Below are 115,343 nucleotides of genomic sequence, written 5' to 3' on the forward strand. Positions count from 1 at the left end.
TGTTATCGTGTCGATGCGGGCGGCAGAGCTCCCCTCCCCGGGGAGTGCGGTCGTTGTTCTCCCCGCAGCGGGAAATCAAACAAAATACCCTCTGGAGAACCGGGTATAACAAATTAAAAAGCTATGAAAAAAATTTTGCTGGCGGCAATTGCTGCCGTAGTGTGCGTAGGCGGAGCTTTTGCACAACTCTCCATGGGTCCCAAAGTAGGCCTTAACGTAAGCTCAATAACGGGCGACGGTTCCCAATACCGGGCCGGCGTGAATGTAGGCATCTTTGCCAACTACCGCATCAACAGCCTGTTTGCCATCCAACCCGAGTTCCTCTACTCGATGCAGGGCAGTGCCTTCGACGATGTCACCGTCCTCAACCAGACAATCGAGTCGAACTACACCTCGCACTATATCGACATCCCGGTACTTCTGAAAATCTATCCCTGGCAGGGCCTGAACGTACAAGTTGGCCCTCAATTCGGATTCTGTGTCGACGATGAATATAAGCTGAAACTGGGAGGGAAAGAGATTTCGAGCAACGACCTCAAGCAATACGGCTACGACGAGAAGGCCAACGCCTTCGACTTTGCCATCGCCCTGGGCTTGGGCTACGAATTCGATTTCGGCATGACCATCGACGCCCGCTACAACTGGGGCCTCACCAAGATTTACGACGATGACAAGGCCAAGAACAGCGTATTTATGATTTCGCTGGGCTACAAGTTCGATTTCTAATCACTACCCTCAACGATACAGCAAGGGGATATGTTGCAGATAGCAATCTCGACATATCCCCTTGCTCATATCTACGTATGAATCTCTGTCCATAAATAGCCTCTATTATTGCTCATAGAGAATACATTGCTCGTGAAAGCGCTCACGAATATTGAAAATTATGGGAATATACTATTGAAAATTACGGGGATTTTGTAAATTAGTCCCCAAAACTTATTCCTCATGTACTACCAAAGACTCATCGAAAAGGAGATAGAATTAAAATTAAGGACATCGGGGGCCGTAGTTGTAGCAGGTCCCAAGTTCTGCGGTAAGACAACAACTTGCATGCGGTATCAAAAGAGTTTTGTAAAACTAAATACCAGGCAAGCCATCGCCATGGCCCGGATGAATCCCAAAGCCGTCTTAAAAGGAGAGACACCCCGATTGATTGACGAGTGGCAAAAGGCTCCAGATATATGGAACCAGATTAAAGATGACCTGGACTACGACTATCAATTCGGGAAATATATTTTAACCGGCAGCTCTACACCTGCCGATAAAACCGAAGTACACCATAGCGGAGCCGGTCGAATAACTCCGGTGAAAATGAGACCGATGAGCCTATGGGAATCTCAAGAATCAAAGGGAACGGTCTCGCTGTCGGATTTGTTTGAAAAAGGCAGGAATTTCCCCTGGGACCTCAATACCGATTTCACGCTCGACGATGTCGCATTTTTGATTTGCCGCGGCGGTTGGCCCATCTCGGTTTTGGCTGACAAAGAGATAGCCATAGAGATTACCAAGAACTATTACAATGGACTCTTTGTTTTCGAAGACTGCGAAAACGAACGGTTTCGGAACAAGAAACCTGAAGTTCTGAAAATGATTCTGCGAAGTTATGCACGGCACATCTCCACCGAGGCCGCTATCTCTACCATCATTGCCGATGTGCGCCAAAGCAACGAACGCACCATGGATAGCAAGACTTTCGACGATTACATGGAAGCATTGAAAGACCTCTACATCATCGAGGATATTCCCGCCTGGAACCCCAATATTCGCTCAAAGACCTCTATCCGCAGCACTCCAACGCGCCATTTCATCGACACCTCTATTGCATGCAGAGCATTGGGGATAGGGCCCGAGGATTTGAAACGAGACTTGGAAAGCTTCGGACTGTTTTTCGAAGATTTCGCAGTTCGGGATTTGTCGATATATGCCAATGCTTTAGGAGGACAAGTAACCCATTACCGAGACAATGCCGGACTGGAATGCGATGCCGTGATTCATCTCGAAGATGGACGATGGGGGGCCATCGAAATAAAACTCGGAGGCGATACCCTTATCGATGCCGGGGCAAAATCGCTGAAAACGCTACGCAACAAAATCATAGGAAAAAGCGACGAGAAAGCACCTGATTTTCTGTTGGTTCTGACTTCGGTCGGAGGTGCATATCAACGGGAAGACGGCGTTTATGTAGCTCCCATAAATCTGCTGAAGCCCTAATACCCATACCTAATATAAGTAAGAGAGGCCATGTTGGTATCCCCCGACATGGCCTCTCTCCTTATCTAAACCAAATTTACCATACTTTATCCATAGCAGATCTCGCCCTTTTCGTTGCGATACTCGTCGAAGCTCTTGTTGTACTGGGTCATGGCACGCAGGCTCATGCCCATGCTCGAGAAACCGCCGTCGTGATAGAGGTTCTGCATGGTCACCTTGCGGGTGAGGTCCGAGAACATCACGATACAGTAGTCGGCACACTCGTCGGCATCGGCGTTGCCCAGGGGCGACATGCGGTTGGCAAAGTCCATCAGCGACTCCATGCCCTTGACACCGCTACCGGCTGTCGTCATCGTAGGCGACTGCGAGATGGTGTTGATGCGCACGTGCTTCTCCCGACCGTAGATGTAGCCGAAGCTACGGGCAATCGACTCCAGCAGCGCCTTGGCATCGGCCATATCGTTATAGCCGAAGAGCGTACGCTGAGCAGCCACATACGACAGGGCCACAATCGAGCCGTACTCGTTGATGGCATCCATCTTCTTGGCCACCTGTATCATCTTGTGAAACGAGATGGCCGAAATATCCAACGTCTTCGACAGCATGTCGTAGTCCAGATCGTCGTACGGACGTTTCTTTCGCACGTTGGGCGACATGCCTATCGAGTGCAATACAAAATCGATTTTACCTCCCAGCACCTCCATCGAGCGGGCGAAGACCTTCTCCAGATCCTCTACGTTGGTGGCATCGGCCGGAATAATTTCGGCGTTCAGTTTTTCCCCCAAAGCGGTTATCTCGCCCATGCGCACAGCCATGGGTGTGTTCGAGAGCGTAATCACAGCCCCCTCCTCTACCGCTTTCTCGGCGACTTTCCACGCAATAGACATCTCGTTCAATGCGCCGAAGATTACGCCTCTTTTTCCTTTCAATAAATTATAACTCATATATTTTTCGTTTAGGCACAATCCTGCACAGTTTGCACGAATGTGTGCCGTTTTGCGGCTGCAAAGATAAGACTCTTTTTGCAAACGCAAAACAAAACCACTCAATTTTGTTAAGCTCAGATAGCAATTCGGCCAGGCAATGCCGTCAATTTCCCATCGGCAAAGGGTTGCGACTTTCATATTGCCCTACCCCACAGCTCTTAAAAAAATACATTTTTTTTCTAAACCACTTTTCAAACAAAAAAACCAACCGTATCAGAAATTTATGCTTATATTTGTGTCGTGAAATCAACCAAATAATAACTTTTATATACACACAACCATGAGTAAACCATATGTTGTAGGTATCGATATAGGCGGTACCAATACAGTATTCGGGATTGTCGATGCCCGCGGCTCTATCTTGGCCACCGGGTCTATCAAAACTCAGAAATATACCGAGATTAACGACTATGTAAATGCTTTGTACGAAGAGTTGTCACGCCTTTTGGCTCAAGAAAACGTAACCGACCAGATTGCCGGTATCGGTATAGGAGCCCCCAACGGCAACTACTTCACCGGGAATATCGAGTTTGCACCCAACCTGCCCTGGAAAGGTGTAATTCCTCTGGCTCAAATGATGCGCGAGCGATTCAATATCCCCGTAACCATTACCAACGACGCCAACGCCGCCGCTATCGGCGAGATGACCTACGGCGCCGCCCGCGGTGTGAAAGACTTCATCATGATTACCCTCGGAACCGGCGTTGGTAGCGGCATCGTTATCAACGGTCAGATGGTATACGGCCACGACGGATTTGCCGGAGAGCTGGGCCACGTAATCGTACGTCGTGGCAACGGCCGTCTCTGCGGTTGCGGTCGCACCGGCTGTCTCGAGGCTTACGCTTCGGCTACGGGTGTAGCCCGCACGGCTCGCGAATTCCTCGAAATCCGCAACGACGAGTCGTCGCTGAGACAACTGCCCATCCAGGACATCACCTCGAAAGATGTTTACGACGCTGCCGTATCGGGCGACAAACTCTCGCAAGAGATTTTCGAGTACACGGGTAAGATTCTGGGCGAGGCTTTTGCCGATTTCGTAGCCTTCTCGAGTCCCCGTATGATTGTGCTCTTCGGTGGTCTGGCCAAATCGGGCGAACTCATCATGCGTCCTATCCGCGAAGCCATGGAGCGCAACTTGCTTCCCATCTACAAAGGCAAAGTCAAAATCGTTCTTTCCGAACTGAAAGAGAGCGATGCTGCCGTATTGGGTGCCAGCGCACTGGGCTGGGAAGCCAACTAAGAAAACACCTACTGAACCGATAAAGAAACGGGGAGATGCCGACAACGACATCTCCCCGTTTCTCTTTTTATACCGTCAAGGGCTTATGCCCCTTGTTGTTTCTGCAAAGCCTCGTGCATGGCAGCGGCAGCCCTGCGGCCATCGCCCATGGCCAGAATCACGGTAGCCCCGCCCCGCACAATATCGCCTCCGGCATATATATCGGGAATCGACGATTGCAACGTGTCGGCATTGACCACTATCGTACCCTTGGGCGTCACCTCGAGGCCATCGATAGCATTGGGCACCAACGGGTTGGGCGATACACCTACACTTACAATCACCTCGTCGACATCGATCGTCTCGATAGCACCGGGAACAGGTACCGGCGAACGGCGCCCCGACGCATCGGGTTCGCCCAGCTCCATCTTCTGGAGCTTCATCTGGCGCACGCGTCCCCGCTCGTCGCCTATATACTCGATGGGGTTGTGCAGCGTGAGGAACTCTACCCCCTCCTGCTTGGCATGGTGCACCTCTTCCTGACGGGCCGGCATCTCGGCTTCGGAGCGGCGATAGACAATCATCGCCCGGTCGGCACCCAGGCGGCGGGCCGTACGCACCGAGTCCATGGCCGTGTTGCCACCGCCTATCACAGCCACCCGATGCCCCTTGTATACCGGCGTATCGCTCTCGGGGTTGGCAGCATCCATCAGATTCACCCGCGTGAGGTATTCGTTGCTCGACATCACCCCGTTGAGATTCTCGCCGGGGATATTCATGAACCGGGGCAATCCGGCCCCGCTGGCCACCAGGATGCCCTTGAACCCCATCTCGTGCAGGTCGTCATACGAGAGGGTTTTGCCCACGATGCAGTCGGTCACAAACTCCACGCCCATGCGACGCAGACTATCGATCTCGACATCGACGATGCGGTTGGGCAACCGGAACTCGGGGATACCGTATTTCAATACCCCGCCAATCTCGTGCAACGCCTCGAATACTGTCACCCGATAGCCCCGCTTGGCCATATCGCCGGCAAACGACAACCCGCAGGGACCCGAACCAACCACGGCAATCTTGATGCCGTTGTCGGGCTCCATCTCGGGCAGAGCCACCTCGCCCGAGGCCTGCTCATAATCGGCCGCAAAGCGCTCCAGATAACCGATGGCTATCGGCTCCTTCTTCAACTTCTGCAGATAGAAGCACTTCGATTCGCACTGACGCTCCTGGGGGCACACACGGCCGCACACGGCCGGCAGGGCACTCGTCTCTTTCAGCGTGCGGGCCGCCGACAGAAAGTCGCCCCGCTCTATATTCTTAATAAACTTCGGTATATTGATACCCACCGGGCACCCCGTCATGCAGAGGGGCTCCACACAGTCGAGGCAACGGGTAGCCTCCAGCACGGCCTGTTCGGGCGTGAGGCCCCGGTTCACCTCCTCGCGGTTGGTTACACGGTAGGCCGGGTCGAGCTCGGTCATTTTCACCCGCGGAATATCGGTACGCTCCTTGGCTTTCTTGCTTTTGCGGAGGTTCTCCCTCCACTGTTCGGCACGTTGTGCCGCTAACTCTTCTTTATTCATACGCTTAACATCCCTCCTCTCTTTTATTCCACATCTTTATACGACGACAACCGCATGAGCAGCTCGTCGAAATTGACCTGATGGGCATCGAACTCCGGCCCGTCGATGCAGACGAAACGGGTCTTTCCCCCCACCGTGATACGGCAGGCACCGCACATGCCGGTACCGTCGACCATGATGGTATTGAGCGAGGCCACCGTAGGAATATTGTATTTCTGGGTAAGCAGCGAGACAAACTTCATCATCACGGCCGGCCCGATGGTCACACACAGGTCCACCTTCTCGCGCTTGATTACCTCCTCGACACCTTGGGTCACCAAACCCTTCTGACCATACGAACCATCATCGGTCATCACAATCACCTCGTCGGAGTATTTGCGCATCTGCTCCTCGAGAATAATCAACTCTTTGGTACGGGCCGCCAGCACGGTAATCACCCGGTTGCCGGCCGCCTTCATGGCCTCGACGATAGGCAACAGCGGGGCACAGCCCACACCGCCGCCGCAGCACACCACGGTACCGAAGCGCTCGATATGCGTCGCCTTGCCCAACGGGCCTACTACATCGGTAATATAGTCGCCGGGATTGAGGGCACACAGCTTGGCCGACGACTTGCCCACAGCTTGTACCACCAACGTGATGGTGCCGGCCTCGACATCGGCCGAGGCAATGGTGAGCGGTATGCGTTCGCCCTTCTCGCCTACCCGCACAATCACAAAGTGACCGGCCTTGCGGGCCCGGGCAATGAGTGGAGCCTCTACCACCAGTTTTACCACTTTTTCCGAAAAGTGTTCTTTCGCTACAATCTTATTCATGATATATCCTTGTAATCTCTTTTCTAAAGAATCCTACCTCAAAGTTGCTAATTTTTTGGCAAAACTGCTGTATCCCGGGCCAATTTTATTCTGCATTTTCAGATAAAACAACACTCTCCGCACTCGCATAACAAACGAAGGGAGGGCTACCTTACGGCAGCTCTCCCTTCAATAGGTTTTATAAGCAATCGATTATTCGCCCACTTTGTAAGCCGTGATTTCACGAACACCGGGCAGACCGTAGTTGGCTTTCTTCAAACCTTGAACATAGATAGTCATACCGATACGATCGGGGTTTCCTTCCAGTTTAGCCTCGTTTCTCAAAGCCTTGGCAGCATCGGTATCGTTCAGTTTTACCAAGATACATTTCGTACCGTCGGTTTCGGCAGCATCGTCGGCAATAAATACCTGGCTGTAACCCGTGAAGGCAGCAGCACCGGCCCATTCGATGTCACCGGCAGCCTGAGCCTCGGCAAACGATTCGTAGAAAGTCTTCGAGGGGCTGTTCTTGATGCAACCTACGATGTGGCCTTTCACGGCAAAAGTCGAGTTGTCGGCCTGAGTGAGAGCCTCAGCTACACTGATGGCTTTCGACCAGTCTACATCGGGAGTAGGCTCGGGCTCTTCGCCACCACCTTCACCCATAAAGTGCTCAACCTGAGCGCGACCGAAGGCGAAGTCGTCGATGCAGTAAGTCGTCGAATTGCTGTTACCACCTTGTGCTACATAACGGAAACCGATGTAAACGAGGTCACCTTTGCCTTCGAGGCTGATATCACCCGAAGCCACCCAGCCTTTGAAGTTACCGCCGGGGTTGGTCGAAGTAGCCAAAGTTACATTCAGTTTCTCTTTGCTCGAAGCGGTCGATTTGGGCTCGTTCAGTACATATACCTCGAGCGACGAAGTGCTTTGCCAGTAAGCGCCCTCGCTATAGAACGAGAATACTTTGTTGGCAGCATCTTTCACATTCAAGGCAGGCGAGATCATCCACAACTCATAGGTTTTGCCGGCATTCTTGTCGCTGCTGTCGTGAGCCGTAGCCTGGATGTATTTCTCGGTTACACCCGTCGAGTTGTTGGTAAAGGTCTTGCTTTGCCAGGTACGATCGTCGTCGGCAGGCGAAACAATCTCGTGCGTCCACCCCGGGCAGAGCTCGTTGATGGGCGTGTATTGAGCCTCGATGTTGTTGAACTGATAGATGGTATCGGTAATTACGACAGAGGGAGTCGTAGTAGATCCACCACCGTTACCGCCTCCACCCAAGCCGGGGAGTACATCGTCATCGCTGTTCGAACAAGCGGAAAATCCGGCAACCGTCATAGCTGCCATAAAAATCCATGCAAATTTTCTCATTTTTTTCATATTTAAATTATTTGAGGTTATTGTATCATAGTATCATATTGATTATTCGGGAAATTCAAAGCCCTCGAGGTCGGCAAAGGGGTTGTCGAGCGAGCGGATGGTCAACTGCCACGAACCGGCATAGGCTGCATTGTCTTGGAACCAACCTACGATGGCCGTGATGTCGCCGCGGTTGTCCGAGCCGAATACCGGGAGTCGACGGTCGGCAAAGCGGGCATACTCGCTGGTCGAGATGCTTACGCTCGTGGTGTTGCCGCTATCGTCGGCAATCTCGCGCGAGCGGGGGAAACCGATGTTGTACTTCTTGCTGCTGTCGTAGGTAGCCGGTGCAAAGGTGGGGTTCTGACCATATTTGGCCAAAGCCGTCGTCACACCCTGTCCGTCGGTCGGGAAGGGATATACCACGTCGTTCAGTTTCTTGCCGTCCGAATCGTAGCCGGTAAAGTAGGCATTCTTGATTTTTACAATCTTGAAGTAGCCATACTTATCCAGTTCGGTAATCTGTTTCAGGGTCATCTCCTCGATTACGATTTTCGAGGGGTCGGGGTTGCCGATTTTCTGGATATGTTTCATAGCCAGCGTGTAGGGAATACGACCCGGCTCTTCGCGTATCTTGTTGTCGTTGCGGTATCCGCGCACACCCAGTTGGGGAGCACCGGCATAGCGGCCCAATACCAGACCATTGCAGCGGATGGCTACCACCTGACCGATGGGGAGCATGCCCGACAGGCTGCCGGCATCGACCGACACCTTCAGACAGGTGTGGTCGTCCTCGAGGCTCTGAATCACAAAGTATTTATACACGTTGCCGGCACGGTCGTCGGTGATGATGCGGCCGCGTACCACGATGTCGTTGGGCGAATCGATGGTGTCGATTGTAAACAGCCCCTCTTTCGTATCGAAATTCTCGATAAGGTCTTTGATGGTCACCGTCTGAGCCCAAGCCTCGGCGCTGCCCTCGGGCACGGTGGCAATCTCCTCGGGTATGGCATCGAACTCTTTTTCACACGCCGTAAACATCGTCAGGGCGAGCAGTACGGCTCCGATATATTTCAGTTGTTTCATATCTATATCTCTTGTATGGGTTGATTAAAATTTGAAACCTACGTTGAGGAACATGTTGAAGCCCCAGGCGTAATAGTATTTGTTGGGGAACTTGTCGACCGACTGAATATCCTTGGTCACACTCTTGTTGTCGCGGCTTACACGGCCCTGTTGATAACCGCCGGTTATCATGCCGGTGTTGTTGAGGATATTGTTCAGGCTCAAGTTGATGTTGAGCTGTTGCTTGCGGTTGTTGAGGTAGATGAGTTTACCGATCGAGGCATCGAGCATGAACCCGCCTTTGAGTTTCTCTTGCGACCCGATCATCTCTTTCTGGTTGTAGAGCTTCACGATGTCCGAACCGTCGCCTCCCGATACGTTTTGCAACAGTACCGGTTTGCCCGTGTTCTGGTCGAAGCCCCATACCATCGAGGTCTGACCGTTCTTGTCGATACCGATGATGCGGTAGCCGTTGTAGTATTGTTCCAGACCTACCTCGTTGGGATATTTGCCGCCATACATGTTCATGTGGGTGAAACGCGAGGGCGAGAAGTCGAGATAGTTGTTGTCGAAGTACGAGAGAGTCACATCGGCAAACCACATCTTGGGGTGGAAGTAGTCGATGGTGATGCTGGCGGCCAGTTGCGGACCGTTGCTCACATGCAGACCCTCGGTGTATACCCGCTCGGTGTAGTCGGTCGAGGGAGCACGGCCGTCGACAATCACGGGCAACTGCTCGGTGAAGAGGTTCATGCCGTTCTCGGCGCTCATCGTACCCCAGCAGTTGTTGGTGTATTTGTAGCTGGCATAGGTACCGGCAGCCGACACGGTGAAGCTGTTGTTGAGTTTCACGCTCACACCGGCCTCGACACCCATGTGACGTTTGTTCACGCCCGAGAGGGTGTGGTTCACATAGGTACGGAACTCGTCGTGGTAGTAACCCGAGCTCTCCACTCCGTCGCGGAACTCGGTGAAGAATGCCGTTACACGACCTTTTACCACCGACGTATTCAGTTGATAGGTAAGGTCTCCCGAGAAGACTTTCTCCGATTTCAGACCCCGTATCTGCGTATCCTTCACACGGGGAGCCACATAGGCATAACCGGCCAACGGGGCACGCGACTCGGCCAGAGCGTTGAACGACAAACGGTTGTGACCGTCAATCTTGTACACGATACCGGCCTTGATACTGGGATCTACAAAATAGAGCTGTTTGCCGAAACCTTTCGACTGGGCACCGATAACCTCGGCACGACCGTTACGCATCAAACCTTCGCGTTGGAACGAGGTGTAGGACAACCGAGCGGCATAGTAGATGTCGAAGAGCGGTAACTTCCAGTCGTTCTGGGCAAATACCGAAGCCTTGATGACGTGCATGTTGTAGTTGTAACCGAATACGTCGCCCTTGCGCACAGCCTTGTTGGGGTTGTCCACATCGTTTTGTATGATGGTGAGGTTGTCGGTAAAGTCGCGCTCGGCAAACTGGTCGATGTCTATCCACTGGTTACCGCCCAGCAGGTCGTCGACCGTCTTGTAGTGCATGCCCTTGGCATACTTGGCCTCAACGCCGGCAGTAAGTTTCAGCTTGCTGTTCAGCTGGTTGGTATAGAGGAAGTTCAAGGGAATCTCCATCAAGTCGTTGTGACGACGTTCCAAAATGTACTTGGCGCTACCGTTAGGGTTCACCACGTTGTTGGTGTAGTTGGCGCTGTACATGGCATCCCAGTTGATTTGCGTAATGTCGGGATCACCGGCACGCCACAGGTCGGCCAGTTGGTTGGCCAAGTCTTTGTTTACCTCGCCGTAGTAGGCGTTATATACATCGTCGGGACCGTTTACACCCAACTGATAGTATTGCCAGCTGGGCAGGTTGCGGTAGTAGTCGGGACGGGGGTCGGGCGCATTGTAGAACGAAATGGCCGAGTTGCTGTACATACTGTAGTGGAAACCCAAGCCGGCAGCCAGGTTGCTGCGGTCGTCGATTTTCCAATCCCAGTTGAAGATAGCGGTGGGGTCGTAGCTGTGTACGATACGCGAGTTGCGTTTCTCGCCGTTCTGATAGCCCCAGTAGGGGTTGTAATAGATACCGCGGTAGTCATAGACCTCTTGCGATACGGCAGCCGATTGAGCCCGTTTGGTAGGAGCACCGAAGGTTGTAAAGGCAAACCGATGATTGTCGAGCACCTTTTCGGCAGCAAGGAAGTAACCGAACGAGTTGTAGAACGTACCCTCGGTGCGACCCTCGTCGGCCCAGCGGTAAACGACCGACCCGGTGAAGGCCCAGCCGTTATCCATGATACCGGTCGAGTGGATGGCCTGTCCGCGCAGTTTGTAAGCACGGTTGGTATAGGCGGCGTTCACGTTGGTACCGGCGGCATAGCTGGTGGCGCGGGTGTTGATGTTGGTCGTTCCACCCAGCGAACCGAAGGCATAGCCCGGCATCTCGAGACCGTTCACAGCATCCTTGTTGCGCATGGCGTTGTTCAAGCCACCCAGACTCGAGTAGTTGAAACGACCACGCTCCAGGTCGTTGAAATTAACCCCGTTGATATAGGTCGACGACTCCCGTTGCTCGTAACCGCGCACATTGAAGCGCATGGGGCTGTAGGAGTAGCTGGCAGCCTGCAGATAGACATCGTCGGCTGCACCCGACAGATACGAAGCCGATTGGGAAGCAGCGCTGCCCTCTTCGTCGAACATCGACTCGTCGAGTTCAAAGATATTATCCTCGAGGGCCTGTTGGTTGAGCGACTCGTCGGCACGCTTTTCGTCGAGCGTCATGTTCAGGGTATTGTCTCCCTGCTCCACTACATAATCGACCGAATGAACCTTGTAGTCCGCAGCTGTAAAGACAACCGAAACGGCTCCTTCACGCACTCGCTTCAACTCATATTTACCATCCAGATCTGTAATTGCCGACGATTTCCGTATCGTCACTTTCACATTCGCAATAGGTTTGTTTGTTTCATAGTCAACGACAACGCCTCTCACCGTCGCGGCCTGCACCAGGGCAGGTACCAGAAGAAGCAATGCCATCAATAACCATTGTTTACGATTCATTACATCAAAAGGTTTAATTATATATTGTGTTATCTGTGTTTACACCCTTCATTTATCGTCCCTTTCCACCTCAAAAAATGGGAGAGGAAAGGAATTTGCAAATTAAAAGATTATTTTTCATTATACAAACATCTACGAAAGGAATATTTTATTACAATCGTGTTAAATTGTAATCCCTTAGCCCCCTCGTTTTGTGTACAAATGGAAAGCTCGAAGGCCAAATCGATTAAATTTCAAACCCTTAATCTATCACTCTGCCAGAAACCTGCAACTCTATGCACAAAACGGAATCTTATGCATTCTCTTCGGCTCACAGTTTGTTACGTTTTGCCCCGGCACCTTTAGTCGAACCTATAACAATTTATATTTCAAATATTTAAAAATCACGCACAACAGATTTCCGCCTCCCGGTATCCTGGTTTCTTCTCATTTGTAGCAGAGATTTATCCCCAAAAATTTCGCATATTTCCCAAATTGAACTATCTTGCAGCCCATTTAATCCAAAATTGAAAATTTCAAAAACAAAAAATTTCACACACGCTATGAAAAAAATAGGACTGTTGCTACTTGCCGTATTGTTATTGGGCTCGACTGTTTCACAAGCTCAAACGCCAAAGAAACACTTTGCCATATACGCCGTAGCCTTCTACAACCTCGAAAACCTGTTCGACACCATCAACGACCCCGCCACAAACGACGAGGAGTTTACCCCTTCGGGCTCTTACCGCTGGGGCGGATTGAAATACCGCAACAAACTGAACAACCTCGCTTTTGCCATCAGCAACTTTGCCACCGACAACACCAGCCCCTTCAAGCTGAAAAACGGCCCGGCCGTAATCGGTGTTTCCGAAGTGGAGAATCAACAGGTGCTCGAAGACCTCATCCACACCGGCAAGCTGGCTCAACGCAACTATGGTATCGTGCACTACGATTCGCCCGATGCCCGGGGTATCGACGTGGGCCTCATCTACGACAAAGACCAGTTTACGGTCGAGTCGAGCAGCAGTGCCCGACTCCACTCCCAAGAGTTCCCCAACCTCCTCACCCGCGACCAACTGGTGGTATCGGGCCGCTTGGCCGGTGAGCGCGTGCACTTCATCGTAAACCACTGGCCCTCGCGCCTGGGCGGTGAAAAACAGTCGAGCCCCAAACGCGAGGCCGCTGCCGCTCTCACCAAACATCTGGCCGACTCGCTGCTGGCTGCCGACCCCGATTCGAAGGTCATCATCATGGGCGACCTCAACGACGACCCCACCAACAACAGCTGCAAGGTGGTACTGGGCGCCAAGAAGAAACAACAGGAGGTGAAACCCGGCGGATTCTTCAACACCATGTGGGAGATGTACGACCGCGGTATCGGCACACTGGCCTACAACGGTGCCTGGAACCTCTTTGACCAGATTATCATCTCGTCCAATCTGGTAGGGAAAGACCGCTCGACCCTGAAGTATATCCGCTCCGAGGTCTTCAACCGCGACTTCCTCAAACAGAAAGAGGGCAAATACAAAGGGTATCCTCTGCGCACCCACGCCGCCGGTGCCTACCTGAACGGTTACAGCGACCACTTCCCCACCCTCATCTACCTGGCCAAAGAGGTAGAATAATTTCTCCCGACTCTCCTATATAATATATAGTATGTAGTATGAATACACGAAGAGCCGCAGCGACGCTGCGGCTCTTCGTGCTTTTACCGTCATACCGGGTCTGCTGTCACAACGCCACGCGACGAGCTACCCGTCGGCCGTGCGACGAAAGGGCCACGATATAGATGCCCGAGGGATAGTCGCTCACCGGTATCGACACCTGCGTCTCGCCCGAGAGATAGGCGCACCAGAGCACACGTCCCGAAAGGTCGAGCAACTCGACCACCTCGAACTCGCCCTCGGCACAGGTAATCTCGAGCCGGTCGCCCTGGCGGGCCATGCGCCAACTATCGTTATCGATTTCGTCCACTCCGCTGTAACAGGGGTCGTTGGCAGCATCGGCCGTGGCATACTCTACCGTACCGTCGGGAGCCTGGGCATAGACCAGCCGGTCGTGCGTGTCGAAACCACTCGTTTCGCCCGAGCAACCCGGTCGCAACCAGTCGCCCTCTTCCACACCCAGCCCCTCGATCCACAGCACCGAGCCATCGGCCCAAAAGCGTTGCCGCAAGGTATTGCCCACCTCGATGGTATCAATCCGGCTGATGGTAGAGTTTACCTGGGTTTGGGTCATCCAGTCGAAGTGAGCCACCGCCTCGCCCACCTTGACCCCGAAGTCGTAAATCAGAAACTCGTGGCTATACAGATTCTCGACCGGCATCAGCTCCTGGTTAAAAGTGATGTAAACCTTCTTGTCGGCCTCGCGCACAAAGGCCAGGTTCTCGTCGGCCGTAGGTTCACAGCCCTGGAAGGTATAAAACCGCTTGTACGACTCGCCGTTCACCACGGTGTCGCCCTGAATGAGATTGCGGTAATAGCTCTTGCCAAAGAGTTCTTGAGAATAGCCCCACTCGGCACCGTCGCGTACCAGGGGCACATAGGCATACTCGGCCGACTGCGCCAGCCCCATCGAGCCCCACACGAGGGCCCACCACATGATTTTTCGCATAACTACACTATATTTTAGATTGGGTCTAATGTACCGTTGGGGTAAATTTACACCATATTCACAAGAATACCTACCCCATGCCCCCTTTTTATCAATCTGGCTTTAAACTCTTTTCAAACAAAAACATTGCGTTTATCGCCGGTTTGGCATTACTTTGCAAAAATTTCCCAAAAGAGGTATTGTCCATGTCACCCAAAGCCAAGACTTATATGCTGCCCACGGCCATGATTGCCGGGAGTGTAGCCGGCTATCTGTTCCCCCGGGCCATTGCCTACTGGGCCACCCTGCTGGCACCCTGCCTCATCTTTGCCATGCTGCTGGTCACCTATTGCAAAATCTCCATCAAAGAGCTGAGCATCAAACCCCTGCACTGGGGGCTACTCTCCATACAGATTATCGGCGGGCTTATAGTCTTCGGAGCTCTCTACTTCTGGGACCCCATCATTGCCGAAGGTACCTTCATCTGCCTCTTCTGCCCTACGGCGACGGCGGCCCCCGTCATCACCGGCATGCTGGGCGGCAGCGTATCCACGCTGGTCTCCTACAGTCTGGTCAGCAACCTGGCCGTGGCATTGCTCTCGCCTCTCATCTTTGCCTTCATGGGTGTACATGCCGACATCTCGTTTGTCGACTCCTTCCTCATCATCTGCAGCAAGGTACTGCCGCTGCTCATCTTGCCTCTGGTCATCGCCCTCGTACTGCAACGATTCTTCCCCCGCATACACAACGAGTTGAAGAACCGGCAGGCCCTCTCGTTCTACATGTGGGCCGTATCGCTTTTCCTCGTAGTGGGCAAAGCGGTCACCTTTATCATCGAACAAGGTTGGGAATCGGTACCTTTCGAAATTGCCATCGCGCTGCTTTCGCTCGTGGCCTGTGTAGGGCAGTTCTATCTGGGTCGTAAAATCGGCGGGAAATATGGCGACAAAATATCGGGAGCCCAGGGTCTGGGTCAGAAGAATACGGTGCTGGCCATCTGGATGGCTCTGACTTACCTCTCGCCCATCACCTCGATAGGTCCAGCCTCGTACATCATCTGGCAAAACAGCATCAACAGCTACCAGCTCTACCTGAAAGAGAAACGCGCAGCGGCCCACCGATAACCGTCACTCCCGGTTACCACCCCGCCACGATTCCAATCGAATCACAAATGATTATTATCCCCCTCAAACAGGGGGTGGTCGCAAGCCACCGCTAATCGGCCGACTCGTCGTCGCCGGTCGTGGCCGGCAGGTTCTTCTTGGCCTTCACGCCCATGCCCTTGAGTTTCTCCACACGGCCTATCAGGTTGCCCGTACCGTTCTTCAACTTCTTCATCGCCTCGCCATAGGTGGTGTTGGCCGCCCCCAACGCCTTGCCAATCTTCTCCATGTCGTCGATGAAGCCCACAAACTTGTCGTACAGTTTGCCCGCCTCCTCGGCTATATCGATGGCGTGACGCGTCTGCTTGTCGCGCTGCCACAAGTCGGCCACCAGCTTCAAAGCCGCAATCAGGTTGGTCGGGCTCAACAGCAATACCCGCCGGTCATAGGCATACTGCCACAACGAATGGTCGGCCTGCATGGCAGCCAGGTAGGCTGCCTCGTTGGGCACGAACATCATCACATGATCGCCCTTGCCCACGTAGTCCTGATAACTCTTGTTCGACAGTTCGTCGATATGTTTCTTGACCGAAGCCAGATGCTGCTTCAGCGCGGCGGCAGCCTCTTCGGGCGTCTCGGCATTCACATAATTGACATAGGCCGTGAGCGACACCTTCGAGTCGATGACCATCTGGCGGTTGTCGCCGCCGGGGTAACGGATAATTACGTCGGGGCGCATCTTGCGGCCCTCGGCACTCTGTATCGTGTGACCCTCGTCGTCGCGCAACGTCTCCTGAATGAAATACTCGCGGTCCTTCTCCAACCCCGACTTTTCGAGAATACTCTCCAATATCATCTCGCCCCAGTCGCCCTGAATCTTCGAGTCGCCCCGCAACGCCTGGGTCAGTTGCTTGGCCTCTACACCTATGGTCTCGCTACGCTGCACCAGCTCCTTGATCTGCTCCTTCAAAGAAAACCGCTCGCGAGCCTCGCTGCTGTAGGTCTCCTCGACCGTCTTCTTGAAACCCTCGAGCCGCTCCTTCAGCGGGTTGAGCACCTCGGCCAACCGCTCCCGGTTCAACTCCGAGAAGCTCTTCGATTTCTCCTGCAATATCTCGTTGGCCAGCACCTTGAACTCGTTGCTCATCTCCTGGCGCACCCGCTGTACCTCCTGCTTCTGCACCTCCATATTCTCGACGAGCACCTGGTTGCGTGCCTGCAAGTCGCCCTTCTCGCGATTCAGTTGCTCCCGCTCCCGACTGGCCACGTCGAGCTGCGTCTGCATCTCGGCCAACCGAGCCGTGCAACTGTTCACCTGCGCCTCGAGCACACCGTTGCGCACCCTCAACTCCTCCGCTTCGCGGGCTCTCTCACTCAAAGTCTCCTGCCAACCCTTGCGGCGCGAATTGTACAGGAACCAAAACGCCGCGGCCGCTACAACCAACGTCGCCAATATACCAATCAATACAGCCATCATCGTTATATCCAATAATTATTACAATCCATTTATTCTCAATCCATCTTCAGCACCTCGATAAACCGCCGGGCTATCTGCTCAAAGCCCCTGTCTCCGGGGTGAGAAGCGACACCCTCATCGGTTGTTATCGTCTCGTATCCCTGCCAGGTCAGGGTCTTTGCTTCGACATTATCGCTATATCCCGTCACCTGCACGGTTGCCTGGTACGCTCGCCCGCCAATCGTGAAATCGATTTGCAGACGATTGTCCGGCAGCACGGCATAACGGGTATATTTCAAAGTCTGAGACGTCGGCTCCGTACGGGTCACGACAGTCCCTATCGAGCTGCTGTTGGCAGCAGAGCGAATATCGTTTATCGTAATAAGCGCCACATCGTGAGGCCGACAGGCATCCTTTATCGCCGTCGTAACCTGATTCGAAGCGTACCAGCCATACATCCACACGATACGGGCCCGAGGTGCTCCGCTTCTTATGGTCCTGACAAGCGCTCTGGCCCCTTGCACAAAAGCAGCTCGCTTGCTCTGTGTGTTTACATTCTCGCCAATCTGCACGACCACCAGATCCAAATCGTCGCTCAACCGGGGCTGCAACATGTTTTCCAACCAGGCCCTCTGCTGCTTCTCATTCTCGCAAGCCTCAAACCCCGTCCCCGACAACCGTATGTCGGTATACGCCGGATTCTTTTCCAGAAACCGCTTCTGCAGGATAGCGTGATAATCGCAATCCTCACAAGTCGCATTCATGCCAAAAGTACCATTACCCAACAGCAAAGAATTCCCAATAAACAGAGCCTTATCGGGAACTTCCAACTTACCTGTCGCCTTCTCTTCCCAAACGGTATCGCACGACATCGTTATAAAGAGCAAAAGAGTAAGACATAAACAACGCAAGAGACGGTTCATGGGACTACACGATACAACGATACACAATTATTTGACAAAGATATTAAATGACACGAACAGAGACAAACGAAAAAAATCATTCCCCCGCAAATATTCTCGCACTTCTCCCCCACAAACCGACAATAAATTTCTCCATTCTCACTTTTATAATTACATTTGTAACCATAACCGACAAAAATTCCAGCGTATGAAATTAGGAGATGTATGGTTCTCGGCCCTTACCGAAGCCGAAAACAACGACCACATGATTATCGTTTCGGGCCGTACCGAAATCGAGCCGTTCATTCAATCGGGCAAGTTCAAGGAGCGGGTCGAAATCACCTGGAAATACGAGCCCGACAGCAAAGGCATGCCCACCGAAAAGACCAGCGAACTCATGGAGGAGGCCCAAACCGCTCTGAAACGGGCCATGGAGAAGGACAAACTGGCTATCTTCACCGGCATCTATACGGGCGACGGCGAGCGTACCTGGGTGTTCTACACCCGCAACATCCCCGCTTTCGGCCGCACCCTCAACGAAGCTCTCGCCCCCTTCGAGACCCTGCCTATCACCATCTATACCGAGAAAGATCCCGAGTGGAACGAATACCGCGAGATGTGTGAGTTGAAGGGACAGGACGACGACTGCGAAATCGACGAATACGACGACAGCCCCGAGGAGTAACCACCTCCAGCCCCGGCTGCCTCATCCCGGATAAGACAAAAGGGAGAACTCGACACCATCGTGCGGGCTCTCCCTTTTTGTTTATCGGTTTACGACTCTTGTACAGATTTTACTCTTCCTCGTCGTCCTCTTCCTTCATGTTGTGGAATACGTTCTGCACATCCTCATCCTCTTCGAAACGCTCGATAAGCTTCTCGATCGAGGCACGTTGTTCGGGAGTCACCTCCTTCACGTCGTTGGGAATACGCTCAAATTCGGCGCTGATAATCTCATAGCCGGCCTCCTCGAGGTGGTGCTGGATGTTGTTGTTCTCCGAGAACTCGCCGTAGAGTACGATTTCCTCGTCGTCGGCCTCCAGCTCGTCTACGCCGTAGTCGATCATTTCGAGTTCGAGGTCTTCGAGCGACACACCCTCTTTGGGTTTGATGTGGAACACACACTTGTGGTCAAAGAGGAACGAAAGGCTACCCGTCGTGCCCAGCGAACCGCCGGCCTTGTTGAAGTAGCTGCGCACGTTGGCTACGGTACGGGTGGTATTGTCGGTAGCGGTTTCTACAACGATGGCGATACCGAAAGGCCCGTATCCTTCGTAAACGACCTCTTTATAATCACCGGCATCTTTCGACGATGCTTTCTTGATAGCCCGTTCTACATTCTCTTTGGGCATGTTGGCGGCTTTGGCATTCTGCATCAGCACGCGCAGACGGGGGTTGGCATCGGGATCGGGACCGCCGGCTTTTACGGCAATAGAGATTTCCTTACCAATCTTCGTGAACGTACGGGCCATGTTGCCCCAACGCTTCAATTTTCTGGCTTTACGATATTCAAAAGCTCTTCCCATAGGATAATTTTATCTTTTACTTTTATTTTTTGTTAGTATTGAATTATCTCAACTGTGCCTCCAACTTCTGTTGCAGATTGGAGACTATCTTGTGCATGACAGCGTCAATCTGCTTGTCGTTGAGGGTCTTGTTCTCGTCTTGCAACATGAAGGTAACGGCATACGACTTCTTGCCCTCGGGCAGATTCTTACCCTCGTACACGTCGAAGAGGTAAACCTCCTTGAGCAGTTTGCGCTCACTCTCGCGGGCCACCTTCTCGATGTCGGCAAAGGCCACCGTGTTGTCTACCAGCAGAGCCAGGTCGCGCTTCACGGCCTGGAACTTGGGCAGGTCGCTGAAGAGTACGGCGTGTTTGGCGGCCATCTTCATCAGGGCATCCCAGTTCAGTTCGGCAAAGGCCACATCGGCATCGATGTCGAACCGCTTCAGTATCTTGTGCGATACGAGACCCATCTTGCCGAGCAGTTTGCCGCCGCGGTTGCTGTAGGTGAGGGCTGCCGAGTAGACCTCGTCGCTCGTCTGCACGGCCACGATGTCGCCGGCAATGCCCAAGCGGGCAAAGATATTCTCGACGTAAGCCTTCATCTCATACACGGTCGACTTCTCATCGGGGTGAGCCCAACTGCCTTCCACCCGGTTTCCAGTGAGCCACAAGGCAAAATGTTTCTCCTCGCTGTAACCCGAGAGAATCTTCTCGCCGTTGTGTGCCTCGGGGTTGAAGTAGTAGCAGTTGCCGTTCTCGTAGAACCGCAGATTGGCCCGACGACGGTTGATGTTGTGCGAAATGCTCTCCAAGCCGCCGAACAGCAGGGTTTGACGCATCACGTTCAGGTCGTTGCTCAGCGGGTTGAGCAGCGTCACGCAGTGAGCACGGGGCCAGCATTGCAGGTCGTCGTAGTAGGCACCACAGGTGAGCGAGTTGTTCATAATCTCGTTGAACCCGCAGCCGGTCAACTGCTCCGAAACCAGATTCAGCAACTGGTGGGCCTCATCGACCGGAGTCTTGTAGGAGAGGCTCGAGTGTACGCGGTCCGAAATCTCCACCTGGTTGTATCCGTAGATACGCAGCAGGTCTTCGATTACGTCGACATCGCGCTGTACATCCACCCGATAGGTGGGCACCCGCAGGGAGAGCTCGCGCTCATTCTCGCTCACAATCTCGATTTCGAGGCTGTGCAGGATGCTCTTCACCGTTTCGACAGGGATGTGCTTGCCGATAAGGGTATCTATCTTTTCATAAGTCAATGTCACGGGGAAAGGCGCTACGGGCGACGGATAGATGTCGACGATGTCGCCGCAGATTTCGCCGCCGGCCAACTCTTTCACCAGCATGGCAGCCCGTTTGAGGGCATAGAGGGTATCGTTGGGATCGACGCCCCGCTCGAAGCGGAACGACGAGTCGGTATTCAATCCTTGACGACGGGCCGTCTTGCGCACCCACGTGGGGTTGAAGCAGGCCGATTCGAGGAATACATCGGTCGTCTCGTCGGTCACGCCCGACTTCAAACCACCGAATACGCCGGCAATACACATAGGCTCCTCGGTGTTGCATATCATCAGGTCACGGTCTGTCAACGTGCGTTCCACCTCATCGAGCGTAACGAACTTGTCGCCCTCCTTGGCCGGTTTCACAATCACCTTGCCGCCAGCGATGCGGTTCAGGTCGAAGCAGTGGAGCGGTTGCCCCGTGCCGTGCAGCAGGTAGTTGGTAATATCGACCACGTTGTTGATGGGTCGCAACCCGATAGCCGACAGACGTTGCTTCAACCAGTCGGGGCTCTCGGCCACCTTCACGTTGCGCACCGTCACGCCGCTGTATCGGATACAGGCCTCGTGATTCTCCACCTCGACAGCGATGCCGCCATCCTTGCGATCGATGGCAAAGCCCTCTACCGACGGACGATGCAGGCCGCCATCGTGTCCGTGCCGGGTCAGATAGGCTGCCAGGTCACGAGCCACGCCGTAGTGCGATGCAGCATCGATGCGGTTGGGGGTAATGTCGACTTCGAGAATGTAGTCGCTCTTGATATTGTAATACTCTTTGGCGGGCGTACCGGGTTTCACCGGCTCGGGCAGCACGATGATGCCATCGTGCGAAGTGCCGATACCGATTTCGTCTTCGGCACAAATCATGCCGAACGACTCCACGCCGCGGATTTTCGATTTCTTGATGGTAAAGCTCTCGTCGCCGCTATACAACACGGTGCCCAGCGTGGCCACTACCACATATTGCCCGGCAGCGACATTGGCGGCGCCGCACACGATTTGAGCCGGCTCGGCTTCGCCCAGATCGACGGTCGTAATATGCAGGTGGTCCGAATTGGGGTGATCTACACAGGTGAGCACTTTGCCGATAACCAGGCCGTTGAGGCCTCCTTTTATCGTCTGTACCTCCTCGATGCCGCCGGTTTCGAGGCCGATGGAGGTAAGAGCAGCCGAAAGTTCCTCGGGAGTGAGGTCGAAGTTTACATAATCTTTCAGCCAGTTATACGAAATATTCATAATGAACCAATTTTATCTTCTATCCTATCGCATTCCGAAAGAGCTCTTTGAGCGGGCTCCCCGAAAAATTTTGCCAAAGTTAATAAGAAACTGTTTAAAAGCCAACCGCTCTACCGATTTTTCAACCCGCGCCGACACTATTTCTTTTCGGTATCCTGCACGCCCGAGCCTGCCGTAATCGAGAGGAAACGGGGCGGTATGGGAGTCTCGAAATTCATCTCCTTGCGGGTAACCGGGTGGGCAAAGCGCAACTTGTAGGCATGCAGAGCCACCCGACCCAACGGGCTGCCGTGAGCGCCATACTTGCGGTCGCCGGCAATGCTGTGACCCAGGTCGTGCATGTGCACACGTATCTGATTCTTGCGTCCGGTAGCCAAGTTGAGCTCTACCAGCGAGAAATGCTTGTTGCTGCTCAACACCTTGTAGCGGGTAATGGCCAACTGCCCCTCCTCGGGATTGTCGGTCGAGTAGACCTGATAGGCCGAATTCTCGGCCAGATACGACCGCACCATCCCCTCGGGCTGTTCCATCTGACCCTCGACCACAGCCACATACTTGCGCTCGAGCACCATGTTGTGCCAGTTGTGCTGCATCTGCTCCTGTATGCCTTTGCTCTTGGCAAACATCATCAGCCCCGAGGTGTCGCGGTCGAGCCGGTGTACGATGAAGAGTCTGTTTTCGGGGTTCTGCGACTTCACATAGTCGCTCAAGATGCTGTATGCCGTGCCGGTCTTGATGCGCTCGGTCGACATCGACAGCAAGCCGTAGCCCTTGTCGATGACCAGGATATACTCATCTTCATAGACCAGCCGCAGGCGGTTGTGCTTGAACACGCTAAACCCGGCCTTGAAGTTGATTTTCAACTCGTCGCCGGCATGCAGTAGCGTGTCGAACTGGGTCACCGGCATATCGTTCACCGCGACCTGGCGATGGACCAGATACGACTTGACCGTAGTGCGGCTCTTGTCGCCGAAGAGCGTATACAGGTAGTTGAGCAACGTGTCGTCGTGCTCGACGGTGTAGTGCTTGACATCCTTGTCGGAAAACCGACGGACTGGCCGTTTGTGAGAAGGTTGGCGCATACGTTTTCTATTTTTGCAATTTTGTCGTGCAAAGATAGTGCAAAGCCACCGCAAAGACAAACATAACCCGCTCTTTTATACGCAAACGGCCGGTCCGCACCGGCCGACCCGTCTGCTCTGCACGGCAAGACTAACCGTCGATCATACCCAGCTTGCTGGCTATCCCCACGGCAATCGACCACACGATAAATGCAATGAATCCCACCACCAGCGCCGACAGGAAACCGTCGCTTATCCATGCCGAGATGAATGTCACGACCACTCCCAGAAGCCCCCCGAACATGATGATATACCCCATGGCCCGCCAGACGAAGACAATAGCTGCCAGAATGAAGGCAACGACCGACCAGAGGAAACTGAATACCCGGCGCACCCCGTCGCCCACCCGCTCCCAGAAGGTGCGTTGGGGACGGTGTATGTAATCGGGGCGGCCTTGCGAAATGATTTCGCCGGTCGACATGTCTACCCGGGTGCCGTTGCGCAGGGTTATGATGCGATGCTTGCCCATGGATTCCTATTGTCTGCACTCCATACACTCAGCATCCTTTTTCAACTTCACGCCATACCAGCGCAGGATGGTGAGGTGACGCTTGGGGTTGTTGTTGAACGGGGCCCAGTTGGCAAACTGGTAGTCGCGCCGGTTGGCCCAGATGTAGTAGTCGTAGGTGAGCTCCTCGAGCAGCGACGAGATGCCGCACTCGATACCCCTCGACAGTTCGTTGAGGGCCAGCTTCACCATCATGTTGTTGATGGGAGCGATGTCGGTCGACAGCCCCACCTGCACCATGGCATTGGCATCTTCGTCGGACACGTAGGCCGGGATGATGCCCAGCTCGCGGGCCCGGCGCACATCGGTAATCTCGTCGTTCTGGTGATAGATGGGATTTCCCGTGAGGCAGGCGTAACAGGGTCCGCCCGGCCGCACCCGCAGAATATCGCCCCCTTCGGCCCGGGTAACGGCCCGGCCGAACAGCCCCACCTTGCCCAGCTTCACCAGCCGGGCGTTGATGTTGTAGCGGCTGGCATACTCGTCGGTAGCCACGATGGTGAGGTCGCTCTCGGCAATACACCGCTCGAGCTCGTCGAGGTGCCGGTTGATGTCGATGGCCAGGGTCTCGACCTGCGCATAGGGGTTCTTCAGCAGGATGGCATCTTTCACGGCGTTGACCTTGAGACGCCCCAACTCGTTCACGCCGCAAATGTGGCGCGAAATGTTGTGCAGTTCTATGCGGTCGAAGTCGATGAGGATGAAATGCCCCACCCCGGCCTTGGCCAGCTCGACGGCAATAGGAGCACCACCGCTCCCGAGCCCCACAATCAGCACCTTCTTCTCCTCCAGAGCCCCCACCTCGAGCAACCCTTTGCTGCGGGTATAGAGCTCGCTGCGGCGGGGCACATACTTCACGGCAGCCTCGACCTGTTGCTCGCCATCGACGATAAAGGCACGCGACTTCACCCGGTTGTCGGCCTCGACCCGGATGCACACAATCACCACCGGCACCCGCCGGGCTTCGGACGGCAAATCGCGATAGACGGCAGCCGCCTCGTCGTCGGCCCGCTCATACCCCGCCTGGTCTACCACTCTGAAGAGGCAGGGCATCGAGTAGCCCGTAGGGGCCACCTGCGGGTACTTGAGGTAGACGTGGTACACCTGCTCGCCCTTCCACTCGAAGGCAGCCCCGAAACACTGCGCCTGCCCGCTGTTCCAGAACTCCTGCAGATGATTCTGATAGAGATAAACAATCGGTTCCATACCCGGTCAGTTGGCATAGTAGGGTTTCGTGCCGATGGTCGTGCCCACCTTCTCCTTCCCGCTGCGTTCGGCCTCGGCCGGAGTCATCGCCTCCAGTTCACCATCGTCGCCGATTACCAGTTCCACTTCGCGGCGTCCGCTGTTGGTCTGCGCCAGAGCTTCGCCCAAATCTACACAATCGTCGGTTTTCTTTTTGTCAAACAGTCCCATAATTACTCTTTTTTATCGGTTTTACAATTCATTTTCAACAGGTTCAATAGGCCGCCCCCTTCAGAAATTCGTCGAGGGTACGCCCCGTTTTCAGGTGGCACTCGTACATCTCGAGCCAGATGCGCACCTTGATGATAATCTGGTAGAGGGTGATGCGGTTGGGGGCCCAGTCGGCATGGCCGTAGTGACATACCCGCACACAACCATTCTCGCCGGCCAGCGTGTGCATGCTGTGGCTGGGCGAGAGCATACTGCCGCCCGAGCGGGTCAGCAGGGGTTTAGGGCTGGTGATGAACACCTTCGGGATATTGTAGGGGTAGTTGTCCGAGAGGTCGATCTTCACCACGTAACACCGCAGGGAGTTAGTCTGGATGGCTACCGCCAGATAGGGATGCGATGTATTCATATCCATAAACCGGTATTGTTTGGGTTTGATGGTCGAGTTTTGCAACACGCCCAACTCGATTTGGTACCTTTCGTTTGTCATATCGATAAATCTTTTAAACGGTTAATCACTGACGGGGCTATCCCATCGGACAGCGGACTCCAGAGAGGGGCCCCGGGCCGCCCCAAAGCTCCCAGATTCCACGACGAAGTCTCCCCCTCCTGATAGCGCACCACATAAGGGGCCCTCACCGGGAAATCCGGGCCGAATACCAATCGCCACGAGGCCCGGCCGGGCACTTCGAATCGCACCTCGATGGTCTCGTCGTCGACCTTCAGCAGTCTCGCATCGGCATAGCGCCCCTGTATGTAAGCCACAATCTGCTTCAGTTGCAGGCGGTTCGCCCGGTCGTTCAGCCAAAAGCCGCGCTCGAAAGTCACCTGCCCCGCGGCAGGAGCCTGCTGCGCGCCCCGGGCATTCATCTCGCCATATACGGCTACGGAGGTAAACGGGAAAATCAGACTGTCGCCGTGGGCTGCATCGTAACGGGCCCGTACCGGCCCCTCGCCCGGCACGACCAGCCACGGGCGCTGCTCCATCGTCACCCGATGGTGCAGATTCACAAACGAGAAAGCGTTGGCCGAGGCCCTCTGCCGCACACATACCCCGATGGCCAGCACGCAACGCGACAGACCGTCGGCATACATACCCTCGTGTATCGACTGCACGTCGCCTCCGCTCGGATGCGAAAGACCCAGCCCGTGATGCGAATGCCACACCCCGATGTGCGACAACCGATGCTCCCGCGACAGCAGGTCGACATGGCGTTGCAGATAATCGGCATCCTGGACGAAACTGGTAAACCGGCGCACCGATTTCGGCCCCGGCCCCAGCACATACACCACCACGGCATCGCCCTCGGCAGTCCAGTAGCCGAACAGGTTACCCCCTGTCTCCATCTGTGGCGAGTCGAGGATAACCCGCATCATGAAATCCAACTCTTCCCGGAAAATATAGATGTCCCCATAACCCCCTTTATCTGTCTCCATACGGCTGGTGTTTTTCGCTTTGTACAACAAGAGATTCTCTCTTATGCAATATAAATAAAAAATATCGACATTTACAAACTTATCGCCCGGAAAATACGTTTCGCGAATTAAAATCACCCATACAACTACTCCTGTAAATTATTCTCTTCAATTCCCGAAGAAGCAAAAAACAGTCATTATCTTGGTCTTTCCACAAATAACTATTACCTTTGCCCGCTGCATCTAAATCGAGTAAAAAAATGAAAATGAAAATACACCGAGAAGGTAAAAACATATTACTCTTACTGTTTGTAGTCCTGCTTATTTTGAACATACCTATCTACATGTGGGTAAAAATCGCCTGGATAGCGATTTTTGTGCATGTAGTCTCGATTGTGTTTTTCCTGCTGGTTGTCAACTTCTTCCGCTCTCCGAAGCGTCGGTTCAAAGGTGACCGTAAAAATGTAGTGGTGGCTCCGGCCGACGGTGTGGTAGTCGTACTCGAAGAGGTGCTCGAAGATGAGTATTTCCACGACAAACGCATGCAGGTATCCATCTTCATGAATATACTCAATGTGCACGCCAACTGGTTCCCCGTAGCCGGCGAAGTGCTCCACGTGAGTCATCAACAGGGCCGGTTCATGGCGGCCTATCTGCCCAAATCAAGCACCGAGAACGAACGCTCGACCATCGTCATCAAGGCCGAAAACGGACAAGAGGTGCTGGTTCGCCAGATTGCCGGAGCCGTAGCTCGCCGCATCGTCACTTATGCCGAGGTGGGCGACTCGTGCCAGATAGACGAGCACATGGGCTTCATCAAGTTCGGCTCGCGTGTCGACCTCTACCTGCCGCTCGACAGCGACATCAAGGTGAAACTGAACGACAAGACTACAGGCGATTTAACCGAAATAGCCCGCCTAAAATAAGCAATCATGAACGCAATTGTCAAAAATATACCCAACTCCATCACCTGCCTGAATCTGCTCTCGGGATGCTTCGCCTGCATTTTTGCATTTCAGGGCCAATACGATTGGGTTGCCTTGTGCATAGGGTTGTCGGCCCTCTTCGATTTTCTCGACGGCATGGCCGCCCGGTTGCTGCACGCCTACTCTCCGTTGGGTAAAGAGCTCGATTCGCTGGCCGACCTCATCAGTTTCGGGCTGGCTCCAGGTCTGATGGTGATGCACTTGATGGCCTACAACAGCACATTCCACGGCATGGCCGAATACCAGTCGTGGTGGGCATTGAGCGCGCTGCTCATCCCGGTATTTTCGGCACTGCGGTTGGCCAAGTTCAACATCGATACCCGCCAGACTACCTCGTTCATCGGGCTGCCCGTACCGGCCAACGCCCTCTTCTGGATAGGTATCTGCCAGGCCGTGCTGCGCATGGAGAGCCCCGTATGCGGCTACGCCATCGTGGCGCTGGTCATCATCTTCTCGCTGTTGCTGGTATCGGAGATTCCCATGTTCTCGCTCAAGTTCAAAAACCTGAAGTGGAAAGAGAACTACCTGCGCTACCTCATCATCGCCGTTGCGGCAATCTGCCTCATTTTCTTCGGTTTGTCAGGTCTTGCCGCCACCATAGGCCTGTATATCGTCTTGTCGCTGCTGACAGCCCGCAAACGATAAAAACAAAAACGGAACGATTTTTGTTCCTACTGGGATATAAACCTAATATGTATCGATTATGCACTTGGCATTTTTGCTTCTGATTATACTCTTTATTATCTTCTTTGTGCCCCTCTTGGCTCTCATCCAACTGGTCGTACGCTTTATATCCCGCATATTCTTCGGGAGAAAAGAGGGGGCTGGCAATACCTTCGGCCGGCAGGAACAGAGCAGCCGCTCACAGGGCGAACGCTCCACGACCTGGTATACCAGTACCAAGAAAGGGAAAAAGAAGATTGACAGTTCGGAGGGCGAGTATATCGACTTCGAAGATATAAAGGAATAAAAAAAAGAAGAGAGAGCCGTCGCGCGGCCTCTCGTCAAGAGGTCTGCAGCCAGTCTCTCCCCTGTCTCGTGACGGCTTGTAGCAGCCGCGCTATTTCACCGACAGAATCTCTTCAACGATAAAGTTGCTGTATCCCCTCCAGGGCAATGCTCCCAGATACTCGTTGTATTTCAGTTCGACATGACGTCCGCTCATGCGCATGAGCGAATCTGCCAAATTGGCATCATCGACCGAAAAGACAAACTGGTTGGACTGCAGCGACCCTTGCCCTGCCGTGCGGAATCCCTCCATGATGAGAGTCCCCTCGTAGGTCTTGAACACATAGCCCTTCTTCACTACATAGTTGAGAGTACCCGCCTTCACACCCGAGCCGAATACAAAATAGTAACGCACATACACAAAGGCGCCCAGGGCCACTACCAACACCACTCCCGCAATCCACAGGAAGCGGCGGAACGACCGGCGCAGGGCTTCGCCCCGGCTGCGGCCTGTTTGAGTCTCGTTTATTTCACCGTTCATTTCATTCTGTTTTTCGCAATCTCTCCCCACAGGCTATCTCGGTAGGTTCCACGCCTCGCCCCGTTTGCCCCGGGCCCCGATTGCACTTGACACCAAAGAATATATTTCAAAACAAAAAAGCGGTCGATGCGAGCAACCGCATCGACTGCTTTTAGCATTTATTATCGTTTCACTCCTTCACCGGGATATTCTCCAAGGCAGCCACCAACAGCTTCCAGAAGGTCTCGACCGTAGAGATTTCTACCTTCTCGTTGGGCGAATGCGGGTGCTTGATGGTGGGGCCGAACGAAATCATGTCGAGGCCCGGATAGTTGGCACCGATAATACCGCACTCGAGACCGGCGTGCATCATCTTCACTTGAGCCTCACGCCCGGTTACCTGCGGGTAGAGCCGTTTCATCAGGTTCAGAATCTGCGATTTGAAGTTGGGTTCCCAACCGGGATAGGCACCATCGAAATCGACCCGGGCACCAGCCAGCGAGAAGGTGCTCTCCAACTCCGAAGCCAAAGCCCGTTTCATGCTCTCGCTCGAGCTGCGCACGAGAATCTTCACCTCGATATACCCTTCGGAGGTACGCACAATCGAGAGGTTCGACGAGGTCTCCACCACGTCGGGGGCATCGGGTATCATGCGATACACACCGTTGTGGCAGGCCACGATGGCGTTGATGAGGTCGTCCTGTATCTCCTCGGGCAGGAGCGAATGCGGCAGTTCGGTCTGCTCGGCCGTAAAGTAGAGGTTCTCTTCGATGAAGCCATACTCCCGCTTGAGCGTAGCGGCAAAGTCATTCACGGCATCCATGAAATCCTCCTTGTCCTCGGCCAGAATCGTCACCACGGCCTCGGCTTCGCGCGGGATGGCATTGCGCAGCGTACCGCCGCTGTAACTGGCCAGGCGGGCCTCATACTCCGACACCGCCTCTTTCAGGAAGCGGAACATCTCCTTGTTGGCATTCATGCGGCCCAGGTGAATATCCACACCCGAGTGGCCGCCGTGCAGTCCGCCCAGAGTCAGCTTCACGGCTATCTCGTTGGGAGCCGGCGTATAGGGTTCCTCCTTGTAGCGGAACTCGATATTCACATCCACACCGCCGGCACAGCTCATGTAGAGCTCGCCATCCTGCTCCGAGTCGGTATTCAGCAAAATTTCGCCATGCAGCTCGCCCGGTTCCAGCCCGATAGCGCCATACATGCCGGTCTCCTCGTCGTAGGTAAAGAGCGCTTCGAGGGGGCCATGCTTGAGATCTTTCGACTCGAGAATAGCCAGAATCGACGAGATGCCGATACCGTTGTCGGCGCCCAGCGTCGTCTCGGTAGCCGTCACCCAGTCGCCGTCGACACGGGGGAGAATAGGATCGGTCTCGAAGTTGTGCTTCACCGACTTGTTGGCCTGAGGCACCATATCCATGTGACCTTGCAGAATGACCGGCTTGCGATTCTCCATGCCGGGCGTAGCCGGCTTGCGAATGATGACATTTCCAGCCTTGTCGTGAATCGTCTCCAAACCCAGCGAACGACCTACACCCATGATATACTCGGTAATCTTGTCGAGGTGTCCCGACGGACGGGGAATCTGACAAATCGCCTGAAAATGTTTCCACACAGCCTGCGGCTGAAGAGATGTGATTTTGCTGTCCATAGTTATAATTTTATAGATCCGTAAATTGTCAAAGGCGATCCGACTCGGGAATCTCCGTCACAATATCGTCCACAACCCGTTCGCCCTTGGGTTTCTTCTTATCGCATGCCATCGAAATGAAGGCATATATTCCTATCAGCACAACCAGCACCATTTGCGACCCGTGTGCCACAAAGGCAAAGGCGCCGGCCTCGTTGCCCGTGATACCGTAGTACGACAGACCCGCGATAACCGCCAGGTGCCACGGTCCTATACCCCCCTGCACGGGAAGTCCCATGCCCAGACTGCCCAACACATAGAGCAGCAACACGGCAGCCACCGTCAGATGCGACGTGCTGGGGAAGGCAAATATGCACAAATATAACTGCATAAAATAGCAGAACCAAATAAAGAGGGTATAGAATATGAATTGAAATTTACCGTGCATGGTCACAATCGAAGCAAAACCGGCCCACACGTTGGCCATCAGCCCCTTGATGCGCTGCACCAGCCGGCTCTGGCTGTTGGTGCGGAAAAACCAAATCACCACCCCGATGCAGACGGCAATACCCACATAGAGCCACACCGATGTGAGCACGCTTGTCACCCCCGCCTCGATCGAAGGGTTCTCGTCGAGAAACCGGATAAACGGCTTCATCTGCATGAAAAAGACCAGCAGCGTGAGCAACGCCACCATCACCGTATCGGAGAGGCGGTCCGACACCATCGACCCCAGCACCTTGCTGAACGACGCCTTCTCGCGCTGGGCCACATAGCCGCAGCGCCACACCTCGCCCAGGCGGGGGAAGAGCAGGTTCATGGCATACATGCCGAAGATGGCATTGATGAGGACACGCATCGACGGCTCTATATGCAGCGCGCGCAGCTGCAAACGCCAGCGCAAGGCCCGGGCTATATGACTGAAAACGGCCACCCCCATCGAGAGGACAACCCAAGTATAGTTTACATCGGTTTTAAGAATCTGGAGTATGGTCTCTACATCGAGTTGCTGGTAGACATACCAGAACAACCATACGCCGCAGAGCAGAGGAAGCAGATATTTTACAATATCGCGGATTATCCTTTTCAATTTTCCCGTTTTAAAAATTTGTTATACCTTTGTATGCTGCAAAGATAAAGGTTTATCTCCAACTTTGTAGCGAACGGAGGCCTGAAAAATCTCCGCTGTAAATATTTTATTGACTCACAACTGAAACCGGAACCTTCATGAGCTACATGGTCAAACCCAAGAAATCGCTGGGACAGCATTTTCTCACCGACTTGAGCATAGCCGAGGCGATTGCCGACACCCTGGCCAGCTACAAAGGCATGCCCGTGCTCGAGGTGGGGCCCGGCATGGGAGTCCTCACCCGGTTTCTGCTGGACAAAGGCCACGACCTCACGGTGGTCGAGCTCGACCCCGAGTCGGTCGAATACCTGCAGGAGCACTTTCCCGAGCTGCGCGACCGTATTGTCGCCAAAGACTTTCTCAAGCTCGACCTGGCCCAACTCTACGAAGGCCCCTTCTGCGTCATCGGCAACTATCCCTACAACATCTCGAGCCAGATATTTTTCAAGATTCTCGACTATAAAGACCGCATACCCTGTTGCAGCGGCATGATTCAGAAAGAGGTGGCCGAACGCATGGCCGCCCCTCCCGGCAGCAAGACCTACGGGATACTGAGCGTGTTGCTGCAGGCCTGGTACGATATAGAATATCTCTTCACCGTTCCCGAGCACGTGTTCAATCCCCCGCCCAAAGTCAAGTCGGCGGTCATCAGGATGACCCGCAACCAGGTCGAGCAACTGGGGTGTAACGAACGGCTCTTCAAACAGATTGTCAAGACCGCCTTCAACCAACGGCGAAAGACCATGCGCAACTCACTGAGAAGCCTGGTCGGGAAAGAGTGCGAAGTCCTGTCCGACCCCATCTTCGACGAACGCCCCGAGCGGCTGTCGGTCGAGCGGTTCATCGCCCTCACCAACCTGTTAGAGAGTTATATCATCCCATAAACAACCTGCCGGAATACCGTCGGCCTTCCACCCTGTTCCGGATTCAAACCCAAGGAGGCTGAGACATGGAAAAGTTTACGCCCGAATATATACAGAACGTCCAGCAAATCATCAAGAACGACGAGAAAGACAAGGCTCGCGAACTGCTCAAGGAGCTGCACCCCGCCGACATCGCCGAGCTGTACCAGCAGCTCAACCTCGACGAGGCCGAGTACATATACATGCTGCTCGACGGCGAAAAGGCGGCCGACGTACTGCTCGAACTCGACGAGGACGACCGCAAGAAGATGCTCAAGCAACTGCCCAGTGAGGTGATTGCCAAGCAGTTCATCGACTACATGGACTCCGACGACGCCGTAGACCTCATCCGCGAGATGGACGAGGATGCCCAGGAAGAGATTCTCTCGCACATCGACGACGTGGAGCAGGCCGGCGACATCGTAGACCTGTTGAAGTACGACGAAGATACCGCCGGCGGTCTCATGGGTACCGAGATGGTGGTCGTGAACGAAAACTGGAGCATGCCCGAGTGCGTGAAACAGATGCGCATCCAGGCCGAGGAGTTGGGCGAACTCTACTACGTCTACGTGGTCGACGACGACGACCGGCTCAAAGGCGTCTTTCCCCTCAAGAAGATGATTACCAACCCGTCGGCCTCCAAGATCAAGCACGTCATGCGCAAAGACCCCGTATCGGTCAAGACCGACACCCCCATCGAAGAGGTGGCCGTCACCTTCGAAAAGTACGACCTGGTGGCCGTTCCCGTAATCGACAGCATCGGGCGGCTGGTGGGGCAGATTACCGTCGACGACGTGATGGACGAGGTGCGCGAACAGTCGGAGCGTGAATACCAGTTGGCATCGGGTCTTTCGCAAGACGTCGAGTCGAACGATACCGTCTTCACCCAGACGGCGGCCCGCCTGCCGTGGCTGCTCATCGGCATGTTCGGCGGTCTGGCCAACTCAGTGATTCTGGGCAACTTCGAGGCCAACATCGCCCGCAACCCCGCCACCGCCCTCTTCATCCCCCTCATCGGTGGCACGGGCGGCAACGTGGGCATCCAGTCATCGGCCATCGTCGTGCAGGGCCTGGCCAACGGCAAGCTCGACATGAAGACGGCCGGCAAACAACTGTTCAAGGAGCTGGGCGTAGCCCTCATCAACGCCTGCATGATTTCGCTGCTGGTTTTCGTCTACAACTGGTTTTTCCTCGACAACATGGCCACCACCGTATCGGTGTCGCTCTCGCTATTTGCCGTCGTGATATTCGCCTCGATATTCGGTACTCTCGTGCCCCTCACCCTCGAGCGGTTCAAGATAGACCCGGCCATTGCCACAGGCCCCTTTATCACCATTACCAACGACATCATAGGCATGCTCATCTACATGAGCATAAGCTATATGCTCTCGACCTAAAAGGGGCTGAGACGAAAAATTTTGCATACTTTTGTGTATTTCAATCGTTATTATATATATTTTTGTCCACGCGATTGAGACCAAGATTTAACCGACATAAACTCAAAAATGAAAAGAAGCATATTAGATATCTCCGATTTACAGGAAATCGTCCCCCAGTTGAACAACGAGAGAGGGGGCAAAATACTCCAACGATTAGCCAAAATCTGTAAACTCGACGATATCAATGCCCTCTACGGACGCCACTGCGATTTGAGAGGAGCCGATTTTGTCAACGCCATCATCGACGATTTGGACATCACCTGCAAGGTCGACAACGAAGAGGTGCTCGACCACCTGCCCGAAGGCTCGTTTGTCACCATATCGAACCACCCGTTCGGTGCTCTCGACGGAGTCATCATCATCAAACTGATTGCGGCTCGCCGCCCCGACTATAAGGTGATGGTCAACTGGATACTCAACTACATCAAGGCCATGTCCGACAACTTCATTGCCGTAGACCCCTACTCCAACCCTGAGCGACGTTACGTCTCGCTCAACGGCATACGCGAAGCTCTCTTGCAAGCCAAAAACGGCCATCCTCTCGGATTCTTCCCCGCCGGTGCCGTGTCGCGCCTCAAGTGGAGCCTCAAGATTGAAGACCGGGAGTGGCAACCCAACATCATACGCCTCATCCAGCAAATCAAGAAGCCGGTGATTCCCGTCTTTTTTCACGGACACAACTCCCTGTTCTACAACCTGCTGGGATTGATAAGCTGGCAATTGAGAGCCTTGCGGCTACCGGCCGAGGTATTCAAGAAGGAACACCAGACCATACACATCTCTATCGGCAACATCATTCAGCCCGAGACCTTGGCCCAATACCGTACCACCGAAGAGCTGGGAGCATTCCTGCGGCACGAGACCGACAAGCTGAGAAAACTGAAAAGCCAGCGCTAAAACACACCACCTACACCCGTTTTTTCGGTATCGATGGGAAAACAGGATGCGGTTCGGGATAAAAAATATCTGAAAACAAGTTTCGATATTTTATTCTCCGCTCTCCTTTCACTATCTTTGTAGGGGATAGCAGGCAACGAGACGCCAACCCACTCCGTGAAACAGGAGCGGGAGAACGTGTCGTCTCCGCGCTATCTCGACCCTAAAAGATTCAGCAGTTATGATTCCCGCAGACGTACAGCAAACCAAACAGCGGTTCGGTATCATCGGTAATGCCCCCGGTCTGATACGGGCCATCACCCGGGCGCTGCAAATTGCACCCATCGACCTGGCCGTGCTCATCACCGGCGAGAGCGGTGCCGGCAAAGAGTTCTTCCCGCAGATAATCCATGCCAACAGTTCCCGCAAACACGGCAAATACATAGCCGTCAACTGCGGTGCCATACCCGAAGGTACCATCGACTCCGAGCTCTTCGGTCACGAAAAGGGAGCCTTCACCGGTGCCCTCTCGGCCCGCAAGGGATATTTCGAGGAGGCCGACGGCGGCACCATCTTCCTCGACGAGGTGGGCGAACTGCCCCTCACCACACAGGCCCGCCTGCTGCGTGTACTCGAGAGCGGCGAGTTTCTCAAGGTGGGTTCGTCGACCGTACTGAAGACCAACGTGCGCATCGTGGCTGCCACCAACCTCGACATGGTCAAGGCCGTATCCGAGGGGAAATTCCGCGAAGACCTCTACTACCGGCTCAGCACCATACACATCGAGATTCCCCCCTTGCGCGAACGGGCCGACGACATCCTGCTGCTCTTCCGCAAATTCTCGACCGACTTCGCCGAGCGGTACCGCATGCCGGTCATCCAGCTCACCGACGACGCCCGCAACGTGCTGCTCAACTACCGCTGGCCGGGCAACGTGCGCCAGCTGAAGAACATCACCGAGCAGATCTCCATCTTCGAGACCAACCGCGAAGTCGACGGCGCCACCCTGCAGGGCTATCTGCCGCAATACAACATCGAGAAACTGCCCGCCCGCCAGACAGCCACTCCCGGCGAGCAAGACCACACCTTCTTCGAGAAGGAGCGCAAGATGCTCTACAAGACGCTGTTCGAGATGCAGAAGGAGCTGGCCGACCTGCACGCCAAGGTCGAAGAGCTCACCAAGGCCGCTCAGGGACAGGCGCACTTCACCCCCTCGCCCCAATCGGTGACCGTGGCCCGCTCCATGGCTCTCGCTCCCATTACCACGGCCGTACCGGTACACGTCCCGGCCTCCAAGGGCAAAACCATCGACGAGACCGAGGGCGAGGTTATCCCCAACGAAGCCGAGTATGTGGAGGAACAGCCCACCACCCTCGAGGATACCGAGCGCGAGACTATCCGCAAGGCGCTCATGCGCAACCACGGAAAACGGAAAAAGACGGCCGAGGAGCTGAAAATCTCGGAACGGACCCTCTACCGCAAAATCAAGGAATACAATCTGGAATAGTATATACATGCCTATGAAACGCTTCATCGCCATACTGCTCGTGGCCCTCACCTCTTGCAGCATCTCCTACAAGTTCAACGGGGCCTCGATCAACTACGACACCACCAAGACCATCTCGATTGCCAACTTCCCCATCAAGGCAGCGCTGGTCTATCCCCCTCTCGAGGAGCTCTTCACCAACTCGCTGAAGAACGCCTACACGCGCCAGACGCGGCTGCAGATTGTCAGCAGCGGCGGCGACCTGCAGCTCGAGGGCGAAATCACCAACTACGACCTCACCCCGCAGGCCGTAACCGAAAACGCCTACGCCTCGCAAACGCGGCTCACCATTGCCGTGCGGGTGCGCTTCACCAACACCAAAGATCCGCAATTCAACATCGACAACCAGACCTTCTCGGGGTACAAGGACTTCTCGAGTACCCAGATGCTGACCGATGTTCAGGACGAACTGATACAACAAATCACCGACGAACTGGTGGACCAGATTTTCAACGCCACCGTAGCCAACTGGTAATGCCATGATCACCCGCGAACAAATACGCAATCTGCTGAATGGCGTGTGCGACCAACCCATCGCCCGGGCCGACGCCGACCAAATGGCCGCCGACTACCCCTACTTTGCCATTCCACAACTGCTCTACCTCAAATACACGCCCGGCGCCATGCCCGACGAGCGACGCATACAACAGGCTCTGCTTCACGCCAGCCCGGGCGAACACCTCGAGAGTGTGCTCGGCATCGAGGGCGAGTCGTTTGCCGACCTCTACTCCAAAGCCCCGCGCACCGACACCACCATGCAGGCCATCGACCTCTTCCTGGGTACCTACCAGAAAGGGGGTAAACTCCCTACCGAAGAGAGCCTCGACCGCCTCATCTCGGGCAACATCATCGCCCAGACCGACTACATGAGACTGTTGCAGCAAGACGACCCGCAACCCGCCGTACAATCGGCTCAATCGATACAACCCACCGTCGAGGTACCCAAGCCTTCCCCGGAGCACAAGAGCGAACCGGCTCCCGCCCCGGCGCCTGCCCGCAAGAGCCCGGCCGAACGCGAGAATACCCCGCAAACCGTCCCCTCTGAACCGGCTGCCGACGACACCTTCTTCACCGAAAGCCTGGCCAAAATCTACATCAAACAGCGGCGATATGAAAAAGCATTGCAAATAATTAAAAAATTAAGTTTGAAATATCCAGAAAAAAATATTTACTTTGCAGACCAAATAAGATTTTTGGAAAAATTGATTATTAACATAAAAACAGAATAACAGAAAATGTCAGTAGTATTAACCGTCTTTATCATCTTGGCATCGGTGCTGATGATAGGCATTGTATTGGTACAGAAATCAAAAGGAGGGGGTCTTGCCTCTAATTTCGCATCATCAAACCAGATTATGGGTGTTCGCAAAACAACCGACTTCGTAGAGAAAGCCACTTGGACTCTCGCCGTGGTAATCATGGTTTTAAGCATTGCCACTGTATTTGTTTCGCACAATAGCCAAACCACTTCCGGTTCGGAAATCAAAGACATCGTAAACACCGAAGCCCCTGCTGCTCTCCCCGGTTTCGAGACTCCGGCTGCCGGCGACAACACCGCTGCTCCCGCTCAACAGGCCCCGGCCGAACAAGCTCCAGCTCAGGGAACTCCGGCGAAATAATCCAGAGATTTATAACACACTTTCATATCGATGCCCGAACCTACTATGTGTAAGTTCGGGCATTTGTGTCTTATCGTATAACCCGTATCTTCACCATGGACGACACCAAAAACTTCTGGCAACGCCTCTTCAAGCGCAACCGCAACGACTCCCCTCAATCGGAAGCCGAAAAAGAACACTCCCTGAGGGAGCAACTCGAGTCTCTGGCCTGCAACGGCATCTTCTTCGATTTCGATAAAACAAGTCAGGTATCGCCCTGGCAATCCAAATTCGGAGGCCGTCCCGCCCTGCCGCCGAAATGGAAATGGCCTCACTACACCGATGAATACGGCAACGAGACAGCTTTGCCCTTCCTCCTGCAAATCAACTGCGAAGAGCTGGCTCCCTACGACACCGACAACCGGCTGCCGCACGAGGGCATGTTCTACCTCTTCTACGACCTCATCAACCAGCCGTGGCTCAACAGCAAAGGGGCCAAACTGCTCTACACCCCCACCCCGGCGGCCGAGCTCACCCCGACCGAATATCCCGACCAACTGGCCGAGGCTCAACGCCTCTACGAGATGGGGCTCCGGTTCGGCAATCAACCTTCGGCTCCCGGCTGGGACGACTATTACAGCCTCATGGGATACGACCAAAACACCTATGCCTACACCGATTGGGACCTCATCGAGAAGCGGCTTGAGAGCTGGGGTTACACCCACCCCGAATCGGCAGGCCAGATGCTGGGCTATGCCCAACTCATCCAGAACGGCATCGCCGAGGTGTGCGAGTCGAGAACCCGGGGCGACAAGCCCGAGAGCTATACGACCGAGTCGGCTCGCGAATGGGTACTGCTGCTGCAACTCAACTGTATCGAAGAGCCCGAGGTCGACATCTCCTTCGGCGACTGCGGCAGCCTCTACTTCTACATCAGACGGCACGATCTGGAACGCGGCGACTTCGGCCAGATTCAGTTCGAGATGCAATGCTATTGACCATCCACCCCCTATACTAAACGAGGAGCGAGCCCGGGTGACATCCCCCCGACTCGCTCCTCGCTTCTATTCGTTCCAATTCGTCCCTGCCTACTTGGCCGGCTTCAATGCCTCCATGATGGCGGCTTCGAGCTCGTCGGCCAGTTCGGGATTGTCCTCTACGCACTTCTTGGCGGCATCGCGGCCCTGCCCCAGTTTGGTATCGCCGTAGCTGAACCACGAACCGCTCTTCTTGATGATGCCCTTGTCGACACCCAGGTCGATAATTTCGCCCGAGCGCGAGATACCCTCGCCAAACATGATGTCGAACTCGGCTTTGCGGAAGGGAGGTGCCACCTTGTTCTTCACCACCTTCACACGAGTCTGGTTACCGATTACCTCGTCGCCATCCTTCAGCTGGCTGATGCGGCGAATATCGAGGCGCACCGAGGCGTAGAACTTCAGGGCGTTACCACCCGTCGTCGTCTCGGGGTTGCCAAACATCACCCCGATCTTGTCGCGCAACTGGTTGATGAAGATACAGGTCGTGTTGGTTTTGCTGATGGTGGCCGTGAGCTTACGCAGGGCCTGCGACATCAGGCGGGCCTGCAGACCCATCTTCGAGTCGCCCATATCGCCCTCGAGTTCGGCCTTCGGTGTCAGAGCCGCTACCGAGTCGATGACCACAATATCGACCGCCGACGAACGTATCAGCTGGTCGGCAATCTCGAGAGCCTGCTCACCGCTATCGGGCTGCGAAATCCACAGGTTCTCCACATCCACACCCAGCTTCTCGGCATAGAAGCGGTCGAAAGCGTGCTCGGCATCGATAATGGCGGCGATACCACCCGCCTTCTGGGCCTCGGCAATGGCGTGGATGGCCAGCGTGGTTTTACCCGACGACTCGGGACCGTAAATCTCGATGACACGTCCGCGCGGATAACCGCCCACACCCAGCGCCGCATTCAGCGCAATAGAGCCGGTGGGAATCACGGCCACCTCTTCGACCGAGTCGTCGCCCAGTTTCATGATGGCGCCGCGACCGTAACTCTTCTCGATTTTATCCATGGCCGCTTGCAGAGCCTTCAGTTTCTCCGAAGGCACCGGCACCCGCTTCTTGGCACCGGCAGCAGCTTGAGCTTGTTGTTGTTCTTCCATAATCTTCCTATTTTTTATTTACTTTTTCAAAATCTGGGCGGCGTGATTCTTCGTGTCTACCTTCTCGATAACATCGGCTATCACGCCATTCTCGTCGATGATAAAGGTGGTGCGCACGGTCCCCATGTAGGTACGGCCGGCCATCTTCTTCTCGCGCCACACCCCGAAGGCCTCGTTCAGCTTCAACTCCGTGTCGGCAATCAGCGGAAAAGGCAACGACTGTTTCTCGATAAACTTCACATGCGAAGCCTCGCTGTCCTTGCTCACGCCCACCACGGCATAACCGGCCGACTGAAGGTCGGCATAGTTGTCGCGCAGGTTGCACGCCTCGGCCGTACAGCCGGGGGTGTTGTCCTTGGGATAAAAATACAGTACCACTTTGCGACCGGCGAAGTCGCTCAAACGTATCTCTTTGCCCGATTGGTCCACGCCCAATACTTCGGGGGCTTTATCTCCTGGTTTCAGTGCCATAATCTTTTCTATTTAATTCGTCACACAAAGATAACTATTTTTCCCCTCCGTCAAAAACCGATACCGAAATATCCGTTCCCGCTTCGGATATGACAAAGATAGCAACGCACTTGCGCATAAGAGATGCACAGGTGCGTTAATATACGTTTATTATCTAAGAAAAGAGATACCGCTGGAACAACCGGTCTCCCCACCTCCCCTCACGACTGCTTCTTGTAGGTGAGGGCCGCCACGGCGTTGAAGAGCCCGGCATAGCCCACCAGGGCGAGGTACTGCGGCCACAGCTCCACAATCGAAGCCCCCTTGAGATAGACGGCCCGCATCACCTCCACAAAGTAGCGGGGCGGCAACAGGTAGGTGATGGCCCGCGCCCAGGCGGGCATCGACTCGATGGGGGTGAGCAGTCCGCTCATCAGCACAAAAATCATGATGAAAAAAAACATCACAAACATGGTCTGCTGCATGGTCGACGAGCGGTTGGCTATGATGATGCCCAACCCCGACATGGTGAGGATGAAAAAGAAGGCGGCCAGATAGACCGAACCGACAGAACCGGCCGGAACGAGACCATAGACCCACCAGGCCAGCAGCATGGCGAGGGTGAGCACCACGAAACCGATTATCCAGTAGGGGATGAGTTTGGCCAGTGTAAAGAGGAAGCGGCTCACCGGGGTGACATTTATCTGCTCGATGGTGCCGAACTCCTTTTCGCTCACCAGATTGATGCCGGGCAGGAAGCCGCAGATAAGCACCAGCAGGATAATCATCAGCGCCGGCACCATGAAGTGCTGATAGTCGAGTGTGGGGTTGTAGCGATTCTGCACGACAAAGAGGTCGGTCGCCACCACGGGCATCTGCTCCTGCTGCAACTCGGCCAGGGCCTGCCGCACAATCTGCACCATGTATTGCGAGCCCAGAGCCCCCTTCAGCGCATTGGTACCGTTCACATCGACGCCGATGCGCCGGGGCGAACTCCCGGCCAGAGAGCGCTCGAAGTGCTCGGGAATGGAGAGTATCACATCGGCATCGCCCTCCTCGAGCGAAGCATAGGCCGCCTCGTAGCTCTCGGTCACACTTTTGAGGCTGAAGTAGTCCGACGACCGTATCTTCTCGACAATCCGGCGGGAGGCCTCGGAGTGGTCGTTATCGACAATCGACACCCCCACATGGCGCACATCCATCGTCGCCACCCACGGGATGACCAGCATCACCAGCAGGGGGAACACAATCACCATCTTGGGCATGAAGGCATTCCGCATGAACTGACGGAACTCCTTTTCCAGCAAAACGAGCAAGGTCCTTCTCATCACGATTCGAGTTTATCGTTAAACTTCTTCAAGGCCACAACCACCAGCACCACCGTCATGGCCAGCAGGATGGCACTCTCCTGCCACACGGCCACAAACGGCTGCCCGCCGATCATCAGCTTGCGCACCGCCTCGATGTACCACCGGGCCGGAATTACACACGAGAGTGCCCGCAGGATACCGGGCATATTCTCGACCGGGAAGAGCATACCCGAGAGCATGATGACCGGCAGCATGAGCAGCATGCCCGAGACGAGTATCGCCACCACCTGCGTGTGCGAGACGGTCGAGATAAAGAGACCCAACGCCAGCGAGAGCACCAGATAGAGCAGCGAAAGCCCCACCAGCCCCACCATCGAGCCCGACATGGGTACCCCCAGCACGTAGTGTGCCAGCAGCAGAATGGTCGCCAGCGCCAGACACGACAGCAAAAAGTAGGGAATCATCTTGGCCGAGATAATCCAGATAGGCCGCACCGGCGACACCAGAAGCACCTCCATCGTGCCGCTCTCCTTCTCGCGCACAATCGAGACCGAAGTCATCATGGCACAAATGAGGATAAAGATAAGCCCCATGATACCGGGCACGAAATTGTACGAGCTCTTCATCTGCGGGTTGTAGAGGATACGCACCGCCGGGGCCGAACCGGCCGTCACCGAACCGTCGCCCAGGAAAGCCTGTTGCAGGTAAATGAGGTCGGTACCGGCATTGTTGGGATTCGAGGCATCGACGACAAACTGCACCGCCGCCTCGTCGATGGCTCCGACGGCAGCCCCTTCGACCAGACGGTCATAGTCATCGGCAAAGACCACCACGGCAGCCGCCTGCCCGCTGCGCAGCACCCGGTCGATGCGCTTCTGGTCGATATACCCCTTGAACGAAAAGTAGGGGTTGGCATTCATGCGCTCGATCTGCTGCCGCACCGCCTCGGTACGGTGGGGTGCCACGGCAAAGAACTCGATGTTGTTCACCTCGGTCGAGATGGCAAACCCGAAGAGAAGCACCTGCACCACCGGCATGAGCAGCACGATGAGCATCGTGCGCCGGTCGCGCAGAATATGCAGGGTCTCTTTCTTGACAAAATGTAAAAATCCGCTCATACTACTCACTCCGTTTTGCTCCTCGGGCCAGAATCCTGAACAGTTCGTCCATCGACTCGGCCCCAAACTCTCTCTTCAACTCGGCCGGTGCACCCAGGGCTTCTATCTTGCCGTCGACCATAATCGACACCCGCGAGCAATACTCGGCCTCATCCATATAGTGCGTGGTGACAAATACCGTCGTACCGCCGGCCGCCGCCTCGTAAATCATCTCCCAGAACTGCCGCCGGGTCACCGGGTCGACCCCACCCGTGGGCTCGTCGAGAAAAACCACCTCGGGCCGGTGCAGCGTAGCCACCGAGAAGGCCAGCTTCTGCTTCCACCCCAGCGGCAGCGAACCCACCAGCGTATCGGCCTCGCTCCTGAAGTGCAGCCGGTTGAGCACCGATACCGTGCGGCGCAACGTCTCGTAACGTCCCAAGCCGTAGATGCCGGCATAGAGGCGTATGTTCTCGCGCACCGTGAGGTCGTCGTAGAGCGAAAAACGCTGGCTCATATAGCCGATGTGCCGCTTGATCTGCTCACCCTGCGTCATCACGTCGAAGCCTGCCACCCGGCCGCTGCCCGAGGTGGGGTAACTCAACCCGCACAACATGCGCATGGCGGTCGTCTTGCCGGCGCCGTTAGCTCCCAGGAAGCCGAAAATCTCGCCCCTCCGCACCTCGAAGGTGATGTGGTCGACGGCCGTAAAGTCGCCGAAGCACTTGCACAAATCCTGTACCGATATGATTACGTCGTTCATCGTTGCATCAGTTTCATAAATACATCTTCAATCCCGGCCTGCACCGGCTCTACCGTCACCGCCTTGAACCCTCGCTGCCGCAACTGCCGCTCGAAGGCCTCGGCATCGAACCCCTCGGCCACCACCAGATGATGGCTCGCCCCGAAGGGATAGCACTCCTTCACCCCGTCGGCCCGGCGCGCCTCGAGCAGCAGCCCGTACATGTCGCTGCCCGAGAGGGCATAGAGCGGCTCGTCAAACTGTGCCACGATACCGGCCGGGGTGTCGATACCCAACAGATGCCCGTTGTCGCACAGGGCAATGCGGTCGCAACGGCACGCCTCGTCCATGTAGGGGGTAGAGACCAGTATCGAGATACCCTGCCGCTTCAGGTTGAAAAGCATGTCCCAGAACTCCCCGCGCGACACGGCGTCGACCCCCGTGGTAGGTTCGTCGAGAAAGAGCACCGAGGGGCGGTGTATGAGGGCACAGCAGAGGGCCAGCTTCTGCTTCATTCCCCCCGACAGTTTCCCGGCCCGCCGTTTGCGGAAGGGCTCGATTTGTCGGTAGATGGGGGCTATCAGGTCGTAATTCGCTTCCACTTTCACGCCGAACAGGGCGGCGAAAAACTCGAGATTCTCGGCCACCGACAGGTCGGGATAGAGCGAAAAGCGCCCCGGCATATACCCCACCCGCTTGCGTATCTCGCGATATTGGGTCACGATGTCGAGCCCGTCGACCGTCGCACGGCCCTCGTCGGGGTCGAGCAGCGTGGTGAGCAGGCGGAAGAGCGTAGTCTTGCCGGCACCGTCGGGCCCGATGAGACCGAACAGCTCGCCCCGCCACACCTCGAAGGTGATGTGGTCGACGGCCGTCAGGGTACCATACCGCTTGGTGAGCCCCGCTATCTCTATGGCATTGGGTGTAGTCATCGCTGTGAGATTAAGGATATGAGATTAAGATAATGGATTATTCGGGGAGACGCACCTCGCCATAAAGCCCGATTTTCAACCAGCCGTCGTTCTCGACCGCAATCTTCACGGCATAGACCAGATTGGCCCGGGTGTCGCGCGTCTGAATGGTCTTGGGGGTAAACTCGCTCTCCGAGGCTATCCAGGTGATGCGCCCGGGATATTCGCGCTGCTGGTCGTCGCCGAAGTCGGCCACCACCGTCACCTCCTGCCCCACCTTCAGACGGGCCAGTTGGTCCGAAGTGAAGTAGGCCCGCAGATAGAGGTGGCTCATGTCGGCCACCTTCATGAGCGGACGCCCGGCGGCGGCCAGTTCGCCCGCCTCGCCATACTTCACCAGCACCGACCCGTCGATGGGCGAAGCGATGCGGCACTTGGCCAGACGGTCCTCGACCTGAGCTATCTGCAGATCGATGGCCGAGGCATTGGCATCGAGCGACGAGGTATTGTTCCTGAGACTGGAGAGCAGAGCCTCCAGCTGTCCGTTCAACACCCGTATCGAAGCGGTGATGTCGTCGAGCTGCTTCGTCGTAGCCGCCCCGTCTTTCAACAGGTTTTCGACCCGGCTGCGCTCCCGCTCCTGCTGGGCTATCTGGCTGCGCAGGGCCGCAACCTGCTTGGCGATGTCGGGCCGGTTGCTGTGAATCGAGGCCCGCTGCTGCTCGAGTTGCAGCTTCTGCAAATACAACTGCACGGTATCTATCGCCCCCACCTGACGACCGGCCGTGAGGGTGTCGCCCTCCTCGACGTCGAAATAGAGAATACGACCCGTCGCTTCGGCCGAGACCACCACCTCGGTAGCCTCGAAAGTTCCCGTCGCATCGAAATCGTTGCGGTTGCCACACGAGACAAGGAGCAGCGCCAACGCGCTGTAAACTGCAATCTGTTTCATCTTGTTCAGGATTTATCGGTTTATCGTATGTTTCAGTTCATAAAGCGTCTTCAGCAGTTCGATTTCGCGCATGCTGCGGGCCATCGAGGCGTTGGCCTCGTCGGTAATCTTCAGCAGCAGGTCGTGGGTATCGATTACCCCGTTGCGCAGTTTCGACTCGGCCGCCTCGCGCACCGACCGCCGCAGGGCCACGATGCGGTCGTCGTCGGCCAGAGCCCGGCGCAGGCGGGCCACGTTGCCATTCTCCTGCGTACTCTGCAACCGGGTATTAAAGAGGAATATGTCGCGTTGCACCTCGACCTGCAGACGTGAGTTGCGCAACTTGTCGAGGTTGTTCTTCTGGGTATAGTAGGCCCCGAAGTTCCACGAGAGCTTCACCCCCAGCAGGGCGTTCCAGCTCCAGTTGTCGTTCATCATGCCCTGCATGAAGTCGAGCCCGGGGTAGCCGTAATAGCCTTGGGCAAAGAGTCCCAATCGGGGCATCGAAGCCGACTTCACCAGCCGCTCCTGAGCCGCAAGCCGGTCTATCCGGGCGGCAAACAGCGAGAGTTCGGGCCGCTCGTTACCCCCCATCGGCGGCTCCACGACGGCAGGCCGCAACAACGTGCGGTCGCCCAATGCCTCGCCGATAAAGAGCCCCAGCATGTTGCGGTAGCTCTCGCGCGACGCCTCGAACTGCCCCAACTGCTGCCCCACCGTGAGCAGCTCGGCCTCGAGCACATCGGCATCGCTCTGCATGGCCACGCCGTTGCGCTGCAACGCCTCGACCTTGGCCAGGTTGCTGCGCAGCAAATCCTGCGTGAGGCGGGTCTGGGCAATACGCTCGTCGAGCAGCAGGATACCGAAATAGAGTTCGTCGATACGACCCTCGAGCGTATACATCTCGACATCGGCCGTCGAGCGCTGTTCGGCCGCTTCGGCCCGCGCCATACTGCGGTCGGCGGCCGACTTGCCGCCGTCCCAGATAGTCTGGTTCAGCTCCAGCCCCACCTTGTACTGGTCTTTCTGCAAGCCGGGCATCTCCAGCCCCTGCCGGGCCAGCATGCCAGTAAGCACATCGGGGAAGGTGGGCACATCGGTCTGCCAGGTAGCCTGGGCCGAGAGAGCCACCTGCGGAATCCAGGCCCGGGCGGCATTGGAGAGGTTGTACGACTCGGTCTGGCGTATCAAATCGTATTGCCGTATCTCGGGATAGTGCTCCCGCGCCATCTGCCGGCAATCGTCGAGCGTAAGTTGGGCCTGAGCCCCCACGAGGCCGCACCACAGCCCCAGGCATAAAACAACGACACGTTTCTTCATGGCTCTATTTTTTTATTCGACGCATAATTACTTCTATATTCTCGGCCTTGCGCATCTCGAAAAACTGGCTTCGGTCGGCGGCGACAGGGCCGAATACGGGTTCGATCAAGGGATAGGCGACAAAGGGGAAGACGTTGAGACAAACAATGTCGAGCAACAGATGGCGCACATCGATGGCCACGACCTCGCCCCGCCCGACCAGCACGTCCATCTCCCGCTGCAGTTGCTGCATGAGCCCGTCGGCTATGCGCGAGATATTCTCGCGCATCACTTCATATCGCTCGGGACGCGAGAAGACCTCGTTCACGATGAACCGGGGCAAATCGGGATTCTCCATGAGAAAATCGAAATGACTGCCTATCCCCCTCTTCAACCGCTCCAGCACCGGGAGGTCGGGCGTGCCAAAAGAGGCAAGTACCGACCGCCCCATCAGGCTCAGCTTGTCGGTGAGAATGCGGTCGAAAAGCTGCTCCTTGGTTCTGAAATAGTAGTGGAGCATGGCATGCGTCACCCCGGCTGCCCGGGCTATCGACGCCGTCTTGGCTCCGTCGAATCCCTTGAGCATGAACTCCTGCTCCGCGGCCCGTAGTATCTCACCCTCAGTATCTTTTGGTTTCATTCCCATACAAACAAAACGGTTTAACAAAATCGTCTAACAAAATTGTTAGTTCAAATATACACATATTCCCATATAAATATCCTACGACCTCTTTCTTTTTTATTTTTTTAAGAATATTTACTGAACACCCCTGAACCGGATAGAAATGAAAAATAACCGAACGTATAGTTTTGAATCATTAAAACACAATTCTTTATCAACAAAAGAATAACAGGCGGCAAAGTGCCCAATAGCCTACACGCCCCAAATAGCCTGAACAATAGTTTTTAATCGGTTAAACAGTAATTTATACTTTTTTATAGTTTCAAATAATTACAAAATAAAATATTTTTCCTTACTTTATAACGAAAATAATATAAAAATACAATAATACACTTAAAAAACATCAGAAAACACACCGATATACTTAAATTCTATTCTTTCTGTATACAACATGTTGACCCTTTATTTACGCTAAAACTCCGTTTGACGGAAAAAGCAATAAGTTAAAACTAACTGTTATTACAAACCATAAATTCAATTTATTATGAAATGCTCATTTCTTATGGCATGCACCCTGTTCCTGATGGCGGGCACGGAACTGCGGGCACAGACCGGTGAGCCAATAGTACTCTCTTATGGAGATGATGTTTCCCGCATCGAGATTGATCACAATGGCTACAAGTTGGGGAGTAATGCTGAATTGGTTCCCTATACCGGCGCCTATGTTCTTACCGGTTCTACCGGTGCAGATGCACTGAGCATCAGCAATGGTAGTGGTGAGAAACATACTTTCGACATTACTTTCCGCGACCTGACCATACAGGCCGGAGAATGGGAAGGTGCTGTTGCTATTTCAAGTTCATCGTCCACAGATACCATTGTCCTGAACCTCTATTCTTCGGGTACAAGTCGTGTATGTGCAGGCAATCATACGGCGTTGAAAGCAGTAGGAAACGAAAACGCACCCCTAATCATCAACCTTTCCGTACTGGATGGTACTTTGACTCTGGAAAACCAGCACACAGCCTCTGGCGGCTTTGCTTGGAGTTCGGACCACAATACCACCTTCAACCTTGTCAATACGTTAACGACAGATGGTGCATCGAGTTTCACGAACAGTCCGCAGGGCAGTGTAACGCTAATGCCTGGCTATCAATATGTTTCCAACAATGACGGCACGCATCAGAGAATACTGAACGATGAATCGGTTACGGAGGAGTGCACTTATCGTTATGAGCCGGTAGAAGGAGCCGATCAACATCGGAAAGTCTGTATTCATTGCGGGTATCAAACCGAACCGGAACCCTGCGTACCGTCAGGTAAATGGATAGCAATCGATGAGCAATACCATGGCAAGGTTTGTTCTGTTTGCGGACAGATGGTATCATTGGAACCTCATGCCGACCTTGACAATGACCACCGATGCGATTATTGCGGCTGGGTCATCCCTGCCGAACCGAACCAGCAGGGAAATGTTTACCAAATCAGCAACGTAGCGGAGCTTTACTGGTTTGCCGCATTGGTCAACGGCTCCTTGACAACTGTGCCGCAAAACCCGGAAGCGGATGCCGCACTCACAGCCGACATCGTCATCAATGAAAATGTGCTCACGTCAGATGGAGGACTTGTGGAAGAGACCGACGGTTTAATGGCATGGACACCCATAGGAAGTGCATCGATACCGTTCGAGGGCTCATTCGACGGACAAGAGAATACCATCACCGGCCTGTACATCAATCAATCGTCGGCCGATACGCAGGGATTGTTCGGATACATTGATTACAATGGCAACGTAAACCGTACAAAAGTAACCGGAAGCTATATACACGGACAGAATGGTGTCGGTGGCATAACAGGAATAAATTACGGCACCATTACCAACTGTTCCTATTCAGGCACCGTAATCGGCAATGATTTTCCATTAGGTGGCGTTTCCGGAGAAAACAGAGGTACGGTGAGCGGTTGCTATGCTACGGGCAAGGTGCATGCTACCGGGGTTGACCCGTATGTAGGCGGAGTGGTAGGCGACAATTATGGCACCATCTCTTCGTGTTACAGCACGGCATCGCTTTCTGCCGATAACCCCGATATTAGAGGCGGAGTAGCTTCATACAATGAAGATGGTCACATTACCGACAGCTATTATTTGCAGGGCAGTGCAGACCAGGGTGTGGATGAGAATACGGGAACGGTTATAAATGTGGAATCGCGCACAGCGGAACAATTTGCCAACGGCGAGGTAACCTGGCTGCTCAACGGACAGTCTGATGAAAATCCCGTCTGGTTCCAGACCTTGGGGACGGATTCATTGCCCGTATGGGACAATACACACGAAACGGTATATGCCACGGGAAATTGTCCGGGGAGTACAACCTACAATAACCAGGGACCGTCACAAGTAGGTGAACATGCCGATAACAACGGCGACCACAAATGCGATTATTGTGGCCTTATCTTTTTGGCCGAACCGAACCAGCTGGAAAATGTTTATCAAATCAGCAACATAGCGGAACTTTACTGGTTTGCCGCATTGGTCAACGGCACCTTGACGACCGTGCCGCAAAACCCGGAAGCAAATGCCGTACTTACAGCCGACATCGTCATCAATGAAAATATGCTCACGGCAGACGGAGAGCTTGTGGAAGAAACCGACGGTTTAACGGCATGGACACCCATAGGAGGTGAATCGGCATCGTTCAAGGGCACATTCGACGGGCAAGGGAATACCATCACCGGCCTGTACATCAATCAACCGTCAGCCGATATGCAGGGATTGTTCGGGCACATTGGTTCCGATGGCAACGTAAGCCGGACAGAAGTGACCGGCAGCTATATACATGGACAGAATGGTGTCGGTGGCATAACAGGAACAAATTCAGGTACCATCACCGCCTGCTCCTATTCAGGCACCATTGTCGGTGAGAATTATTCGTTGGGTGGTGTTGTCGGAGAAAACGACGGTACGGTGAACTATTGCTATGCTACGGGCAAGGTTCATGCCACCGGGTCCGACTCGTACGTAGGCGGAGTGGTGGGCAACAATTACGGCTCCATCTCTTCATGTTACAGCACGGCATTGCTTTCTGCCGATTACGACTTCGGGGCCATAGGCGGAGTAACTTCATATAATGGTGGACTCATTGCCGATAGCTATTATTTGCAGGGCAGTGCAGACCAGGGAGTGGATGAGGATTATGGAATGGTTGAAAATATGGAATCGCGCACAGCAGAACAGTTTGCCAGCGGCGAGGTAGCCTGGCTGTTGCAACATGCCATAACCGACGATACGCAGATGTGGGGCCAGGATTTGCCTGCCGATACTTTGCCGGAGCTTCTGTCCGAACACAGGGTCTATGCCGCATTATTCATCCACGAGTCCACAGGCCTGCAAATGATAGACAAATACGGTAACCTGAATTTACAAATACCATTGCCAACAGCCGAAGAGCTGGGGGCCAATAGCGAAGTGTCATTCACCGATACGCTCGGCAATCCGCTGACGGAGCCCATAACACTTCTCTCCGATACGGTGATTCTTGTAGATTGCCAATTGTTCTCAATTACGGTAAGCGAGGATATCCGTCATGGAGAGCTATCCATACCCTACGACTCCTGTAATGCCGGGACCGAAGTGGAGGTATCGGTATCTCCGGACTATGGCTACGAAGCTCTTCGCCTCTATGTAAATACGGATGACGGACAGAGATTCGAGTATGAGGATTTCAGCTTTACCATGCCGCCTGCCAATGTCATTCTGTCTGCCGACTTTATCCCCTATCTGGAATATGCTGCATACACAATCAGTAACGAGGACAACGGTTACAATGTCGTACTGATGTGGGATTATTATGCATCGGACTACCATACCGAAATTTACAGAGACGGCACACTTGTGCATACGACTGCCGTCAATGAAATTTCGTGGCAAGACCAGATTTCCGAGAACGGTATCTACACCTATACGCTTTATATTGTGGATGAGGAAGGTTTGCGCAGCAGAGGAACTTTATTGACGGTATATGCCTATCCAAGCACCTCAATGGGAACAAGCGGGACACAAACCATTGATTTGGGCAACGATCCACTGATAGTTTCCGATGACGGTGGCCAGGACGGAAATTACTCCAATGATGTAGAGGCTACTGCGGTAATTACAGCCCAGAAAGATTGCCGCATTTACCTGACCGGTAACTACAACGTGGAACTCGAATATGACTACTTGTATATCCATGACAGTAACAACAGCCTTTTGGGCAACTATAACGGCATGGGAACGATAGAACCGGCTTTGCTTTCCTCTGGCAATACGCTCTCTGTCCGGTTTACATCAGATGGAAGCGAAAACTATCCGGGCTTTGCACTGTATGTGGAAACGGTCTATCCGGTTACCATCGACGCAATCGAAAACGGTACAGTTGCGGCTGACACGACGTGGGCAAGAGCCGGTGAAGTGGTTACGCTGACACCGGTCCCGGACGGACTATACGCTTATGAGGAAGGCACACTCCAGGTGTTCAAGGCCGATGACCCGACTGTAGAAGTGACCGTGAATGCAGACGGTAGCTTCACCATGCCGGCATTCAAAATAAGGGTAACAGCTGCTTTCAAATCGACCTCAGACTTGTCAATACCTGAAAACGACAGGCTACGGGTATTCGGGTCTGACAATATGCTGCATATCATGGGTACAACGGCAGAAGTAAATGTCTACAACATGAGCGGTGTATTGGTTTACAAGGGTAAGGATCGCACCATTTACCTGCCGGCAGGTGTCTATATTGTTCAGGCCGGAGGAGAGGTGAAAAAAGCTGTCGTAAGATAAAAACAGGATAAGCCGAACATGTAATGGAAAAATAAAAACAGGTATGAAATGTCGGGGCGGAGAGATTGACTTTCCGCCCCGATTGTTTAGGAACATTCCGAGCAAATAGGACAAAACCAACCGGATATATTCGGCAAATATCTCTGTTCGACAACCGCACAAAAGCAGTCGAGACCGCCCCGGATACCGGAGCGGCCTCGATACTGAATATCAATCAACTATACGGTTTACAATTCGATGTCGCCGTTGAACACCTCGTGCCAGGGCAATCCCTGCTTGTTGAGCTGCTCCATGAAGGGATCGGGGTCGAACTCCTCGACGTTGTGAACGCCCGGCATGTTCCACTTGCCGGTGAGGAACATCATGGCACCGATCATGGCCGGCACACCCGTGGTGTAGCTTACGCCCTGAGCACCGGTCTCGAGATAGGCGGCGTGGTGGCTGCAGTTGTTGTAGACGTAGTAGGTCAACTCCTTGCCCTCCTTGTCGATACCGCGGATGCGGCAACCAATCGAGGTCTCGCCCGTGTAGTTCTTGCCCAGGTCGCCCGGGTTGGGCAACACGGCCTTGAGGAACTGGATGGGCACAATCTCCATACCGTTGTACATGATGGGCTCGATGCTGGCCATGCCGATGTCCTGGATAACCCGCAGGTGCGTGAGGTACTCCTGCCCGAAGGTCATCCAGAAGCGGGCCCGCTTGAGGGTGGGATAGTTTTTCACCAGCGACTCCAGCTCTTCGTGATAGATGAGGTACGACTCCTTGGGACCGATGTTGGGATAGGTGAGCGGACGGTGAATTTCGTGCGGCTCGGTCTCAATCCACTGGCCGTTCTCGTAATACTTACCCTTTTGAGTCACCTCGCGGATGTTGATTTCGGGGTTGAAGTTGGTGGCGAAAGCCTTGCCGTGGTTACCGGCGTTGCAGTCGACGATGTCGAGATAGTGCATCTCCTTGAAGTAGTGCTTGGCGGCATAAGCCGTATAGACGCCGCTCACACCCGGGTCGAAACCGCAACCCAGGATGGCAGTGAGGCCGGCCTGCTCGAAACGCTCGCGGTAGGCCCATTGCCACTTGTATTCATACTTGGCTTCGTCGAGCGGCTCGTAGTTGGCCGTGTCGAGGTAGTTGACCCCACAGTGCAGACAGGCATCCATGATGGTGAGGTCCTGATAAGGCAGAGCCACGTTGATGACAATATCGGGCTTGTGCTTCTTGAACAGAGCCACCAGCTCGTCTACCTTGTCGGCATCTACCCGGTCGGTCACAATGCGTTTGTCGCCTATGGCCTGGGCAATCGCATCGCATTTAGACTGCGTGCGGCTGGCCAACACAATCTCGGTAAATACATCGGGGTTCTGCGCCACCTTGTGCGCTACCACCGTTCCAACGCCACCGGCGCCGATAATAAGAACTTTTCCCATTATATCTGTTGTTTTTCTTTTTGAATTATTCATCCTTGTCGGTGTCGGCCGTCAGGTCGAGCACCTCTTTGTCGCCGCTCTTGTCGAAGTATTGCTTGCGCAGCGGAGCGGCCGAAATCTCCTTGTGGAACTGGCGGTTGTGATAGACATCGAGTGCCAGATAGAGGGCATGGCGGAACGACTGCTCGTCGGCCTTGTTCTGCCCGGCAATATCGTAGGCCGTGCCGTGGTCGGGCGAAGTGCGCACGACGGGCAGCCCCGCCGTAAAGTTCACACCGTCCTCCATAGCCAACGCCTTGAAGGGGGCCAGACCCTGGTCGTGGTACATGGCCAGTACACCGTCGAACTGCTTGAAGTGGCCCGTCCCGAAGAATCCATCGGCCGGATAGGGACCGAAGCAGAGCATGCCCTTGCCGATAGCCTCCTGAATGGCCGGCTTGATGATGTCGTTCTCTTCGCTGCCCAGCAGACCGTCGTCGCCGGCGTGGGGGTTGAGCGAAAGCACGGCAATACGGGGCTTCACCACGCAGAAATCCTGCTTGAGCGACTGTTCGAATATGCGCAGTTTCTCGAGGATGGCCTCTTTGGTAATGGCCCCGGGCACCTGCGAAATAGGCAGATGCGTAGTGACCAGAGCCACCCGCATCACCTCGTTGAGCAGAATCATGAGCGACTTTCTGCCACGACCCAGCCGCTTCTCCAGATACTCGGTATGACCGGGGAAGTCGAACTTGTCGGAGTGGATGGCGTGCTTGTTGATAGGTGCCGTCACCAGCACATCTATCGTGCCGGCCTCTACATCGGCGGCAGCCCGTTCGAGGGCAGCATAGGCAGCCTCGCCGCCTACGGCCGTAGCCTTGCCTATCTCTACCTTCACCTCGTCGTCGACGCAGGTAATGAGGTTTATCTTGTTGTCATCGGCCATCGAGGCATCGGCCACGATGTTGAAGTTGACGGCCGGTATGTCGAGGGCCTTGCGGTGATAGGCGGCCACCTTGGCCGAACCGTAAACCACCGGTGTACATATCTCGAGGATGTGCGGGTCGGAGAGGGTCTTGAGAATCACCTCATACCCTACCCCGTTAATATCTCCCTGGGTAATACCCACTTTTATCTTATGTTCCATATATGCTTTTTTTTGACTTTCTTACTGGACCGCAGAAAAAAATTTCGGCCCACTAAGATAAGAAAAATCCCCGATATACATCGCTGCCGGGGACTACTTTTACACCTCGGCCCCTATTTGCGCTCTTTCTCGGCTGTCGAGAGCATGCCGCAGGCGGCAAATATGTCCTCTCCGCGCGAAGCCCGTATGGTGGCTGTCACACCGTGCTGGTTGAGGCGGTCGCGGAAGGCCTCCATCGACCGGGCATCGGAGCTCTTGAGGTTCACCCCCGGGATGGCGTGGAAGCGGATGAGGTTCACCCGGCAGTCGAGCCCCTTGAGCAGACGGGCCAGCGCATCGGCATGCACCAGGTCGTCGTTGAATCCGTTGAAGAGGATATACTCGAACGAGAGACGCCGCTGGTGCGAGAAATCGTACCGACGCAGCAGGGCCAGAATGTCGTTCATGTGGAAGGCCTTCTCTACGGGCATAATCTGCAGACGCTCATCGGGATAAGGCGAGTGCAGACTCACGGCCAGGTGGCAGTGGCTCTCGTCGAGGAAACGACGTATGCCGGTCAGGTGACCGATGGTCGAGACGGTGATGCGCTTGGGACTCCAGGCAAAACCCCACTCGGAGGTAAGAATCGTGAGGGCCTTCATCACCTCGTCGAGGTTGTCGAAGGGTTCGCCCATGCCCATAAACACCAGATTGGTGAGCTTGTCGCTATGCTCGACCGAGAGTATCTGGTTGATAATCTCGGTGGCCGTAAGGCTGCGCTTGAACCCCTGCTTGCCGGTCATGCAGAAGCTGCAGTTCATCTTGCACCCAACTTGCGACGACACGCACAGGGTGGCCCGGTCGCGGTCGGGTATGTAGACGGTCTCGACAAAGTCGTTGTCGCCCACACGGAACAGGTATTTGACCGTGCCGTCGACCGACCGTTGCGACTGCATGGGCTCGGAGCGCCCCACGTCGTAGCGCTGCGACAGCTGCTCGCGGTGGCGCAGCGAGAGGTTTGTCATCTCCGACAGGTCGCACACCCGCTTTTCGTAGAGCCACGAGGCCATCTGCCTGGCGGCAAAACGGGGCATCCCCGCCTCGGCCACCACGGCCTGCAACTCCTCCCAGGTTTTTCCCAACAAATGTTCTTTTTCCATAAACCTCGATTGGTTGTGTGATACAAATACAGAGTGCGTGTATCGAGCCCTTTGCTACGATATACGCACTCTGTGTGTGGTCTTATATCGAACGATTCGTCTCGATTAGAAGAAACGGATCATCGTGTTTTCGATGTCGGCTTTATCGCGGAGCACCTCCATCAACCGGCTGTTGATCAGGTAGGTGTAGTTCTGCTGCAACTTGCGGGCCTCGTTCTGTGCATCGAAGGGTTGTTCCGAAACCGTCTTGTCGGTAACGGTAAATACATACACGCCTCTTACACCTTTCACGGGACCTACGAGCTTACCGTTCTCGGCCGTGGGAGCCAGAGCGCTCAATACCGGTTCGTAACCTACACCGGCAATCGAGGGCGACGAGAACGACACGAACTTGGCGCTGTCGACCTGGGATTTCATAGCCTCGGCATAACCGGCCAGCGTGGTGATGTTCTTGGCCTTGAGGTCGGCAATCATCTTCTCGGCCTTCTTGTCGTTGCGAATCTGGATGGAAAGCATGTCTTTCACCTGATCGAGCGGAGCATAACCCTCTTTGGTTACGTGGTCGAGAGCGGCTACGACAAACGCATTGTCGAGCGTAAAGATTTCGGACACGGCACCTTTGTCGGCATTGAAGGCCCAGCGGATAGCCTGACGGGCATCGTTGAGACCGGGCAGCGAGTAATCCTCGGCACTGCACTCATAGCTGTTGACCGTGTAGCCGGCCTCTTTGGCAGCGGCGTCGAACTTCTCGGCCGTATTGTTGGTAGCGCTGTACGACGACAGTTGGTTGTAGAGAGCCGTGTGCGTCTCGGTGCTGGGGTTCACGGCCAGTACGTAAGCGGCCACTTTGGCTTTCTTCACGGGAGCGGTGCGCGACAAGATTTGAACAATGTGCTCACCACCCAGGCTTTCGGCCTTGAAATAGCCGTTACCGGCCTCGCCGAATACTTTGTTGATGAAGGGACGACCTACGCTGACAGCCATCTCCTCGGTCAGCCAGATTTCGTCGTTGCCGTTGAACTTGGGCGAAAGCTCGGCAAAGCTGCCACCGTTGTTCAGTACGTTGAGCACGCTATCGATTTGGGTCGAACGGGGTTGGAACGAAAGCAGACGCACCTTGATCGAGTCGGGGGCTACCTTGGTATCCATGAGACGATACATCGTATAGGTGTCGTTCTCAAACTCGAGCGGCGACGATTCGCCTACGGCAGCCGTCTGGGCAAACTGTTTCATCTTCTCGGGCATGGACGAAACGGCTACGAAACAATCGTCGTAAGCCTCGTCGGAGTTATTGGCAACGAAAGCAGCCACGTCGTTGGTCGTGGCGAATACGTTCTTGTTCATCTCTACCTTCTCCTTAGCCTTGGCATAGTCGTCCTGGCTGGGCACGATATTTACCGTGATGTATTTGATACCACGGCGCTCGGGCATCTTGTAGAGCTCTTTCACCTTGTTGTACTCGGCCTTGAGTTCGCTGTCGCTGATGGCGATAGTCGAGTCGGCAATTGCGGTATAGGGTTCCAGCGCATAGGCGATGTTGGCCGAAGTCTTACCCTCGGCATACGAGTTCTCGAGATCGAGCTTGTTGGGCATGATGGCGCGGTTCAGCAGGTTGGCAAACTTCTGGATGGCGCGATCCTCTTTCACCTGTTTCTCGAGACGGAGCCACATTTGACGCTGGGGCTCGATTTGGGCCAGTTGCTCGGGCGTGGTGTAGCCGTGAGCCTCGGGGTCGAGAATCACCTGCATGAAGTTGAGCAGACCTTGACGGTCGAACACTCCGGTTTGGGGATTGGTGAAATACTGACGTACCATCGGCGAGATGTTGTCGCCGGTCAGCAGGTCGGCCAACTCCTCTTTGCTCACTACGATACCCAGTTCGTCGAGCTCTTCGTTGAGCAATATTTCGTTTACCATTTGGTCATAAACCTCCTGGTTGATACGCGATACATATCCTTCGGGCAAAGACATTCCGCGTTGAGCATACATCTGTTGCAGCTCGTCGGTACGAACCTTTACGCGCTCCTGAAATTCTTCGACTCCGATATTGGTCCCGTTCACGACGGCGACTTTGCTTTGATTCATGGCGTAGAAGGTATGCCCCGAATTGAGGAAGTCCCCTACGATAAAAGCGAGCAAGGCGACTCCGATGATTACCACGAGCAAACCTGCTTTACTTCTGATTTTGTTTAACGTAGCCATTTGTTACTTTGTATGAATTTTAGTTTTATATTTTATTATTTTTTTATCCTCTTTTACTAAGGGCACGAAGATACAAAAATTTGAATTTATCTCGGCACAGAATAACTAAAAAAAATATCTTATTTCTCTATTTTCATGCGCACAAGCTCTATTTTCGTAGCCTTGCGACGTAAAATCGTAAACCGATAGTTCTTAATCTCTACCGTCTCGCCCAGGCGGGGCAGGGTCTGGTAGTGGTACAGAATGTAACCGGCCACGGTCTGGTAGTCGTCCGACTCGGGGATGTCGAGCCCGAACTCTTCGTTGATGCGCCCGATCTCCATGCGGCCCGAGAACTCATACTCGTCCTCGCCCACCCGACGGGCCACGAGGTTCTGCGTGTCGTGCTCGTCCTCGATGTCGCCGAAAATCTCCTCTACCAGGTCTTCGAGAGTCACCAGTCCGGCCGTACCGCCAAACTCGTCGACCACGATGGCCAGGCTCTTCTTCTGCTGCATGAGGTTGCGCATCAGCTTGTTGGCCAGCATGCTCTCGGGGGCAAAGACCGCCGGGCGAATGCTCTTGCGCCAATCGTCGTGCTGGCGGAACATCTCCGACGAGTGTATGTAACCCAGTATGTTGTCGATATTCTCGCGATAGACCACCACCTTCGAGATACCCGTACTCACAAAGGTGTGGAGCAGCTCCTCGTCGGTCACCTCGTCGATGTCGACCGCCACAAGCTCGGTGCGGGGTATCATGCAGTCGCGCAGGTGCACGTTCGAGAAGTCGAGGGCATTCTGGAATATCTTCATCTCGGGCTCTACGGGAGCCTTCGAGTCGCTCTCGTCGATACTCTTCTGGATAAACGAATCGAGCTCGATCTTACTCATCAGCGTGTTGGTGTGGTGGGCTATCCGCACCCCGGCCATACGCATCACCCCTTTCGAAACCATCGAGGTGAATTTGGAGATGGGATAGAGAATCACATAGATGAGCCACACGAGCGGGGCAAAGAACCGCATCGTGGCGTTGGGATCGACCCGGAAGATGGTCTTGGGCATGAACTCGCCCACAAACAGAATGAGCAGCGTGGAGATAAGGGTCTGCATGAGCACCACAAAAGCCTCCTGGTTCCACACCAGCGCGATGACCGGCTCGAGCAGGGCGGCCATGCCCATACCGTAGATGACCAGCGCGATGTTGTTGCCCACCAGCATGGTCGAGATAAACTGCTCTTCATTGCCATAGAAGAGGCTCAGTATCTTCGACAGCAGCCCCTTCTGTTTCATATCCAACTCGGCCCGTACCTTGTTCGACGACACGAAGGCAATCTCCATACCCGAGAAGAAGGCCGAGAAGAGCAACGCTATGATAATGATTACAACCCAATTCATGATTTCTTCATTTGTTTGGCACGCACGGCCGGTACAGGCCGCGGCTTCACGCTATCGGTCCGTGTCGAATCGGCAGCAACCGTGTCGCGCTTGATGGGGAAGATGCCGCTCGTGCGGCGTATGCGATAGCGGGTCATCTGCTCGTTCGAGTTGAATCCGTAGCCCTCGATTACCTCGTCGGGGGTCTCGATGTGGATAAACGAGTCGGAGTAGATTTCGCGCTTGCGCTGGTCCCAGAATATCTGCGAGGTGAGGAACACCTCCTGCTTGGTGTTTTCGATGCGTACGTTCTTGTCGAGACGCCACAACTGCTGATTCTTGAAATAGGTGGCCGTGTCGCCCTGGATGAGGGCCTCGGTGGCGAATACCGAGTCGAACTTCTCGACATACAACCCCTTCGGGAAAAACCAGTAGGGCTCCTTGGCATTCTCGTAGATGAGCCACTCGGGGGCCTTGATGCGGTAGCGGGTAATCCCCGAGTCGGAGATGAGCGTCTCTACGCCGAGCGTGCGCAACGTGGGCACCTCCGAGACGTCGTCAAAGCCCTCGACTACCTCGTTTTTCGAGCCCGAGCAGGCACACCACAACAAGGGGAAAGCCACAAAACACACGAGCCCCCAGCGCGAAACGCGCAGAAACCACCGGTCGCTGTTCTTGTTTGTTGTCATTCTACTGAAACTATGTCGCAAAATTATAAATAGTTGCAGGGCACTCCAAATATTCCTGCAAAAATTATGCCTCTCACCAGGGCTCCCGGGGCTACCCCGCCTCGCCCCACCCTGCCGGGCCGAGACAAAAAGAAGGGTCGCACCCCGTAGGGAACGACCCTTCATATCACTATGGTCAATGTTTTTTATTTCACGATGAATGCCTTGTTCACCACGCCTTGAGCCGTCGAATATTGCAGCATGTAGCTACCACGCGAGAGACCCGACACGTCGATGGTCGTGAGGGTATCGCTCACCTGGCCGCGCAACAGTTGCGTGCCGGCTACGCTGTAAACCACATATCGCCCCTCGGCCTCGGGAGTCTCCAGGTTGAGCACATCGTCGGCAGGCACAGGATAGAGTTTCACACCCTCGGCCAATACCTCGTCGATACCCGAACCCGACGTGTAGAGTTGCAGGTCGAACTTCTTCTCATACGAGTTACCGCTCGAAGCATTGATAGCCTTGATATATACCGTTTTGTGGATAGCCTTGTCTTCAATCAGTTTCGTCGTGTAGAGCTTGCCGTCGCGCACTTCGTAGCTGGCCTCGGCATAACCGCCGCCAAACAGCTGCTGACCTTTCAACTCAAAAGTATACTGGGCATCTACCATATCACTGTATACCGTTACATCGGCTACCGGGGTACCGGCAGGGGTACCGATGGCTACACGGGTGGTGCTCAAGCGGATGTCATACGGAGTCTCCGACAAAGGAGCCACGCCTACTACGGCACGATGGTTGTCGGGATACGAACCTTGAATATCGTCGCCCAGGTTATTGAGGGTAAAATAGCCGTTGTTCTGGCCGCCCCAGCCCCAGTTGATGTGATACTGGTTGAAGCCGTCCCAACCGTCGAGGTTGAAGCAGTGCCCTACGTTGTTGCCTTGGTTACCGGCATAGATTACGCAGCGGCCACGTCTCAACTCGTTTCGCAGCAATTCATGCCAGGCGTCATCGCCACCCTGATAACGGTCACGGCTGTAACATACGCAGGTTTCGGGGAAACCATAATAGGTCTTGAAGTAACCGGGAATGTTATCGGTAATGGCACCCGACCCCTCGGCGCTATACTCCATGTCGATGAGTACACCGCAGTGGTAGAGCAGACGAGCCACCTCGTCGTAGTTGTTGGCACCCGAGAGAATGGCATCCCAATCGTAGTCGGGCTCGTTATCGAAGTTCACACTCAATACCGTACCGGCCTGATTCGAATAGTACGATTTCGTTCCCGTACCACGCAGGGGATAACGTATAACCGAGAGTGCCTGACCCATGGCCACAGCCACACAACCTACATAGGCACGGCCACCGGGACCACCCGTTGCAGCCGGGCAATAGGCGTTATAAGGTACACCCTGGTTCCAGGTTACCTGCACCAACGGCTCGATGCGGTCTTCGGTAGCGCGAGTCACTACATCGCCTGCCCAGCGGAAATGACGTTGCAGAGCGGGCGACTTGCGCGCCAACTTAATCTGATCGGTATAATCTTTCAACCAGCTTTGTATCCAGGCAGGCTGACCGTCCGACACATACTCACTGTCAAACGAATAGCCCAGCAACGGGTCTACCGTATCTTCAGCCGAAATCAAAGCCCATCCCCCTTTTTCAAAACGTACGATGTAGTACATGGGAACACCCTCTTGCGAAACGGTTTCTACTGTGGCATTTCCGCCTTTGAACGACGAGCCGCCACGCACGGTTAACAACTTGGTTGCGGTATCTACCGCGGTCTTCTCAGACACTACTGCTGCAAAACTTCCTCCAGCAAACGAGAAGAGCAGCATTACGAAAGCTAATAATCTATATTTCATAATCGGTTTTTGGTTTCGTTTTACAGATACACCATTTTAATGACTGACAAAAATAGATAATTCGAATGTATTCTGCAACAATTTAACATTCTCTATGTTTTTAAACATACAAAATGATGTTTTCCCCTACTCTTTTCTATCAAAAAAGAGTCAAACGAGCAAAAAAATAGAGACCTGAGGTAAAAAAACAGGCCGATACCTCGCGGGTACCAGCCTGTTCCATATAAAGATATCAATATCAATCTAGCTGATTAGAAGCGTTTTGCCTTGATGCCCTTCACAGCTCTTTGAGCTTTGGCTTTCTCGCTGCCTGTCAATGGTCTGAAGAGCGACCAGTCAACCTGGCGAACACCCAGCTTCTTCACTACAGGAGCTGTCGCATTTATGCCGGCCGAAGGCGAAGCTTGAACCGAGCCCTTCATAAATACAGCCAAGTTCCAGACATCATACCAACCCAGATTGAAGCCTTCGGCATCCGGATTCTGGATAAGGTCGAAATTAAATAGATATAATCCGCACCAGCGATCGGCAACATATCCTGTAACACCCTGAGCGTCGGTAGCATTGAAGTTAACCCACTCAAATTGTTCACTCTCGCTCTCGGGTACACCGGCAAAACATACAAGACAATTGAAAGATGCGCCAGATTGATCTCTCATGGGAATCACACCCATAGGCAACATATCGGCAATCTTGAAGTTATTACCCTCTACGACAGCCTCCAACGAGTTTTCTCCAGCGGTAAATGCCGAAGCTTCGAAATAGAAATTCTTGATGACTATCGTATCGGGATTATCCTCATGCTTCAATTCAAACTCGGTATCAAAGCCATAAGGATCAGTACCGGGCTGCTGAGTTTGGAAGTCATACTGATAGAACATAAAGCCAAAGGTCCCCGTAAACTCACTGTCACCCGTGCTGCCACCCGGTACATACTCCCAATAAGGAGCACTCACAATTTGAGTCTCTTGGTCTACACCACCCTTCAGAGCAGCCGACTGGTTACCGGCACCGTCGACAAATGCTCCGGCAGCAAAGTCGAGGAATACATACGATTTAGCCTCGTTTGCATCGAATGCAACCGATTCGGGCAACGTAATGGTAACCGACTCACCGTTGATAACCACAGTCTCGATGGCACCGCTGGCATACGAAGTCAGGTCGCCCTTCGTCACGTTGTAGGTAATGGCACCTTCGCCACGAGTTACAACCTCGTTGAAAGTTACCGTCACACTACGACCGCTGTTCGTTGCCGTGTAGAGATAACCCTCGGGGATACCGGTCAGATAGGGAGCCTCGGTATCGGGCAGGTCGATGGTAGCCGAAGCTACGGCACCGCAAAGACCATTGGCATCGGAAGCTACGGCATATACATAATAGGTAGTACCTATCGTTTGATTGTTGTAGGCTTTGGAAAGCGAGGGAGTCTCGGCAGCTTTCAACAGCTCGGCACCTTCATAACCAGCCTGCAACAGCGTTTCGGCATCGATGGTCTGGGCCTGGTTGGTTACGATGTAAGCATAGTAAACCGTACCCTCGGCCGGAGTCACCGTCAAGTTGAAGGCATCGACATTGGTCTTTTCGACCGAGAGCGTTACAGCCGGGCCCTCTCCCATATTGACCGGAGCATAATCCTCAAACTCGGTGCAACCTGCCCCCATGAGGCAGATTGCTGAGAATAATCCTATAATATATTTTTTCATTGTTCTATGGTTTTATTGGTTTATTCAACTTTGGTCATTGTACAGGTGCGTACACCGGTCACATAGCCTGCCTGAGTTCCATCCTGGTATGCAAGAGCCAAGACAGGCGAAGAGATCGAAATCGTACCGTTCGATACTTGAGCGACAGCAGCACCTGCGCCGTTAAAGTCGATCTGCAAAGTATAGGTCGAACCATATGTACCCATATCCTGCGAACCGTTGATGGTGATTGTTCTGAAGTCGGAATCTACAGTACCCATTATCGATTTGTAAGTAATGCCACTCACCGTCGGAACAAGTTGCGTGAACCATACACGGTCTACATAGTCGGCATCTTTCTGAATCTCGCAAGTCCAGGTATAGATAACACCCTCTTCACCGGTGAAGGGCGATTCACCTCTTGCGGTGTACGTACCCAGAATACCGGCAGCAGCCAGCGGGTGGTCATCGTCGGCAATCGTTACCGAGGTGGTGTAGTTGGCACCCAGGCTGCAACCGCTGGGCGACGACAACCGGATATCGAAGCAAACATCACCGTCGTAGTTCGAGTTGTCGATGGGTTCAACCGTAATGTATCCTACCAATTCACCCGTGCTGGTATAGGTCAGGGTCGTCGACGTATTTTTCAGACGATAGTTCACACCCTCCTTGGCGGCATTCTTGCCGGCATAGGCGGTCGTGTCGATTTCGAAATTCACCGATACATCGAGGGCCTTCGAAGCCACCAGCGATACCGGAATCTGAATCTCTTTATTGGCATTCTCCTCGATAGTAGTCGAGGCATTGTCAAACGCTACGAAAGCGTCCTTGTCACTGAACATAGGAGTCTCTACCGATTGGCACGATGCAAACAGCGCCCCTACAACAGCTACATATATAAATTTATTGATTTTCATAATTCTTCTCTATTAAAAATTATTTGCTCTGATATCCGGGGTTTTGAACCATATTCTTGTTGTTCAAGATATCGTTCTCGGGAATCGGGAATGCCCAACGGTAGCTGGGGAAAGGAATATCCTTCGTCGTGGGATCGAGGTCGTAGTCGGTACGGGTCAACGACCGTTGCAGACGTTTCATGTCGAAGTAAACGTGACCCTCGAAGAGGAACTCTTTGCGACGCTCGTTGAAGAGGTTATCAATCGTTACCTGGCTGTAGGCATTGGCACCACGGCTGGTAGCCACCTGGTTGAGGTCGTCGAGAGCCGTTACACCGCTGATGGTAGCACCCCGGTAGAGAGCCTCGGCACGAATCAGATACATCTCGGAGATACGGATGATAGGCACGTTGTTGTAAGCCAACTGACCCGATTTACCGGGATATTTGGTCGACCAGCGATAACCGGGATATTGCGAATTGGTTTTGGTCAAACCGGTGAGACGTACATCGTTCTCGTCGTAGAGCGAAAGCAGGTCGTTCGATACGCGCACGTCGCCATAACCGGCACCACCAGCAGTCTCGGGAGCGGTCAGATAGTCACCCAGCGAGCTGCTCGAACCGTCGCTTTGCGAAATGTAAACCTCGAAGATAACCTCGCTGCCCGATTGGGGAGCTACATCGAGGCTGCCGTCCCACATCGAAACGTAGTTGTTACCCGAGAGGAGTCTGAAACGACCGTTGCGGATTACCTTGTTGGCATAGTCGGCGGCCAGTTGCCAGTCTTCGTGAGTCAGATATACACGAGCCATGAGAGCCTGGATAACCGGAGTAGTAATCGTAGCAACCATATCCTTCACACCTGCACGAACATACGAGGTGCTCATCAGGCGCTCGGCCTCTTGCAGGTCGGGGATAATGAGGTTTTCATAAACCTCGGCTACCGTGTTGCGAACCGGACGGGCCGACAGGTCATCCTCCAGTACGATAGGTACACCCAGAGCCTCGGTTCCGGTGATACCTTTTTCCTTAATATAACCATAGGGTTGAGCATATACACGAACCAGGTCGAAGTAGGCCAAGGCACGCAGGAAGAGGTTCTCGGCCTTTACGTTGTTGATTTGCTCGTCAGTCACACCCGCACGGTCAAATTTACCCTCGTTGATGGCCGTCAACACTTTGTTACAACCCAAAATGGCGTTGTAGGCACCGGACCACAAACCCAGCGTGCTGGTCGAGGTGTAGTTCCAGGCCGGCTCGCTACGCATACGGCCCGTATTTACAGGACCTACCATACCGTTGCCGCACATCACGTCGAAAGTGAGGGGGAACGTGGCACCATACCACGAAATAACGGCGCGGTAGTTACCGGCAGTAGCACCATCGATACCATTGAAGGTCGAAAGAGCCAGTTCGTCCGATTGATCCATGGGCGGCTCTTTGGTCAAGAAGTCATCGCAGGAAGTAAGAGCCAGCGCCAAAACTGCTATCGATAAAAATATTTTTTTCATTGTCTCAATCTTTTTTTAAGGGTTAGAAAGTAATGTCCACACCTACGATCATCGAGCGGGTCATCGGGTAGCTGATGACGGTAGCACCGGTGGTACCGTGCTCGGGATCCCAGTAGTTCATGTTGTGGAACGTATAGAGGTTAAGGGCGCTGGCATAGATGCGCACTCCGCTCATGAGGGCCTTTTTGGTCCACTTCGAAGGCAAGTTGTATGCCAGGGTAATGTCTTTGATACGCAGGTAGCTACCATCCTCGAGATAACGGGTCGAGAGAGCCATACTGTTGCTCGAGTTGTTGTATACCGGTTTCGGCAATACGTTCATGTCGCCCGGTTGTTTCCAGTAGTTCAAGGCACCTTTCCAGATGTTCTGGTCGCCATAGTAACCGTCTGATTCGAACAAAGAACGGTCTTGGTTCAACACCTTGTTGCCGTAGCGGGCTTCGAGCTGGATACCCAGCGAGAGGCCTTTCCAAGAGAGCTCGGTGTTGAAACCACCGGTCCACAGAGGTTCGGGCGAGCCGGCATTGATACGACGAGCATCGTTATAATTTTCGGTCAACAGACCCTCTTCGTTGCGCCACAAGGCGTTACCGTTCTGGGGGTTCACACCGGCGTAGTCGTACAACCAGTAGGTGTAGAGTTGCTCACCTACTACATAGCGCAGCGAGGTTCCGATGAAGTCCTGACCCGGAGCCAGTTCGAGCACTTTCGAACGGTTGGCCGAGAAGTTCACACCGGCCGTCCACTTGAAATCGTTGGTATTGAAGATGTCGGCATCCAACTGAACCTCGATACCGCTGTTGCGGATTTGACCTACGTTTTGAGCTTGCGAAGAGAAACCGGTGGTATAGGGCAGCGGCGAGGCAATCAACATGTCCTCGGTACGACGGGTATACCAGTCGATCGATCCGCTCAAGCGGTCGAACAAGCGGAAGTCAACACCGATGTTGTGAGTCTTGTTGGTTTCCCAAGTCAGTTTGCGGTTCTGCAGCTGCGAGGGGAGCTGACCGGTGATACCGTTGTAAACGATGTCGGAGTAGAGACCGTAGTGAGCATAAGCGGCGATGTTGTCGTTACCGTTCACACCGTAGCTGTAACGCAGTTTCAATACATTCAGTACATTCTTGATATCTTGCATGAAAGCCTCGTTGTGGATGTTCCACGATGCACTGGCTGCCCAGAAGGTACCCCAGCGGCGATCGGGACCGAACTTGGAGCTACCATCGGTACGGAGCGAACCTTTGATGTAGTAGCGACCGTCGTAGCTATACTCGGCTACACCGAAGAACGAAACCATGGCCGTTTGAGTAAGACCGTCGTGGGCCGTTTGGTCTTCGACCGAAACACCTACCGAGTGATAGGGACGTTGCTCGTTTACGTGATACGATATAGCTTGGTTGAACGAAGACTCATAGGTATTGGCCTCTTGACCCAACATGATGTTCAGCGAGTGAACGTCGTTGAAGAGGTCGTCGTAAGTAACCGTGTTAGAGGTAGTCAACAGACGATATTGCACATCGGCCGTATTCAGAGCTGCACCATAGGAAGCGGTGTTGATGAATGCCGGCGAGAACTGGCGGCTGTTGGTATAGGCATACTCAACCGAGTTGTTGGTGCGGAAGGTCAATTGCTTGATGGGTTTCCACTCCAAATAAGCCGTACCGTTGAACTTGTACTGCTTGTCATATTTGTCCGAGCCTTTGATAGCGGCAATCGGGTTCACGTTGAACACGAAGGGGAGGTCGAAGTTGTAGCTGCCGTCCTCGTTGTAAGCCGGCATCGTCGGGGCCAGAGCCATACCCGAATAGAAGGGGTTCGAGGGAGCCAGACCGCTATCGCCGATCAAGCTGTTCGTTACGTCCGAAACTTTCATGTAACCGGCGTTGATACGGGTACCCACTTTCAACCATTTGTTGAGCTCGGTATCGAGGTTGGCACGAACCTGCATCTTCTCGAAACCTACGGTGGGAACGATACCATCGGTCTTGTTGTACGACAACGAAGTATAATAGGTAGTCTTACCGGTACCACCCGAAGCAATCAACTCATACTCTTGCAAGCTACCGTTGCGGGTCAACTCTTTCATCCAGTTCGTACCGCCTTTGGCAGCCAGCGAGAGGGGGAAGTAGTATTGCGATGCGGGGTTATCTACGTCGTAACCGGCGTTGATACGGGCATCGCGTTGATATTGGATATACTCTTGCAGGTTGGCCATACCGAAGTCGTTGTCGTTGGCCAGCGTAGTAACACCATAACGAGCGCGGGCGGTAACTTTCGACTTACCGGCTTCACCCGATTTGGTGGTAATCAAGATCACACCGTTGGCAGCACGCGAACCGTAGATAGAGGCTGCGGCAGCATCCTTCAACACGGTTACCGAGGCAATATCGCTGGCATTGATCATGGCGATGGCGTTCATACTGTTGGAGAGAGCACCGGTATTACCGCTCTCTACGGGGATACCGTCCACTACATACAAGGGGTCGCTACCGGCACCGATAGAACTGGTACCACGCACACGAATCGTAGCAGCAGAACCCGGCTGACCGTTGGTCGACGAAACCGATACACCGGCCATCTTACCCGAGAGCATCTTATCGACCGAGGTTTCGGGAATCGAAGCCAGGTCGTCGCCTTTCACCGTGGCGATAGAACCGGTCTTGGCCTCTTTACGGATGGTTTGGTAACCTACCACAACCACATCGTCGAGAGCCTGATCGCTCGAAGTCAATTTTACTACCATGCCGTTACGGGCAAATGCTTCTTGTTTTTCCATACCGATGTAGGAAATCACCAGGGTTCGCCCGGCTCCTTCAGGAATTTTGATTGTAAACTTACCGTCATTATCGGTAATGGTAGATGCATTCGCACCCTTCACCAAGATAGACGCACCGATAACCGGCTCGTCGTCCTCTGCTGTCAATACCGTACCGGAGATGCTCGTCTGAGCCACCGCTAACGAAATGCCAGCCAACAGAGCGCACAATAACAATGTTAATTTTCTCATACGACTGAAATTAAATTTAAATAAACGATTTATTCCTTCTTCTTTCTTTTACTTTCTTTACACACCCGGCGTGTTACGGCCGGACTTTTACATTACACTCCTTGCAATTAAACTAACTCTTAAAACTCCTCTTCTTTTAAACCTTATTATAATATAAACCTTAAATTGAACCTATGAGAATCACTCTCATTCACACTTCTTATTGAAGTATTCAGCATGCAAAGATAGAAAAAAAACGACAATATAAAATTCAATTTGAAAGAAAATTACCCACATCGCCTTTCTTTTTGACAAAGCCATTGTCCAGCTCTCCCGAAATGGCCCGTATACATTTTTTCACAGCACAACTAACTTATTAAGATACAACCATATAGAAGAGGCATTTTTTCTGCCACAAATATGTACAAACCGGAGAATAATCCATTTGTTAATAAACATTAAACACACAACCAATACCACCGTATTATCACCAAACTGCGCTAATCTTATCGAAAATTTAACTCAAAAAGTTTATTCTATTAACAGATTAGTATCTACAATTGCCCGCCTGCCCTCCCGACAAATCGAGGAGGAAAAAGCAACAGGCGATAGACAAAATAGCCCCGTTGGTATAATTCTATGAAAAAAATGAGCGGCAAGTGCCTCCATACGCATTCTCTTTTGTATTTTTGTCTAAAATTTTGAGCAGTGAATCTTATTATCGATCAAGGAAATTCGGTAACCAAAATGGCACTTTTTCGGGCCGGCCAATTACAAAATGTCGATTTCTACCCGAAATGGGGCCCCGATGAAGTGACGCGGTTTCTCGATACCCACGCAGTCGATGCGGCTATCTTCTCGACCGTTACCAACCCCGACCCCGAAGCTCTGAAGCTCTTGCAGCAACGGGTGCGCTGCTTCGTACGCTTCGACCACACGTCGCAGATACCGGTGCGCATAGGTTATCACACCCCGCACACCCTGGGCCTCGACCGCATTGCGGCCGTAGTGGGAGCCTCGATGGAGTGTCCCGGCCGGCCGGTGCTCATCGTCGATGCCGGCACTTGTGTCACCTACGATCTGCTCACGGCCGACGGCACCTTTGTGGGCGGCAACATAGCCCCCGGCATCAGGCTGCGACTGCTCGCCATGCACGAGCACACCGGCAAGCTACCCCTGGTAGACGACTCGGGCGAGATTCCCGAGATAGGCTTCAGCACCGAGACGGCCATGCGGGCCGGCGCCACGCTGGGCGTGGCCTATGAAATCGAAGGCTACATGGCCCGTCTCAACGAGATTTACCCCGACCTTTTCGTTTTTTTAACAGGGGGAGATGCCTTAAAATTGGCTGCAAAAATAAAAAGTCGCATCTTTGTGAACGAAAATTTGGTATTAACCGGCTTAAACAGAATATTACAGGAAAATGCTGAAATATAAAATCCTTTTATTAGGCTTGATTACCGGGCTCGCCGCATGGGCCCAAAACGGCACCACCTCGCCCTATTCCCGATTCGGATACGGTATACTCGGCGACAATGCCATAGGAGCCCAACGAGCTATGGGCGGCGTAGGTTATGCCCTGCACAACAACCGGCAGATCAACGTAATGAACCCCGCCTCCTATGCCAGTATGGACTCGCTCACCTTCCTCTTCGACATAGGCCTTACCTACCAGGCCGTCACGACTCACGAAGGGCAGTTGAGCGAAACCTCGCAAAGCGGATCGCTCGACTACATCGTCATGCAATTCCCTCTGGGCCGCCACATGGCCGGTAGCATCGGGTTGCTCCCCTACTCCAACGTGGGCTATTCGTTTGCCAGCTCTATCTCCAACGGTACCGACAGCCGCACGGGCGAAGGCAACATCTCGCAGGCCTATGTGGGTGTGAGCGGAAATCTGTTCAAGGGCTTCTCGATCGGTGCCAACGTGAGCTACCTCTTCGGCAACCTCACCAACGCCAACACCGTAATCCCGGCCAACGGCAGTACCGGTATATTCGAGACCGACCTCAAGGTGCGCGACTACCACCTGCAGTTCGGCGCACAATATGCCATCGAGTGGGACAAGAAGCACACCATCACGCTCGGTGCCGTCTACTCACCGGGCAAAGCGCTGCTGGGTAAAGCCTACACCAGCACCTACGATGTGAGTTCGAGCTCGATTATCGACGCCGACACCCTCAACATGAAGAGCCACTACTCGCTGGCCTCGACCTATGGCGGAGGTATCAGCTACAACTACGACAAACGACTCACCGTAGCGGCCGACGTCACCTACCAGAACTGGGCCGATGCCAAGTTTACCAACCTCAACGCCGGACAGTTGCAGACCTCGACCGGGCAATTCAACAACCGGCTGAAGGTAGCTCTGGGTGCCGAATTCCGCCCCAAGAGCATGGGCGGCAACTATCTGCAACGCATCAACTACCGGGCCGGTCTGTTCTACAACCGCTCCTACCTGAAGATAAACGGCAACGACCTGAACGAGATAGGTGCCACCTGCGGTTTCGGATTCCCTCTGGCCACCGACAAGTCGGTCGTAAACGTAGCCTTCGAATACATCAACCGCCAGTGCTCGCCGGCCAAGCTCATCAGCGAAGACCACTTCCGTATTTCACTGAGCCTTACCTTCAACGAGATGTGGTTCTGGCAACGCAAGTTTGAATAAAATCTACTATCCATAAAAAACAAGAAGCGGAACGAGGGGCATCCCCTGTTCCGCTTTTTTGTTGTTCCATTCAGTTTGTATTGGGGAGGAGCCAGGCTCCACCCCGACACAAGGCGCCACCGCTACTTGGCCAGCAACGGCGAGATATACTCGAGCACCTTCTGCAGACCCTCCTCCCGGTTCCACTTCACCTTGTTCTTTTTCAAGAAGGTGTTGAACTCCTTCTGGTCGGCCTCGGGCAACAGTTTGGAGATGGTGCGCTTGTTGGCGTTATAGAGCTGACCGTCGATGACAAAACAGAAACGTACCGAAAGCGGCAGCGTCTGGCCATTCTCACGCTCGACCCGGATGAGGTCGTAATTAAGATTGGTGAGACCGCCTATCTGCAGACTCGACAGATTGTCTACGGCCGAAGTCGACGACGACGTACCATAGGCTCCCGTCCCCTGCGTCAATCGATCGAAGTCGCCGGTCGTGCGGCGGCCCAGAATAGCCTGGGGAGTCTCGCCCAACACCTCGATGTAAAGATTTTCACACCGCACGAAGGCCGTACTGTCGGGCAGCACGACACGGGCCACATCGTTCTGATTGTCGGTAGTAAATATTTTCGAACCATTCAAATAGTGCAAATCGTTATGCAACAAGTGGATATTGACCTTCGCCTGGCCCGTCTCGCCAGAGCGGAAGTGGAGCGTGGCTTCGGTAAAATCGGTAAACAGATAGGGCCACATGGTCGTGGGTTCCTGAGCACTGACACTAAGCCATAATGAGGCGAACAATCCCACCATTCCGGCAAATAAAAACTTTCTCATACGAATAAATTTATAGACATTAAAAAATTAAATTTGTCGAAAAAACGTCCACAAGTTAGTAATTTTATGCTACTTTTGCTCACATGGTTAGGAATATTTTGACATTTTAATCACACAAAAACTTAACAATATGAAAATCAAACATCTATTGTGCCTTATCGCACTATGCCTCTTATGGCTCCCCGGTAAAGCGCAACAATTGAGTGTAATGACCCTGCGGAACGGCGCTACGGTTTACATCTGGGAAGACAAGAGCAAACCCGATGTATTCGGTATGGTTGCCTTCAAAGTGGGCTCGGTCGACGACCCGGTACAATATACCGGTCTGGCCCACTACCTCGAACACGTCATGTTCAAAGGCACCCAGACAATCGACGCCCTCGATTGGGAAAAAGAGAAACCTATCTACGAGAAAATCATCGCCAAGTATGATGAGCGTGCCGCTACGACCGACCAGGCCAAGCGTGACGCCATAGACCTGGAGATCAACGAACTTACTCGCGAAGCTGCCCAGTATGCTGTCGGCAACGAGTTTTCGCAGCTCATCGACCACATGGGCGGCGAAGGGCTGAACGCCAGCACGGGCTTCGACCAGACCGAGTATCACAACTCGTTCCCCCCTTCGCAACTCGAGAAGTGGCTCGAGGTTTACTCCGAGCGCCTCATCGATCCCGTGTTCCGCGGATTCCAGACCGAGCTCGAGGCCGTATATGAGGAGTACAACATGTACAACGACAACCGCGGTTCGCGCCTGGGCGAGTTCATCAACGAGCAGGCCTTCGGCTCCCACCCCTATGCCCGCCCCATCATCGGTCTGCCCGAGCACTTGAAGAACCCCCAGCTGAGCAAGCTCATCGAGTTCTACAACACCTGGTACGGCCCGCAAAACATGTCGATTATCCTCGTGGGTAACGTCGACACCAAGACGGCTATCCCCTTGATTCGCGAGAAATTCGAGCGTATCCCCCGCCGGGCCGAAATCCACCGCGAGAAACAACCCGTGCCCCAGTTCAAAGGCCGCACCGAGAAGAGCGCCAAGATATACTACTACCCCATGTTGGCCCTCATCTACAACGGTGTACCCTCGAACGACAAGGACGAAATACCTCTGCAAATCTGCTGCGAACTGCTCTCCAACTCGCAAAAGACCGGTATCCTCGACAAGCTGCAACTCGACGGTGACATCATGAGCGTAGGTGCCGGACAGAACGCCATGCGCGATGCCGGTGTCGTCATGATCAACGCCATCCCCTCGTTCGACGCCAACCAGAACCGCTGGGACAGCCACAAGGCTGTCGAGAAGATTCTGCTCTCGTCGCTGCAACAGTTGCAAAACGGCGAGTTCGACGAGACCATCCTCAACTCCATCAAGCAGAACATGATTCGCGAATATGAGCTGAGCCTCGAATCGAACGAGACGAAAGCCTACATTCTGGCCTCACTCTTCAACACGGGCTCCGATCCCTCGGAGATACTCAACTACAAAGAGCGCGTAAATGCCGTTACCCTCGACGAGGTAAAGGCTACGGCCAAGAAATACTTTACCGACAACTACCTGGCCCTCAACATTCAGGAAGCCAAGAACCTCGACAGCAAAGGCAAAAAGCTGAAAAAACCGGCCTACAAACCTATCGAGACGAAGAAGGGCGAAATGTCGGAGTATGCCAAATGGGTAGAAAGTCTGCCCGCCCCGCTGCCCGAGGTGAAATATTGCGACTTCAACTCGATACAGCAGAAGCGCATCAACACGCGCAGCAAACTGTTCTACAACTTCAATCCCGAGAACGAAGTCTTCACCATGACGCTGAAATATGGCGTAGGGACTCACCGCATGCCTAAACTCGAATATGCCGTTGCCCTGATGAACAATGCCGGTATGCTACCCGACGTCGAGCCGCTGGCTATCAAGCGGGCCATGGGCGAACTCAACGTCAACTGCTCTTACGCCGTCGACGACAACTACATGTATGTGATGATGAACGGCTACGAGAAAGACCTCGTGAAAGCCTGCCAGTTGCTCTCGAAACAGATTCTCTTCCCCAAACTCGACGACAAGCAGCTGCAAAGCCTTATCGGTAGCGCATTCGGTTCGCGTCAGATGGAGAACAGCGACATCAGCACGCTGGAGAGAGCCCTCACTTCGTATGTGCTCTACAAAGACAGCTCCGACTACCTGCAACGCATTCCTACCCGCGACCTGCTGGATCTCTCGATTACCGACCTCACCACCCAGTTCCAGGCCGCTACCAACTACGAGTGCGAAATCTACTACACGGGTACCGCTCCCTTCGACGAGGTGTACGACGTATTGAGCAAGAACCTGCCGTTGAAAGCCGAGGAGATGCCCTCCTCGTCGCCCGAACTGCGCACCCGCGAGAAGTATGCCGAGAACACCATCTTCTTCTTGCCCAACAGCAAGGCTACACAAAGCAAGATCTACTTCTTCATCGAGGGTAAACCCTTCGACGTGAAGGACGACATTGCCATCGAAGCCTTCTCCGACTACTTCGGAGGCGGATTCGGTAGCCTCGTCATGGACGAGATTCGTGAAAAACGGGCCATGGCCTACAGCGCCTACGGTGTGATTTCGACCCCCTCGGTTGCCCGTCGCAACTTTCTCTTCCAAGGTTTCGTAGGTACCCAGGGCGACAAGACCCTCGATGCCATCGACATCTACATGAACCTGCTCACCGACATGCCTTCGATGCCCGAGCACTTCGACGTCGTAAAGACCAACATCAAGGAGTCTATCCTCAGTGCCAAACCCGGCTTCCGTTCGGCCAGTGCCGTGTATGAGGCCTGGAAACGCATGGGCTATACCCAAGACCCCGCCATCGACAAGATGAAGAAAATCGAAACGCTCAAGTTCGAAGACATCGTCAACTTCTACAACGAGAATATCAAGGGTAAACCCATCGTGATGGCCATCGTGGGCAACCCCAAAGATTTCGATGTGAAAGCGCTCGAGAAATACGGCAAGGTAGTGAAGGTTTCCGAATCGAAACTCTTCTCCGAATCGGGCTTCTAAACAACCGGCCGCAAACCATACGGGCAAAGGCTCCTGCCATCGCAGGGGCCTTTCCTTTTTTCAGGCGATACCAATCTTCCGGCTCTCTGGCCGAGACCGGCTACAGCTTACAAGCCAATCCTCAAGAGACAAAAAATGCCCGCTCCTTCCGTCGGGGCGGGCATGAATTAGGTGTATGCCGGGACAAGGGCTGCAACTGCAACTGCAACTGCAACTTCAGCCCCACCCGTCGCCATCACAGGGAAGAACCCTTGAACACACGGCTCTTGTCGAGCGGCAGGATAATGCCCTTGAGGGTAATGTTGTTGGAGTGGAAATTGGGCACAATGTTGACAATGGCCTGATTGCTGCCGTTGTAGAGCGTAATATCCACCCGGGCCGAGATACCGGTTCCCATGACATTGAGCGAAAGGAACAGGTTCCCCTTCTTGTCTTTCCGCAGGTCGTAGTTCGAGAAACTGCCCTCTACGGTCACACCGCCCAGGCCGTTAAGGCCGCTGACGGGTATGTTGAATGCCGTCTGTACCACGGCACGGTCCCCGTCAATCGAAACAAAGTTGGTATTCGAAGCCACGAATGCCGTCTCTCCGTGCTTGAAAATCACCTGGTCGGCCTCCATCGTGAAAGCCTTCTCGTAAATGGCCCGCTCGGCATCGGCATGTTGCAGACTGTCGATACGCTCCTGCAGAGCCTTTTTCTCCTCCTTGGTCAATTCCCGCTCTTGAGCTGCGGCGCTTCCTGCCCATACCAGCAGAAACATCGCCAAAACAAATGCAATTCTTTTCATCGTTCTCTCCTTTCAATCCCCGACAAGCTGGGTTTTCGTTTGGTTCATAGATAGCAAAATGTATACCATAATAACGGTTATCAACTGATTAACAAGGCATAAGAGGCCTGTAAATTATACATTTTTAATTTCAAATAAGATATGCTTACTCGAAAGCCGAGATCATGCCTCAGGAGTGGGTCTCGACCCTGCCAAATATTCTTTCTCACAGGAATAGCCCAGCCGATTGGTCGAACCAAAAATTTTTCGTACTTTTACCCGAAAATAGGGTGATACTCATTTCGCTTCGATGAAAATAGATAAAAAGAAAATATTCGAATTCGTACGCAAGCACTTCTCTCTGGGGAAGGCGTTTCTGGTCGTATTTGTCATTTTCATTCTCTTTATCGACGAAAACAGTTGCATCCAGCGGGTACGTTACGACCTGCAAATCAACGACTTGCGGCAACAGATTGCGGCACAGAACGATACGACCGACTACTACAACCGGCAAATCGAACGGTTGAAAACCGATAAAAACGAGGTCGAACAAATTGCCCGCGAACAGTATTATATGAGTAAACCCAGCGAAGATATCTACATCATAGAACCGAAAAAACAAACCCACTAAATACTACCGACATGAAACAGCATACGCGCGACATGCTCTTTATGGTTTCCTCCATCGCTGTCATCATCGGGGCAGCTCTGCCTCTGTTCATGATCAAACTGCCGTGGGTCCCCTACCTCTATGCCTGCGGTGCCGCCGGTATGGCCGTCTGCCGACTCACCTTCCGCTACAAGGGCAAGAACTTTCGGTTGAAACGGCTTTTCCACATCGAGACCTTCTCGTCGCTCTTCCTGGTAGCCTCGTCCTATTTCATGTTTCGCAACGATCCCGACTGGGTAATGCTGCTCACCGTGGGGGCCGCCCTGCAACTCTATACGGCTATTCTCATTCCCCGAGTGGCCAAGAAAGAGGGCAACGACTGATACTCACCGCGCTGTCACAGACGCTCCCCCCCTTCCGATTCTCGCGACTCGGAACGATGGTTCGTGCCATATTGTCTACCTGACAGCGGTACACCGTCGCAGCCCGAACGCTCTCCAGTTGCCCCCATCTTCTCCATCCGTTCGCCCCAATATATCCGGCATCCCCTTTCCCGGAGGTATTCCCAAGTAGGAATATAATCAAAACGAAATCAACTCATTAAACATAAGCACCATAAAAAATCCATTATTTTGTTTGTTATTCTACGAAATTTTCGTAGATTTGCGAAGTAATCGTAGTTAAGATTAAACAGAGCAATGGAGAAACTGACTCATCAAGAAGAAGAGGTGATGCTCGTCATCTGGAAAAAGGGACGGGGCATCATCAAAGACTTTCTGGAAGAACTGCCCGAACCGCGCCCGCCCTACACCACCGTGGCTTCGGTCGTGAAGAACCTGGAGCGCAAAGGCTACCTGGCAAGCGAGAAGATAGGCAACACCTATCTCTATACGCCCCACATCAGTCAGGACGACTATAAAAAGCGGTTCCTCTCGGGAATCGTCAAGAGCTATTTTTCCAACTCCTACAAAGAGATGGTCACCTTCTTTGCCCAAGAGAACAAACTCTCTGAAGAGGACCTGCGCCAGATCATCGCCATGATCGAACACGAAAAAGAGTAAACCCACTAAAAAAACGGCACGATGGATTTCCTGATTTACCTGCTGCAAGTGCACATTGCACTCTCGCTGCTTTTCATAGCCTACAAGGCTCTCTCGGCCCGCAACACCCACCTGGTCACGAGGCGGGCGCTGCTGCTGGGTATCCTGCTGTTTGCCCTCACCTACCCGCTCTATCGCCTCCCCTCCGTGGCCGACGCCATGCCTCATACGCTGCAATTCACACTGCCCGAACTGTCGATAGCGCCGGCCGCTGCGGCCCAAACCCCGGCCAGCTTCAACCTCTATCGACTGGGAGCCTGGCTCTATGGCGGCATAGCCCTGCTGCTGGGGCTGCGTATGGTCATACGGCTGCTCTCCATCGTGGGGCTGCGCCGGCGGGGCCGGTTATACCGCGAGGGAGCCTGGCGCATTGTCGTCTGCCCCGAGCCGATACAACCCTGCTCGTTCTTCCACTGGATATTCCTGCCGGCCTCGATGGCCGATACCCCCGATGCCCGGGCCACCATTCTCAAACACGAGCAGGCGCACATCCGACAAATGCACACTCTCGACATTCTGCTGGGCGAGGTGGTAGCCGCACTCTGCTGGATGAATCCGCTGGCCTGGCTGCTGCTGAAAGAGATACGGCTCAACCTCGAATACTTGGCCGACCGCGCCGTACTGGCCGACGAGCCCGAGAAGCGCGCCTACCAATACCTGCTGCTCGACCTGGCCCTTGACAACCGACCGCATGCCTCGGCCATACCTTTCGACCATTCGTTTCTGAAAGAGCGTATCGCCATGATCAACCGCCGGGCCTCCTCGACACGGTCGCGGTATCGCTACCTCCTCGTGCTGCCGCTCTGCCTCCTGCTCGTCGTCGGGAGCCAGAGTTGCCGACAATCGGCTGACCACAAGGCAGCCAACTCGCCAGCCACGACCACCGAAACCCTGCCCCAAACGGCCACACTCCGCGAGGTACCCGAGCAAGAACCCGTATTCGAGGTAGCCGAGGTGATGCCCGAATTTCCCGGTGGGCCCCAGGCCCTCTTCGAGTTTATCCGGGACAATCTCAAGTATCCCCAGGAGGCTATCGACAACCAGACCGAAGGTCGCGTAATCCTCCAGTTCGTGGTCGACAAAAGGGGGAAAGTGAACAATATTCAAGTCAAACGAAGCATCGACCCGGCACTCGACCGGGCCGCCATCGACGTAGTGCGTGCCCTCCCTGCCTGGAAACCGGGCATGCAGAACGGCAAGCAGGTGAATGTGCGATATACCTTACCGATTGTCTTCAAACTATCCTGACCAATTTGTATACCTTAAATAAAATTTTACTGCAATGAAAAAAGAACTGTTATTCGCTGCCCTGGCTTCCGTAAGCCTCCTGTTGGCCGGCTGTAATGCCAACCCTCAACAAACCGAAACGGCCGCTCCCGACGCATCCGACACCGCCACCGAAACGGCCGCTCCGGCCCCAACGCCCACCGACTCGGTATATGAAGTTGCCGAAGTGATGCCCGAGTTTCCCGGCGGCACACAAGCCCTCTTCAAGTTTATCAGCGAAAATCTCGAGTATCCCCAACACGCCATCGACGGCCAAATCGAGGGGCGTGTGGTTGTGCAATTCGTGGTCGACAAAACGGGGAAAGTGGGTAATATTCAAGTCGTTCGCAGCATCGACAAGCTTCTCGACCAGGCCGCTATCGACGTGGTGCGTGCCCTCCCTGCCTGGAAACCGGGCATGCAGAACGGCCAGCCGGTGAACGTGCGCTACACGTTGCCCGTCAGCTTCAAGCTGTCATAAGCCAACCGCTAAAAACCGATTCATCGCAAAAACCAAGTATGGCTCGGGGACTGGTCCCAACCAACCGTACCCCGACCATGCCATACCCGATTTCGAACCACACCCCAATTCGTTTCCACTATGAGAAAAACAAGTTGCTTCATCTTCCTTTTGGGGGCTCTGTGTCTCCCCAAAAGTCATGCCGCACGACCCGACGGAGCCATACCCTTTATCTTCGACAGTCACCTCTATCTGCAGGCCACGCTGAACGATACCGTACCGGTCACGATTATCTACGATACCGGGGCCGACTTCCTCTATCTCGATAAGGATTTTCTGGAGCTGAACCACCTGCAAGAAGCCTTCGGACGCAAAGGTACGGCCCGCATGGGCGGTGCCGGCAACAGCGACCCGCAGCGGGTCGACATCTTCATCGACCCGATTAAAATCAGGTGCGGCAAACTGGACTACCAGAACAAGATAACCCCCATCATCGGGTTACGCGATATTCTGGGGCGATACATCGACGGTCTGCTGGGCAACACCCACCTGTTGCAGGCTCCTTTGATGATAAACTTCAGCGAGAGCTACATCGCGCCTTTGGCCGAGCCCCTCCCGCCCGACTCGCTTGCCGGCTACCACAAGCTCGAAACCCGATTCGAAGAGAACCGCATCGACGTGAAGGCACGCCTGCAAATCGACTCGGCAAACGTGGTAGAAGGCTGGTTCCGTATGGATTTGGGCAGTGGTTCCACCGTCTCGCTCACCAACGAGAGCTCCTCGGCACTTCACCTCGACCAGGTACCCAAAGCCTATTTCCGCACACAAGCCGGCGGCGTGGGTGGCGGTTCCGAAGACATCACGCTAAGAGCCTCCCGCTTCTGCTTGGCCGATACGCTCGACAATCTGGTCATCGACTGCTCACTCAACCAGAAAGGGGCCTTATCGTCCAACCGCCCCTATGTGGGTATCATCGGCAACGAAATCTGGTCGCTCTACGATATAGTGATAGACCCGCTCCACGCCTCGGTTTGGGTAAAACGCAACCAAAACGAAGGCACCTACTCCCGGTCGTCGCTCTCGCACATGGCTACCGTCGACCGCACCGACATCGGTGACGGCTGGATTGTCAACGGCCTCTATCAAGGCGGCATCGCCGAGCGGGCCGGCATCGAAATAGGCGACACCATCATAGCCATAAACGGTCGGCCGGTGAAAGAGATAACCTGGGAGGAGCAACGAAACGGTTTGGGACTCAAAGGAGAAACCCGGTATACGGTACGAAAGGCCGACGGAAAAACCGTCACCTACCGACTCTTCATTCACGACCAGATTATCTGACCCCGCAAAGAGCCCCCAATCAAAGACAATACAAAAAGCTACTCAACAGCAACACAAAACGACTGAAAACAAAAACCGGCAAGCAATCCTGCCTGCCGGTTTTTATCGTTTACACTGCTCGAGGCGAGCCGATCGGTTTCCCTCTATTCGATGGCATAAAACGGGGAACTCCTCTATACTCCCGAACTGCATCTGTGCAACCAAAACTCTCGAGAAGCTGCAAACGCCATCATCCTATCTTCGTAGGATTTTTTGTCCCCTTTCCCAATTACCTAAACTATTTTATCAGCTCTATAATGCAAACTTCACCTTACAAATATAAAACTAATTTCTAAAAAGTGCATAAGAGGGGTTAAAAATTAACATTCTCAATCTCCTATTTTTGAAGCTCAAAAATACGGTACAACTCCGATAGAATGGGCCATCCCCACTCTCAAAAAAAATTCTGTACAGAAACTATTGCGACTCACAACCAACGCCCGGCAAAAAGGGCATGACCGGGAACCGACAGGACTAATGGCGCTCGGTGCGCGACGCATCGATACGCAACAGCACAAAGAGCAGAATGGTAAATCCCCACAACGACGAGCCGCCATAGCTGAAGAAGGGCAAAGGTATCCCTATCACCGGGCACAACCCGATGACCATACCCACATTCACCGCCAGGTGGAAAAAGAGTATCGACACCACACAATAGGCGTAGACCCGACCAAAGGCCGAGTGCTGTCGCTCACCGATAGCAATGAGGCGGAAGATAAGGGTCACAAAGAGCAGAATCACCCCCACAGCTCCCCAGAATCCCTCCTCTTCGCCGATGGTACAGAAGATAAAGTCGGTATCCTGCTCGGGCACATACTTCAGCTTGGTCTGTGTTCCGTTGAGGAAACCCTTCCCCCAGAAGCCGCCCGACCCGATGGCAATCTTCGACTGGTTCACGTTATAGCCGGCACCCCGCAGGTCCTCCTCCATACCCAGTGCCACCTTGATACGCTTTTGCTGGTGAGGCTCCAGTACCTCGTTGAAGGCATAGTCGACCGAGAAGAGGAAAACCACCGACACGAGCGCCGTAGCCAGTATGGTGAGCACGCGCAACGAGCGGGTCGAGAAGTAAAGCACCAGCAGATACACCGTCGTAGCCACCGTAGCCCCTATGCACACATAGAGCAGATTGACCGGCACGTCGAAGTAGAGCAGCACACCGCACACCAGCCCTACGGCCAGATAGCCCCACAGCAGATACCGGGCAGCCCGTCCGTTCTTCTGATAGAGCAACAGCATACCGGCCACCACCAGGAAGATGAGGATAAACACCAGCACCTCGCCGGCCGCCACACTCCCCCACATGAGGCCCGAATACTTGACCGCCACCACAAAGTAAACGATGGCACACAGCCCGTAGAAGAGGAAGAGCCCCGACAGACCCTCGCGATAAAGCACAAAGATGAGCGAAGCAAAGACCAGAGCCGACCCGGTCTCCTTCTGGGCAATAATCAGGACAATAGGCAGCACGATGATGCAGATGGCCTGGATGAGGTCGCGCCGGTTCTTCAGCGAAAAGCCGTAGGTCCCGAACGACTTGGCCAGGGCGAGCGCCGTGGCAAACTTGGCAAACTCGGCCGGCTGCAAACTCACCGGCCCCAGCACCAGCCACGAGTGCGACCCCTTGATGTCGGGGGCCAGAAATATGGTGGCAATCAACAGCAGTATCAGAATGCCGTAAAAGAGGTAGGCATAGGCTTCATAGACCCTGAAGTCGACCATCAGAATCATAAAGGCCAGCATGAGCGAGAGCCCTATCCACATGAGCTGCTTGCCCGACCGCTCGGCAAAATCGAAAATACTGGCATTGTCGAAGTCGTAGCTGGCGGCATAGATACTCACCCAGCCGCAAAAGATGAGGATGAGGTAGAGAATCACCGTCATCCAGTCGATCGAACGCCATATGTTAGTGCTTCTTGACTCCACTATAAATAATCGTATTGGACTGTAACATACGTTCTTCGAGATATTTCCGCTCCGGGGCAATCTCCCGGTTCAGATACATCTCCATCATCAGGCTCCCGATAGGCACGCCGTAGGTGGCCCCGAAGCCGGCATTCTCGACATACACGGCAATCGCAATCTTGGGGTTGTTCATGGGAGCAAACCCCATGAAGGCCGAGTGGTCTTTGCCATGAGGGTTCTGAGCCGTACCCGTCTTGCCGCACACCTCGACTCCGGGAATGGCCCCGATGCGGCAGGTACCGCCGGTCACCGCCATGCGCATACCCTCGACCACATAGTCGTAGTAGTGCGCGTCGACCATCGTGTGCTTGGGGGTGGTATACTCGGCACTGATGGTCGAGTCCTGTATCTCGCGAATGAGGTGGGGCGTGTAGTAATGGCCCCGGTTGGCGATGGTGGCCGCCAGATTGGCAATCTGCAACGGGGTGGCCAGCACCTCGCCCTGCCCGATGGCCACCGAGATGATGGTGAGGGCGCTCCAGCGGTTCTCGCCGTATATGTTGTTGTAGTAGTTGCTGTTCGGAATAAAGCCGCGACTCTCGCCCGGCAGGTCTATGCCCAGCCGGTAGCCGTAGCCCATCGAGACCAGATAATCCTTCCAGATGTTGAAGGCCTCGGCGGCCGACTTGTACTTGGTGCGGTTGTCGATCATCGAGCGCAACCCGTAGCAGAAAAAGGCGTTGCACGAGGTTTGCAGGGCCGGCCTCAACGCCAGAGGCGAAGCGTGCCCGTGGCATCCCACCTTCAACCGTCCCGCCACGAAACCGTGGTAGCAGGGATAGAGCGTGTTCTCGGTGATGATACCCTCGTTGAGGAAGATGAGCCCCTGTGTGGGTTTGAAGGTCGAGCCCGGCGGATAGGCGGCCATCAGCGCCCGGTCGTAGAGCGGTTTGTATTTGTCGCGATTCAGCTTCAGGTAGTTCTTGCCCCGTTCGCGCCCCACCAGCATCGAGGGGTCGTAGGTGGGGCTCGAGACCATGGCCAGCACCTCGCCCGTCGAGGGCTCGATGGCCACGATGGCACCTATCTTGTTCTGCATCAGCTTCTCGCCATAGGCCTGCAGCTCGATGTCGATCGAGAGCTTCAGGTTCTTACCCGATACGGGGGCCACGTCGTAGCGGCCATCCTCATACCGTCCCTTGATGCGGCCGTGGGCATCGCGCAAGAGAATCTCCACCCCCTTCTCGCCGCGCAGCACCTGCTCGTACGACCGCTCGATACCCAGGTCGCCCGTGTAGTCGCCCCGCTTGTAGTAGTCGTCGCGCTCGATGTCGCGGGGCGACACCTCGCGGATATTGCCCAGCACATTGGCCGCCACGGGGTAAGCATACTGGCGCAGCATGCGGTTCTGGATGAAGAAGCCGGGGAATCGGTAGAGCTTCTCCTGCAGGCGGCCATAATCCTGGGCCGAGAGCTGTGTCATGAAAGTCTGGGGCGTATAGGAGGAGTATCCGGGATTGAGCCGCGGGTTCTTCATGTCCTCCATGCGCTTGTCGAACTGCTCGCGGGTGATACCCAACGTGCGGCAGAAGTCGAGCGTATCGAAGGGACGCACCTCGCGCACAATCATCATCACGTCGTAGGCCGGCTGGTTGAACACCAGCAGCTTGCCGGTGCGGTCGTAGATGAGGCCTCGCGAGGGATATTGGGTCTTTTTCAAGAAGGCATTGCCGTCGGCATACTGCTTGTAATCGTCGTTGAGTACCTGCAACGAAAAGAGGCGCACGATGTAGATACAGGCTACCGCCAGCACGATGCCCCCGATTACATATTTGCGTTTGGCCAGCTTATAATCTTTTCTCACGTCCGGTCTTCGTTAAACTGTCCATTCCCAAAACCACCAGAAACGTCAGTGCGGTACTGGCTACGACCCGAAGGATGAGCCGCCCGACGTTGAGCAGGCTCAACGACTCGACCAGAAACAGCACCACGCAGAAACAGAGCGAAAGCGTGAGGAGATACCGCACATAGAGCGACATGCCGAAGCTGCGAATCGACGGAATCGCCTCGGCATAATCTTCGCCTCGCGGCGTATAGAGGTTCAACACCGGCTTGCGCAAAGCCGCCATCACCACACACGCGAGGGCATTCATACCCGGCGTGTTGCTGAAGATGTCGATTGTGAGACCCAGCACAAAAGCCAGCGTGAGGGTCCAGTTAATCGAGAGCGACAAGGGCAGCCGCAAAATAAAGTAGATGTAAAAGAAGGGTATGGCTACCCCGAACAGATGTATGTCGTTGCCAATCGTCACCTGCAACAGCACCATGACGATAAACAGAAACAGGTATCGCAGCCAGTTACTCATAGCGGGCCTCCTTTTCCAGTTGGTCTTGCTCCTCTTTCATGCGGTTCGAGATGATGCGCACATATCCCAAACAGCTGAAATCGGTACTCAATTTCACCCGCAGCGCGTAGAAGTTGTCGTCGCGCTGCTTCTTGTAGTCGCTGATGACTCCAATCATCAACCCTTCGGGGAATACCGACGAGTAGCCGCTGGTCACAATCGTGTCGCCCGGGGCGAACTCGACATGACGGGGCATCTCCTCGAGCACGGCATAGCGGGGACTCACAGCGTCCCACACCAGCGACCCGAAGTAGTCGCTCCCCTTCACCTTGCAACTGAGGCGCAACTTGGGATTCAGCACCGAGATAGCCACGGCATGATGCTCGCCCACCACGTTGATGATGCCCACCACACCGTTCTGGTCGACCACCCCCATCTCGGGCTCTATGCCTTCGGCACGCCCTTTGTCTATGGTGATGTAGTTGTTGGTCTGGGCCACGCTGTTGTTCACCACGCGAGCCACCACGAAATCGTAGTCGTGCAGCACCGAGTCGGCCGGAATCGTATCCTTGCCCGCTGCAGCCCGGTAGCTGTTGAGCTGCTCCTTCAGGTTGACCACCTCCATCTCGAGCTCACCGTTGCGCAGCTGCAGGTCGCGGTTGGCCTGGCGCAAGCCCAGATACGAGGTGACCTCCGACTGCAAGTCGTAGACCACCACCGCCACCCGGTTGGCCGACGAGAAGTAGACACTGCGCTGATAGGGATTGCGCCCGAACAACAAGACGCAACTGAGCACCACATAGAATGCAAAAACAATCCATGAGCTATGTCGCCACAAAAAATCGATCAAATTGCGCATTGTTTCCTCGTTTGTCTACCAACAACGAGTTACAAAGGCTTTTTCGGCCTCTGTAACTCGTCTCTATACTGTCATTCCCGGCCGGGACACCCCGGCCCTCTCGTCGTCCGCTCTTATCGGATGAGGAACGAGAACTGGTCTATGTTCTTCAAAGCCACGCCCGTGCCTTTGGCCACAGCATGCAGGGGATCGTCGGCAATGCGGAAGGGGATACCTATCTTGTCGGTCAACCGTTTGTCCAAGCCTCTCAGCAGGGCACCGCCACCGGCCAGCCAGATACCGTTGCGCACGATGTCGGCATAGAGTTCGGGGGGGGTATGCTCGAGGGCGTTGAGTACGGCAGCCTCGATTTTCGAAATCGACTTTTCGATACAGTGGGCAATCTCCTGATACGAAACGGGTACCTCCATCGGCAGGGCCGTCATGCGGTTGGGACCGTGCACCACGTAATCTTCGGGGGGATTGTCGAGCTCGGTCAGAGCCGAACCGACGTTGATCTTGATCATCTCGGCCGTACGCTCGCCCACCTTCACATTGTGCTGGCGACCCATGTACTCCTGAATATCGCTCGTCAGGTCGTCGCCGGCTACCCGTATCGAGTTGTTCGACACGATACCGCCCAGCGAAATCACGGCGATTTCGGTCGTACCGCCACCTATATCTACAATCATGTTGCCCTCGGGAGCCAACACGTCGAGACCGATACCGATGGCGGCAGCCATAGGCTCGTAAATCATGTAGACGTCGCGGCCGCCGGCATGCTCCGACGAGTCGCGCACGGCACGAATCTCGACTTCGGTACTACCCGAAGGGATACCTATCACCATACGCAGCGAGGGCGAAAACCAGTGGCTCTTCGAGCTTACCATCTTCACCATGCCGCGAATCATCTGCTCGGCAGCGTAGAAGTCGGCAATCACACCGTCGCGCAAGGGGCGTATCGTGCGTATGTTCTCATGAGTCTTTTCATACATCAAACGAGCTTTTTCCCCGACTGCCAGCAGCTTGTCGGTACGCTTGTCCAACGCAACCACCGACGGCTCATCGACCACAATCTTGTCGTTGTGGATAATCACCGTATTGGCCGTACCCAAGTCGATGGCTATCTCCTGCGTGAAAGAAAACAATCCCATATTGACTATTCTTTTTTAATGTTTAATATTAGTGTTTGAAGTGCCGTATGCCGGTCATCACCATAGCCATGCCGTTCTTGTTGCAATAGTCGACCGACTCGTTGTCGCGAATCGAACCGCCCGGTTGTATCACGGCATTTACCCCGGCCTCGTGGGCTATCTCCACACAGTCGGCAAAGGGGAAGAAGGCATCGGATGCCATCACGGCTCCCTGCAAATCGAAGTGGAACGAACGGGCCTTCTCGATGGCCTGACGCAGGGCGTCGACACGCGAGGTCTGACCGATACCGCTGGCGCAGAGCTGACGGTTCTTGGCCAGTACGATGGCGTTCGATTTGCTATGTTTTACAATCTTGTTGGCAAACAGCAAGTCTTCGACTTCGGCAGGAGTTACCGACTTGTCGGTTACCTGGCGCAGCTCCTCGGGGTTCTCGCGATAGAGGTCGCGGTCTTGTACCAGCACGCCGTTGAGCAGCGAGCGGAACTGACGGGCAGGAGCCTGGAAGGGTTTCTGCACGAGCACGATGCGGTTTTTCTTCTGCTCCAGAATGGCGAGGGCCTCGGGGTCGTAAGCCGGAGCGATGCACACCTCGAAGAAGATTTTGTGCATCTCCTCGGCCGTAGCCTTGTCGACCGGACGGTTGGTGATGAGCACACCGCCGAAAGCCGATACGGGGTCGCCGGCCAGGGCATCTTTCCAAGCCTCGAGCAGCGTGTCGCGCGAGGCCAGACCGCAGGCGTTGTTGTGTTTCAGAATAGCGAAGGTGGTCTCGTCAAATTCCGAAATCAGCGAAACGGCTGCATCGATGTCGAGCAGGTTGTTGTACGAAATCTCCTTGCCGTGGAGTTGCTCGAACATCTCGTCGAAGTTGCCATAGAATACACCCTTCTGGTGGGGATTCTCGCCGTAGCGCAGCACCTTGGCGTGGTTGCCGGCATAGCGGAAGGCCGAGCCTTCGCCACCGTCGAAGTAGTTGAAGATGGCGCTGTCGTAGCCCGACGACACAGCGAATGCCTCTTTGGCAAACCAGCGGCGGTCTTCGAGCGAGGTGTTGGCACCCTTCTCTTTCAGCAGCGAGAGCAGCGGGGCATATTGGGCTTTCGAAGCCACGATGACTACATCCTTGTAATTCTTGGCAGCGGCCCGGATGAGCGAGATACCGCCTATATCTATCTTCTCGATGATGGCGCTCTCGTCGGCACCCGAAGCTACCGTCTCTTCAAACGGATAGAGGTCGACGATTACCAGATCGATCGAAGGTATTTCGTATTGAGCGATTTGCTGTTGGTCGGTTTCATTCTCCCGACGGTTGAGGATTCCGCCGAACACTTTGGGGTGAAGGGTCTTTACCCGGCCGCCCAGAATAGAGGGATAACCGGTCAGGTCCTCGACTGCACCGCAAGGGATTCCCAGCGATTCGATAAACGACTGCGTGCCGCCGGTCGAGATAAATTCTACTCCTTCGGCATGTAAGAGTTTCAAAATTTCGTCTAAGCCATCTTTATGAAAAACCGAGACAAGAGCTGTTTTAATTTTCTTATTTTCAAGCATAAAGCATTACACCATATAAATTTGCCACAAAAATACAAAAATATATAGGTTTTGCCTTGCATAATCGGCGAAAGTTTTTCATCAAGAGCCAAATCTTTTTATAGGACTCTCTTTTAACAAGGTTATCGCCTACGAATATCGAACAAAAGGGGAGGCGCGCTCGTTATCCTTTCTCAAAAAAACATACTCTTTAACCCGAAAAAAGAGAACGATTATGAAAAAACTAAGTCTATTTCTGGCGCTGCTGGCCTGTGCGGTTTCCGTCGTCGGGGCACAAGAGCGTACCATCACCGGCCAGGTTATCTTTGCCGACGACAACGAACCCATCATCGGGGCCACCATACTCGTACCGGGTACCTCGATAGGCACCAGTACCGACCTCGACGGCAACTTTACCCTCCGGGTTCCCGACTCGGCCCGCGAGGTGACCGTCTCGTACGTGGGCATGGCTACCCGGCAGGTTCCCATTGCCGACCGCATGGAGATCGTACTCGAGAATGCCGACCACAAAATCGACGAGGTGGTAGTCACCGCCCTGGGTATGAAGCGCGACCGCAAGGGGCTGGGCTATGCCGCCCAGGACCTGAAAGGCAACGAACTGAACAAGGCGGGTACCACCGGCCTCTCCGACGCCATGCAGGGCAAACTGTCGGGCGTGGAGATTGTACCCTCGAGCGGTATGCCGGGGGCCTCGTCGCAAGTGGTCATCCGGGGAGCCCGCTCCTTTACCGGCAACAACACCCCGCTCTATGTGGTCGACGGAATGCCCATCCAGTCGACCCCCGACTTCTCGACCGGCCAGAGCGTGAGCGGCACCGATATTGCCGACCGCTCCATCGACATCGACCCCAACGACATCGAGAGCATCAACGTGCTCAAGGGGCAGGCGGCGGCCGCCCTCTACGGCATCCGGGCCTCGAACGGTGTGGTGGTCATCACCACCAAGAGCGGGCGCGGGCTCTCGATCGGGCGACCTCACGTCACCTTCACCACCAACCTCAGTGCCGAGACGCTGTCGCGCCGCCCGCAGGTGCAGAAGCAGTGGGCCCAGGGCTATTACAGCGACTCGCAGCAGGCCCAACGGTTCGACCCCACCTCGTCGATGAGCTGGGGCCCCCGCATCGATGCTCTGCCCGACGACCCCACCTATGGCGGCAACGTGGCCACGGCCTTGAACAACTACGACACCTCGGGGACCCAAGGCCTCTACTATGTGCCCCAGCTGGCCCAGGCGGGCGAAAATCCCTGGGTAGCCCCCGACGTCTACGACAACATCGGCGACTTCTTCCGCACGGGGGTCACCTTCAACACCTCGCTCAACATCAGCCAGCGGTTCGAGAAGGGTAACTACTCGTTCGGTATCGGCACCGCCCAACAGGACGGCGTGATTCCCTCGACCGGCCTCACCCGCTACTCGGTGCGGGGCATGGCCGAGGTCAACCTTAGCGAAGAGTGGAAGACCGGCTTCTCGGCCAACTTCGTGCGCAACAACATCGACAAGGCCCCCACCGCCAACAGCGGCGTGCTGGGTGCCGTCTACGGCGCACCGCCCAGCTACAACCTGCGGGGCATTCCCTACGCGCTGCCCGAAGACCCCTATACCCAAATCAACTACCGCTCGCTCACCTTCAACAACCCCTACTGGGCCACGCGGCACAACTCGTTCAACGAGAACACGCACCGCTTCTTCGGCAACACCTTTGTCGAGTATACCCCCCGGATTGACTGGAGCAGCGACAAAAAACTCTCGACCCGCTGGCAAATCGGTATCGACGCCTACACCTCGTGCTACAAAAACATCTACGAATACGGTTCACAGGGGCAGGCCGGCAGCATCGAGTCGAACGGCGTGACCAACGTCATCTTCAACTCGCTCTTTACCGTCAACTACGAGATGAACATCACCGACGACTGGCACCTCACGGCCATGGTGGGCAACGAAATCAACCAGGAAAACAAAGCCTTTTACGAAGACTACGGCCAGAGCTTCAACTTCGGCGGCAACCCCACGATACAGAACACCGCGATACAGAGCGCATCGACCTCGGTACTGCGGGCCCGCACGGTGGGATTCTTCGGCAACGCCACCCTCTCGTGGCGCGACCAGGCCTACCTCAACGTCACCGGCCGTGAAGATGTGGTGTCGACCATGCCCCGCGGCCACCGCGCCTTCTTCTACCCCTCGGTGTCGGTAGCCTATGTGCTCACCGAACTGGAACCTCTGCGGGGAAACCCCGTCCTCACCTTTGCCAAGGTGCGGGGCTCGTTTGCCCAGGTAGGGCAGGCAGGCCGCTACTACAACAACTACTACGTCACCCCCAGCTATACCGGCGGCTTCTGGAGCAATCCGCCCATACTCTACCCCCTCAACGGCATTACCGCTTATGTGCCTTATGCCGAGCTGTACGACCCCGACCTGACGCCACAGAACACCAACTCGTTCGAAGCGGGATTCGACCTGCGGCTCTTCCACAACCGGCTTGCCGCCAGCTACACCTTCTCGCGGCAGAACATCAAGAACCAGATATTCCCCGTGCCGCTGGCCGGTTCGACCGGCGCCGCCCAATACGTGACCAACGGCGGTAAGATACACACCGACGCCCACGAGATAGAGCTGAACGGCGAGATTTACTCCACGGCCGACATCACCTGGGACCTGGGAGTCAACTTCACCGTCATCCGCAACCGGGTCGACGAGCTGGCTCCTGGTGTGACCAACATCTTCCTCGGCGGCTTCGTCACGCCGCAGGTCCGGGCCGGTGTGGGCGACTACTACCCGGTCATCTACGGTACCGCCTTCAAGCGCGACAGCCAGGGCCGCATCCTGGTCGACGAAGACCCCAACAGCGCTACCTACGGCATGCCCATGGCTTCGGGCAACCCGCAGGTCATCGGGCAGTGCGCCCCCGATTTCACGATGGGCATCAACACCTCGTTCCGCTACAAGCGGCTTTCGCTCTCGGCCACCTTCTCATGGCGGCACGGCGGCGACATGTATTCGGGCACCAACGGCCTGATGGACCTCTACGGCATCAGCAAGAAGACCGAAGACCGCACCACCCCCTTCGTCTATCCCGGCTATAAGGCCGACGGCACCCCCAACGACATCGTGCGGGGCGGAGCCGACGATGCCGGAGCCTACGAGACCCTCTATGCCGACGTGCTGGGAAACATCGACGAGTCGTACATCTACGACGCTTCGTTCTTCAAACTGCGCGACCTCACCGTCAAATACCAGTTCCCCCGCGTCGGAATATTCGACATCTCGCTCTTTGCCTTTGCCCGCAACGTGCTGCTGTGGGCCAAGATGCCCAACCTCGACCCCGAGTCGTCGCAGGGCAACAACAACATGAGCGGTACCTTCGAGCGATTCTCCCTGCCCCAGACCTCGAGCTACGGAGGGGGACTCACTGTAACTTTCTAACCTTCAAACACGACATGGATATGAAAAAGCTCATCTATATCTTCTGCGCCGCCAGCCTGCTCACCGCCTGTACCGACGACGTGATGGACCGCCTCAACCGCAACGAAAACGACCCCGAAGAGGTGCCGGCCCGCTACCTCCTCACCGATGCCGAAACGGCTTCGGCCGTCAGTGTCGTTTCGGGCGACTTCGCCTTCTATACGGCTGTTTACATGGAACAGCAGGCGGGCATCTTCAACCAGATGTACAACGCCGAGATGCGTCTCGCCGAGGTCTACTCGGCCGCTACCTTCAACAACGCCTGGAATGCCACCTACCGCAACCTGCTCGCCCTCAGGATTATCCGCGAACGCTGCGCAGCCGGCGGTGCCGAGGCAGGCTCGAACCATCTGCTGGGTATGGCTCAGGTGCTCACGGCGCTGAACCTGGCTACCCTCACCGACCTCATGGGCGATATTCCCTGGAGCGAAGCCCTGCAACCCGGTGCCGTTTACCAACCGAAGCTCGACAGTCAGGAGTCCATCTACCAGGATGTCTTCGACCTGCTCAACGAGGCTATCGACAACCTGCGGAAAGAGGACCTGGCTACCCTCACTCCGGTAGGAGCGCAAGACCTCATCTACGGCACGCTCGATGCCGACCGACAGGCCGAACTCTGGATCAAGGCGGCCTACGGTCTGAAGGCCCGCTATGCCCTCCGCCTCTCCTTCCGCGAACCGCGCTACGACCAGGTAATCGACTATGCCGACAGCTCCTTTGTCTCATCCGACGAACAACTGGCCTACCCCTACGACGGCAGCTCGTCGATCAACCCCTTCTATGCCTTCTACCTGAACCGCCGCTACTTCGGGGCCAGCGAGAGCCTGCACCAGAAGCTCGTCGAGCGGAACGACCCGCGCGAAAGCCTCTTCTTCAAAGCCTATCCCGGTACCGGCCAACTGGTGTTCGCCCCCAACGGCGCACCCGAGCAACGGCAGGGCTACTACGGCATATCGGGTCTGCTCTCGCCTACACGCCCCACCCTGCTGCTCAGCTACCACGAATTGCAGTTTGTCAAGGCCGAGGCGCAAACCCGACTGGGCCAGACCGGCGATGCCATCGGCTCGCTCTACAACGCCGTGGTGGCCGCCTTTGCCCAGGTGGGTCTCTCGGCCAGTGAGGCCGACGACTATTTCCAGAACGTCGTCCTGCCCCGCTTCGAGGCCGACCCCCTCGGCGAAATCATCAACCAGAAGTATCTGGCCTGCTACGAGGGCGAGGTGCTGGAGACCTACCACGACTACCGGCGCCTCCTGGCCATGGGCGAGGGTGACCTCCTGCCGCTCGCCAATCCCCTGCCCTTCCCGCTGCGGCTCCCCTACGGCAACAGCGACGTGGTGAGCAACGACCATGTGGCCCAGGCCTACGGCAACGGCGACTACGTCACCACCGAACCGGTGTGGTGGGCCGGAGGCAGCCGATAGCGAATCGAACAAAGTCTGTCATTGTCAACCTTTCAAAAGCAGCCGGCTCCGCTTCCGGGGGAATCTCCCCGGGGCGGAGCCGGTCGTTTATCCTATCGCGGTTATCCTCGAGACAAGCCGCGGCATTTATCGGTTCTTGCGCATGGTATAGCGGCTGATGCCCAGGCTCTCGTAGCTGCGGCGCAGCTCCTCGTCGTTGTCCGAGATGACCAGCAGCCGGTCGCCCGGCTCGAGCTGAGTATGCCCTTTAGGTACGAAATATTGCGTGCCCCGCTTCACCATCACCACCAGCGTATTGTCGGGCAGCGAGAGGTTCAGCAGCTTGTTGCCGCCCGCCAACGTCTCCTCGGTCAGCTCTATCTCACTCATGGCCGACTTGATTTCATCGGGCAGCGCCACGTTGAAAATCTCCTTCTCCTCGCTCTTGCCAATCAGTCCCAGCCAACGGGCCATGGCACTCACGGTGGTGCCCTGCACCAGCAGCGAGACGATAGTCACGAAAAAGACCACGTTGAAAATCATGCGGGCATTGGGTATCTCGGCCGACATGAGCGGATAGGTGGCAAAGATGATGGGCACGGCTCCCCGCAATCCCACCCACGACACATAGACGCGGGCCCGGGTCGTGAACTTGCGGAAAGGCAGCAGACTCACAAAGACCGAGAGCGGACGCGAAACCACTATCATAAAGAGGGCGACCAGCAGACTCACACCGGCCACGGCGGGCAGCTCCGAGGGGTTGACCAGCAACCCCAGCGTGAGGAACATCACAATCTGGAACAGCCAGGTAAAACCGTCGAAAAAGGTGGTGAGACTACGCTTGTGCACCAACTTGCGGTTGCCCACCACCAACCCGGCGATATAGACAGCCAGATAACCGTTGCCCTGCAACAGGTTGGTAAAGGCAAAGACAAAGAAGACACAGGCCAGCAGCAACACGGGATAGAGCGACTCGTTGGGCACGTCGATGCGGTTGATCACCCACACGATGGCATACCCCAGCGCGAAACCCAATGCCGCCCCTACGACCAGTTGCAGCACCAGCAGCAGGATGGCATCGCCCCAGTCGACCGTACCGATTTCGATAATCTGGATAAGCAGCAGGGTGAGCATATAGGCCATGGGGTCGTTACTGCCGCTCTCCAACTCGAGCGTGGGACGCAACCGCTCTTTCAGCGAAATGCCCTTCGACCGCAGAATCGAAAAGACCGAAGCCGAGTCGGTCGACGACATCACGGCCGCCAGCAACATCGACTCGAGCAGCCCCAGCTGAAAATCGCCGGGCAGGAAATCGGAGAGCGAATAGATGAAAAGTCCCGTGATGACCGTCGTCATCAGCACCCCCAGCGTGGCCAGCGTCACACCCGGGGCCAGTACCGGTTTTATCTCGCGATACGAGGTATCCATACCGCCCGAAAACAGGATGATACACAGGGCCACCGTACCGATAAACTGGGCCGCCGGCGCACTGTCGAAGTGGATGCCGAACCCGTCGGAGCCGGCCAACATGCCCACCCCCAGAAACAGCAACAGGGCAGGCACTCCGAACCGGGCACCGGTTTTACCTACAAGCACACTCAGGAACAACAAAACGGCTCCTACCAACAAAACATTTTCGGGACTGATAACCATAAAACTCTCTTTTCGAAAAAACGGAACAAAGATAAATGATAGTGAAAGTCGAGAGCAAGAGCAAAGGGAATCGCAGTTTTTACTTTGACTATGCCGAGCCGCATCCTCTCTTCGTGGTACAAAGATAAATAAAAAGCGCGAGACCTACAACACCACACCCTCCGGCGGGGAGATAAAAGCGCCCCTTTTCTCCTTGAACAAAAGATTTTGAGAAGTGTTTAATAGACAATCATTTTAACCACACGTCAAATATGAAAAAATCGGATATAGGTCTCGTGGGACTGGCCGTCATGGGCGAGAACCTGGCCATCAACCTCGAGTCGAAAGGCTACCGGGTGTCGCTCTACAACCGGCTGCACCCCCACACGCCGCAGGTCGTCGACCGCTTTCTGGCCAGCCAGGGCGAGGCGAAACGGTTTTACCCCACCTATTCGCTGGCCGAGCTGGTGGAGTCGCTCGAGAGGCCGCGCAAAATTCTGTTGATGATTCGGGCCGGCGAACCGGTCGACGAGACCCTCGCCGCCCTGCTCCCGCTGCTGTCGCGGGGCGACATCGTCATCGACGGCGGCAACTCCGACTATCGCGACACCCGACGTCGGCAACAGACGCTGCGCGAGAAGGGTATCTACCTGGTAGGATGCGGCATCTCGGGTGGCGAAGAGGGAGCCTTGCACGGCCCCTCGATCATGCCGGGCGGCGACGAAGCGGTGGCCGGCGAGGTGCTGCCGCTGTTGCAGGCTATCGCTGCCCGACTCGACGACGGTACCCCCTGCTGTGCCTGGACAGGCCCCGACGGCTCGGGACACTTTGTCAAGACGGTACACAACGGCATCGAATACGGCGACATGCAACTCATCGCCGAGACCTACTCGCTGCTGCGCATCAAACTGAAAAACGACCACGAGGCGATGGCCGACACCTTCGAAGCGTGGAACAGAGGGGTGCTGGAGAGCTACCTCATCGGCATTACCGCCCCCATCCTGCGCTATCGGGAGGAAGACGGCGGCTATCTGATAGACCGCATTGCCGACCGGGCCCGCCAGAAAGGCACCGGCAAATGGAGCGTCGAGGCGGCCCTCGACAGTGCCACCCCGCTCTCCGTCACCACCCAGTCGGTCTTTGCCCGCTTCCTCTCCGACCGGGCGCAAGAGCGCACCCGGGCACACAGGCTCTACCCCGACATCGACCCGTCTCCCCTCCTCGACCTCGATGTCGACGACCTGCACCATGCCCTCTACGCCGCCAAAATCATGGCCTATGCCCAGGGGTTCGACCTGCTCTACCAGACCTCCGTGCAGTACGACTGGCACCTCAACCTCTCGACCCTGGCCACCATCTGGCGCAAGGGGTGCATCATCCAATCGCGTTTTCTCCGCGAGATTGCCACCGTATACCGGCAGGCCGGCCACTACGAACCGCTGCTCTTCAACCCCTACTTCCGCGAGAAGATAAGCCTCTGCCTCCCCTCCTGGCGCCGAGTGGTGGGGGCGGCACTCTCGGCCGGAGTAGCCCTGCCGGCTCTGACGGCAGCACTTACGGCCTTCGACGGCTGGCGGTGTGCCAAGTCGCCCGCCAACCTCATACAGGCCCAGCGCGACTACTTCGGGGCCCATCTCTACGAACGGGTCGATGCCCCCGAGGGGGTACTTTTCCACACCGACTGGCTCCGCCGCGAGCCGACCCACACGCCCCAATCTACCCAACCCGATTAACGAAACAACCGCTATGAACAAAATACCCGACAGTCAGATTCTGGTGATTTTCGGCGCCTCGGGCGACCTGACTCACCGCAAACTCATCCCCGCCCTCTTCGAGCTTTTCGAGCGAAAACTCCTCCCCGCGAAATTCCTCATCGTGGGGGTGGCCCGCACCCGGCAGAATACCGAGGAGTTCCGCCAGTCGCTCCTCGACTCGATGATTCAAAACCGCACCACCTATGCCATCGACAACCCGCACCTGACCGATTTCCTGCGCAGCGTCTACTACATCGTGTGCGACACCACCCGGGGCGAAGCCTACGAAGCGCTGTTCCGGGAGATTGAGCAACTGCGCAACGCCGCCGGCATCGACGACAACCTGCTTTTCTATCTGGCCACACCGCCGGTGATGTATCCGACAATCGCCTCCTCCATCGAGGCCCGGCACCAAAACCGGTCGGTCGAGGGGTGGCGACGCATCATCATCGAGAAGCCCTACGGCAGCAACGAGGCCGAGGCCCGCGCGCTCGACCGGCTGCTCTGCGCCATCTTCCCCGAGCGCGAAATCTACCGCATCGACCACTTTCTGGGAAAGGAGACGGTGCAGAACATTCTGGTGCTGCGCTTTGCCAACAGCATTTGGGAACCGCTGTGGAACCGCAACTACATCGACCACATCGAAATCACGGCTACCGAGACGCTGGGGGTAGAGCAACGCGGTCTCTACTACGATTCGGCCGGGGCCCTGCGCGACATGGTGCAGAGCCATCTGCTGCAAATCATGGCCTTCATCGCCATGGAGCCGCCCGCTACCTTCGAGCCCGAGGCCATTCGCGACGAAATAGCCAAGGTGTTCCGTTCGCTGCGGCCGCTCTCGCCCGACGACATCGCCCGCCACACCCTGCGGGGGCAATATGCGACCGGCACCGTCGACGGTCAAAAGGTACCCGCCTACCGCGACGAACCCCGTGTCGACCCGCAATCGACCACCGAGACCTTCGCAGCCCTCAAGCTCTACATCGACAACTGGCGCTGGGCCGACGTGCCCATCTACATCTACACCGGCAAACGGCTGGCCGAGAAGCGGTCGGAGGTGGTCATCCACTTCCGCAACACGCCCCGCACCTTCTTCCCGGGGCAGTGCTGCGGCAACTCGTGCAACCAACTGGTCATCACCCTGCAACCCGACGAGAGCATCCGCCTGCGGTTCGGGCTGAAGCAACCCGGCACCAACTTCGAGGTGAGCCAGGTGAGCATGGACTTCTTCTACTCGTCGCTTATCGAGACCCGCCTGCCCGGCGCCTACGAACGGCTGCTGCTCGACGCCATGCGGGGCGACTCGCTGCTCTACTCGCGCAGCGATGCCCTGGAGCTGAGCTGGCACTTCCTGGCTCCGCTGCTCGAGAGCTGGGAGCGCGACGGAGACGAAGGCCTCATCACCTACCCCGCCGGCTGCAAAATACCCCGCGAGGTGGTCGACCGCATCCTGCCCGATCCCTGTCTGCTCGAAGAAAATGCCTGTACCCTTTGTAATACCCGTCGCCCATGAACTCGACCCCCGTACAATTCTACCCCGATGCCGCCAAATCGCTCATCGCCCTCACCGAAGCTCTGCTCGTCTCGGTAGCGGCCCGCACCCGCAAACCCTTCTACCTGGCCCTCTCGGGCGGCGAGACGGCACAGCAGCTCTTTGCGTTGTGGCGCAGCCGCTACAACGACCCCGTGCGCTGGAAAAACGTGCACTTCTTTTGGGTAGACGAGCGGTGTGTGTCGCCCGACAGCGAGGTGAGCAATTTCTATTGGGCCAACCACCTCTTCTTCATCCCCACAGGAATACCGCCCGAACACATCCACCGCATCCGGGGCGAGGAGCCTCCCGCCCGGGAGGCCGAACGATATGCCCGCCTCATTGCCGGGCTTCTGCCCGACCACGAGGGGGTACCACGGTTCGACTGCACCCTGCTGGGCATCGGCGAAGACGAACACGTGGCCTCGATATTCGGCAACGACACCGACCTGCTGCGCTCGGACGACCTCTATGCCGTATCGCAACAACCCGTCACCGGGCAATACCGGGTGACGCAGACCGGCGAGGTGATACTCGCCTCCCGCGAAATACTCATTGCATTGGTTGGGGAACGGAAAAAAGAGCTGCTGCACCGGCTGGTTACCCGCCAGGAACCCACGGTGACACCCGCCACCTACATACTCTCGCACACGTCGCGGGCTACTATCTTCACCGAGATTGAACTACACAGCCGGGAACTGTCACTTTAACAGGTCGGGGCGCAGACGACGCGTGCGCTCGAGCGACTGTTCGTGTTTCCACTCATCGATTTTGCGCTGATGCCCCGAGAGCAGCACATCGGGCACACGCCACCCCTTGTACTCGGCCGGGCGCGTATAGACCGGCGGGGCCAGCAGGTTGTCCTGAAACGAATCGGAGAGGGCCGACTGCTCGTCGCCGATGGCTCCGGGGATAAGCCGCACGATGGCATCGCACATGATGGCCGCCGCCAACTCGCCGCCGGTGAGCACATAGTCGCCTATCGACACCTCTTTGGTGATGAAGTGCTCGCGTATGCGGTAGTCGATGCCCTTGTAGTGGCCGCACAGAATAATGAGGTTGCCCGCCATCGAAAGGCTGTTGGCCATGGGCTGGTCGAACTGTTCGCCGTCGGGGGTGGTGAAAATCACCTCGTCGTACTCCCGTTCGCTCTTCAACTGGGTGATGGCCCGGTCCACCGGCTCAATCTGCATCACCATACCGGCCTCGCCCCCAAAGGGATAGTCGTCGACCTTGCGGTGCTTGTCGAGCGAATAGTCCCGCAGGTTGTGGACCACAATCTCGACCAGTTTCTTATCTTGCGCCCGCTTCAGAATGGAGTAGTTCAACGGGCTCTGCAACAACTCGGGCAATACGGTGATAATATCGATGCGCATCATAACACTCACAATTTGTCTGCAAAGGTAGCCTTTTCCCCCGGTTTCGCAAACTCGGGAAGGGCAATCTCGCACCCGATGCAATCAAGCCATATTTCTTACAACAACTTTTTGAGATCCTCTACATCGGGCAGAGCCTTTCTCAACCGTTCGGGCATATCCGATGCCGTTTTATAGGTAGCAACTCCCATAGGCTTATCGTAATCCCGAATCGCATATTCGGCATACGCTTTATCGGCACTTTTGCATAGCACGATACCTATCGAAGGATTTTCATTCGGCTTACGCACAAAATCGTCCAATACCCGCAAATACATGTTTAACTGACCGAGATACGCCGTTTTGAATGGCCCTGTCTTCAGTTCAACAGCCACCAAAGCCGAAAGTTCCCGATTAAAAAAGAGCAAATCTATCACATGCGTATGGCCCAACGCTTCGACCTGAAACTGATTTCCCACAAAAGCAAAGTCCCGACCAAAGGTCATAATGAAATTCTTGATATTCTGAACAATCTTATTCTCTACAACTCTTTCATCTATATCCTCAATGTCTCGAGCGCCGAGCTCTTCCACATTGATAAAATCAAGCAGATACTCATCTTTGAACGTCATTACGGCCCTGCGAGCCAATTCGGCCGTCGGTAACTTTTCCATAAAGTTGTTGGCCAACGCACCTTGCTTGTGATAAACATCCTCACGTATTAACCGTTTTAATGAATCGACACTCAGGTATTCTCGAGCACTTAGCTTTATGTAGAAATAACGCTCTTCAATGGACTTAACTTGCGACAAGATGGCTATATGATGAGTAAAACCGATTTTGAAAAATTCCTCTACCGGAAAATCTTTGAAGTTCGGCAGTTGTAATTGCCGAATTTCTGCGGAACTGTCATCCTCTGTACAACCTTCCTCTGGTAAATCGGCAGTTACAACTGCCGATTTAGAATCCAATGATTGCCACTCTTCATAAAACGTGCGCATATTCTTCAAATTACGTTCCGAAAAGCCCCGGAGCCCAGGCAGCTCCATCTGCAATCTATTACTGATAAATGCAATAGCCCCTGTCCCCCAATATTCCTTACGAGAATTTTGAGAAATATAACGGCCAATACCATAATACAAAACCAACTGCTCCCTATTCACGAGCTTGGCAGCCCGATATTGGCTCTGCAATATGGCAATTTTAATCGCTCGAACGGCTTCACCATATTTGGCCTCAGACAATTTATTCATTTCCATACCTGCTTGCACGCCCTCAAAAAATTCGATTTACACTCTTTTCATTCCCCCAACGGAGGTTTACAAATATATCATTTATATACGATTCGACCACTATCTGTTCTTATTTATTCTTCCCTATTTCGAGCTATTCGCTTGAACATGATTTATATCTCGAAAAAAAGCGCTACCTTTGCGCCCTGAAAAACAGGTAAAAGATGATTACGGTAAACAACTTAGGTATTCAATTTGGTAAAAGAGTTCTTTTCCAAGACGTTAATTTGAAGTTCACCCCGGGCAACTGCTACGGCATTATCGGAGCCAACGGCGCCGGGAAATCGACCCTTATGCGCATCTTGAGCAACCAGCTCGAGCCCACGCACGGCACCGTCACCCTGGGGCCGGGCGAACGACTTTCGGTCTTGAGTCAGGACCACTTTGCTTTCGACGAGTTTACCGTCATCAATACCGTGCTGATGGGCCACACCGTGCTGTGGGACATCATGCAGGAGAAGGATGCCCTCTATGCCAAACCCGACTTCAGCGATGCCGACGGCATCCGCGCCGCCGAGCTTGAAGAGAAGTTTGCCGAGCTCGAGGGGTGGAACGCCGAGAGCGACGCCGCTACCCTGCTGAGCGGCCTGGGCATCAAGGAAGACAAGCACTACATGCTGATGAAGGACTTGAGCGGTAAGGAGAAGGTGCGCGTGCTGCTGGCCAAGGCACTCTTCGGCCACCCCGACAACCTGCTGCTCGACGAGCCTACCAACGACCTCGACCTCGAGACGGTGATGTGGCTCGAAAACTACCTCGCCAACTTCGAGAACACCGTGCTGGTGGTGTCGCACGACCGTCACTTCCTCGACTCGGTCTGCACCCACACGGTCGACATCGACTTCGGCAAGGTGCAACTCTTTGCCGGTAACTACAGTTTCTGGTACGAGTCGAGCCAGTTGGCCCTGCGTCAGCAACAGCAACAGAACAAGAAGGCCGAAGAGAAGCGCAAGGAGCTGCTCGAGTTTATCCAGCGATTCAGCGCCAACGTGGCCAAATCGAAACAGACCACCAGCCGCAAGAAGATGCTCGAGAAACTCACCATCGAGGAGATTCAACCCTCGTCGCGCCGCTACCCGGGCATCATCTTCACCCCCTCGCGCGAGCCGGGCAACAAGATTCTCGAGGTGAAAGGGCTCGAAAAGTCGATCGAGGGCACGCTGCTCTTCAAGGATGTGAACTTCTCGATCGAGAAGGACGACAAGGTGGCCTTCATCTCGCACGACCCGCGTGCCATGACTGCCCTCTTCGAGATTATCAACGGCGAGATGAAACCCGATGCCGGCACCTACGAGTGGGGACAGACCATCACCACGGCCTACCTGCCGCTCGACAACAGCTCGTTTTTCAACACCGACATGAATCTGATCGACTGGCTGGCCCAGTTCTCCGAAGACACCAGCGAGCTCTACCTCAAAGGCTTTCTGGGCCGCATGCTCTTCTCGGGCGAAGAGCTGCTCAAGAAGGCTTCGGTCCTCTCGGGCGGTGAGAAGATGCGCTGCATGATTGCCCGCATGATGCTCAAGAATGCCAACACCATGATACTCGACTCGCCCACCAACCACCTCGACCTCGAGTCGATACAGGCCTTCAACAACACGTTGCAGAGCTTCAAGGGCAACGTGCTGCTCTCGTCGCACGACCACGAGTTCATCCAGACGGTCTGCAACCGCATCATCGAGCTCACCCCCGGCGGCATCATCGACAAGATGATGGACTACGACGACTACATCACCGACGAAAAGGTGCAGGCCGCCCGCGAACGATTGTACAACTTATAAACAAGATATTCGGTTATGGTAAAACACATTGTCACTTTCAAACTCACCGGCACACCCGAGGAACGCAAAGAGGTGGCCACCCGATTCAAAAACGCCCTGCTCGAATTGCCCGCCGTTATCGACGTGCTCCGCAGCATCGAAGTGGGTATCAACGAAAATCCCGCCGAGAGCTGGGATGTAGTGCTCACCGCTACCGTCGACTGCATGGCCGACGTGGAGACCTATGCCAAACACCCGGCTCACGTAGCTGCCGCCGGCTTGCTGGCCGGTCACAAGGCCGACCGCGCCTGCGTCGACTACACCTGCTAAACCCGGCCGGAAACGACATAAAAAAAACGAGAGCGGAAAATCGGGGAAACCCGGTCTTTCGCTCTCGTCGTATTTCATACGACCCTCCCTGGCGGGGAGCCTCAAACTTTTCTAAAAGTCAGGCAACCGCAGTTGCCAGTTTTTGTTGCAACAGGGCTGTTAACTCCTGGCACATGGCGCCATTTCCCATGGCACGATACTTCGCTATCTGATACCGAAGCATCTCTACTGTCATTTGTTCTTTCATCATAATTCAGCCTTTTGTGTTCTCCACCCGTTGTGGGGAACGATTTATTCTTTACTCTTTTTACAAGGACAAAGATAATACCATTTCCGAGAAAAACATGTTGTACAACATAAAAAATATGTTGCTTTTTTATGTATTTTATATTTCACGCTCAATTAACCCTCGACCTATACAACTATTAACAAAATAAATTTCAATAGTTTATCCCCGAATCGGCAAAGATTTTACCAGCCCGCCATTTTTTTATACTTTTGTACTGACAGAAAAGCTGCCAACCAACCGAAAGGAGAGACCATGCCCGTAAAGATTCCCGCATCGCTGCCGGCTGTCGAGATACTCAAAGCCGAAAACATTTTCGTCATGGACGACCTGCGTGCCTCCACGCAGGACATTCGCCCGCTCAGGCTACTCATTCTCAACCTGATGCCGTTGAAGATCGTCACCGAGACCGACCTGCTGCGGCTCATCTCGAACACCCCGCTGCAAATCGAGCTCGACCTGATGAACGTCTCGGGCCACATCTCGCACAACACCCCCGTCGAGCATATCGACACCTTTTACAAGGATTTCAGCGAGATACGCACCCACAACTACGACGGCATGATCATCACCGGCGCACCGGTCGAACGGCTCGACTTCGAGAAGGTTGACTACTGGGACCAGCTGACCGAGATTTTCGACTGGGCCCGTACCCACGTCACCTCCACACTCTACATCTGCTGGGCGGCGCTGGCGGGGCTCTACCACTTCTACGGCATACCCAAGCATGCACTGCCCCACAAGCTGTTCGGCGTGTTCACCCACCACAAACACGACGAGAAGAATCCCATCTTCCGCGGCTTCGACGACCGCTTCGAGGTGCCTCACAGCCGCTACTCCGAGGTGCGCCGCAGCGACATCGAGCGGAACCCCGAGCTCACCATCCTCTCCGAGTCGGAAGAGGCGGGGGTCTACATGGTCATGGCACGCGGCTGTCGCGAGTTCTTCATCACGGGCCACTCCGAATACTCGGCCCTCACGCTCGACATCGAGTACCGGCGCGACCGGGCCAAGGGGCTCGACATCGCCCTGCCCCGCAACTACTACCCCGGCGACAACCCCGACAACCCGCCCGTGGTCACCTGGCGGGGACACGCCAATCTGCTCTTTACCAACTGGCTCAACTACTTTGTATATCAACAAACTCCTTATAATCTGAACGATATTCGATGACAAACGCTCGCCGCATAGAACTGTTGGCTCCCGCCAAAAATGCAGAGATAGGGAAAGAGGCCATCCTCCACGGGGCCGATGCCGTCTACATAGGTGCACCCCGGTTCGGTGCCCGGGCCGCGGCCGGCAACAGCCTCGACGACCTGGCCGGGCTCGTCGACTTTGCCCACCGTTTCGATGCCCGCATCTACATCACTTTCAACACCTTGCTCTACGACCGCGAACTGGCCGAGGCCGAGCGGCTCATCCGCCAGCTCTACCACATCGGGGTCGATGCCCTCATCGTGCAGGACATGGGCATCACCCGGCTCGACATTCCGCCCATTGCCCTGCATGCCAGCACGCAGACCGACAACCGTACCCCCGAGAAGGTGCAGTTTCTCGAACGGTGCGGATTCTCGCAGGTGGTTTTGGCCCGGGAGCTCTCGCTCGACGAGATACGAGCCATCAGCGCTACGGTGCAGGTTCCGCTCGAGGTATTTGTGCACGGGGCCCTCTGTGTAAGTTACAGCGGGCAGTGCTACCTGAGCCAGGCCCTGTGCGGCCGCAGTGCCAATCGGGGCGAGTGTGCCCAGTATTGCCGGTTGCCCTACACGCTCGTCGACGGCCGCGGCCGCATCGTAGCCCGCGACAAGCACCTGCTCTCGCTGCGCGACCTCAACCAGAGCGACCGCCTCGAAGAGTTGCTCGATGCCGGCGTCACCTCGCTCAAAATCGAGGGGAGGCTCAAGGAGATGGCCTACGTGAAAAACTGCACCGCCTACTACCGGCAGACGCTCGACCGCATCTTCGAGCGGCGGCCCGAGTACCGCCGCTCCTCGACCGGCAGCTCGATTATCGACTTTACCCCCCGGCTCGAAAAGAGTTTCAACCGGGGCTTTACCCACTACTTTCTCGACGGACGCACCGCCGCCCCCATTGCCTCGCCCGACACCCCCAAGTCGCTGGGCGAACGTGTAGGCCAGGTAAAACAGACCGACCGCAACTCGTTTGTCGTGGCCGGGACCACCTCGCTGCACAACGGCGACGGGCTCTGCTTCGTCAACAGCCGGGGCGAGTTCGAAGGGGTACGGGTCAACCGGGCCGAAGGGAACCGCATCTACCCCGCCTCGCGCATCGACATCGCCCCCCGCACGGTGCTCTATCGCAACCTCGATTTCGAGTTTGAGAAACAGCTTGCCCGCCCCACGGCCGACCGCCGCATCGGGGTAACCATGCGACTCTATACCGTGCCCGACGGTTTTGCCCTCACCCTCACCGACGAGAACGGCCTCTCGGTGACCGTGCGCGAAGAGGCACAGCACCAGCCGGCCCGCACCCCGCAGCAGGAGACGCAACAGAAACAACTGGGCAAACTGGGCACCTCCGTCTACACTGCCACACGCATCGACATCGCCCTCGACGAGAGCCTCTTCATCCCCGCCTCTACCCTGTCGAAACTGCGGCAACGGGGCGTCGAATGGCTCGACCGCGCCCGCCGCATCGCCTGCCGACCCGAACGCCGTCGGCCCGAGGAGCTCACGGCCCGATTCCCGCAAAACGCCATCAACTACCTGGGCAACGTGTCGAACCACCTGGCCGAGCAGTTCTACCGCGACCACGGCGTCACGAGCATAGCACCCGCTTTCGAGACGAAACCCGTCGAAGGGGTACCCCTCATGTTCACGCGCCACTGCATCCGCTACATGCTGGGATATTGCAGGAAGACTCCCGCCGGCAAGGAGTTGCCCGAACCGCTCACCCTGCTCTACAAGGGCGAACGACTGGCCCTGCACTTCGACTGCCAGGCGTGCCAGATGACCATACAGCGAGAGGCGAAATAGGCCCCATTCATACAGTCAACAGCCACATATTAAACTACATAGAGCACGACGGCTTGTCTCATTTCGGAGACAAGCCGTCGTGCTTTCCTCCTTTTTCAGATTTTTTACCACATGCCCACTTTCATCTTTAGCCCAGACTTAATATTATAAAAACACAATCTATCGGGATAAAGTCTTTTTTATCAGCCAGAAATTCATATCTTTGTAAAAATTTTCTTACCACCATCAAGAACACACTTCTATGAAAAAACAGTTTTTGACTTTTTTGTCGTTGATTTTGGCATTTGCCGCATCGGCTCAAAACCTGCGCGAAACGGTGGCCATCGTACGCCCCAAACTCAGTGAAACCACACAAACCTTCCTGGCCGACTTCAGCAAATCGCTTCGCGGCGACGGGTTCCATGCGGCAGCCGACGTACTCCAGAACTACGGGAAGGGCTCGTTCGGTACCGGTTTTGCCTACCGCGACAAACACAACAACCGGTTGTACATCATCACTAACCGCCACGTGGTGGAACAGGCCGACCGGGTCGACATCGAGTTTTCACTGCCCGACAACAGCACCAAGCGATTCGACGCGTGCCCGGTAGTAGGCGTACACGACGACTTCGACCTGGCCTTTATCGCCCTACCCGAAGGAGCCAACGTGCCTGCCCTCGAGACTACCGACCAGAGCATAACCGACGGCACAACCGTATTCACGGCCGGCTTCCCGGCCTTGGAAGACCGCCCCTCGTGGCAGTTCGGACAAGGCATCGTGTCGAATGCCAATGCCCTCATCAAGTCGTTGACCAACAGCAAAGAGCTCCCCTTGATACAACACACGGCGCAGGTCGATGCCGGTAGCTCGGGCGGTCCGCTGCTCATCCGTGACGAACAGGCTGCCACCGGTTACGCCGTGATTGGTATCAACACCTGGAAAGCCGCCGGCCGCGAAAACACCAACTTCGCCATCCCGGCACGCGCCATCGACGACCTGCTGCAAAACTACCCGAGCAATACCCAGCTCCTGCTCACCCGCGACGAAGTGTCGAAGCGAGCCACCGGGATGCTCCAGGCCGCCCAGTCGTCCTACCAGGCCATGATGCCCTTCGTTTCGTACCAATACGTGTCGAATATCTCGGCCGACACCTTCTACGACCTGGTCATCGCCGCCTCCGATCCGGCAACCGACGCCATGGAATCGTGCTTCGAGCAAGGGAGTCCGCTCGAGGGTATCCGCATCGGATTGGCCGACATCATCTGCCGCCAGTTCTCGGGCAAGAATTATACCTTCTCTACGGTAGCCAGCCTCGATACACTCACCCGGAAGGCCGAGGTGGTCTACACCGCAGGCAACAAAAGCATCTCCACCCAATGGATGATGGAGCAGGGGCGCTGGCGGCTGGTCGATGCCGAGAATGTGAAGGCCAGCAACATCGAGCCCAACGGCATCTCCAAGAGCTACGGCTTCGGCACGTCGGTCTATCTGGGCCTCATCTCCCCGCTTAACAACGCATTCGACCTGTCGTACAGCCTGGCCTTCAAGCGTACCATACTCACCTTCGTGACCTACGAGATTACGGGGTCGCTCCTGAAAATCAACACCGAGAAGACGGAGTGGGAAGATTTGAACGAAGTGATCAAACCCGGTACCCAGAATGTATTCGACATCGATTTCAACCTGGGCGGACAACTGCCCGTCAAGTGCGGCCCCATCTACCTCGTACCCTACGCCAAGGTGCTGGGCGGTCTCTATCTCGGCTCCGACCTGACCGGCATCGACTACGGATTCGGCGCCGGTGTAGAGGTAGCCTACAAGTTCGGGTATCAAAACTACGTATTCATCAACCTGGGCTATCTGGGCAAGAAGATGAAACCGTTTGACGACCAGGAATACCGCATGAAGTCGAAGACTCTTTCGGGTCTGGCCTGCTCGATAGGTATCAGTTTTTAACCCCGAAAAAACTCACCACCTCATAAAGCAGCCCGGCAGACCATGCGTCCGTCGGGCTGTTTTTTTTATCGCTGTCTCCCCCCGCTTCGGGGTGAGAATCCTGTTTTCTGTCTAATCGGGCTCTTGTTCCAGAAACTCCACCAATTGCCGGTATAGCGGATTGCGGGCCAGCAACGCGCTGTTGCCCAGCACGAAGAGTTGACACCGAGCCCGGGTGAGGGCCACATTCAACTTACGGTCGATGAGCTGGCCCGCCTCCTCGGTATAGCTGGGCAGCCACTCGAGCTGCCGCTCGTCGTTCACCGAAAACGAGTAGACGATGCAATCGCTCTGCGACCCCTGGAACCGCTCGACCGTATCGATGCGTATCGCGTCGAATGCCGCCACCTGCAACCGGTCGAGCTCCTGACGGATGCGGGCTATCTGGTGCCGGTACGGGGTGATGATACCGACCGACTGGCGACCGAACTCGAGTCCGTTGCGGCCATATAGCCGATAGAGGGCATGCACGATTTGGGCCACCTTGCGGGCCTCCTCGTCGTTGTATTTCTTGCCGGCATACACCGTAGCGGTGGGCAGGAAAGCCAATCGCCGCGTGGCCACGAGCTGCTCCCACTCATCGTCGCCCCTGCGGGTAAACGGCAGCGGCGAAACCTGATGGTCGGCCGTGCCGTTGTGCAGCAGGCCGTGATAGAAATAGCGGTTGGCAAAGGCGGCTATGTCGGGGTGCATGCGCCATTGGCAATCGAGCATGTCGGCAAAGGGCGACCCCTCGGGCAACGAGCGGTAGAGGCGTTCGAAGAGCGACACCCGGCAATCGGTGAAGCCGGCGGCCCGCAGACGGCTGTCGGTGATGGCCGACTCCTCGGGCGGCTCCACCACGATAGCGGGCAGCTGCTTGTGGTCGCCGATGAGAATAAACTTGCCTATGGCATCGCGCCCCGTAGGCGTAGCGGCCGAGAGCACCCCCACAAGCTGGGGTTCGAGTATCTGCGAAGCCTCGTCGACGATGGCCACATCGAACCGCTTGAGGCTGAAGAGCTCGGTCTTGCTCGAGAGCGACGACAGCGTGGCCACGAAGATGCGGCATTCGCCGATGGTACGGCTCACCTCCTCGCGGTTCCGGCACAACTTCATGCGCTCCGACAAGAGGTGCGACCGATAAGCCACATCGCACGAGAGGGTCTGCCCCACCCGTATGTAGTCGTCCACCTCGGCAATCGAGTCGAGTTTGTCGCAAATCTCGTCGACCGCCCGGTTGGTATAGGCCATCAGTAATATCTGACAGTCGGATATGGCCATGAACTCCCGCACCATGTGGCGCAGGGCCATCGAGGTCTTGCCCGTGCCCGGCGGCCCCACCAGCAGAAAGTAGTCGTCGGCCTGCATCGCCCGGGTGAGGATGCGTGCCAGGTGCGGATTGTCGTAGTCGTAGGTCAGCCGGCGCAACCCGTTGCGCTGCGGCTGTTCGTCAGCATCGCCCGTGAGCAGCCCGCGCCGGTGCGGCGAGGCCCCCAACAGCGTGTAGAGACCCTTGTACTGGGTGGTAAACGAGGAGTCGACATAGTCGTGCTCGATGGCATAGAGCGACTCGGCCGGCAGAGCCCCGGCAAAGAGCTGGCTGTCGCGCAGCCGCAGCACGATGCGTTCGGGCGAAAGCGTGGCCACGGTCGCCTTGAATATCTGGCAAGTCGACACCTGGTCGGCCTCACGGTCACATCGGTAAAAAAGTACGATATCGCCCTCCCTGAAATCGGGCAGCAACCGCTCGCCCGAGAGAGCAAACTCCACCTCGGGAGTCTCGGCCGCCGCATCGTTGCGCACCAGCCTCAACCCGGTGAACATATACCCCTCCTGCTCCTTCTCGCTGCGCGACATGCGCCACAGCGAGGCAGCCCCCGAGATGCCCGAACCCGAGGCATACCCCACTTTCGACAGGTAGTGCTCGCGCGCCACAAAGGCATAGAACCGGTAGAAATAACTCAGGGCCAGCAGATTGTCGGGCCGGCGCTCGAGGCGGGCACGCCCCTGCTGGATTTCGGGACGGATATAGCGGTCGGTAAACCGGCTGGGCCAGGGAATCAGATTCTCCACACTCAACTGGCTGGTGAGCCACTCGGCCTGCGAGGCCCCGTAACGGGCCACATCGCGCTCGGCCGCCACTATCCTGTTACGCAGATTGACGAGGGTGCGCAGCTCGTCGGGCGTCGCTACCACCGGCCGCAACAGCCCGTCGGGGTAACGGCTGCGGGCATAGAGCAGGAAGAACCGCTGCTCGTCGAGGCGCACCCCCAGCACACTCTGCATCATCAACTGGTAGAGCACCGACTGGGCCCGGTGCGGCGGGGCTATCTTCGTACAGTTCTCCTCGGGGAAGGGCGGACGCCCCGCCTTCAACTCGATGCCGCACAGCCCGCCCTCGCGCTGCAGAAAGTCGAGACGCCCCTGCAACCCCAGCGCCTCGCACACAAATGCAGGCTCGACCATGGCCCGCCGGCGGTCTATCGACTGGGCCGGCAACACATGCTCCATGAGTAGCTGCAACGTGTCGAACTGCTGGCGAAGGGTCTGGAAAAACGAGCGGTCTATCGACTGGGTAGCGGCAAATTCGGTAGGATAGCGGGCGAACAACTTGGGCATCAGCAACTCGAAGGTAACCGCCCGGCAATCGTCGGCCGTCACCAGCTCGTCGAACATCAGGTTCACCGAGTTACCCAGCAGTATCGAGTCGGTCACCGCCTTGGGCCGGATACGGTTCCAGAAGTAGCGTTGCCACCCCGCCCCATACTCCTGCACACACTCGGCCAGAGCACTCACATCGACCAGGTAGTCGGGCTCCAAAACCAGATAGTGCGGCAGCAGCGCATCGTCGACCACCGCCACATCGACCAGATTCAACCGCGAGCCCGGCTCGACCAGACGCAACGTCTCGTCAAACTCGCCGTTCACCCCGGCCCGGTGCACAAGCACCCGCATCTCGGCCGGCAGATCCGGCTCGTCGAGGCGCACCCGCAGCCCCTCCTCGCCTACCGCTATCACTTCGGCTCCGATGCGGCGCAACGGGTCAAATTCATACGCTTCTCTCTCGGGGTGATTCATCGCTATTCCTCGCTTTTCTCCCTACAAAAATACCCAATCGCCGCCAGCAGCCCAAATAAACGGGAAGGGATTTGTACAGAAAATTTCGAACGACAGCTTCACCAGAGAGTCCAAGCAGCTACAACGTCACGACTCAATACAATGGCTCAACCGGGGCATTGTATTTTTTCATCTTCCGAGCCCTATTTTAATGCCATTTTATTATCTTTGAGATTATTCATTTTAACAGAAATAGCCATGAAAACATTATCTGATTTTACAAATTTATTCCCTCTCTCAAAAACGCTACGGTTCAAACTGATACCCATAGGTAACACCTTGAAGAACATCGAAGCCAGCGGGATACTCGACGAAGACCGGCACCGGGCCGAAAGCTACGTAAAAGTAAAAGCCATCATCGACGAATACCACAAAGCATTTATCGACCGCGTTCTCTCCGACACCTGCTTGCAAACCGAAAGCATAGGGAAACACAACTCGCTCGAAGAGTTTTTTTTCTACTATCAAATCGGGGCAAAAAGCGAGCAACAGAAGAAAACTTTCAAAAAAATACAGGACGCTCTGCGCAAACAGATTGCCGACAGTCTCACCAAAGACAAACATTTTTCCCGCATCGATAAAAAAGAGTTGATACAGGAAGACCTTATCCAATTCGTCCGGGACGGGGAAGACGCTGCCGAGAAAACGAGTCTGATTTCTGAATTTCAAAACTTTACCGTCTACTTTACCGGGTTCCACGAGAACCGCCAAAACATGTATTCGCCGGACGAGAAATCTACGGCTATCGCCTATCGGTTAATCAACGAGAACCTTCCCAAATTCGTCGACAACATGAAAGTGTTCGACCGGATTGCAGCCAGCGAATTGGCCTCTTGTTTCGACGAACTGTACCACAATTTCGAAGAATACCTGCAAGTAGAGCGGCTCCACGATATCTTCTCCCTCGACTATTTCAATCTGTTACTCACCCAAAAACATATCGACGTATATAACGCTTTAATCGGAGGAAAAGCCACCGAAACCGGCGAAAAAATCAAAGGCCTCAACGAGTATATCAACCTGTACAATCAGCGACACAAACAAGAAAAGCTGCCCAAATTCAAGATGCTTTTCAAGCAGATATTGACCGATCGCGAGGCCATATCGTGGCTCCCCCGGCAATTCGACGACAACAGCCAACTGCTCTCGGCTATCGAGCAATGCTACAATCACCTCTCGACCTATACCCTGAAAGATGGGTCTCTGAAATATCTGCTCGAAAACCTGCATACCTACGACACCGAAAAAATCTTTATTCGCAACGACTCGCTTCTGACCGAAATATCGCAACGGCACTATGGCAGCTGGAGCATACTGCCCGAAGCCATCAAGCGCCACCTCGAAAGAGCCAATCCTCAAAAGCGGCGCGAAACATACGAAGCATACCAAAGCCGCATCGAAAAAGCCTTCAAAGCTTATCCCGGCTTCTCGATTGCCTTTCTGAACGGTTGTCTGACCGAAACCGGCAAAGAATCGCCCTCGATCGAAAGTTATTTCGAGAGCCTGGGGGCTGTCGAGACCGAAACCTCGCAGCAAGAAAACTGGTTTGCCCGCATAGCCAATGCCTATACCGATTTCCGGGAGATGCAGAATCGCCTCCATGCAACAGATGTCCCCCTGGCCCAAGATGCCGAAGCCGTGGCACGCATCAAGAAACTACTCGATGCGCTCAAAGGGCTGCAACTGTTTATCAAGCCTCTGCTCGACACGGGCGAAGAGGCCGAAAAAGACGAACGCTTCTATGGCGATTTCACCGAATTTTGGAACGAACTCGACACCATTACTCCCTTGTACAACATGGTGCGTAACTACCTTACCCGCAAACCCTACTCCGAAGAAAAAATCAAACTCAACTTTCAGAATCCCACACTGCTCAACGGCTGGGATCTGAACAAGGAGGTCGACAACACCTCGGTTATCCTGCGGCGTAACGGCCGGTACTACCTGGCCATCATGCACCGGAATCACCGTCGGGTCTTCTCCCAATACCCGGGGACAGAACGAGGCGACTGCTATGAAAAGATGGAGTATAAACTACTGCCCGGAGCCAACAAAATGCTGCCCAAAGTTTTCTTCTCCAAATCGCGAATCGACGAATTCAATCCCAGCGAAGAACTATTGGCCCGTTACCAACAAGGCACTCACAAGAAAGGCGAGAATTTCAACCTGCACGACTGCCATGCCCTCATCGATTTCTTCAAAGACTCGATCGAGAAGCACGAGGAGTGGCGCAATTTCCATTTCAAATTCTCCGACACCTCCTCTTATACCGACATGAGCGGCTTCTACCGCGAAATCGAAACACAAGGTTACAAACTCTCATTCGTACCCGTAGCGTGCGAATACATCGACGAACTGGTGCGCGACGGTAAAATATTTCTGTTCCAGATATACAACAAAGATTTCTCGACATACAGCAAAGGGAAGCCCAACATGCACACGTTGTACTGGGAAATGCTCTTCGACGAACGTAACCTGATGAATGTTGTCTACAAACTCAACGGGCAAGCCGAAATATTCTTCCGCAAAGCCAGCCTCTCGGCCCGGCATCCCGAGCACCCGGCCGGATTACCCATCAAGAAAAAACAAGCCCCCACAGAAGAGAGTTGTTTCCCCTACGACCTAATCAAAAACAAACGGTATACGGTCGACCAATTTCAGTTTCATGTTCCCATCACAATCAATTTCAAAGCAACCGGCACCTCCAACATCAACCCCTCGGTAACCGACTATATACGCACAGCCGACGACCTGCACATCATCGGGATAGACCGCGGGGAACGGCATCTGCTCTACCTCGTGGTAATCGACAGCCAAGGGCGCATTTGCGAACAATTCTCCCTGAACGAGATTGTCACTCAATATCAGGGACATCAATATAGAACCGACTATCATGCCCTGCTGCAAAAGAAAGAAGATGAACGACAAAAGGCCCGACAAAGCTGGCAAAGCATCGAAAACATCAAGGAGCTCAAAGAAGGGTATTTGAGCCAGGTCGTTCACAAGGTCTCGGAACT

At 54.9% G+C, this 115,343-nt stretch carries 90 protein-coding genes and 1 pseudogene (1 of these 91 only partly in view); 38 read left to right on the forward strand and 53 right to left on the reverse strand.

Annotated elements, in window-relative coordinates:
• Positions 1-123: 123 nt before the first annotated feature.
• Together B5F38_RS04535 and B5F38_RS04540 are read left to right on the forward strand one after the other, a co-directional pair.
• Positions 124-726, forward strand: a complete 603-nt coding sequence (locus B5F38_RS04535) for a porin family protein (protein ID WP_087408120.1) — start codon at positions 124-126, stop codon at positions 724-726.
• Between the two features lie 222 nt (positions 727-948).
• Complete coding sequence (locus B5F38_RS04540; protein ID WP_087408121.1) at positions 949-2,214, forward strand: DUF4143 domain-containing protein; 1,266 nt, start codon at positions 949-951, stop codon at positions 2,212-2,214.
• A gap of 86 nt (positions 2,215-2,300) precedes the next feature.
• Here B5F38_RS04540 and B5F38_RS04545 read toward each other — a convergent pair whose 3' ends face one another.
• Positions 2,301-3,158 (reverse strand): enoyl-ACP reductase, encoded by an 858-nt coding sequence (locus B5F38_RS04545; protein WP_087408122.1) that lies wholly within the window; start codon positions 3,156-3,158, stop codon positions 2,301-2,303.
• 310 nt (positions 3,159-3,468) lie between these two features.
• Between B5F38_RS04545 and B5F38_RS04550 the strand changes: the two genes are divergently transcribed.
• Positions 3,469-4,440, forward strand: a complete 972-nt coding sequence (locus B5F38_RS04550) for an ROK family protein (protein ID WP_087408123.1) — start codon at positions 3,469-3,471, stop codon at positions 4,438-4,440.
• An 83-nt stretch (positions 4,441-4,523) separates the two neighbouring features.
• Here B5F38_RS04550 and gltA read toward each other — a convergent pair whose 3' ends face one another.
• The 5 genes from gltA to B5F38_RS04575 all read right to left on the reverse strand — a co-directional run bounded on the left by gltA (position 4,524) and on the right by B5F38_RS04575 (position 12,259).
• Positions 4,524-6,002, reverse strand: coding sequence for an NADPH-dependent glutamate synthase (gene gltA, locus B5F38_RS04555; RefSeq protein ID WP_087408124.1), 1,479 nt, complete (start codon positions 6,000-6,002; stop codon positions 4,524-4,526).
• A gap of 23 nt (positions 6,003-6,025) precedes the next feature.
• Positions 6,026-6,817, reverse strand: a complete 792-nt coding sequence (locus B5F38_RS04560) for a sulfide/dihydroorotate dehydrogenase-like FAD/NAD-binding protein (protein ID WP_087408125.1) — start codon at positions 6,815-6,817, stop codon at positions 6,026-6,028.
• Positions 6,818-7,009: 192 nt separating this feature from the next.
• On the reverse strand, positions 7,010-8,170 hold the full coding sequence (locus B5F38_RS04565) for a DUF6359 domain-containing protein (RefSeq protein ID WP_143240904.1): 1,161 nt from the start codon (positions 8,168-8,170) through the stop codon (positions 7,010-7,012).
• Positions 8,171-8,221: 51 nt separating this feature from the next.
• Positions 8,222-9,244 (reverse strand): DUF5689 domain-containing protein, encoded by a 1,023-nt coding sequence (locus tag B5F38_RS04570; RefSeq protein ID WP_087408127.1) that lies wholly within the window; start codon positions 9,242-9,244, stop codon positions 8,222-8,224.
• 24 nt (positions 9,245-9,268) lie between these two features.
• Complete coding sequence (locus tag B5F38_RS04575) at positions 9,269-12,259, reverse strand: TonB-dependent receptor (RefSeq protein ID WP_241147804.1); 2,991 nt, start codon at positions 12,257-12,259, stop codon at positions 9,269-9,271.
• A gap of 566 nt (positions 12,260-12,825) precedes the next feature.
• Here B5F38_RS04575 and B5F38_RS04580 point away from each other — a divergent pair.
• Positions 12,826-13,887, forward strand: a complete 1,062-nt coding sequence (locus tag B5F38_RS04580) for an endonuclease (RefSeq protein ID WP_087408129.1) — start codon at positions 12,826-12,828, stop codon at positions 13,885-13,887.
• 106 nt (positions 13,888-13,993) lie between these two features.
• On the opposite strand, the gene B5F38_RS04585 is transcribed toward B5F38_RS04580, so the two are convergent.
• Complete coding sequence (locus B5F38_RS04585) at positions 13,994-14,875, reverse strand: T9SS type A sorting domain-containing protein (RefSeq protein ID WP_143240905.1); 882 nt, start codon at positions 14,873-14,875, stop codon at positions 13,994-13,996.
• Positions 14,876-15,060: 185 nt separating this feature from the next.
• Between B5F38_RS04585 and B5F38_RS04590 the strand changes: the two genes are divergently transcribed.
• Positions 15,061-15,978 carry a transporter gene (locus B5F38_RS04590; RefSeq protein WP_087408131.1) on the forward strand — a complete coding sequence of 306 codons (918 nt, stop codon included), beginning with the start codon at positions 15,061-15,063 and terminating at the stop codon, positions 15,976-15,978.
• A gap of 91 nt (positions 15,979-16,069) precedes the next feature.
• Here the strand turns inward: B5F38_RS04590 and rmuC are convergent, their stop codons facing one another.
• The gene (gene rmuC, locus B5F38_RS04595; protein WP_087408132.1) at positions 16,070-17,434 is read right to left on the reverse strand and encodes a DNA recombination protein RmuC; all 1,365 of its coding nucleotides are present in this window, start codon (positions 17,432-17,434) and stop codon (positions 16,070-16,072) included.
• A 35-nt stretch (positions 17,435-17,469) separates the two neighbouring features.
• Entirely contained in the window at positions 17,470-18,285 is an 816-nt protein-coding gene (locus B5F38_RS04600) for an SGNH/GDSL hydrolase family protein (RefSeq protein WP_158096842.1), read from the reverse strand.
• A gap of 238 nt (positions 18,286-18,523) precedes the next feature.
• Here B5F38_RS04600 and B5F38_RS04605 point away from each other — a divergent pair, with 238 nt between their 5' ends.
• Positions 18,524-19,000 carry a DUF695 domain-containing protein gene (locus tag B5F38_RS04605; RefSeq protein ID WP_087408134.1) on the forward strand — a complete coding sequence of 159 codons (477 nt, stop codon included), beginning with the start codon at positions 18,524-18,526 and terminating at the stop codon, positions 18,998-19,000.
• Positions 19,001-19,109: 109 nt separating this feature from the next.
• Here B5F38_RS04605 and B5F38_RS04610 read toward each other — a convergent pair whose 3' ends face one another.
• From B5F38_RS04610 to B5F38_RS04645, 8 genes are all read right to left on the reverse strand, one after another.
• Positions 19,110-19,841 carry a YebC/PmpR family DNA-binding transcriptional regulator gene (locus B5F38_RS04610; RefSeq protein WP_087408135.1) on the reverse strand — a complete coding sequence of 244 codons (732 nt, stop codon included), beginning with the start codon at positions 19,839-19,841 and terminating at the stop codon, positions 19,110-19,112.
• Between the two features lie 43 nt (positions 19,842-19,884).
• Positions 19,885-22,344: a phenylalanine--tRNA ligase subunit beta gene (pheT, locus tag B5F38_RS04615; RefSeq protein ID WP_087408136.1), complete on the reverse strand. Its 2,460-nt coding sequence runs from the start codon at positions 22,342-22,344 to the stop codon at positions 19,885-19,887.
• Between the two features lie 137 nt (positions 22,345-22,481).
• Entirely contained in the window at positions 22,482-23,426 is a 945-nt protein-coding gene (locus B5F38_RS04620) for an RluA family pseudouridine synthase (protein ID WP_087408137.1), read from the reverse strand.
• A 130-nt stretch (positions 23,427-23,556) separates the two neighbouring features.
• Entirely contained in the window at positions 23,557-23,934 is a 378-nt protein-coding gene (locus tag B5F38_RS04625) for a hypothetical protein (RefSeq protein ID WP_087408138.1), read from the reverse strand.
• A 6-nt stretch (positions 23,935-23,940) separates the two neighbouring features.
• Complete coding sequence (locus tag B5F38_RS04630; RefSeq protein WP_087408139.1) at positions 23,941-25,179, reverse strand: ThiF family adenylyltransferase; 1,239 nt, start codon at positions 25,177-25,179, stop codon at positions 23,941-23,943.
• A 6-nt stretch (positions 25,180-25,185) separates the two neighbouring features.
• Entirely contained in the window at positions 25,186-25,389 is a 204-nt protein-coding gene (locus B5F38_RS04635; protein WP_087408140.1) for a hypothetical protein, read from the reverse strand.
• Between the two features lie 43 nt (positions 25,390-25,432).
• Positions 25,433-25,876, reverse strand: a complete 444-nt coding sequence (locus B5F38_RS04640) for a hypothetical protein (RefSeq protein ID WP_087408141.1) — start codon at positions 25,874-25,876, stop codon at positions 25,433-25,435.
• On the reverse strand, positions 25,873-26,823 hold the full coding sequence (locus tag B5F38_RS04645) for a Mov34/MPN/PAD-1 family protein (RefSeq protein ID WP_087408142.1): 951 nt from the start codon (positions 26,821-26,823) through the stop codon (positions 25,873-25,875). The genes B5F38_RS04640 and B5F38_RS04645 overlap by 4 nt, the downstream gene beginning before the upstream one ends.
• Before the next feature lie 245 nt (positions 26,824-27,068).
• Here B5F38_RS04645 and B5F38_RS04650 point away from each other — a divergent pair, with 245 nt between their 5' ends.
• Genes B5F38_RS04650 through B5F38_RS04660 form a run of 3 tightly spaced genes read left to right on the forward strand, consistent with a single transcriptional unit; the run spans position 27,069 to position 28,758 of the window.
• Entirely contained in the window at positions 27,069-27,728 is a 660-nt protein-coding gene (locus B5F38_RS04650; RefSeq protein ID WP_087408286.1) for a phosphatidylserine decarboxylase family protein, read from the forward strand.
• 3 nt (positions 27,729-27,731) lie between these two features.
• A complete protein-coding gene (pssA, locus tag B5F38_RS04655) occupies positions 27,732-28,433 on the forward strand; it encodes a CDP-diacylglycerol--serine O-phosphatidyltransferase (RefSeq protein ID WP_206422477.1) in 702 nt (233 codons plus the stop codon).
• 58 nt (positions 28,434-28,491) lie between these two features.
• Complete coding sequence (locus tag B5F38_RS04660) at positions 28,492-28,758, forward strand: DUF4834 family protein (protein WP_087408144.1); 267 nt, start codon at positions 28,492-28,494, stop codon at positions 28,756-28,758.
• Between the two features lie 90 nt (positions 28,759-28,848).
• Here the strand turns inward: B5F38_RS04660 and B5F38_RS04665 are convergent, their stop codons facing one another.
• The 3 genes from B5F38_RS04665 to B5F38_RS04675 form a co-directional block, all read right to left on the reverse strand.
• On the reverse strand, positions 28,849-29,277 hold the full coding sequence (locus B5F38_RS04665; RefSeq protein WP_087408145.1) for a hypothetical protein: 429 nt from the start codon (positions 29,275-29,277) through the stop codon (positions 28,849-28,851).
• A gap of 169 nt (positions 29,278-29,446) precedes the next feature.
• Positions 29,447-30,916, reverse strand: coding sequence for an aminoacyl-histidine dipeptidase (locus B5F38_RS04670; protein WP_087408146.1), 1,470 nt, complete (start codon positions 30,914-30,916; stop codon positions 29,447-29,449).
• A 28-nt stretch (positions 30,917-30,944) separates the two neighbouring features.
• Complete coding sequence (locus B5F38_RS04675; RefSeq protein WP_087408147.1) at positions 30,945-31,985, reverse strand: lysylphosphatidylglycerol synthase transmembrane domain-containing protein; 1,041 nt, start codon at positions 31,983-31,985, stop codon at positions 30,945-30,947.
• Positions 31,986-32,122: 137 nt separating this feature from the next.
• Here B5F38_RS04675 and rsmA point away from each other — a divergent pair, with 137 nt between their 5' ends.
• The 8 genes from rsmA to B5F38_RS04715 all read left to right on the forward strand — a co-directional run bounded on the left by rsmA (position 32,123) and on the right by B5F38_RS04715 (position 39,383).
• On the forward strand, positions 32,123-32,908 hold the full coding sequence (rsmA, locus tag B5F38_RS04680) for a 16S rRNA (adenine(1518)-N(6)/adenine(1519)-N(6))-dimethyltransferase RsmA (RefSeq protein WP_087408148.1): 786 nt from the start codon (positions 32,123-32,125) through the stop codon (positions 32,906-32,908).
• 65 nt (positions 32,909-32,973) lie between these two features.
• Entirely contained in the window at positions 32,974-34,323 is a 1,350-nt protein-coding gene (mgtE, locus tag B5F38_RS04685; protein WP_087408149.1) for a magnesium transporter, read from the forward strand.
• A gap of 108 nt (positions 34,324-34,431) precedes the next feature.
• Entirely contained in the window at positions 34,432-35,262 is an 831-nt protein-coding gene (locus B5F38_RS04690; protein ID WP_143240907.1) for a lysophospholipid acyltransferase family protein, read from the forward strand.
• Between the two features lie 220 nt (positions 35,263-35,482).
• Complete coding sequence (locus tag B5F38_RS04695) at positions 35,483-36,748, forward strand: sigma-54 dependent transcriptional regulator (protein WP_087408151.1); 1,266 nt, start codon at positions 35,483-35,485, stop codon at positions 36,746-36,748.
• A 13-nt stretch (positions 36,749-36,761) separates the two neighbouring features.
• Complete coding sequence (locus tag B5F38_RS04700; protein ID WP_087408287.1) at positions 36,762-37,262, forward strand: LptE family protein; 501 nt, start codon at positions 36,762-36,764, stop codon at positions 37,260-37,262.
• Between the two features lie 4 nt (positions 37,263-37,266).
• Entirely contained in the window at positions 37,267-38,016 is a 750-nt protein-coding gene (locus tag B5F38_RS04705) for a hypothetical protein (RefSeq protein WP_087408152.1), read from the forward strand.
• 6 nt (positions 38,017-38,022) lie between these two features.
• Positions 38,023-38,406 carry a preprotein translocase subunit SecG gene (gene secG, locus B5F38_RS04710; protein ID WP_087408153.1) on the forward strand — a complete coding sequence of 128 codons (384 nt, stop codon included), beginning with the start codon at positions 38,023-38,025 and terminating at the stop codon, positions 38,404-38,406.
• A 65-nt stretch (positions 38,407-38,471) separates the two neighbouring features.
• Positions 38,472-39,383, forward strand: coding sequence for a YwqG family protein (locus B5F38_RS04715; RefSeq protein ID WP_143240908.1), 912 nt, complete (start codon positions 38,472-38,474; stop codon positions 39,381-39,383).
• Positions 39,384-39,473: 90 nt separating this feature from the next.
• Here B5F38_RS04715 and recA read toward each other — a convergent pair whose 3' ends face one another.
• From recA to B5F38_RS04760, 9 genes and pseudogenes are all read right to left on the reverse strand, one after another.
• The gene (gene recA, locus B5F38_RS04720; RefSeq protein ID WP_087408155.1) at positions 39,474-40,520 is read right to left on the reverse strand and encodes a recombinase RecA; all 1,047 of its coding nucleotides are present in this window, start codon (positions 40,518-40,520) and stop codon (positions 39,474-39,476) included.
• An 18-nt stretch (positions 40,521-40,538) separates the two neighbouring features.
• Complete coding sequence (bcp, locus tag B5F38_RS04725; protein ID WP_087408156.1) at positions 40,539-40,991, reverse strand: thioredoxin-dependent thiol peroxidase; 453 nt, start codon at positions 40,989-40,991, stop codon at positions 40,539-40,541.
• 200 nt (positions 40,992-41,191) lie between these two features.
• Positions 41,192-42,298 (reverse strand): ABC transporter permease, encoded by a 1,107-nt coding sequence (locus tag B5F38_RS04730; protein WP_087408157.1) that lies wholly within the window; start codon positions 42,296-42,298, stop codon positions 41,192-41,194.
• The gene (locus tag B5F38_RS04735) at positions 42,298-43,398 is read right to left on the reverse strand and encodes an ABC transporter permease (RefSeq protein ID WP_087408158.1); all 1,101 of its coding nucleotides are present in this window, start codon (positions 43,396-43,398) and stop codon (positions 42,298-42,300) included. The genes B5F38_RS04730 and B5F38_RS04735 overlap by 1 nt, the downstream gene beginning before the upstream one ends.
• 1 nt (position 43,399) lies before the next feature.
• Positions 43,400-44,137 (reverse strand): annotated as a pseudogene (locus B5F38_RS04740) (ABC transporter ATP-binding protein); the annotation flags it as partial.
• Positions 44,137-45,051, reverse strand: a complete 915-nt coding sequence (locus B5F38_RS04745) for an ABC transporter ATP-binding protein (RefSeq protein WP_087408160.1) — start codon at positions 45,049-45,051, stop codon at positions 44,137-44,139. The gene B5F38_RS04745 and the pseudogene B5F38_RS04740, both read right to left, overlap by 1 nt.
• 37 nt (positions 45,052-45,088) lie before the next feature.
• Positions 45,089-45,982 carry an HlyD family efflux transporter periplasmic adaptor subunit gene (locus B5F38_RS04750; RefSeq protein ID WP_087408161.1) on the reverse strand — a complete coding sequence of 298 codons (894 nt, stop codon included), beginning with the start codon at positions 45,980-45,982 and terminating at the stop codon, positions 45,089-45,091.
• A gap of 12 nt (positions 45,983-45,994) precedes the next feature.
• Positions 45,995-47,281, reverse strand: coding sequence for a TolC family protein (locus B5F38_RS04755; RefSeq protein WP_087408162.1), 1,287 nt, complete (start codon positions 47,279-47,281; stop codon positions 45,995-45,997).
• Positions 47,282-47,285: 4 nt separating this feature from the next.
• The gene (locus B5F38_RS04760; protein ID WP_241147805.1) at positions 47,286-47,906 is read right to left on the reverse strand and encodes a TetR/AcrR family transcriptional regulator; all 621 of its coding nucleotides are present in this window, start codon (positions 47,904-47,906) and stop codon (positions 47,286-47,288) included.
• A gap of 538 nt (positions 47,907-48,444) precedes the next feature.
• Here B5F38_RS04760 and B5F38_RS04765 point away from each other — a divergent pair.
• Positions 48,445-52,704, forward strand: a complete 4,260-nt coding sequence (locus B5F38_RS04765) for a GLUG motif-containing protein (RefSeq protein ID WP_087408164.1) — start codon at positions 48,445-48,447, stop codon at positions 52,702-52,704.
• Between the two features lie 227 nt (positions 52,705-52,931).
• Here the strand turns inward: B5F38_RS04765 and B5F38_RS04770 are convergent, their stop codons facing one another.
• The 11 genes from B5F38_RS04770 to B5F38_RS04820 all read right to left on the reverse strand — a co-directional run bounded on the left by B5F38_RS04770 (position 52,932) and on the right by B5F38_RS04820 (position 69,587).
• Entirely contained in the window at positions 52,932-54,128 is a 1,197-nt protein-coding gene (locus B5F38_RS04770; protein ID WP_087408165.1) for a saccharopine dehydrogenase family protein, read from the reverse strand.
• Between the two features lie 25 nt (positions 54,129-54,153).
• Complete coding sequence (gene pdxA / locus B5F38_RS04775; protein ID WP_087408166.1) at positions 54,154-55,254, reverse strand: 4-hydroxythreonine-4-phosphate dehydrogenase PdxA; 1,101 nt, start codon at positions 55,252-55,254, stop codon at positions 54,154-54,156.
• 113 nt (positions 55,255-55,367) lie between these two features.
• Positions 55,368-56,393 (reverse strand): 23S rRNA (adenine(2503)-C(2))-methyltransferase RlmN, encoded by a 1,026-nt coding sequence (gene rlmN, locus B5F38_RS04780; RefSeq protein WP_087408167.1) that lies wholly within the window; start codon positions 56,391-56,393, stop codon positions 55,368-55,370.
• A 105-nt stretch (positions 56,394-56,498) separates the two neighbouring features.
• On the reverse strand, positions 56,499-58,595 hold the full coding sequence (locus B5F38_RS04785; RefSeq protein ID WP_087408168.1) for a SurA N-terminal domain-containing protein: 2,097 nt from the start codon (positions 58,593-58,595) through the stop codon (positions 56,499-56,501).
• Positions 58,596-58,714: 119 nt separating this feature from the next.
• A complete protein-coding gene (locus B5F38_RS04790) occupies positions 58,715-59,971 on the reverse strand; it encodes a hemolysin family protein (protein WP_087408169.1) in 1,257 nt (418 codons plus the stop codon).
• Positions 59,968-60,639, reverse strand: coding sequence for an LPS export ABC transporter periplasmic protein LptC (gene lptC / locus B5F38_RS04795; RefSeq protein WP_087408170.1), 672 nt, complete (start codon positions 60,637-60,639; stop codon positions 59,968-59,970). The genes B5F38_RS04790 and lptC overlap by 4 nt, the downstream gene beginning before the upstream one ends.
• 185 nt (positions 60,640-60,824) lie before the next feature.
• Entirely contained in the window at positions 60,825-62,492 is a 1,668-nt protein-coding gene (locus tag B5F38_RS04800) for a C10 family peptidase (RefSeq protein ID WP_087408171.1), read from the reverse strand.
• A gap of 251 nt (positions 62,493-62,743) precedes the next feature.
• A complete protein-coding gene (locus B5F38_RS04805) occupies positions 62,744-64,195 on the reverse strand; it encodes a hypothetical protein (protein WP_143240910.1) in 1,452 nt (483 codons plus the stop codon).
• A gap of 20 nt (positions 64,196-64,215) precedes the next feature.
• Positions 64,216-65,091: a hypothetical protein gene (locus B5F38_RS04810; protein ID WP_087408173.1), complete on the reverse strand. Its 876-nt coding sequence runs from the start codon at positions 65,089-65,091 to the stop codon at positions 64,216-64,218.
• Between the two features lie 19 nt (positions 65,092-65,110).
• The gene (locus tag B5F38_RS04815; RefSeq protein WP_087408174.1) at positions 65,111-66,580 is read right to left on the reverse strand and encodes a RagB/SusD family nutrient uptake outer membrane protein; all 1,470 of its coding nucleotides are present in this window, start codon (positions 66,578-66,580) and stop codon (positions 65,111-65,113) included.
• Positions 66,581-66,602: 22 nt separating this feature from the next.
• Positions 66,603-69,587, reverse strand: coding sequence for a TonB-dependent receptor (locus tag B5F38_RS04820; RefSeq protein ID WP_087408175.1), 2,985 nt, complete (start codon positions 69,585-69,587; stop codon positions 66,603-66,605).
• Between the two features lie 687 nt (positions 69,588-70,274).
• Here B5F38_RS04820 and B5F38_RS04825 point away from each other — a divergent pair.
• Entirely contained in the window at positions 70,275-71,003 is a 729-nt protein-coding gene (locus tag B5F38_RS04825) for a type III pantothenate kinase (protein ID WP_087408176.1), read from the forward strand.
• A complete protein-coding gene (locus B5F38_RS04830) occupies positions 70,990-72,234 on the forward strand; it encodes a hypothetical protein (RefSeq protein ID WP_087408177.1) in 1,245 nt (414 codons plus the stop codon). The genes B5F38_RS04825 and B5F38_RS04830 overlap by 14 nt, the downstream gene beginning before the upstream one ends.
• A 122-nt stretch (positions 72,235-72,356) precedes the next feature.
• Here the strand turns inward: B5F38_RS04830 and B5F38_RS04835 are convergent, their stop codons facing one another.
• A complete protein-coding gene (locus B5F38_RS04835; RefSeq protein WP_143240911.1) occupies positions 72,357-73,046 on the reverse strand; it encodes a hypothetical protein in 690 nt (229 codons plus the stop codon).
• Between the two features lie 130 nt (positions 73,047-73,176).
• Between B5F38_RS04835 and B5F38_RS04840 the strand changes: the two genes are divergently transcribed.
• Positions 73,177-76,074 (forward strand): M16 family metallopeptidase, encoded by a 2,898-nt coding sequence (locus B5F38_RS04840; RefSeq protein WP_087408179.1) that lies wholly within the window; start codon positions 73,177-73,179, stop codon positions 76,072-76,074.
• A 235-nt stretch (positions 76,075-76,309) separates the two neighbouring features.
• On the opposite strand, the gene B5F38_RS04845 is transcribed toward B5F38_RS04840, so the two are convergent.
• Positions 76,310-76,861, reverse strand: coding sequence for a DUF4251 domain-containing protein (locus B5F38_RS04845; protein ID WP_087408180.1), 552 nt, complete (start codon positions 76,859-76,861; stop codon positions 76,310-76,312).
• 289 nt (positions 76,862-77,150) lie between these two features.
• On the opposite strand from B5F38_RS04845, the gene B5F38_RS04850 reads away from it, so the two are divergent.
• From B5F38_RS04850 to B5F38_RS04875, 6 genes are all read left to right on the forward strand, one after another.
• On the forward strand, positions 77,151-77,471 hold the full coding sequence (locus tag B5F38_RS04850) for a septum formation initiator family protein (RefSeq protein ID WP_087408181.1): 321 nt from the start codon (positions 77,151-77,153) through the stop codon (positions 77,469-77,471).
• Positions 77,472-77,482: 11 nt separating this feature from the next.
• Positions 77,483-77,833, forward strand: coding sequence for a hypothetical protein (locus tag B5F38_RS04855; RefSeq protein ID WP_087408182.1), 351 nt, complete (start codon positions 77,483-77,485; stop codon positions 77,831-77,833).
• 315 nt (positions 77,834-78,148) lie between these two features.
• Entirely contained in the window at positions 78,149-78,511 is a 363-nt protein-coding gene (locus B5F38_RS04860; protein ID WP_087408183.1) for a BlaI/MecI/CopY family transcriptional regulator, read from the forward strand.
• Between the two features lie 21 nt (positions 78,512-78,532).
• The gene (locus B5F38_RS04865; RefSeq protein WP_087408184.1) at positions 78,533-79,798 is read left to right on the forward strand and encodes a M56 family metallopeptidase; all 1,266 of its coding nucleotides are present in this window, start codon (positions 78,533-78,535) and stop codon (positions 79,796-79,798) included.
• A 34-nt stretch (positions 79,799-79,832) separates the two neighbouring features.
• Positions 79,833-80,297, forward strand: a complete 465-nt coding sequence (locus tag B5F38_RS04870; protein ID WP_087408185.1) for an energy transducer TonB — start codon at positions 79,833-79,835, stop codon at positions 80,295-80,297.
• 120 nt (positions 80,298-80,417) lie between these two features.
• A complete protein-coding gene (locus tag B5F38_RS04875; protein ID WP_087408186.1) occupies positions 80,418-81,617 on the forward strand; it encodes a PDZ domain-containing protein in 1,200 nt (399 codons plus the stop codon).
• Positions 81,618-82,130: 513 nt separating this feature from the next.
• Here B5F38_RS04875 and rodA read toward each other — a convergent pair.
• The 6 genes from rodA to purH form a co-directional block, all read right to left on the reverse strand.
• The gene (gene rodA / locus B5F38_RS04880) at positions 82,131-83,582 is read right to left on the reverse strand and encodes a rod shape-determining protein RodA (RefSeq protein ID WP_087408187.1); all 1,452 of its coding nucleotides are present in this window, start codon (positions 83,580-83,582) and stop codon (positions 82,131-82,133) included.
• Positions 83,563-85,425, reverse strand: a complete 1,863-nt coding sequence (gene mrdA / locus B5F38_RS04885) for a penicillin-binding protein 2 (protein WP_087408188.1) — start codon at positions 85,423-85,425, stop codon at positions 83,563-83,565. Before mrdA ends, rodA begins: the two co-directional genes overlap by 20 nt.
• Positions 85,409-85,927, reverse strand: a complete 519-nt coding sequence (gene mreD, locus B5F38_RS04890; protein ID WP_087408189.1) for a rod shape-determining protein MreD — start codon at positions 85,925-85,927, stop codon at positions 85,409-85,411. Before mreD ends, mrdA begins: the two co-directional genes overlap by 17 nt.
• Positions 85,920-86,765, reverse strand: a complete 846-nt coding sequence (mreC, locus tag B5F38_RS04895) for a rod shape-determining protein MreC (protein WP_087408190.1) — start codon at positions 86,763-86,765, stop codon at positions 85,920-85,922. The genes mreD and mreC overlap by 8 nt, the downstream gene beginning before the upstream one ends.
• Before the next feature lie 113 nt (positions 86,766-86,878).
• Positions 86,879-87,898, reverse strand: coding sequence for a rod shape-determining protein (locus B5F38_RS04900; RefSeq protein ID WP_087408191.1), 1,020 nt, complete (start codon positions 87,896-87,898; stop codon positions 86,879-86,881).
• A gap of 28 nt (positions 87,899-87,926) precedes the next feature.
• The gene (gene purH, locus B5F38_RS04905; RefSeq protein ID WP_087408192.1) at positions 87,927-89,450 is read right to left on the reverse strand and encodes a bifunctional phosphoribosylaminoimidazolecarboxamide formyltransferase/IMP cyclohydrolase; all 1,524 of its coding nucleotides are present in this window, start codon (positions 89,448-89,450) and stop codon (positions 87,927-87,929) included.
• Between the two features lie 211 nt (positions 89,451-89,661).
• On the opposite strand from purH, the gene B5F38_RS04910 reads away from it, so the two are divergent.
• Together B5F38_RS04910 and B5F38_RS04915 are read left to right on the forward strand one after the other, a co-directional pair.
• Positions 89,662-92,874 (forward strand): SusC/RagA family TonB-linked outer membrane protein, encoded by a 3,213-nt coding sequence (locus B5F38_RS04910; RefSeq protein ID WP_241147809.1) that lies wholly within the window; start codon positions 89,662-89,664, stop codon positions 92,872-92,874.
• Positions 92,875-92,894: 20 nt separating this feature from the next.
• Complete coding sequence (locus B5F38_RS04915) at positions 92,895-94,337, forward strand: SusD/RagB family nutrient-binding outer membrane lipoprotein (protein ID WP_087408194.1); 1,443 nt, start codon at positions 92,895-92,897, stop codon at positions 94,335-94,337.
• Positions 94,338-94,463: 126 nt separating this feature from the next.
• On the opposite strand, the gene B5F38_RS04920 is transcribed toward B5F38_RS04915, so the two are convergent.
• A complete protein-coding gene (locus B5F38_RS04920) occupies positions 94,464-95,969 on the reverse strand; it encodes a potassium/proton antiporter (RefSeq protein WP_087408195.1) in 1,506 nt (501 codons plus the stop codon).
• A 251-nt stretch (positions 95,970-96,220) separates the two neighbouring features.
• On the opposite strand from B5F38_RS04920, the gene gnd reads away from it, so the two are divergent.
• The 3 genes from gnd to B5F38_RS04935 are packed head-to-tail and all read left to right on the forward strand — an operon-like array spanning position 96,221 to position 99,943.
• Positions 96,221-97,681: a decarboxylating NADP(+)-dependent phosphogluconate dehydrogenase gene (gene gnd, locus B5F38_RS04925; protein ID WP_087408196.1), complete on the forward strand. Its 1,461-nt coding sequence runs from the start codon at positions 96,221-96,223 to the stop codon at positions 97,679-97,681.
• Between the two features lie 13 nt (positions 97,682-97,694).
• Positions 97,695-99,215 (forward strand): glucose-6-phosphate dehydrogenase, encoded by a 1,521-nt coding sequence (zwf, locus tag B5F38_RS04930; RefSeq protein ID WP_087408197.1) that lies wholly within the window; start codon positions 97,695-97,697, stop codon positions 99,213-99,215.
• Positions 99,212-99,943: a 6-phosphogluconolactonase gene (locus B5F38_RS04935; RefSeq protein ID WP_087408198.1), complete on the forward strand. Its 732-nt coding sequence runs from the start codon at positions 99,212-99,214 to the stop codon at positions 99,941-99,943. Before zwf ends, B5F38_RS04935 begins: the two co-directional genes overlap by 4 nt.
• Here the strand turns inward: B5F38_RS04935 and trmD are convergent.
• Both trmD and B5F38_RS04945 read right to left on the reverse strand, forming a co-directional pair.
• Entirely contained in the window at positions 99,935-100,609 is a 675-nt protein-coding gene (gene trmD, locus B5F38_RS04940) for a tRNA (guanosine(37)-N1)-methyltransferase TrmD (protein ID WP_206422479.1), read from the reverse strand. The two genes, B5F38_RS04935 and trmD, sit on opposite strands and share 9 nt — an antisense overlap.
• Before the next feature lie 98 nt (positions 100,610-100,707).
• Positions 100,708-101,847 carry a PDDEXK nuclease domain-containing protein gene (locus B5F38_RS04945; protein ID WP_087408288.1) on the reverse strand — a complete coding sequence of 380 codons (1,140 nt, stop codon included), beginning with the start codon at positions 101,845-101,847 and terminating at the stop codon, positions 100,708-100,710.
• A 197-nt stretch (positions 101,848-102,044) separates the two neighbouring features.
• Between B5F38_RS04945 and B5F38_RS04950 the strand changes: the two genes are divergently transcribed.
• The gene (locus B5F38_RS04950) at positions 102,045-103,661 is read left to right on the forward strand and encodes an ATP-binding cassette domain-containing protein (RefSeq protein WP_087408200.1); all 1,617 of its coding nucleotides are present in this window, start codon (positions 102,045-102,047) and stop codon (positions 103,659-103,661) included.
• 15 nt (positions 103,662-103,676) lie between these two features.
• Positions 103,677-103,970: a Dabb family protein gene (locus B5F38_RS04955; protein ID WP_025278172.1), complete on the forward strand. Its 294-nt coding sequence runs from the start codon at positions 103,677-103,679 to the stop codon at positions 103,968-103,970.
• A 118-nt stretch (positions 103,971-104,088) separates the two neighbouring features.
• Here B5F38_RS04955 and B5F38_RS14550 read toward each other — a convergent pair whose 3' ends face one another.
• On the reverse strand, positions 104,089-104,220 hold the full coding sequence (locus tag B5F38_RS14550; protein ID WP_255376493.1) for a hypothetical protein: 132 nt from the start codon (positions 104,218-104,220) through the stop codon (positions 104,089-104,091).
• A gap of 291 nt (positions 104,221-104,511) precedes the next feature.
• Between B5F38_RS14550 and metA the strand changes: the two genes are divergently transcribed.
• From metA to B5F38_RS04970, 3 genes are all read left to right on the forward strand, one after another.
• Positions 104,512-105,429 (forward strand): homoserine O-succinyltransferase, encoded by a 918-nt coding sequence (metA, locus tag B5F38_RS04960; RefSeq protein WP_087408201.1) that lies wholly within the window; start codon positions 104,512-104,514, stop codon positions 105,427-105,429.
• Positions 105,426-107,252 (forward strand): U32 family peptidase, encoded by a 1,827-nt coding sequence (locus B5F38_RS04965; RefSeq protein WP_087408202.1) that lies wholly within the window; start codon positions 105,426-105,428, stop codon positions 107,250-107,252. Before metA ends, B5F38_RS04965 begins: the two co-directional genes overlap by 4 nt.
• Before the next feature lie 241 nt (positions 107,253-107,493).
• Positions 107,494-109,188, forward strand: a complete 1,695-nt coding sequence (locus tag B5F38_RS04970) for a serine protease (protein WP_087408203.1) — start codon at positions 107,494-107,496, stop codon at positions 109,186-109,188.
• A gap of 111 nt (positions 109,189-109,299) precedes the next feature.
• On the opposite strand, the gene B5F38_RS04975 is transcribed toward B5F38_RS04970, so the two are convergent.
• The gene (locus tag B5F38_RS04975) at positions 109,300-112,287 is read right to left on the reverse strand and encodes an AAA domain-containing protein (RefSeq protein WP_087408204.1); all 2,988 of its coding nucleotides are present in this window, start codon (positions 112,285-112,287) and stop codon (positions 109,300-109,302) included.
• A 237-nt stretch (positions 112,288-112,524) separates the two neighbouring features.
• Between B5F38_RS04975 and cas12a the strand changes: the two genes are divergently transcribed.
• A protein-coding gene (cas12a, locus tag B5F38_RS04980) for a type V CRISPR-associated protein Cas12a/Cpf1 (RefSeq protein ID WP_087408205.1) crosses the window boundary here: on the forward strand, positions 112,525-115,343 show its 5' portion. 934 nt of this gene lie beyond the right edge of the window; the window shows 2,819 of its 3,753 coding nt (coding positions 1-2,819); the start codon lies at positions 112,525-112,527; the stop codon falls past the right edge of the window.

Origin of the sequence: Barnesiella sp. An22 (genome assembly GCF_002159975.1) — a bacterium.
Lineage (GTDB): Bacteria > Bacteroidota > Bacteroidia > Bacteroidales > Barnesiellaceae > Barnesiella > Barnesiella merdigallinarum.

What these genes read in the sequence shown, in the direction of transcription:
- B5F38_RS04535 (WP_087408120.1), top strand. Translation starts at nt 124, where the DNA reads ATGAAAAAAATTTTGCTGGCGGCAATTGCTGCCGTAGTGTGCGTAGGC.
- B5F38_RS04540 (WP_087408121.1), top strand. Translation starts at nt 949, where the DNA reads ATGTACTACCAAAGACTCATCGAAAAGGAGATAGAATTAAAATTAAGG.
- B5F38_RS04545 (WP_087408122.1), bottom strand. Translation starts at nt 3,158, where the DNA reads ATGAGTTATAATTTATTGAAAGGAAAAAGAGGCGTAATCTTCGGCGCA.
- gltA (WP_087408124.1), bottom strand. Translation starts at nt 6,002, where the DNA reads ATGAATAAAGAAGAGTTAGCGGCACAACGTGCCGAACAGTGGAGGGAG.
- B5F38_RS04560 (WP_087408125.1), bottom strand. Translation starts at nt 6,817, where the DNA reads ATGAATAAGATTGTAGCGAAAGAACACTTTTCGGAAAAAGTGGTAAAA.
- B5F38_RS04565 (WP_143240904.1), bottom strand. Translation starts at nt 8,170, where the DNA reads ATGAGAAAATTTGCATGGATTTTTATGGCAGCTATGACGGTTGCCGGA.
- B5F38_RS04570 (WP_087408127.1), bottom strand. Translation starts at nt 9,244, where the DNA reads ATGAAACAACTGAAATATATCGGAGCCGTACTGCTCGCCCTGACGATG.
- B5F38_RS04575 (WP_241147804.1), bottom strand. Translation starts at nt 12,259, where the DNA reads ATGGCATTGCTTCTTCTGGTACCTGCCCTGGTGCAGGCCGCGACGGTG.
- B5F38_RS04580 (WP_087408129.1), top strand. Translation starts at nt 12,826, where the DNA reads ATGAAAAAAATAGGACTGTTGCTACTTGCCGTATTGTTATTGGGCTCG.
- B5F38_RS04585 (WP_143240905.1), bottom strand. Translation starts at nt 14,875, where the DNA reads ATGCGAAAAATCATGTGGTGGGCCCTCGTGTGGGGCTCGATGGGGCTG.
- B5F38_RS04590 (WP_087408131.1), top strand. Translation starts at nt 15,061, where the DNA reads ATGTCACCCAAAGCCAAGACTTATATGCTGCCCACGGCCATGATTGCC.
- rmuC (WP_087408132.1), bottom strand. Translation starts at nt 17,434, where the DNA reads ATGATGGCTGTATTGATTGGTATATTGGCGACGTTGGTTGTAGCGGCC.
- B5F38_RS04600 (WP_158096842.1), bottom strand. Translation starts at nt 18,285, where the DNA reads ATGTCGTGCGATACCGTTTGGGAAGAGAAGGCGACAGGTAAGTTGGAA.
- B5F38_RS04605 (WP_087408134.1), top strand. Translation starts at nt 18,524, where the DNA reads ATGAAATTAGGAGATGTATGGTTCTCGGCCCTTACCGAAGCCGAAAAC.
- B5F38_RS04610 (WP_087408135.1), bottom strand. Translation starts at nt 19,841, where the DNA reads ATGGGAAGAGCTTTTGAATATCGTAAAGCCAGAAAATTGAAGCGTTGG.
- pheT (WP_087408136.1), bottom strand. Translation starts at nt 22,344, where the DNA reads ATGAATATTTCGTATAACTGGCTGAAAGATTATGTAAACTTCGACCTC.
- B5F38_RS04620 (WP_087408137.1), bottom strand. Translation starts at nt 23,426, where the DNA reads ATGCGCCAACCTTCTCACAAACGGCCAGTCCGTCGGTTTTCCGACAAG.
- B5F38_RS04625 (WP_087408138.1), bottom strand. Translation starts at nt 23,934, where the DNA reads ATGGGCAAGCATCGCATCATAACCCTGCGCAACGGCACCCGGGTAGAC.
- B5F38_RS04630 (WP_087408139.1), bottom strand. Translation starts at nt 25,179, where the DNA reads ATGGAACCGATTGTTTATCTCTATCAGAATCATCTGCAGGAGTTCTGG.
- B5F38_RS04635 (WP_087408140.1), bottom strand. Translation starts at nt 25,389, where the DNA reads ATGGGACTGTTTGACAAAAAGAAAACCGACGATTGTGTAGATTTGGGC.
- B5F38_RS04640 (WP_087408141.1), bottom strand. Translation starts at nt 25,876, where the DNA reads ATGACAAACGAAAGGTACCAAATCGAGTTGGGCGTGTTGCAAAACTCG.
- B5F38_RS04645 (WP_087408142.1), bottom strand. Translation starts at nt 26,823, where the DNA reads ATGGAGACAGATAAAGGGGGTTATGGGGACATCTATATTTTCCGGGAA.
- B5F38_RS04650 (WP_087408286.1), top strand. Translation starts at nt 27,069, where the DNA reads ATGAAAATACACCGAGAAGGTAAAAACATATTACTCTTACTGTTTGTA.
- B5F38_RS04660 (WP_087408144.1), top strand. Translation starts at nt 28,492, where the DNA reads ATGCACTTGGCATTTTTGCTTCTGATTATACTCTTTATTATCTTCTTT.
- B5F38_RS04665 (WP_087408145.1), bottom strand. Translation starts at nt 29,277, where the DNA reads ATGAACGGTGAAATAAACGAGACTCAAACAGGCCGCAGCCGGGGCGAA.
- B5F38_RS04670 (WP_087408146.1), bottom strand. Translation starts at nt 30,916, where the DNA reads ATGGACAGCAAAATCACATCTCTTCAGCCGCAGGCTGTGTGGAAACAT.
- rsmA (WP_087408148.1), top strand. Translation starts at nt 32,123, where the DNA reads ATGAGCTACATGGTCAAACCCAAGAAATCGCTGGGACAGCATTTTCTC.
- mgtE (WP_087408149.1), top strand. Translation starts at nt 32,974, where the DNA reads ATGGAAAAGTTTACGCCCGAATATATACAGAACGTCCAGCAAATCATC.
- B5F38_RS04690 (WP_143240907.1), top strand. Translation starts at nt 34,432, where the DNA reads ATGAAAAGAAGCATATTAGATATCTCCGATTTACAGGAAATCGTCCCC.
- B5F38_RS04695 (WP_087408151.1), top strand. Translation starts at nt 35,483, where the DNA reads ATGATTCCCGCAGACGTACAGCAAACCAAACAGCGGTTCGGTATCATC.
- B5F38_RS04700 (WP_087408287.1), top strand. Translation starts at nt 36,762, where the DNA reads ATGAAACGCTTCATCGCCATACTGCTCGTGGCCCTCACCTCTTGCAGC.
- B5F38_RS04705 (WP_087408152.1), top strand. Translation starts at nt 37,267, where the DNA reads ATGATCACCCGCGAACAAATACGCAATCTGCTGAATGGCGTGTGCGAC.
- secG (WP_087408153.1), top strand. Translation starts at nt 38,023, where the DNA reads ATGTCAGTAGTATTAACCGTCTTTATCATCTTGGCATCGGTGCTGATG.
- recA (WP_087408155.1), bottom strand. Translation starts at nt 40,520, where the DNA reads ATGGAAGAACAACAACAAGCTCAAGCTGCTGCCGGTGCCAAGAAGCGG.
- bcp (WP_087408156.1), bottom strand. Translation starts at nt 40,991, where the DNA reads ATGGCACTGAAACCAGGAGATAAAGCCCCCGAAGTATTGGGCGTGGAC.
- B5F38_RS04730 (WP_087408157.1), bottom strand. Translation starts at nt 42,298, where the DNA reads ATGAGAAGGACCTTGCTCGTTTTGCTGGAAAAGGAGTTCCGTCAGTTC.
- B5F38_RS04735 (WP_087408158.1), bottom strand. Translation starts at nt 43,398, where the DNA reads ATGAGCGGATTTTTACATTTTGTCAAGAAAGAGACCCTGCATATTCTG.
- B5F38_RS04745 (WP_087408160.1), bottom strand. Translation starts at nt 45,051, where the DNA reads ATGACTACACCCAATGCCATAGAGATAGCGGGGCTCACCAAGCGGTAT.
- B5F38_RS04750 (WP_087408161.1), bottom strand. Translation starts at nt 45,982, where the DNA reads ATGAAACAGATTGCAGTTTACAGCGCGTTGGCGCTGCTCCTTGTCTCG.
- B5F38_RS04755 (WP_087408162.1), bottom strand. Translation starts at nt 47,281, where the DNA reads ATGAAGAAACGTGTCGTTGTTTTATGCCTGGGGCTGTGGTGCGGCCTC.
- B5F38_RS04760 (WP_241147805.1), bottom strand. Translation starts at nt 47,906, where the DNA reads ATGGGAATGAAACCAAAAGATACTGAGGGTGAGATACTACGGGCCGCG.
- B5F38_RS04765 (WP_087408164.1), top strand. Translation starts at nt 48,445, where the DNA reads ATGGCATGCACCCTGTTCCTGATGGCGGGCACGGAACTGCGGGCACAG.
- B5F38_RS04770 (WP_087408165.1), bottom strand. Translation starts at nt 54,128, where the DNA reads ATGGGAAAAGTTCTTATTATCGGCGCCGGTGGCGTTGGAACGGTGGTA.
- pdxA (WP_087408166.1), bottom strand. Translation starts at nt 55,254, where the DNA reads ATGGAACATAAGATAAAAGTGGGTATTACCCAGGGAGATATTAACGGG.
- rlmN (WP_087408167.1), bottom strand. Translation starts at nt 56,393, where the DNA reads ATGGAAAAAGAACATTTGTTGGGAAAAACCTGGGAGGAGTTGCAGGCC.
- B5F38_RS04785 (WP_087408168.1), bottom strand. Translation starts at nt 58,595, where the DNA reads ATGGCTACGTTAAACAAAATCAGAAGTAAAGCAGGTTTGCTCGTGGTA.
- B5F38_RS04790 (WP_087408169.1), bottom strand. Translation starts at nt 59,971, where the DNA reads ATGAATTGGGTTGTAATCATTATCATAGCGTTGCTCTTCTCGGCCTTC.
- lptC (WP_087408170.1), bottom strand. Translation starts at nt 60,639, where the DNA reads ATGACAACAAACAAGAACAGCGACCGGTGGTTTCTGCGCGTTTCGCGC.
- B5F38_RS04800 (WP_087408171.1), bottom strand. Translation starts at nt 62,492, where the DNA reads ATGAAATATAGATTATTAGCTTTCGTAATGCTGCTCTTCTCGTTTGCT.
- B5F38_RS04805 (WP_143240910.1), bottom strand. Translation starts at nt 64,195, where the DNA reads ATGAAAAAATATATTATAGGATTATTCTCAGCAATCTGCCTCATGGGG.
- B5F38_RS04810 (WP_087408173.1), bottom strand. Translation starts at nt 65,091, where the DNA reads ATGAAAATCAATAAATTTATATATGTAGCTGTTGTAGGGGCGCTGTTT.
- B5F38_RS04815 (WP_087408174.1), bottom strand. Translation starts at nt 66,580, where the DNA reads ATGAAAAAAATATTTTTATCGATAGCAGTTTTGGCGCTGGCTCTTACT.
- B5F38_RS04820 (WP_087408175.1), bottom strand. Translation starts at nt 69,587, where the DNA reads ATGAGAAAATTAACATTGTTATTGTGCGCTCTGTTGGCTGGCATTTCG.
- B5F38_RS04830 (WP_087408177.1), top strand. Translation starts at nt 70,990, where the DNA reads ATGCTGAAATATAAAATCCTTTTATTAGGCTTGATTACCGGGCTCGCC.
- B5F38_RS04835 (WP_143240911.1), bottom strand. Translation starts at nt 73,046, where the DNA reads ATGAGAAAGTTTTTATTTGCCGGAATGGTGGGATTGTTCGCCTCATTA.
- B5F38_RS04840 (WP_087408179.1), top strand. Translation starts at nt 73,177, where the DNA reads ATGAAAATCAAACATCTATTGTGCCTTATCGCACTATGCCTCTTATGG.
- B5F38_RS04845 (WP_087408180.1), bottom strand. Translation starts at nt 76,861, where the DNA reads ATGAAAAGAATTGCATTTGTTTTGGCGATGTTTCTGCTGGTATGGGCA.
- B5F38_RS04850 (WP_087408181.1), top strand. Translation starts at nt 77,151, where the DNA reads ATGAAAATAGATAAAAAGAAAATATTCGAATTCGTACGCAAGCACTTC.
- B5F38_RS04855 (WP_087408182.1), top strand. Translation starts at nt 77,483, where the DNA reads ATGAAACAGCATACGCGCGACATGCTCTTTATGGTTTCCTCCATCGCT.
- B5F38_RS04860 (WP_087408183.1), top strand. Translation starts at nt 78,149, where the DNA reads ATGGAGAAACTGACTCATCAAGAAGAAGAGGTGATGCTCGTCATCTGG.
- B5F38_RS04865 (WP_087408184.1), top strand. Translation starts at nt 78,533, where the DNA reads ATGGATTTCCTGATTTACCTGCTGCAAGTGCACATTGCACTCTCGCTG.
- B5F38_RS04870 (WP_087408185.1), top strand. Translation starts at nt 79,833, where the DNA reads ATGAAAAAAGAACTGTTATTCGCTGCCCTGGCTTCCGTAAGCCTCCTG.
- B5F38_RS04875 (WP_087408186.1), top strand. Translation starts at nt 80,418, where the DNA reads ATGAGAAAAACAAGTTGCTTCATCTTCCTTTTGGGGGCTCTGTGTCTC.
- mreD (WP_087408189.1), bottom strand. Translation starts at nt 85,927, where the DNA reads ATGAGTAACTGGCTGCGATACCTGTTTCTGTTTATCGTCATGGTGCTG.
- mreC (WP_087408190.1), bottom strand. Translation starts at nt 86,765, where the DNA reads ATGCGCAATTTGATCGATTTTTTGTGGCGACATAGCTCATGGATTGTT.
- B5F38_RS04900 (WP_087408191.1), bottom strand. Translation starts at nt 87,898, where the DNA reads ATGGGATTGTTTTCTTTCACGCAGGAGATAGCCATCGACTTGGGTACG.
- purH (WP_087408192.1), bottom strand. Translation starts at nt 89,450, where the DNA reads ATGCTTGAAAATAAGAAAATTAAAACAGCTCTTGTCTCGGTTTTTCAT.
- B5F38_RS04915 (WP_087408194.1), top strand. Translation starts at nt 92,895, where the DNA reads ATGAAAAAGCTCATCTATATCTTCTGCGCCGCCAGCCTGCTCACCGCC.
- B5F38_RS04920 (WP_087408195.1), bottom strand. Translation starts at nt 95,969, where the DNA reads ATGGTTATCAGTCCCGAAAATGTTTTGTTGGTAGGAGCCGTTTTGTTG.
- gnd (WP_087408196.1), top strand. Translation starts at nt 96,221, where the DNA reads ATGAAAAAATCGGATATAGGTCTCGTGGGACTGGCCGTCATGGGCGAG.
- zwf (WP_087408197.1), top strand. Translation starts at nt 97,695, where the DNA reads ATGAACAAAATACCCGACAGTCAGATTCTGGTGATTTTCGGCGCCTCG.
- B5F38_RS04935 (WP_087408198.1), top strand. Translation starts at nt 99,212, where the DNA reads ATGAACTCGACCCCCGTACAATTCTACCCCGATGCCGCCAAATCGCTC.
- trmD (WP_206422479.1), bottom strand. Translation starts at nt 100,609, where the DNA reads ATGCGCATCGATATTATCACCGTATTGCCCGAGTTGTTGCAGAGCCCG.
- B5F38_RS04945 (WP_087408288.1), bottom strand. Translation starts at nt 101,847, where the DNA reads ATGGAAATGAATAAATTGTCTGAGGCCAAATATGGTGAAGCCGTTCGA.
- B5F38_RS04950 (WP_087408200.1), top strand. Translation starts at nt 102,045, where the DNA reads ATGATTACGGTAAACAACTTAGGTATTCAATTTGGTAAAAGAGTTCTT.
- B5F38_RS04955 (WP_025278172.1), top strand. Translation starts at nt 103,677, where the DNA reads ATGGTAAAACACATTGTCACTTTCAAACTCACCGGCACACCCGAGGAA.
- B5F38_RS14550 (WP_255376493.1), bottom strand. Translation starts at nt 104,220, where the DNA reads ATGATGAAAGAACAAATGACAGTAGAGATGCTTCGGTATCAGATAGCG.
- metA (WP_087408201.1), top strand. Translation starts at nt 104,512, where the DNA reads ATGCCCGTAAAGATTCCCGCATCGCTGCCGGCTGTCGAGATACTCAAA.
- B5F38_RS04965 (WP_087408202.1), top strand. Translation starts at nt 105,426, where the DNA reads ATGACAAACGCTCGCCGCATAGAACTGTTGGCTCCCGCCAAAAATGCA.
- B5F38_RS04970 (WP_087408203.1), top strand. Translation starts at nt 107,494, where the DNA reads ATGAAAAAACAGTTTTTGACTTTTTTGTCGTTGATTTTGGCATTTGCC.
- B5F38_RS04975 (WP_087408204.1), bottom strand. Translation starts at nt 112,287, where the DNA reads ATGAATCACCCCGAGAGAGAAGCGTATGAATTTGACCCGTTGCGCCGC.